Annotated in this window: 115 protein-coding genes and 1 riboswitch (1 of these 116 running past the window's edge); of the genes, 27 read left to right on the top strand and 88 right to left on the bottom strand. The window is 43.0% G+C overall.

Annotated features, from left to right (window positions below; translation table 11 throughout):
- The 3 genes from LUCIF_RS24120 to LUCIF_RS24110 all read left to right on the top strand — a co-directional run.
- Nucleotides 1–48: the 3' portion of a cysteine desulfurase gene (locus LUCIF_RS24120; RefSeq protein WP_122630360.1), read on the top strand. The gene continues 1,326 nt to the left of window position 1, outside the view; 48 of the gene's 1,374 nt are visible here — the last part of the coding sequence; the start codon falls outside the window, past its left edge; the stop codon is at nt 46–48.
- Entirely contained in the window at nt 41–1,465 is a 1,425-nt protein-coding gene (locus LUCIF_RS24115; protein WP_122630359.1) for a family 2B encapsulin nanocompartment shell protein, read from the top strand. Before LUCIF_RS24120 ends, LUCIF_RS24115 begins: the two co-directional genes overlap by 8 nt.
- A gap of 433 nt (nt 1,466–1,898) precedes the next feature.
- The gene (locus LUCIF_RS24110) at nt 1,899–3,416 is read left to right on the top strand and encodes an arylsulfotransferase family protein (protein ID WP_207858407.1); all 1,518 of its coding nucleotides are present in this window, start codon (nt 1,899–1,901) and stop codon (nt 3,414–3,416) included.
- A 212-nt stretch (nt 3,417–3,628) separates the two neighbouring features.
- On the opposite strand, the gene LUCIF_RS24105 is transcribed toward LUCIF_RS24110, so the two are convergent.
- Nucleotides 3,629–4,072, bottom strand: a complete 444-nt coding sequence (locus tag LUCIF_RS24105; RefSeq protein ID WP_122630358.1) for a hypothetical protein — start codon at nt 4,070–4,072, stop codon at nt 3,629–3,631.
- Between the two features lie 282 nt (nt 4,073–4,354).
- Nucleotides 4,355–5,452 (bottom strand): glycoside hydrolase family 16 protein, encoded by a 1,098-nt coding sequence (locus LUCIF_RS24100; RefSeq protein ID WP_122630357.1) that lies wholly within the window; start codon nt 5,450–5,452, stop codon nt 4,355–4,357.
- Nucleotides 5,453–5,696: 244 nt separating this feature from the next.
- Here LUCIF_RS24100 and LUCIF_RS24095 point away from each other — a divergent pair, with 244 nt between their 5' ends.
- The 5 genes from LUCIF_RS24095 to LUCIF_RS24075 all read left to right on the top strand — a co-directional run bounded on the left by LUCIF_RS24095 (nt 5,697) and on the right by LUCIF_RS24075 (nt 9,930).
- Nucleotides 5,697–6,122, top strand: coding sequence for a MarR family winged helix-turn-helix transcriptional regulator (locus LUCIF_RS24095; protein ID WP_122630356.1), 426 nt, complete (start codon nt 5,697–5,699; stop codon nt 6,120–6,122).
- Between the two features lie 89 nt (nt 6,123–6,211).
- Nucleotides 6,212–7,426: a multidrug effflux MFS transporter gene (locus LUCIF_RS24090; protein WP_122630355.1), complete on the top strand. Its 1,215-nt coding sequence runs from the start codon at nt 6,212–6,214 to the stop codon at nt 7,424–7,426.
- A 114-nt stretch (nt 7,427–7,540) separates the two neighbouring features.
- Nucleotides 7,541–8,023 (top strand): methyltransferase family protein, encoded by a 483-nt coding sequence (locus LUCIF_RS24085; protein WP_122630354.1) that lies wholly within the window; start codon nt 7,541–7,543, stop codon nt 8,021–8,023.
- Between the two features lie 183 nt (nt 8,024–8,206).
- A complete protein-coding gene (locus tag LUCIF_RS24080; RefSeq protein WP_207858405.1) occupies nt 8,207–9,262 on the top strand; it encodes an amidohydrolase family protein in 1,056 nt (351 codons plus the stop codon).
- A 65-nt stretch (nt 9,263–9,327) separates the two neighbouring features.
- On the top strand, nt 9,328–9,930 hold the full coding sequence (locus LUCIF_RS24075) for a TetR/AcrR family transcriptional regulator (protein WP_122630353.1): 603 nt from the start codon (nt 9,328–9,330) through the stop codon (nt 9,928–9,930).
- 71 nt (nt 9,931–10,001) lie between these two features.
- On the opposite strand, the gene LUCIF_RS24070 is transcribed toward LUCIF_RS24075, so the two are convergent.
- From LUCIF_RS24070 to LUCIF_RS24040, 7 genes are all read right to left on the bottom strand, one after another.
- On the bottom strand, nt 10,002–11,342 hold the full coding sequence (locus LUCIF_RS24070) for an aldehyde dehydrogenase (protein ID WP_122630352.1): 1,341 nt from the start codon (nt 11,340–11,342) through the stop codon (nt 10,002–10,004).
- 126 nt (nt 11,343–11,468) lie between these two features.
- Nucleotides 11,469–12,653, bottom strand: a complete 1,185-nt coding sequence (locus tag LUCIF_RS24065; protein ID WP_122630351.1) for an acetyl-CoA C-acetyltransferase — start codon at nt 12,651–12,653, stop codon at nt 11,469–11,471.
- Nucleotides 12,654–12,670: 17 nt separating this feature from the next.
- Entirely contained in the window at nt 12,671–13,324 is a 654-nt protein-coding gene (locus tag LUCIF_RS24060; protein WP_122630350.1) for a 3-oxoacid CoA-transferase subunit B, read from the bottom strand.
- A 3-nt stretch (nt 13,325–13,327) separates the two neighbouring features.
- On the bottom strand, nt 13,328–13,990 hold the full coding sequence (atoD, locus tag LUCIF_RS24055) for an acetate CoA-transferase subunit alpha (protein WP_122630349.1): 663 nt from the start codon (nt 13,988–13,990) through the stop codon (nt 13,328–13,330).
- Nucleotides 13,953–14,729 (bottom strand): acetoacetate decarboxylase, encoded by a 777-nt coding sequence (locus LUCIF_RS24050; RefSeq protein ID WP_207858404.1) that lies wholly within the window; start codon nt 14,727–14,729, stop codon nt 13,953–13,955. Before LUCIF_RS24050 ends, atoD begins: the two co-directional genes overlap by 38 nt.
- 158 nt (nt 14,730–14,887) lie before the next feature.
- Nucleotides 14,888–15,652: a helix-turn-helix transcriptional regulator gene (locus tag LUCIF_RS24045; RefSeq protein ID WP_165866149.1), complete on the bottom strand. Its 765-nt coding sequence runs from the start codon at nt 15,650–15,652 to the stop codon at nt 14,888–14,890.
- A gap of 362 nt (nt 15,653–16,014) precedes the next feature.
- Entirely contained in the window at nt 16,015–16,611 is a 597-nt protein-coding gene (locus tag LUCIF_RS24040; protein ID WP_207858403.1) for a gamma-glutamylcyclotransferase family protein, read from the bottom strand.
- A gap of 156 nt (nt 16,612–16,767) precedes the next feature.
- On the opposite strand from LUCIF_RS24040, the gene LUCIF_RS24035 reads away from it, so the two are divergent.
- Complete coding sequence (locus LUCIF_RS24035; RefSeq protein WP_122630345.1) at nt 16,768–17,697, top strand: substrate-binding domain-containing protein; 930 nt, start codon at nt 16,768–16,770, stop codon at nt 17,695–17,697.
- Between the two features lie 78 nt (nt 17,698–17,775).
- On the opposite strand, the gene LUCIF_RS24030 is transcribed toward LUCIF_RS24035, so the two are convergent.
- From LUCIF_RS24030 to nifH, 14 genes are all read right to left on the bottom strand, one after another.
- Nucleotides 17,776–18,849 carry a radical SAM protein gene (locus LUCIF_RS24030; protein WP_207858396.1) on the bottom strand — a complete coding sequence of 358 codons (1,074 nt, stop codon included), beginning with the start codon at nt 18,847–18,849 and terminating at the stop codon, nt 17,776–17,778.
- Nucleotides 18,825–19,247, bottom strand: a complete 423-nt coding sequence (locus LUCIF_RS24025; protein WP_122630343.1) for a hypothetical protein — start codon at nt 19,245–19,247, stop codon at nt 18,825–18,827. The genes LUCIF_RS24030 and LUCIF_RS24025 overlap by 25 nt, the downstream gene beginning before the upstream one ends.
- Before the next feature lie 19 nt (nt 19,248–19,266).
- Nucleotides 19,267–19,722, bottom strand: coding sequence for a GNAT family N-acetyltransferase (locus tag LUCIF_RS24020; RefSeq protein ID WP_207858394.1), 456 nt, complete (start codon nt 19,720–19,722; stop codon nt 19,267–19,269).
- A gap of 11 nt (nt 19,723–19,733) precedes the next feature.
- Nucleotides 19,734–20,582, bottom strand: coding sequence for a hydroxymethylglutaryl-CoA lyase-like TIM-barrel protein (locus tag LUCIF_RS24015; RefSeq protein ID WP_122630341.1), 849 nt, complete (start codon nt 20,580–20,582; stop codon nt 19,734–19,736).
- The gene (locus LUCIF_RS24010; RefSeq protein ID WP_122630340.1) at nt 20,579–21,679 is read right to left on the bottom strand and encodes a homocitrate synthase/isopropylmalate synthase family protein; all 1,101 of its coding nucleotides are present in this window, start codon (nt 21,677–21,679) and stop codon (nt 20,579–20,581) included. The genes LUCIF_RS24015 and LUCIF_RS24010 overlap by 4 nt, the downstream gene beginning before the upstream one ends.
- A gap of 35 nt (nt 21,680–21,714) precedes the next feature.
- Nucleotides 21,715–22,611, bottom strand: coding sequence for a nitrogenase cofactor biosynthesis protein NifB (nifB, locus tag LUCIF_RS24005; RefSeq protein WP_122630339.1), 897 nt, complete (start codon nt 22,609–22,611; stop codon nt 21,715–21,717).
- A 68-nt stretch (nt 22,612–22,679) separates the two neighbouring features.
- On the bottom strand, nt 22,680–24,020 hold the full coding sequence (locus LUCIF_RS24000) for a nitrogenase component 1 (protein WP_122630338.1): 1,341 nt from the start codon (nt 24,018–24,020) through the stop codon (nt 22,680–22,682).
- Complete coding sequence (locus LUCIF_RS23995) at nt 24,005–25,558, bottom strand: nitrogenase component 1 (RefSeq protein ID WP_207858392.1); 1,554 nt, start codon at nt 25,556–25,558, stop codon at nt 24,005–24,007. The genes LUCIF_RS24000 and LUCIF_RS23995 overlap by 16 nt, the downstream gene beginning before the upstream one ends.
- A complete protein-coding gene (locus LUCIF_RS23990) occupies nt 25,537–26,922 on the bottom strand; it encodes a nitrogenase component 1 (protein WP_122630336.1) in 1,386 nt (461 codons plus the stop codon). The genes LUCIF_RS23995 and LUCIF_RS23990 overlap by 22 nt, the downstream gene beginning before the upstream one ends.
- Nucleotides 26,923–26,985: 63 nt before the next feature.
- Entirely contained in the window at nt 26,986–27,324 is a 339-nt protein-coding gene (gene vnfG, locus LUCIF_RS23985; RefSeq protein ID WP_122630335.1) for a V-containing nitrogenase subunit delta, read from the bottom strand.
- A gap of 5 nt (nt 27,325–27,329) precedes the next feature.
- Nucleotides 27,330–28,718: a nitrogenase vanadium-iron protein, alpha chain gene (vnfD, locus tag LUCIF_RS23980; RefSeq protein ID WP_122630334.1), complete on the bottom strand. Its 1,389-nt coding sequence runs from the start codon at nt 28,716–28,718 to the stop codon at nt 27,330–27,332.
- A 21-nt stretch (nt 28,719–28,739) separates the two neighbouring features.
- Nucleotides 28,740–29,111 carry a P-II family nitrogen regulator gene (locus tag LUCIF_RS23975; RefSeq protein WP_122630333.1) on the bottom strand — a complete coding sequence of 124 codons (372 nt, stop codon included), beginning with the start codon at nt 29,109–29,111 and terminating at the stop codon, nt 28,740–28,742.
- A gap of 65 nt (nt 29,112–29,176) precedes the next feature.
- Nucleotides 29,177–29,494, bottom strand: coding sequence for a P-II family nitrogen regulator (locus LUCIF_RS23970; protein ID WP_122630332.1), 318 nt, complete (start codon nt 29,492–29,494; stop codon nt 29,177–29,179).
- Nucleotides 29,495–29,512: 18 nt separating this feature from the next.
- Nucleotides 29,513–30,340, bottom strand: coding sequence for a nitrogenase iron protein (gene nifH / locus LUCIF_RS23965; protein ID WP_122630331.1), 828 nt, complete (start codon nt 30,338–30,340; stop codon nt 29,513–29,515).
- 868 nt (nt 30,341–31,208) lie between these two features.
- On the opposite strand from nifH, the gene LUCIF_RS23955 reads away from it, so the two are divergent.
- The 3 genes from LUCIF_RS23955 (at nt 31,209) to LUCIF_RS23945 (ending at nt 33,171) form a co-directional block, all read left to right on the top strand.
- Nucleotides 31,209–31,856, top strand: coding sequence for a hypothetical protein (locus tag LUCIF_RS23955; RefSeq protein ID WP_122630329.1), 648 nt, complete (start codon nt 31,209–31,211; stop codon nt 31,854–31,856).
- A gap of 91 nt (nt 31,857–31,947) precedes the next feature.
- On the top strand, nt 31,948–32,193 hold the full coding sequence (locus LUCIF_RS23950; RefSeq protein ID WP_122630328.1) for a hypothetical protein: 246 nt from the start codon (nt 31,948–31,950) through the stop codon (nt 32,191–32,193).
- 324 nt (nt 32,194–32,517) lie between these two features.
- Complete coding sequence (locus LUCIF_RS23945; RefSeq protein ID WP_122630327.1) at nt 32,518–33,171, top strand: ZIP family metal transporter; 654 nt, start codon at nt 32,518–32,520, stop codon at nt 33,169–33,171.
- A gap of 175 nt (nt 33,172–33,346) precedes the next feature.
- Here the strand turns inward: LUCIF_RS23945 and LUCIF_RS23940 are convergent, their stop codons facing one another.
- The 5 genes from LUCIF_RS23940 to LUCIF_RS23920 all read right to left on the bottom strand — a co-directional run bounded on the left by LUCIF_RS23940 (nt 33,347) and on the right by LUCIF_RS23920 (nt 40,420).
- Complete coding sequence (locus tag LUCIF_RS23940) at nt 33,347–34,777, bottom strand: PTS transporter subunit EIIC (protein WP_122630326.1); 1,431 nt, start codon at nt 34,775–34,777, stop codon at nt 33,347–33,349.
- Nucleotides 34,778–34,837: 60 nt separating this feature from the next.
- A complete protein-coding gene (locus LUCIF_RS23935) occupies nt 34,838–36,079 on the bottom strand; it encodes a neutral/alkaline non-lysosomal ceramidase N-terminal domain-containing protein (protein ID WP_165866148.1) in 1,242 nt (413 codons plus the stop codon).
- 152 nt (nt 36,080–36,231) lie between these two features.
- Nucleotides 36,232–37,725 carry an S-layer homology domain-containing protein gene (locus LUCIF_RS23930; RefSeq protein ID WP_165866147.1) on the bottom strand — a complete coding sequence of 498 codons (1,494 nt, stop codon included), beginning with the start codon at nt 37,723–37,725 and terminating at the stop codon, nt 36,232–36,234.
- A 368-nt stretch (nt 37,726–38,093) separates the two neighbouring features.
- Complete coding sequence (locus LUCIF_RS23925) at nt 38,094–39,356, bottom strand: hypothetical protein (RefSeq protein ID WP_122630323.1); 1,263 nt, start codon at nt 39,354–39,356, stop codon at nt 38,094–38,096.
- Nucleotides 39,357–39,379: 23 nt separating this feature from the next.
- Nucleotides 39,380–40,420: an amidohydrolase family protein gene (locus LUCIF_RS23920; RefSeq protein ID WP_122630322.1), complete on the bottom strand. Its 1,041-nt coding sequence runs from the start codon at nt 40,418–40,420 to the stop codon at nt 39,380–39,382.
- A 132-nt stretch (nt 40,421–40,552) separates the two neighbouring features.
- Between LUCIF_RS23920 and LUCIF_RS23915 the strand changes: the two genes are divergently transcribed.
- A complete protein-coding gene (locus LUCIF_RS23915; RefSeq protein WP_207858390.1) occupies nt 40,553–41,428 on the top strand; it encodes a LysR family transcriptional regulator in 876 nt (291 codons plus the stop codon).
- Between the two features lie 282 nt (nt 41,429–41,710).
- Nucleotides 41,711–43,273 carry a subtype B tannase gene (locus LUCIF_RS23910; RefSeq protein ID WP_122630320.1) on the top strand — a complete coding sequence of 521 codons (1,563 nt, stop codon included), beginning with the start codon at nt 41,711–41,713 and terminating at the stop codon, nt 43,271–43,273.
- 109 nt (nt 43,274–43,382) lie between these two features.
- Here LUCIF_RS23910 and LUCIF_RS23905 read toward each other — a convergent pair whose 3' ends face one another.
- A complete protein-coding gene (locus LUCIF_RS23905) occupies nt 43,383–44,762 on the bottom strand; it encodes an MDR family MFS transporter (RefSeq protein ID WP_122630319.1) in 1,380 nt (459 codons plus the stop codon).
- Between the two features lie 60 nt (nt 44,763–44,822).
- A complete protein-coding gene (locus tag LUCIF_RS23900; RefSeq protein WP_122630318.1) occupies nt 44,823–45,407 on the bottom strand; it encodes a TetR/AcrR family transcriptional regulator in 585 nt (194 codons plus the stop codon).
- 168 nt (nt 45,408–45,575) lie between these two features.
- On the opposite strand from LUCIF_RS23900, the gene LUCIF_RS23895 reads away from it, so the two are divergent.
- On the top strand, nt 45,576–46,064 hold the full coding sequence (locus tag LUCIF_RS23895) for a hypothetical protein (RefSeq protein WP_122630317.1): 489 nt from the start codon (nt 45,576–45,578) through the stop codon (nt 46,062–46,064).
- A gap of 29 nt (nt 46,065–46,093) precedes the next feature.
- On the opposite strand, the gene LUCIF_RS23890 is transcribed toward LUCIF_RS23895, so the two are convergent.
- The gene (locus LUCIF_RS23890) at nt 46,094–46,399 is read right to left on the bottom strand and encodes an AMP-binding protein (protein WP_370745725.1); all 306 of its coding nucleotides are present in this window, start codon (nt 46,397–46,399) and stop codon (nt 46,094–46,096) included.
- Between the two features lie 118 nt (nt 46,400–46,517).
- Between LUCIF_RS23890 and LUCIF_RS23885 the strand changes: the two genes are divergently transcribed.
- On the top strand, nt 46,518–47,216 hold the full coding sequence (locus LUCIF_RS23885) for an expansin EXLX1 family cellulose-binding protein (protein ID WP_122630409.1): 699 nt from the start codon (nt 46,518–46,520) through the stop codon (nt 47,214–47,216).
- Between the two features lie 407 nt (nt 47,217–47,623).
- On the opposite strand, the gene LUCIF_RS23875 is transcribed toward LUCIF_RS23885, so the two are convergent.
- The 7 genes from LUCIF_RS23875 to LUCIF_RS23845 all read right to left on the bottom strand — a co-directional run bounded on the left by LUCIF_RS23875 (nt 47,624) and on the right by LUCIF_RS23845 (nt 56,014).
- Nucleotides 47,624–49,648 (bottom strand): methyl-accepting chemotaxis protein, encoded by a 2,025-nt coding sequence (locus LUCIF_RS23875; protein WP_207858389.1) that lies wholly within the window; start codon nt 49,646–49,648, stop codon nt 47,624–47,626.
- 67 nt (nt 49,649–49,715) lie between these two features.
- Nucleotides 49,716–51,194: an MFS transporter gene (locus LUCIF_RS23870; RefSeq protein ID WP_243638788.1), complete on the bottom strand. Its 1,479-nt coding sequence runs from the start codon at nt 51,192–51,194 to the stop codon at nt 49,716–49,718.
- Between the two features lie 159 nt (nt 51,195–51,353).
- Complete coding sequence (locus tag LUCIF_RS23865) at nt 51,354–52,721, bottom strand: S-layer homology domain-containing protein (RefSeq protein ID WP_122630313.1); 1,368 nt, start codon at nt 52,719–52,721, stop codon at nt 51,354–51,356.
- Nucleotides 52,722–52,836: 115 nt separating this feature from the next.
- Entirely contained in the window at nt 52,837–53,568 is a 732-nt protein-coding gene (locus LUCIF_RS23860; protein ID WP_207858388.1) for a PIG-L deacetylase family protein, read from the bottom strand.
- A 23-nt stretch (nt 53,569–53,591) separates the two neighbouring features.
- Nucleotides 53,592–54,485 (bottom strand): DUF6282 family protein, encoded by an 894-nt coding sequence (locus tag LUCIF_RS23855; RefSeq protein WP_122630312.1) that lies wholly within the window; start codon nt 54,483–54,485, stop codon nt 53,592–53,594.
- A 21-nt stretch (nt 54,486–54,506) separates the two neighbouring features.
- Nucleotides 54,507–55,184 (bottom strand): RraA family protein, encoded by a 678-nt coding sequence (locus tag LUCIF_RS23850; protein ID WP_122630311.1) that lies wholly within the window; start codon nt 55,182–55,184, stop codon nt 54,507–54,509.
- 188 nt (nt 55,185–55,372) lie between these two features.
- Nucleotides 55,373–56,014: a GntR family transcriptional regulator gene (locus LUCIF_RS23845; protein WP_122630310.1), complete on the bottom strand. Its 642-nt coding sequence runs from the start codon at nt 56,012–56,014 to the stop codon at nt 55,373–55,375.
- Between the two features lie 255 nt (nt 56,015–56,269).
- Between LUCIF_RS23845 and LUCIF_RS23840 the strand changes: the two genes are divergently transcribed.
- Entirely contained in the window at nt 56,270–56,728 is a 459-nt protein-coding gene (locus tag LUCIF_RS23840; RefSeq protein WP_122630309.1) for a VOC family protein, read from the top strand.
- A 51-nt stretch (nt 56,729–56,779) separates the two neighbouring features.
- Here LUCIF_RS23840 and LUCIF_RS26650 read toward each other — a convergent pair whose 3' ends face one another.
- From LUCIF_RS26650 to LUCIF_RS23815, 5 genes are all read right to left on the bottom strand, one after another.
- Entirely contained in the window at nt 56,780–57,748 is a 969-nt protein-coding gene (locus tag LUCIF_RS26650) for a peptidoglycan recognition protein family protein (RefSeq protein WP_207858387.1), read from the bottom strand.
- Nucleotides 57,749–58,007: 259 nt separating this feature from the next.
- Nucleotides 58,008–58,823: an alpha/beta fold hydrolase gene (locus LUCIF_RS23830; protein ID WP_122630308.1), complete on the bottom strand. Its 816-nt coding sequence runs from the start codon at nt 58,821–58,823 to the stop codon at nt 58,008–58,010.
- Nucleotides 58,824–59,051: 228 nt separating this feature from the next.
- The gene (gene ppnP / locus LUCIF_RS23825; RefSeq protein ID WP_122630307.1) at nt 59,052–59,369 is read right to left on the bottom strand and encodes a pyrimidine/purine nucleoside phosphorylase; all 318 of its coding nucleotides are present in this window, start codon (nt 59,367–59,369) and stop codon (nt 59,052–59,054) included.
- A gap of 25 nt (nt 59,370–59,394) precedes the next feature.
- The gene (locus tag LUCIF_RS23820; protein WP_122630306.1) at nt 59,395–60,213 is read right to left on the bottom strand and encodes a pyrroline-5-carboxylate reductase family protein; all 819 of its coding nucleotides are present in this window, start codon (nt 60,211–60,213) and stop codon (nt 59,395–59,397) included.
- A gap of 14 nt (nt 60,214–60,227) precedes the next feature.
- A complete protein-coding gene (locus LUCIF_RS23815) occupies nt 60,228–61,025 on the bottom strand; it encodes a TrmB family transcriptional regulator (RefSeq protein WP_122630305.1) in 798 nt (265 codons plus the stop codon).
- Between the two features lie 572 nt (nt 61,026–61,597).
- On the opposite strand from LUCIF_RS23815, the gene LUCIF_RS23805 reads away from it, so the two are divergent.
- Entirely contained in the window at nt 61,598–61,882 is a 285-nt protein-coding gene (locus tag LUCIF_RS23805) for a hypothetical protein (protein WP_122630303.1), read from the top strand.
- Between the two features lie 110 nt (nt 61,883–61,992).
- Here the strand turns inward: LUCIF_RS23805 and LUCIF_RS23800 are convergent, their stop codons facing one another.
- The 3 genes from LUCIF_RS23800 to LUCIF_RS23790 form a co-directional block, all read right to left on the bottom strand.
- Nucleotides 61,993–62,625 (bottom strand): flavodoxin family protein, encoded by a 633-nt coding sequence (locus LUCIF_RS23800; RefSeq protein WP_122630302.1) that lies wholly within the window; start codon nt 62,623–62,625, stop codon nt 61,993–61,995.
- Nucleotides 62,626–62,771: 146 nt separating this feature from the next.
- Nucleotides 62,772–63,134 carry a DsrE family protein gene (locus LUCIF_RS23795; protein WP_122630301.1) on the bottom strand — a complete coding sequence of 121 codons (363 nt, stop codon included), beginning with the start codon at nt 63,132–63,134 and terminating at the stop codon, nt 62,772–62,774.
- A 44-nt stretch (nt 63,135–63,178) separates the two neighbouring features.
- Nucleotides 63,179–63,772, bottom strand: coding sequence for a TetR/AcrR family transcriptional regulator (locus LUCIF_RS23790; RefSeq protein WP_122630300.1), 594 nt, complete (start codon nt 63,770–63,772; stop codon nt 63,179–63,181).
- 311 nt (nt 63,773–64,083) lie between these two features.
- Between LUCIF_RS23790 and LUCIF_RS23785 the strand changes: the two genes are divergently transcribed.
- On the top strand, nt 64,084–64,968 hold the full coding sequence (locus LUCIF_RS23785) for a LysR family transcriptional regulator (protein ID WP_122630299.1): 885 nt from the start codon (nt 64,084–64,086) through the stop codon (nt 64,966–64,968).
- Between the two features lie 18 nt (nt 64,969–64,986).
- Here LUCIF_RS23785 and LUCIF_RS23780 read toward each other — a convergent pair whose 3' ends face one another.
- The 4 genes from LUCIF_RS23780 to LUCIF_RS23765 form a co-directional block, all read right to left on the bottom strand.
- On the bottom strand, nt 64,987–65,565 hold the full coding sequence (locus tag LUCIF_RS23780; protein WP_503100511.1) for a UbiX family flavin prenyltransferase: 579 nt from the start codon (nt 65,563–65,565) through the stop codon (nt 64,987–64,989).
- A gap of 28 nt (nt 65,566–65,593) precedes the next feature.
- The gene (locus LUCIF_RS23775) at nt 65,594–66,325 is read right to left on the bottom strand and encodes a DUF554 domain-containing protein (protein WP_122630297.1); all 732 of its coding nucleotides are present in this window, start codon (nt 66,323–66,325) and stop codon (nt 65,594–65,596) included.
- Nucleotides 66,326–67,828, bottom strand: coding sequence for a UbiD family decarboxylase (locus LUCIF_RS23770; protein ID WP_122630296.1), 1,503 nt, complete (start codon nt 67,826–67,828; stop codon nt 66,326–66,328). It abuts the gene before it with no gap.
- A 245-nt stretch (nt 67,829–68,073) separates the two neighbouring features.
- The gene (locus tag LUCIF_RS23765; protein ID WP_122630295.1) at nt 68,074–68,421 is read right to left on the bottom strand and encodes a hypothetical protein; all 348 of its coding nucleotides are present in this window, start codon (nt 68,419–68,421) and stop codon (nt 68,074–68,076) included.
- A gap of 263 nt (nt 68,422–68,684) precedes the next feature.
- Here LUCIF_RS23765 and LUCIF_RS23760 point away from each other — a divergent pair, with 263 nt between their 5' ends.
- Nucleotides 68,685–69,137 (top strand): MarR family winged helix-turn-helix transcriptional regulator, encoded by a 453-nt coding sequence (locus LUCIF_RS23760; protein ID WP_165866146.1) that lies wholly within the window; start codon nt 68,685–68,687, stop codon nt 69,135–69,137.
- Nucleotides 69,138–69,193: 56 nt separating this feature from the next.
- Here LUCIF_RS23760 and LUCIF_RS23755 read toward each other — a convergent pair whose 3' ends face one another.
- Both LUCIF_RS23755 and LUCIF_RS23750 read right to left on the bottom strand, forming a co-directional pair.
- A complete protein-coding gene (locus LUCIF_RS23755; protein ID WP_122630293.1) occupies nt 69,194–69,484 on the bottom strand; it encodes a DUF4405 domain-containing protein in 291 nt (96 codons plus the stop codon).
- A 23-nt stretch (nt 69,485–69,507) separates the two neighbouring features.
- Nucleotides 69,508–70,314 carry a COG4705 family protein gene (locus tag LUCIF_RS23750; protein ID WP_122630292.1) on the bottom strand — a complete coding sequence of 269 codons (807 nt, stop codon included), beginning with the start codon at nt 70,312–70,314 and terminating at the stop codon, nt 69,508–69,510.
- Between the two features lie 150 nt (nt 70,315–70,464).
- Between LUCIF_RS23750 and LUCIF_RS23745 the strand changes: the two genes are divergently transcribed.
- Nucleotides 70,465–71,970 carry a carboxypeptidase M32 gene (locus LUCIF_RS23745; protein WP_122630291.1) on the top strand — a complete coding sequence of 502 codons (1,506 nt, stop codon included), beginning with the start codon at nt 70,465–70,467 and terminating at the stop codon, nt 71,968–71,970.
- 148 nt (nt 71,971–72,118) lie between these two features.
- Here the strand turns inward: LUCIF_RS23745 and LUCIF_RS23740 are convergent, their stop codons facing one another.
- Together LUCIF_RS23740 and LUCIF_RS23735 are read right to left on the bottom strand one after the other, a co-directional pair.
- On the bottom strand, nt 72,119–73,006 hold the full coding sequence (locus LUCIF_RS23740) for a lysophospholipid acyltransferase family protein (protein WP_122630290.1): 888 nt from the start codon (nt 73,004–73,006) through the stop codon (nt 72,119–72,121).
- Between the two features lie 710 nt (nt 73,007–73,716).
- On the bottom strand, nt 73,717–74,913 hold the full coding sequence (locus LUCIF_RS23735) for a pyridoxal phosphate-dependent aminotransferase (RefSeq protein ID WP_122630289.1): 1,197 nt from the start codon (nt 74,911–74,913) through the stop codon (nt 73,717–73,719).
- 244 nt (nt 74,914–75,157) lie between these two features.
- On the opposite strand from LUCIF_RS23735, the gene LUCIF_RS23730 reads away from it, so the two are divergent.
- Both LUCIF_RS23730 and LUCIF_RS23725 read left to right on the top strand, forming a co-directional pair.
- A complete protein-coding gene (locus tag LUCIF_RS23730) occupies nt 75,158–75,826 on the top strand; it encodes a response regulator transcription factor (protein WP_122630288.1) in 669 nt (222 codons plus the stop codon).
- Nucleotides 75,823–77,166, top strand: coding sequence for a sensor histidine kinase (locus tag LUCIF_RS23725; protein WP_122630287.1), 1,344 nt, complete (start codon nt 75,823–75,825; stop codon nt 77,164–77,166). The genes LUCIF_RS23730 and LUCIF_RS23725 overlap by 4 nt, the downstream gene beginning before the upstream one ends.
- Before the next feature lie 10 nt (nt 77,167–77,176).
- Here the strand turns inward: LUCIF_RS23725 and LUCIF_RS23720 are convergent, their stop codons facing one another.
- The 10 genes from LUCIF_RS23720 to LUCIF_RS23680 form a co-directional block, all read right to left on the bottom strand.
- The gene (locus tag LUCIF_RS23720) at nt 77,177–77,539 is read right to left on the bottom strand and encodes a PTS glucitol/sorbitol transporter subunit IIA (RefSeq protein ID WP_122630286.1); all 363 of its coding nucleotides are present in this window, start codon (nt 77,537–77,539) and stop codon (nt 77,177–77,179) included.
- Nucleotides 77,540–77,744: 205 nt separating this feature from the next.
- A complete protein-coding gene (gene srlE / locus LUCIF_RS23715; protein WP_122630285.1) occupies nt 77,745–78,740 on the bottom strand; it encodes a PTS glucitol/sorbitol transporter subunit IIB in 996 nt (331 codons plus the stop codon).
- Between the two features lie 11 nt (nt 78,741–78,751).
- The gene (gene srlA / locus LUCIF_RS23710; protein WP_122630284.1) at nt 78,752–79,318 is read right to left on the bottom strand and encodes a PTS glucitol/sorbitol transporter subunit IIC; all 567 of its coding nucleotides are present in this window, start codon (nt 79,316–79,318) and stop codon (nt 78,752–78,754) included.
- A gap of 40 nt (nt 79,319–79,358) precedes the next feature.
- Nucleotides 79,359–79,772, bottom strand: a complete 414-nt coding sequence (locus LUCIF_RS23705) for a transcriptional regulator GutM (RefSeq protein ID WP_207858386.1) — start codon at nt 79,770–79,772, stop codon at nt 79,359–79,361.
- A 36-nt stretch (nt 79,773–79,808) separates the two neighbouring features.
- Complete coding sequence (gene srlD, locus LUCIF_RS23700; RefSeq protein ID WP_122630282.1) at nt 79,809–80,582, bottom strand: sorbitol-6-phosphate dehydrogenase; 774 nt, start codon at nt 80,580–80,582, stop codon at nt 79,809–79,811.
- Between the two features lie 69 nt (nt 80,583–80,651).
- Nucleotides 80,652–80,828, bottom strand: a complete 177-nt coding sequence (locus tag LUCIF_RS26315; RefSeq protein WP_165866144.1) for a hypothetical protein — start codon at nt 80,826–80,828, stop codon at nt 80,652–80,654.
- A gap of 86 nt (nt 80,829–80,914) precedes the next feature.
- Nucleotides 80,915–81,865, bottom strand: a complete 951-nt coding sequence (locus tag LUCIF_RS23695; RefSeq protein WP_122630281.1) for a sugar-binding transcriptional regulator — start codon at nt 81,863–81,865, stop codon at nt 80,915–80,917.
- A 384-nt stretch (nt 81,866–82,249) separates the two neighbouring features.
- Nucleotides 82,250–82,762 carry a GNAT family N-acetyltransferase gene (locus LUCIF_RS23690; protein ID WP_122630280.1) on the bottom strand — a complete coding sequence of 171 codons (513 nt, stop codon included), beginning with the start codon at nt 82,760–82,762 and terminating at the stop codon, nt 82,250–82,252.
- Between the two features lie 154 nt (nt 82,763–82,916).
- Nucleotides 82,917–84,227: a prolyl oligopeptidase family serine peptidase gene (locus LUCIF_RS23685; protein WP_122630279.1), complete on the bottom strand. Its 1,311-nt coding sequence runs from the start codon at nt 84,225–84,227 to the stop codon at nt 82,917–82,919.
- Nucleotides 84,228–84,387: 160 nt separating this feature from the next.
- A complete protein-coding gene (locus tag LUCIF_RS23680; RefSeq protein ID WP_165866143.1) occupies nt 84,388–85,146 on the bottom strand; it encodes a tetratricopeptide repeat protein in 759 nt (252 codons plus the stop codon).
- A 372-nt stretch (nt 85,147–85,518) separates the two neighbouring features.
- Between LUCIF_RS23680 and LUCIF_RS23675 the strand changes: the two genes are divergently transcribed.
- The gene (locus LUCIF_RS23675; protein WP_122630277.1) at nt 85,519–86,340 is read left to right on the top strand and encodes a hypothetical protein; all 822 of its coding nucleotides are present in this window, start codon (nt 85,519–85,521) and stop codon (nt 86,338–86,340) included.
- A 153-nt stretch (nt 86,341–86,493) separates the two neighbouring features.
- On the opposite strand, the gene LUCIF_RS23670 is transcribed toward LUCIF_RS23675, so the two are convergent.
- Nucleotides 86,494–86,844 (bottom strand): winged helix-turn-helix transcriptional regulator, encoded by a 351-nt coding sequence (locus LUCIF_RS23670; RefSeq protein WP_122630276.1) that lies wholly within the window; start codon nt 86,842–86,844, stop codon nt 86,494–86,496.
- 45 nt (nt 86,845–86,889) lie between these two features.
- Nucleotides 86,890–87,390, bottom strand: coding sequence for a YbhB/YbcL family Raf kinase inhibitor-like protein (locus tag LUCIF_RS23665; RefSeq protein ID WP_122630275.1), 501 nt, complete (start codon nt 87,388–87,390; stop codon nt 86,890–86,892).
- A 272-nt stretch (nt 87,391–87,662) separates the two neighbouring features.
- Here LUCIF_RS23665 and LUCIF_RS23660 point away from each other — a divergent pair, with 272 nt between their 5' ends.
- Nucleotides 87,663–88,136 carry a pyridoxamine 5'-phosphate oxidase family protein gene (locus tag LUCIF_RS23660; RefSeq protein ID WP_122630274.1) on the top strand — a complete coding sequence of 158 codons (474 nt, stop codon included), beginning with the start codon at nt 87,663–87,665 and terminating at the stop codon, nt 88,134–88,136.
- Between the two features lie 500 nt (nt 88,137–88,636).
- Here LUCIF_RS23660 and LUCIF_RS23655 read toward each other — a convergent pair whose 3' ends face one another.
- The 14 genes from LUCIF_RS23655 to LUCIF_RS23590 form a co-directional block, all read right to left on the bottom strand.
- Entirely contained in the window at nt 88,637–89,686 is a 1,050-nt protein-coding gene (locus LUCIF_RS23655) for a DUF4434 domain-containing protein (protein ID WP_122630273.1), read from the bottom strand.
- A 189-nt stretch (nt 89,687–89,875) separates the two neighbouring features.
- Nucleotides 89,876–91,198 carry a GGDEF domain-containing protein gene (locus tag LUCIF_RS23650; protein ID WP_122630272.1) on the bottom strand — a complete coding sequence of 441 codons (1,323 nt, stop codon included), beginning with the start codon at nt 91,196–91,198 and terminating at the stop codon, nt 89,876–89,878.
- A 132-nt stretch (nt 91,199–91,330) separates the two neighbouring features.
- Nucleotides 91,331–92,362, bottom strand: a complete 1,032-nt coding sequence (locus tag LUCIF_RS23645; protein ID WP_122630405.1) for a glycosyl hydrolase family 18 protein — start codon at nt 92,360–92,362, stop codon at nt 91,331–91,333.
- Nucleotides 92,363–92,391: 29 nt separating this feature from the next.
- Nucleotides 92,392–94,260 (bottom strand): polysaccharide deacetylase family protein, encoded by a 1,869-nt coding sequence (locus tag LUCIF_RS23640; protein WP_122630271.1) that lies wholly within the window; start codon nt 94,258–94,260, stop codon nt 92,392–92,394.
- A 4-nt stretch (nt 94,261–94,264) separates the two neighbouring features.
- Nucleotides 94,265–96,103 (bottom strand): glycosyltransferase family 2 protein, encoded by a 1,839-nt coding sequence (locus LUCIF_RS23635; protein ID WP_207858385.1) that lies wholly within the window; start codon nt 96,101–96,103, stop codon nt 94,265–94,267.
- A gap of 80 nt (nt 96,104–96,183) precedes the next feature.
- Nucleotides 96,184–98,829: a polysaccharide deacetylase family protein gene (locus tag LUCIF_RS23630; RefSeq protein ID WP_122630270.1), complete on the bottom strand. Its 2,646-nt coding sequence runs from the start codon at nt 98,827–98,829 to the stop codon at nt 96,184–96,186.
- An 18-nt stretch (nt 98,830–98,847) separates the two neighbouring features.
- Entirely contained in the window at nt 98,848–100,170 is a 1,323-nt protein-coding gene (locus LUCIF_RS23625; protein WP_122630269.1) for a nucleotide sugar dehydrogenase, read from the bottom strand.
- Nucleotides 100,171–100,198: 28 nt separating this feature from the next.
- Nucleotides 100,199–101,731, bottom strand: coding sequence for a hypothetical protein (locus LUCIF_RS23620; RefSeq protein WP_122630268.1), 1,533 nt, complete (start codon nt 101,729–101,731; stop codon nt 100,199–100,201).
- Between the two features lie 72 nt (nt 101,732–101,803).
- Nucleotides 101,804–101,891: riboswitch (cyclic di-GMP riboswitch) on the bottom strand.
- 120 nt (nt 101,892–102,011) lie between these two features.
- Nucleotides 102,012–102,644, bottom strand: coding sequence for a response regulator transcription factor (locus tag LUCIF_RS23615; protein WP_122630267.1), 633 nt, complete (start codon nt 102,642–102,644; stop codon nt 102,012–102,014).
- A gap of 28 nt (nt 102,645–102,672) precedes the next feature.
- Nucleotides 102,673–104,334: a sensor histidine kinase gene (locus LUCIF_RS23610; RefSeq protein ID WP_122630266.1), complete on the bottom strand. Its 1,662-nt coding sequence runs from the start codon at nt 104,332–104,334 to the stop codon at nt 102,673–102,675.
- A 314-nt stretch (nt 104,335–104,648) separates the two neighbouring features.
- Nucleotides 104,649–106,691, bottom strand: a complete 2,043-nt coding sequence (locus tag LUCIF_RS23605) for an OPT family oligopeptide transporter (protein WP_122630265.1) — start codon at nt 106,689–106,691, stop codon at nt 104,649–104,651.
- Nucleotides 106,692–107,396: 705 nt separating this feature from the next.
- Complete coding sequence (locus LUCIF_RS23600) at nt 107,397–107,600, bottom strand: TOBE domain-containing protein (protein ID WP_122630264.1); 204 nt, start codon at nt 107,598–107,600, stop codon at nt 107,397–107,399.
- Nucleotides 107,601–107,691: 91 nt separating this feature from the next.
- Entirely contained in the window at nt 107,692–108,315 is a 624-nt protein-coding gene (locus LUCIF_RS23595; protein ID WP_122630263.1) for a DUF47 domain-containing protein, read from the bottom strand.
- A gap of 5 nt (nt 108,316–108,320) precedes the next feature.
- Nucleotides 108,321–109,364 (bottom strand): inorganic phosphate transporter, encoded by a 1,044-nt coding sequence (locus LUCIF_RS23590; protein WP_207858384.1) that lies wholly within the window; start codon nt 109,362–109,364, stop codon nt 108,321–108,323.
- A 290-nt stretch (nt 109,365–109,654) separates the two neighbouring features.
- Between LUCIF_RS23590 and LUCIF_RS23585 the strand changes: the two genes are divergently transcribed.
- Together LUCIF_RS23585 and LUCIF_RS23580 are read left to right on the top strand one after the other, a co-directional pair.
- Nucleotides 109,655–110,323: a response regulator transcription factor gene (locus tag LUCIF_RS23585; RefSeq protein ID WP_122630262.1), complete on the top strand. Its 669-nt coding sequence runs from the start codon at nt 109,655–109,657 to the stop codon at nt 110,321–110,323.
- A 66-nt stretch (nt 110,324–110,389) separates the two neighbouring features.
- Nucleotides 110,390–110,608: a small, acid-soluble spore protein, alpha/beta type gene (locus LUCIF_RS23580; protein ID WP_122630261.1), complete on the top strand. Its 219-nt coding sequence runs from the start codon at nt 110,390–110,392 to the stop codon at nt 110,606–110,608.
- A gap of 67 nt (nt 110,609–110,675) precedes the next feature.
- Here LUCIF_RS23580 and LUCIF_RS23575 read toward each other — a convergent pair whose 3' ends face one another.
- From LUCIF_RS23575 to LUCIF_RS26310, 8 genes are all read right to left on the bottom strand, one after another.
- Nucleotides 110,676–110,882, bottom strand: coding sequence for a DUF1657 domain-containing protein (locus LUCIF_RS23575; RefSeq protein ID WP_122630260.1), 207 nt, complete (start codon nt 110,880–110,882; stop codon nt 110,676–110,678).
- 30 nt (nt 110,883–110,912) lie between these two features.
- A complete protein-coding gene (spoVAE, locus tag LUCIF_RS23570) occupies nt 110,913–111,266 on the bottom strand; it encodes a stage V sporulation protein AE (protein ID WP_122630259.1) in 354 nt (117 codons plus the stop codon).
- A 15-nt stretch (nt 111,267–111,281) separates the two neighbouring features.
- Nucleotides 111,282–112,283 (bottom strand): stage V sporulation protein AD, encoded by a 1,002-nt coding sequence (gene spoVAD / locus LUCIF_RS23565; RefSeq protein WP_122630258.1) that lies wholly within the window; start codon nt 112,281–112,283, stop codon nt 111,282–111,284.
- Nucleotides 112,284–112,730: a stage V sporulation protein AC gene (gene spoVAC / locus LUCIF_RS23560; RefSeq protein WP_306438794.1), complete on the bottom strand. Its 447-nt coding sequence runs from the start codon at nt 112,728–112,730 to the stop codon at nt 112,284–112,286.
- 47 nt (nt 112,731–112,777) lie between these two features.
- On the bottom strand, nt 112,778–113,638 hold the full coding sequence (locus tag LUCIF_RS23555) for a DUF421 domain-containing protein (protein WP_122630256.1): 861 nt from the start codon (nt 113,636–113,638) through the stop codon (nt 112,778–112,780).
- A gap of 15 nt (nt 113,639–113,653) precedes the next feature.
- Nucleotides 113,654–113,860 carry a DUF1657 domain-containing protein gene (locus LUCIF_RS23550; protein WP_122630255.1) on the bottom strand — a complete coding sequence of 69 codons (207 nt, stop codon included), beginning with the start codon at nt 113,858–113,860 and terminating at the stop codon, nt 113,654–113,656.
- Nucleotides 113,861–113,922: 62 nt separating this feature from the next.
- Nucleotides 113,923–114,630: a YetF domain-containing protein gene (locus LUCIF_RS23545; RefSeq protein ID WP_122630254.1), complete on the bottom strand. Its 708-nt coding sequence runs from the start codon at nt 114,628–114,630 to the stop codon at nt 113,923–113,925.
- Nucleotides 114,631–115,108: 478 nt separating this feature from the next.
- Nucleotides 115,109–115,270 (bottom strand): hypothetical protein, encoded by a 162-nt coding sequence (locus LUCIF_RS26310; RefSeq protein WP_165866141.1) that lies wholly within the window; start codon nt 115,268–115,270, stop codon nt 115,109–115,111.
- Nucleotides 115,271–115,343: the final 73 nt, after the last annotated feature.

Genomic DNA, 115,343 nt, shown 5'->3' with positions numbered 1-115,343 from the left:
TTAGCGGTCGAAAAATTCTTGTATAACGGAGGTTTGAAGAATGGATAATGATTTTCTAGGAAGCCATAACAGCGTGACTACTCAGGCTGCAAGAAATCTGGCAACTACTACAAAATCCCTGCTTATGATGGAGGAAATTACTCCCCGTTGGCTTCTGCAGTTTCTCCCCTGGGTGAATGTCACTGCAGGAACCTATCGGGTCAATCGCATTAAGGTTCTGTTTAAGGAGACGGGAAAAGTCGGTATCAACGAGCAGGACGGCCAGTTCTTCGTCGAACCCGGTCAATTACGGCGGATTTCACTGTTTTACGCGGCGACCGATGAAGAACTATCCCTGCTCGCTGATAGTTTTATTATCGAACAATATCAAAAAGATCAAGTCATCGTCAACGAGGGGGATTCGGCAAACAAGCTACACATTATCGCCAAAGGTGTTGTAGAGGCAACTACTTTTGGCGAGCGTGGGCAGAAACTGCAGATAGGTATATTATCCAGCGGTGATTACTTTTCCGAATTTGCCTTGTTAGAGAACAAACCCTATAGCGCCACCATCACCGCTTTATCGGCCGGCAGCATGTTAACCCTGGACCGGGAAAGAATTGACACCCTGTTCAGTAACCGTCCGGAATTGAGAAAATGTCTGGAACAAAATCGCCAGGGTAGCAGCGAATGGAATAAAACGAACGAGCATGGCGAACACAAAATAAGCATCCAGGCGGGACACGAAGGCGAATGTGAGCTTCCGGAAACCTTTGTAGACTATGTAGAGCAGCCGCGGGAATACCCCCTAAGCCTCGTTCAGACTGTGATCAAAGTCCACACCCGCGTCACCGACCTGTTTAATGACCCGATCAACCAATTAGAAGAACAGGTACGGCTAACCATTGAAGCAATGAAAGAAAAGCAGGAATGGGAACTCCTTCATAATAAAGAATTCGGCCTGCTTCACTCAGTAGCCCCGTCAATGCGCTTACAGCCACGCTACGGTCCGCCGACACCGGACGATATGGATGAACTCCTGGCGCGGATTTGGAAAAAGCCCGCTATATTCCTGGCACACCCCAAAGCCATAGCTGCCTTCGGCCGCGAATGTACCAGACGGGGCGTTCCTCCCGTTACAGTGAATATACATGGATCGCCCTTTTTGACCTGGCGTGGCGTTCCTATTGTACCTTGCAATAAAATGCTGGTAAATGGAAAATCAAAGTGTCAATGCAATGCCGGAACGACCAATATATTGTTAATGAGGCTGGGAGAAAAGGAACAAGGGGTCATCGGCTTACACCAATTAGGTATACCCGATGAAATCATGCCCAGTTTATCAATGCGCTTGATGGGTATTGATAATAAAGCACTCGCTTCCTATCTATTTACCCTATACTTCTCTACTGCAGTTTTGACAGATGACGCACTTGCCTGCCTCGAAAATGTGGAAGTAGGATTTTACCACAACTACTCCATATAATCCTTGGCGCATAAGGCTATGTAACCCTTTTGCAGAATACCCTTTACTTCGGTAGAGGGCATTTTGCTTTTTATTCTACTCTCACTTCGGCGAGAGATATTTTTTGTGAGCTACCGCGTCCCCAAATCCTCATCACTTTTCCGTCCTCTTTCTGCATAAATTTAACAAATTACTTGATAACTACTCCATTTGTACTCTTCAGTCCTTGCTGTCAGGTTTGCTCGCTAGTAACATTTCCATCTCAGTTTACATAGGATACTATCAGATAACCAGGCTGAAATACGGTAGGGAGTCTATATATCCCCTATAAAATCATTTCTAGCAAACTAAAAAATGGTTAGAACTATGAGTATCATATACGGGGCATCTGCCAACCCTGTCGATACGATTCTCGTGAAGAACCTGCAGCCGCAATCCATAATAGGAGATGATAATGGGAATGGAAAAAGCGAGAATACCATCACACACATCCACAAAAAATTCAAGCTCACAAGTATGGAGCTTTGTTTCGGCCCCTAACTTACATCCCATGAAGGTTATTATTAATGTGAATAGACCAGGAACCGCTTCCGGCTTACTATTCGTTGCACCATATACTTCGTATGAGGCAACTATGATTGGGCAAACAGGCGCACTGATCATGGATCAGACTGGTAACCCAGTTTGGTTTAGACCGCTTGATAGTATATTTAAACAAAATATGGACTTTAGGCTGCAATCCTACAAAGGAAAACCCGTTCTTACCATGTGGCAAGGAACGATATCGGGAACTCAGTCTGCAAATCCTAATCTTCCAGCAGGAGACCCTGAACCAGGTGCTTATTACCTGATCCTGAATCAGAATTATAAACTTATAAAAAAGCTTACTGCCCAAAAAGGATTCACTGCTGATGTGCACGAGTTTACTATTACAAATCGGAATACTGCTTTGTTTACCGCTGTAAAACAAGTACCGGCAGACCTAACACCTTATGGAGGTCCTGCAGATGGGTATTTTGATAATTATTCCATTCAAGAAGTCGATCTCCAAACAGATCAGCTTCTTTTCTTCTGGAATGTGCTTACTCATGTTGACCCGGCCGGCTCAATGTTGCCTGCATCATCTGCAACAAGCTCTAATAATATTTGGGACTGCTTCCACGTAAATTCAGTTGAAGAGGGGCCAAATAATACTCTCCTAATCAGCATGCGTAACATGTGGGCCATTTATAACATTGATAAAGAAACGGGAAATATAATTTGGCAGCTTGGTGGCAAGCAAAGTGATTTTACTTTTGGTCCAAACGCAACATTTTCTTGGCAACATGATGCACGACATAGACCGGGAAATAAGATAAGTTTGTTCGATGATGCTTGTTGTGCTTCTTCAAGCTCCCCGCCTGAGGGTCCAGCGCATGGTTTAATTCTTCAGCTCGATTTTCGAAACATGACTGCCGATGTCGATCGAACATATTATCATAATCCAAATCTAATTGTTGAAAGTCAAGGAAATGTCCAAAAACTATCTAATGGAAATCAGTTTGTTGGCTGGGGACAGAACCCATATCTTTCTGAGTTTGGAAATGCCGGTAATACTAAGAAAAATCCATCATTAAATTTTCTATATGATATGCGATTTCCTAATCAAAACATGTCTTATAGAGCGTTTAAAAATAAATGGGTAGGTTTGCCGTGTTATCCACCCAGTATTGCTGTAAATCAAACATGTGAAGACGCGGCGATTGTTTATGCTTCATGGAATGGTTCCACTGAAACTGTCGCCTGGCAAGTGCTAGCGGGGCCATGGCCTAATAGGTTGTCAGTGGTTGTGAATAGCACCCCTCGTACCGGATTTGAGACAGATATTGATGTTAATTCAGCTGGTCCATATTTTCAGGTAAATGCATTGAATTCATCCGGCCAAATTATTGGTATATCCCGGATTGCTCATGCGGATGAGTGGCAGTATTAAAACAAGAGGTACATTTTTTTGTCCCGATACGGAATTATGTATTCCATTTGAAGGAATATGCAGTGAGAATAGTTCAAATTGAAATGAATGACTAGGTGACGGGGTGAGTGACAACTATCTAATAGTAAATTCCTTGTTGTCAACAACCCCGTCCCCTGTAAGACAATGCCCGTGACAATGCTCCCGTGACACCCGGTTAACAATGAAACAACCTAGACTATCGTAGTAGTGCTAGTAGTAGTAGCCATCGTTGAAGTAGTAGTCGCAGTAGTGGCTGTCGTCGTAGTAGTAGTTGTTGCGTTAGGACTGACAATAGGAGGAAGATAGGCAAAAAAGTTGGTTGCTATCTGTTGAATATCTCGCGGTAGTCCTAAATTTGCAAAATTATTTAATGCCGCAGACTGCAAAGCCTGTAAAAGACTCGGATCGATTACAACAGTAGGTGTCGCAGGGGTAGCAACAGTAACAGTGGGGCCCGGCGCAATAGATGTATTGGGAGTAAGTGGAGTGCTCGGTTGCAAAGGCGCAGTTGGGGTGATTGGTGTCGTCGTATTAGCAACAACGACATTTGAGGCATTAGTCGGGTTCATCAAAAAAGCTAAATTATTATAAACAAAAATCTCCAATTCATCATGAAAATCAGGAGTCACTGGCATTTAGACCACTTCCCGGAGTAAGAAATTCTACTTACAGGATATGCATCGATCTACCATTTTGGTTTTATATTTTGGAAATCTTCTATCTACTATTCAATGACAGAAGCCATAGAAAAGTACTGAATGCCGGATAATATGAACTATAACCTAAATATATCCGCCTGTCAGCGGGTATTTTTTACAAAAAGTAAGCCCTCACTAACGTGAGGACTATATAAATAATAACATTCAGGAAATGAGAACCTATTAACATATTAGGAAGCTGAAGGAAAACTCCCCTAATTATTGATAAACTCTGACATAATCTACGTACATACTACATGGAAAATCAGCTATATTGGGTGTTGCCGGACCGGTAAATGTTCCGCTTATCGCCAAATTTAATAGAATAAACCATTTCTGATTCCGGAATTCCTCCTGATTGGAAGCGGAAATATCCTGTGTTTTGATTAAATTACCGTCCAAATAATATTTAATCGTCGTCGAGTTCCATTCCATACCGTATACGTGATATCCAGATACATCGACGCCAGTCGTCCAAGTCGGATTGTCACTAACGTTGGAACTTGAATAAGGATAGGTTCCGGTCCGTGTATCCCAAAACAGATTGCTGCATATTTGGCTATCCGAGTTCTTATGTTCCATAATGTCAATCTCGCCGCAGCTGGGCCAGTTGGTTGGCAACGTATCGTAGCCTCCTGCTGCTCCGTTAACCGTGGTATCACAAGAATCTCCCATCAGCCAGAAAGCCGGCCAAGTTGCGTTGACAGTCGGTAATTTGATGCGTGCTTCGACTCTGGCATATTGCCAGGATTGCAATCCTTTCGTTGTGATTCTGCCGGAAAACTGATACCAGTCGCGTGAGGCAAATACATAGGGATCACTGAGATATTCTGCTGTAATCACTAAATTATCGTTGCTTACGGAAACGTTGGATTGGCGATACCACTCCCATTCGCCATTTCCCCATCCATCAAAGCCACCGGCGCCGTTATTATAGCCATTTCCCAGTTGATAGTTCCAGTTGCTGCGGTTTAACGAAGAGCCCTGGAATTCATCGGACCAGACTAATGTATTATACATATATCCGGAAGAGCCGCCGCCGAACGTAAATGTTACCGTATCGCTGTCATACTGTACACCGTTAGTATTATAAGTAAAACTATAGGTAATGTTTGTGCCGGCGACTAGGTTGGAAACATTATATTCCCATTGGGCAGTATTGGCATTATAGCTGGTATAGACATTTTGCTGCGCCTCACCAGTAATCGAATAATGTACAATTACGTAATCGGCGCTCCAGCCGCCGGGTTTGAACCAAAAGGTTATTGAAGAGGAACCTGTCACGATAACACCAGAGGTAAATACGGGATTAGACATTGATTTCACTACCTTTCAATTTTTCTATGTTTCAAGACCGAAAAAAACATTCACCATCAGCATTTTTATGCTTCACCAAAACAAAAAATGACCGCGAAAGTATTCACAATTTCAATTGCAAAGTGTGCCACCTGTATAAGTATTGGTGGACAGCTTTTAAACCTCGTGTTTCCGAAATGATGTCGCCCGATTGAACTTTTGTCATAAATAAAATATAATGAAAATCGATTGATGAGGTGATGCCATGAAGATCAATATTGAAAATCATGTAGGTTATTTAATCCAGCAGATTTCCCATTTATTAGAGCAGCTATATAATAAGAATTTATTAAACGAAGACTTATCCATCTCCCATGCGAGGGTAATTTATCTTCTATATCAAAATGATGGCATGACCCAGTCTGAACTTCAGCAAGATTTGCTAATCAAAGCTTCTTCTCTTACAAAATTAATTGACGTTTTAGTAGAAAAGGGCCTGGTAAAAAGGGAAACTTGTCAGGAAGACGCCCGCAGCAGGCGAATTTATTTAACTGATGCGGGAAGGAAAAAGGAAGAAAACTTACATGAAATCAGAGAAAAAACCGAGGCCTATTTACTAAGCACCCTATCTGATAATGAGCGTAAAGACCTTATCTGCATGTTAAAATTACTGAAAAACAAAATAGTCTAAAATTTTGCCTATTTATTTAGTTTCCAAACTAAATAAATTTCGTGTTATAATCATTTTGTACTATAGAAACCGTATCTGAGGTGAATTTTATGAATTCTATAAATCAAGGGGTTACAGCACCAGCCATTATGGCTCGCAACCGTTTATGGATAGCGGCCATTTTAGGCTGTCTGGCCGGGATGGGGCCACTATGCACGGATTTATATTTACCGGCATTGCCGCAAATTGCAATTAACTTGAATGCAAGTGCATCGTTAGTACAATTCAGTTTGACGGCAACACTTTTAGGTATCGCAATCGGGCAAATTTTTATTGGGCCGAATAGCGATATTAACGGTAGAAAGAGGCCATTGGTAATATCTTTACTCGTTTTTATTATTGTCTCTTTCCTGTGTTCCTTGGCCTCTTCCATTTGGGAACTTATTATTTTTCGCTTCGTCCAGGGACTTGCGGGTTCCGGCGGAATCGTATTATCCAGGGCGATCGCGTGTGACCTATATTCCGGGCCAGAATTAACAAAGTTTTTTTCATTATTAATGCTGATTAATGGAATTGCGCCTATTTTTTCACCGGTGATCGGCGGCCAAATTCTTGCGTTAAGCAACTGGCAGGGAATTTTCTCTTTGCTAGGTTTATTTAGTATAATATTAACTCTGGCAGTGATTTTGGGCATGAAAGAAAGTTTGCCCGAAGAACGCCGCACGGCGGGAAGTTTGAATGCAACCTTCACTATGTTTCACCAGCTCTTTGACGATAAGAGTTTTGTCGGGTACACGCTAGTACAGGGTTTTATTATCGCCGGCCTGTTTGCCTATATTGCCGGCTCCCCCTTTGTCCTGCAGACAATTTATGGCTTATCGGCGGCAACTTTTAGCTTTTGCTTTGCAGTTAATGGATTTGGAATTATGCTATTTGCCCAATTAACAGGATATTTTACAGGTAAGTTTACCGAAAAACAAATACTTGTTTTCGGACTCACCCTGGCATTCCTATGCAGTATGCTTTTACTGGCAATGAGCCTAATTAAGGCACCCATCTTTTTCATCTTGATACCGCTATTTATCATCGTATCGTGTATTGGAATCACTACAACAGCCAGCTTTTCGCTTGCTATTCGGCGCCAGCCGCACTTAGCCGGCAGCGCATCCGGCTTACTTGGTGTCGTATCCTTTATTTTCGGAGCCCTGGCGTCTCCTCTTGTGGGTTTGGGCAACGGAACAACAGCAATCCCCATGGCAATCGTAATAACCATTGCCAATTTATCAGCCCACATTAGTTATTTTAAATTAGCCAAAACAGAATAAGAACAAACATCAATAGCCTTTGCCAAATCATTGACAAAGGTTATTTTCATTACAGGAAAAAATTATTTTAGCGTAGTATACAGCTAATAATACTAAAATTCGGGGGTGAATCTCATGCCAAAAAAGGATTCTATCTGGGGAGTCGGTCCCCAAATTGCCATTAGCACTCTAATCTATCTTGTTCTCATGTTATATATAGATAAAATCATCCATAACCTTACTATTATCTCTGAAGAATTCTCCATACTCCATTTTCTAAGCGGAATATTAATTATCACCGGATTCGTGATTTGGTTCATAGCTGTTCGTACAATATTTACGATGTATAAGTTAGATTACCTCTATCGGGATGGATTCTACGCATTCTGCCGCCACCCGCTCTACGCAGACTTCATTGTTATTTTAGTTCCCGGCTTTTGCTTATTATCTAATTCCTGGCTTGTTCTTACAACCCCGTTTTTTATGTATCTTGCTTTTAGATACTTTATTAAGAAGGAAGAACAGCATCTCATTGAGCAATTTGGGGAAGCGTATATACAGTATAAGCAAGAAGTCAACGCGATCATTCCCAAAATTCATTTAAACATTCGAGGCTAATTAAAAAGGCAGGACAAAAATGCTTACATCGTATGAAATCTTCTAATTTCCAGGCAAAAACAAGCAGAATGTCTTTTAGCAGACAATATGTCTGTCATTGATGATTCACAAATATTGGAAACCCTCCTATACTTAAAAGAGTTACATTAACCATATCTTTTTTTAGCATAGGAGGGTAAATTTATGGATTTTAAATTTAGAAAAGACTATGTACAAGATTATGTCGCACCCTACGGCCAGGAAATTATGTATGGCAAAATTGCTTTGGAAGAGCATTATGAATCTCCTGACTGGGATGCCACCGGTGATCCGCAGAATGAAACAACCCGCGATAAAGAAGATTATTTTGAGGCAGTGAAAGCCCGCTTACATTCTGCTGAACGGCGTATTAGCGACATGGAAAGAAACGGCGTCGAAATGTTTATTATGTCTTTGACCCAACCAGGGGTGCAGGAAGTTCTTAATACCAAGGAAGCAGTCAAAATAGCTCACAACATGAACCTTTGGGTTTATGAAAACTATGTACAAAAATACCCCAAACGTTTTAATGCTTTTGCCGCTGTAGCCATGCAGGATCCTGCGTCAGCTTGCAAAGAACTTGAGTTCTGTGTAAAAGAACTAGGCTTTGTGGGAGCTCTTATCAATGGTTATACAATGAAAGACGACAAAAATAATGTCGAATACCTGGATGAACCGCAGAATTTTTGTTTTTGGAAAAAGATGGCCGAATTGAATGTTCCGTTATATCTGCATCCCCGTGACCCGGCTCCCAGCCAGCAGAGAGCTTACGAAGGCTATCCGGGCCTGCTGGGCTCAGCTTGGGGCTTTGGTGCCGAAACCTCGCTGCATGCCATACGCATCTTATGCAGCGGCATTTTTGATGAATTGCCTACGGCCAAGCTAATATTAGGACATTTGGGTGAGGGCCTTCCTTTTGGACTTTCCCGCCTTCAGCACCGTCTTAACAACCAAAAACCATGCGGTTCTCATAAGAAGCCGTTGACCGACTACTTTGAAAATAATGTTTGGATAACGACCAGCGGACACTTCCACACCCGCGCTTTTTTGAATACCCTTTTAGAATGTGACAATAATAAAGTAATGTTCTCCTCTGACACTCCCTACGAAAGTCTTGATGAAGCGGCTACTTGGTTTGACAATGTTCCGCTAAGTTACACAGAGCGGGTAAAAATTGGCCGGCAAAACGCTATTGATCTTCTAAATCTGAAAAATATTTAGATAGAAGCGCTCTATGTTATAATTAAGCTAAATCAATCGTTTTTCTGGCGGGGTGACTTGTAGCTATGGCCGACCGAAGAAAAGACAGAAGCAATACATATCTTGTCCAAGCGCTTGTCAGGCTGATGGAAAATCAAGATATCCAATCCATCACCATTCAGAACCTCGTTGATGAAGCGGAAATTGCCAGAAGTACTTTCTATTCTTTGTACGAGGATAAACAGCAATTTCTTGACAAAATTATAGAAGATATGTTTTCCCGTTTGCGGAGCGAAACCATGCCTGAAAAACCCTCAAAATCCGGTTTTCATGAAAAGGACAGATACAAATATTATGTCAAGCACTTTCTGTATATAGCTCAAAATGCAAATTTTTTCCGGGTTATGCTGAGCAACCATGGCTTGTCCTGTTTTCGTAAAAAAATGGAAGACAGTGCCAGGATAACGTATGCTGAAATTTTTAGTGACATTGATGAGACCAGACTGCCTATCCCCAAAGATTGCCTAATCCAATATCTTATTTCCGCTCATATGGGCATTACTTTTAAATGGCTGGAAGATAACATGAAATACAGTCCGTTTTATATGGCCGAAATGATAAGCCTTTTAACCTGCGAGGGAATTCTCCGTTCTTTATATCTTGACAATATGGTAAATTTGCCGAAATAGCTCCCACATTCCGCACCATTTTATGGCGACAATATTTCGAAGGCGTACACTCAAAATCATTATTTTTTCTGTTACAGAAGATAATTTCCACCACCTGCCATACAGAATCTTCTTCTTCTTACAAAGGACTGTGGTCCTGTTACCCCTTCTCCGGTGGGCGTCGCAATAGTAGGTGCATTTGTTCCAGTGCCGCCGATACCAAATGCTGACATTGTTCCACCATTTTGAACAAAAATAGTTGTATTTATAACTTTTCCAAAAGCAGTTACTCTGTTGATATCATTTGACCAAATCGAAGCGGAATGCTTACAATCATGCTCTGCAGCAACGGCTCTTTCCATTGCTGCCTGGAAGTCTTTGCAACGTACAATAGGGATAATAGGCATCAGCTGCTCTGTATGAACTAAAGGATCATCGTTCTGTGCTTCAAAAACAGCGATCCTAGGATCGCTATCAATCTTAATACCTGCTGCCTTTAAGATCACATTGGCGTGCTTACCAACATATTTTTTATTCGCAGTATAGTTACCATTTGCTGATTTTACAACACAAATACTCGTTAACTTTTTCCCTTCTTCTTCACTTGCGCGATAAGCACCTACCGCTTCTAACTCTTTCATAAAGTTATCAAATATATCATCTACTACAAATATTTCTTTTTCTGCTATGCAAAGCAGATTATTATCAAAAGAGGATGACCGGTAGATTCCCGCTGCCGCTTTTACTAAATCTACCGTTTCATCAACGATTGATGGCGGATTACCCGCACCGGCCGCAATAACCTTCTTACCTGATCTCATCAGCGTCTTAACCATTGCAGGTCCACCTGTTCCTACTAATAAGTTCACTGACGGATATGCCATGATTTCATCCAGTGAATCTAAACTGGGCTCAGCCAGCATAGTAAGCAAATTAACAGGTCCACCTGCTTCCGTAATGGCTTTGTTTACTAAATGTGCTGTCATGGCTGAAGTTTTCTTAGCCGCAGGATGAGCGTTAAAAACAACTGCATTTCCGGCTGCAACATTCGCAATACCATTTCCTGTAACTGTAGCGGCAGGATTTGTTACCGGTGTTACAGCACCTACAACGCCAAATGGCGCATAATATTCTACTGTAAGTCCCTTATCAGAAGCATACATGTTTTGTGGAATCGCCTCTGTACCTTGAGATAGCATAGCTACACCTGTATTTTTTGCTATTTTATCTTCAACTCGGCCATAACCTGTCTCATCAAGTTCCATCTGAGAAAGCATTTCTGTGTTCGCTATAATATTCTTACGGATACTGGCTATAAAACGATTTCTGTCTTCCAGTGTATATTTGAGCACTAGCTCCTTTTGGGCAGCCGTAGCTGCTGCGCACGCTTCTGTTGCTGTTTCAAATATTCCTAACGGTTCTAACTGTTTCATAAGTTTTCCCTCCTGTTTTTAACAGACAAGGACAAAGGGACGGTTATTTTGTCTCAACAAGAAAAATAGTGCGATTACTAACTAAATAGGATATTACAAGGTCAGACGACAGAACCGTCCCCCGGTCTATGTAAGTGATTCAACAATCGTTGCGACGCCTTGGCCGCCGCCGATACATAAAGTAGCCAAACCGAGCTGGGCTTTTCTTTGTTTCATGGTGTACAGCAGTGTTACCAGAATCCGCGCGCCGCTGGCGCCTACGGGATGACCCAGCGCAACAGCCCCGCCATGGATATTTACTTTTTCCTTGCTAAACCCGAGTTCCCTGCCTACTGCCAGAAATTGTGCCGCAAAGGCTTCATTTGCCTCAATCAGATCCATATCGTTTATAGAAAGCCCGGCTTTGACTAATGCCTCACGCGTGGCCGGCACCGGTCCCATCCCCATAATATTGGGGTCAACTCCCCCGGAGGCATAAGCACGAATGCGAGCCATTGGTTTAACGCCAAGTTCTTTCGCTTTTTCGGCCGACATTAAAATCAAAGCAGCGGCAGCGTCATTGATGCCGGAAGAGTTACCGGCAGTAACCGTTCCGCCTTGCTTGAAGGCAGGCTTCAGTTTGGCTAATTCCGTCAAGGTAGTATCGGCGCGGGGATGCTCGTCGGTATCAACAATTTTTTCGCCATTTTTAGTTTTTATGCTAAGCGGCAGAATTTCTTGCTTGAAAGCACCGGTTGCAATTGCTTTAACAGCTTTTGTCTGTGATTCAAAAGCCAGCTGATCCTGTTCTTCACGTGTTATTCCATATTTTGCCGCAATATTTTCGGCGGTCATACCCATGTGACAGTCGCCGAATGGGCACCATAATCCATCATGCAGCAATGTGTCAAGTACTTTACTATGCCCCATACGATAGCCCCACCGGGCTTTGCTTTCCAGAAGGTAGGGAGCATTGGTCATACTTTCCATACCACCGGCGACAATAATATCGGCATCTCCCGCTCTAATCGCCTGCGCTGCAAGGTTAACCGTCTTTAGTCCTGAACCGCACAATTTATTAACAGTAAATGACGGTACTTTGACAGGTACTCCTGCCTTAATTGCCGACTGCCGGGCCGGATTGGGTCCTTGTCCGGCTTGCAAAACCGTGCCGAAAATGACTTCGTTAACATTTTCCCCTTTAATCCCGGCTCGGGATATCGCTTCTTTGATTACCGCCGCCCCCAAATCAACTGCGGAAAAAGGCGCCAATGCACCGTTAAACCTACCGATTGCAGTACGTACTGCGCTTGCTATAACTACTTCTCTCATTTCGAACCTCCAATGATTTATAAAATATTTTGCATGGGTATTAAATTGTCGCTAATAATCAAATCAGGTTCTGTTTTGTCTAACACCGTTTTAATAGTAACCCCGGGAGCAATTTCTTCCAGAACAAGCCCCTCCCGGGTCACGCGAAAAACGCCGAGTTCGGTAACGATTAAATCAACAACCCCTTTACCGGTAAGCGGTAAATTGCATTTTTTTAAAATTTTAGGAGAGCCGTCTTTGGCACAATGTTCCATGGCAACAATAACTTTCTTTACACCTGCTACCAAATCCATAGCTCCCCCCATGCCAGGCACCATCTTCCCCGGAACCATCCAGTTGGCCAAATTACCCATCTGGTCTGTCTGCAGGGCACCCAGCACGGAGACATCCACATGTCCACCGCGAACAAGCGCAAAAGACATTGCACTGTCAAACATAACCCCGCCGGGAATAATACCGCAGGGTTGACCGCCGGCATCCACCAGATTGGAATCAATCCTTTTGCCAATAGCGCCTAACCCGATAAAACCATTTTCCGAGTGCAGCAAAATATCTATATTCTCAGGCAGATAATTTACCACCAGGGTCGGTAGACCGACTCCCAGGTTCACAACGTCACCGTCTTTTAGTTCCCAAGCGACCCGTTTGGCAATCCTTTCTTTGGCGTTCATAGATTAGTAGGCCTCCTTCTGCAACACAATCTTATCTACTAACACACCCGCCGTCATTACTTCGTCCGGGGCAATTTCGCCAACTTCAACCACTTCATCCACTTCAGCAATGACTGTATCTGCCGCCATTGCCATTAAAGGATTAAAGTTGCGCGCGGTTTTATCATAAATTAGATTTCCCGCCTTATCTGCCTTTTTGGCTCTGATCAAAGCTATATCCGCCTGCAATGGTTTTTCCAAAAGATATTCCTTACCATCAACACAAATTTTCTGTTTATTTTCTTCTACAACAGTCCCCACCCCGGTCGGAGTAAGCACACCGCCTAACCCGGCGCCGCCGCAGCGAATCCGTTCCGCCAGTGTTCCCTGTGGTACCAGTTCAACCTCTAATTCCTTAGCAAACATTTGCTTCCCTGTTTCCGGATTGGTGCCAATGTGGGAGGTAATGACCTTTTTTACCTGCTGGTTAACAATAAGCTGTCCCACCCCTCTGTCTGGGGCGGCGGTATCATTGGCAATTAAAGTAATATTCTTAATTTCTTTGTCTATAATGGCCCTAACTAGCCTTTCCGGTGTGCCTACCGCGGCAAAACCTCCCACCATTATTGTCATGCCGTCTTTAAAATACTCAGCTGCCTGCTGAATATTCGCTTGTTTCTTTATCATAGCTAACCTCCCGTATTTTTTCTTCCGCCAGGTAGTCATAAACCGGTTTCACCGGCGCCAATGTCAAGTCTGTCAGAATATGAGAGGCGGCAACGACTTCTAATACAGGCAAGTCCGCCAGCGGCGCAAGGGCATGAGCGAATAACTGCAGGCGCCCGGGACCATTCCAGGCTTCGTGGATAGTAATATCCGTAATCTGGGTGCGAACCAGTTCACAGATTCTAGGTTCACCATTGTACCCACTCATTATTTTTATCATAAAAATTGGCCGGCTAATTTCACCGAAAGCTTTTGTTTTGTCAATTGGAAAATACTTATAACCCATTGTTGCGGTAGCTACCCGCAGCGAACCATAATCAAGAGTGCCCACTAACGTATCATTATCCACATATAATCGGGGCGCTCCCAATAGCTTGGGATAAGCGCTAATTTCCCGCCCCACTGCGATGGCGGGATAGTTATCCAGATACATTACATGCAGATAGTCGCCTTCCTCTCCGTTAAACCGCACGGGTATAACCTGACCGCATTCGGTGTAACATCCCAAACCGGTCGCATCCGGCATACGCATCATCTCAAATCGCACCAATGGCTCCATGATTTCCAGCGGTTCCGGAGTCATCCGGCGCAAAGCCGACGGGTCCGTACGATAAAGGATATTTAGATATTCCCGGTTATGAAATCTATAGGTAGTGGTAGGAAAAGCGGGAACGGTAAGAGGGATTGTGTTATGCTTCAAAATCTCACTTTTCAACATATAAATCATCCTTTCGCTATAGAAATATTACATGTAATATTTTGATATTTATTTTACTGTAATCCGGTAAAGAAATAATCGCCTACATAAAAAGCACTCAGGGTGATTTTTTTAACCCTGAGTGCTTTTTATGCCCCCTTTTAGGTGTTTTCCAGAATTTTATCGGTGATCTGCAGGCATTCTTTTAAATTTTTTACGTCCATCTTGCTGTAAATATTTCTAATATGACTTTTTATAGTATTCGGAGACAGTGACATCTTCGCAGGAAGTTTAGATATTGGCTCTCCTAATTTCAACCTATATAACACTTCGATTTCCCTTGGGGTTAAGCTGAAACGGTTATTTAACGTCAATGCGCCAAAAAATATTAATTTATTCCTGGGTATTTTATAACCCTGTTTTAATAAAGTAGCAATAAAATCACTAATTAGTCCAATTATAATTTTACAGTAATTAATTCTTTCACTAATTTTTTCACTAAATTTCAAAGAAATAGCGGCAATTCCTGCTAATTCCTCTTCAATCTGTATTGGGGCGGCAAGACAAATCCATTCTTTCAATGCTTCGCAATGGTGCTGTTGTGTGTTAAAGACTGATATTTTTCTTGACTCTACTGCTGTTACTACCGCATTGAGTCCACAACTTTCATAACTCATGGAAGTTCCCAATTTAAATCCATTTTCGAAAAACCACTGAACAATGTCTATATCTCCGACTATGTTGATAATATACCCATCCCTGTCACATAAAAATAAAACTTTTTCATGGATGGTAAAACTTTCAAAGACTTTTTTAAAAATAGCTTGACTGCTATTTATAATCATCTCATTTTCCCGAAGCAAACGATCCAGTTTATCCTCTATCAGGCAAACCTTAGGATAACTATTTGAACTTGCTTTCGTCACTCCTGCTGTTTCCTTAACATACCCCAACGATGACGAATGAAATGATACCATCGGAAATCGACCCCTTTAATTTGACATCTATTATAAGTAAAATACCAGGATCTTTTTTAATCAAACAATCCCGGATATTGGATAATTCTAGAAAAACATGTAATTTCCTGCCAATAATGGAATTTATGTGGTCATTGCCTGTCGAAATAAGACAAAAAAGAGAAAATTCATAGCCAAAAAGCCGAAATTTCCCTTTTCCAGACAAGCAAAAATTGTGCGCGCAGATAAATTAAAGGCTCAACTTGCAGATTGCAACTGCTTGTTGAACCTTTTGCTTAGTCAACACAAAACACTAAAGCAAATTTCTTCCTTCAACATCTAAAATTATTTTTAATCCAGGCTTGCCGGTTTTTTTTGATCAATTCCTCGCATACCTTACATTCGTCACTTACTATCCGTTTCCAACCACGCTTTGGATACCTTGGCACAGCATAGGAAGCAGGTTTCATAGCAGTGTTTTCTAAAATCGCTAGGTATTCTTTCGGTACTCCCTGCTTCTTCGCCCCTTGAATAATAATATTCAAATACTCTTGACTTGGAAGCGCGGGTTCACCCAGAATTGATTTCTTATATATTATCGCGTCCTGAATTTTATTATCAATATCTATGACTTCAACCGGATAATGAAAATAATTGCCTGCCCCGTCTATTCTGGTATCCTCACACTCATCCAATTGCTCACATTCGGAAAATCTCAGTGCATACAACACCCCCCACACGTCCGCCCTCGCATCCTTAATTACAGTTTCCACCGCCCCGTCCCAAATCGCTGAATACCCATAAAATCCGACGCGATATCCCGCCAGGCGAACAACACCGATACATCTGGGATTAACCTCTTTCTGACGTAATACCTCAATATTCATATTTACTCCGTAAGCAAAATAATGCCGGAAATCCCTTTTCACAAAAAACACCTCCATTCACAATCTGTAGTCCAGCCATTGTGAAATATATGAAAATGAGATATGATTAGTAGATAAGATATGATTTTAAAAAGAAGGACTATTATATAAATATTACATAAATCTATTTGCAATGGTTGGAAGAAATAGGGAGGCATCATGGCCGATACTACTCTGCGTACACCTGAAGAAGTCGCAAAAATATTGAAAATTTCGCGTTTTACTGTTTATGAATTAATTAAACGCGGCGAATTGCCTGCATACCGGATCGGTCGCAGCATGCGAATCGAAGCAGCGGATCTTGAGAAATACAAGCAGCAATCCAAGCAGGGTGTTGCTTCCGCGACGGTAATACCAGCCCCTGAAAAAAACACCTTGCCATTAACAGGACTTATACTGTGCGGCCAAGATACTATTCTCGATGTTCTGGCCAGTCATTTGGAAGCCCGTTTAAATAGCAACCGGGTTCTGCGACGTTATATTGGCAGTATCGGTGGTCTAATCGCCTTATATAATGAATCGGTAAATGTTGCTACCGCCCATTTGTGGGACGGTGACAGCGGTGAATACAACATTCCCTATGTACGAAGATATCTGCCTGGCAGAAAAGCGTTGGTTGTAAATCTTGTATACCGAATCGAAGGTTTTTATGTAGCCCCCGGTAATCCTAAAGGTATTGCCGACTGGCCTGACCTGACCCGCCCGGATATCTCCTTTGTCAACCGGGAACCCGGCGCCGGAGCCAGAGTTCTGTTAGATGAAAAGCTTCGCCAGCTCGACATTGATTCCAGCCTAATTTCCGGCTATGACCGGAAAGAAATGAGCCATTTAGCTGTAGCCAGTTGTGTAGCGCGCGGAGACGCCGACGTAGGTATCGGTACTGAGAAGGCTGCCATGCAGGTCGAAAATGTTGAGTTCATACCTTTGCAAAAAGAACGCTATGACCTTGTTATGCTGCGTCAAAATTTTATTAAACCTGAATTTGAGGTACTTATGTCTATTCTGCGTTCAGCTGAATTTCGGCGGGAAGTCGACGGCATGGGCGGTTACGATACCTCCCGCATGGGCGAAATAATAGCCGAAGTTTAATCTCAAAGATATTCCCCGCTCTTGTGCTTTTTCGCGAAAGCCAGGCAGCGGGGCTTTTTCTGTCCGTCTTCCCGGTCTCTATATCACCGGACAAATAAACAGTTCCTCAAAGAACTCGCATTTACCCCGGCAAATATCCGACACAGCGCAATTGTCCGGACAATTTTTTAAAACCTTTTGCCGGTATTTTTGAAATTCATTCTCCCATATATCTGCGAAATTATATTGCCGCAAGCTAAATTTGTAGGACCGTTCATTGCAAAAGGAGCATGGCGACACATCTAGCCGTTCGTCAATATATACCGAAAAAAAACCGCATTCACAGCTATCTAAAAGCTCAAAATTTACTTTTGTTTTTCGAAATAACAGCGGTACAAAGCATGCATCAAAACCAAATTGCAGCTTCGTCCCAGGATTCTCGACTAACGCGAGAAAACGCCGCAGTCGATCGTCCGGCTTCAAGCAATCAGCAACGTTCGCCTTTCCAAACGGCTTATAAGTAAGAAAAATAATGGAATTAAACCGGTTCAAAGGGTTATCCTGATACCCTTCCAGCAGGTTGGCCGCGGCATCAACGGTTGAATCCGAAACTACAAAATGAATATTAACCTTTATCCCTTCATCTGCCAGTTCAGTTCCTATTTCGTTTAACCGCTCCCACGTCATATCCCGGCGGTAAGGATCATAGGATACCGCCACTGCTCCACAATATCTGCCGGTAGCCTGAATAATTTCCGGCGTGAAGAAAAAGCCGCTGGTAGTGTAATTGGGAATAATATTATACTCTTTTCGGGTAAGCCGTAAGATCTCCGTAATTTGTGGATGCAAAAGCGGTTCTCCGCCGCCAAGGGCCACTTGAAACACCGGTCCGTACCGTTTACTGGTAAGCTGTTCAAGGATAAAGGAATAATCCTCCAATGAAATAAAAGTTCCGTCAGGACTGCTCGCGCGATAGCAATATTTACACTGTTTCGTACAATAATTTGAAATAGAAATATCAGCTAATTCCGGCCAGGGAGCGCATACTGGGTTTTTATGCAAGGACTCCCCCCACCGGAAAGTGATTCCCGTATTTGGGTCGCCAACAAAATTATAATCTTCCGTATGTCTTCTAAAATCCCCCATGATTATTCCGCTCTCAACTTCCCGCAAAGCGGTGTTCCACCGATAACCTTTAGTTCGCTAATTTTTCCCCGGTGCAATAAAGAATAAATCATCGCCCACAGTTCCTCCTCGCTAAAACCGCTAAAATCCTCCTGATTTAGATCAGGAATCTTCCATTCGTAAAATAAACCTCCGTCTTTAAAATATCTTCCTAATATCTCCTTAATTTGTTTGGGGCGGGAAGTCACCAGCATACTGTAAATGTTTTCCCCATTGGCGCTAAATTCTGTACCGTTTTCTTCCATCTGTTCCCGAATAAAATTGATTAACCGGGCCTTGCCGGTGTTCACGGACAACTCGGCCATCCTCTCAGCCATATCCTTTTTCATCGTTAATAAAAAGCTTACACTGCTGCTATTGCTGACAAAATCAGCTCTAATCTTCATTATTTTGTCGCCTCCCGCACTATATTGGGGTTTTGATAATCTTTCTCTGCAAACAGATTAACTCCGTAGTCTGCCAACCAACTTGCCGGTAAAATTCCAGTGCCGGTGTATTACTGCGGTCGGCTAATAAGTCCAGGCGTTTCGCTCCTTTGCTAACAGCCCACATTTCAATAGCCTGCAGAAGTTGCTTTCCTACGCCTTTAGAACGGTATCTTTCGGCCACCACCAAATCTTCAACCAGCGCCTTCATTCCCCCGGCCGCGGTAGAAACAAGCAATTGGGCCGTACACATCCCGATAATTTCCTGTTCCACTTCCGCAACCAAAAGACATCCTCGCGTATTATCCTTCAATATCAGTTCTAACCCGCGGCGTTGTTGTTCCGCATCAAAGACAAAATCAGTTTCAATCGTAAATAATACTCTTAGTAAATCCGTCAACTTATCAATATCAGGCAAGGCTCCTGTTCTAATCACAAAATTCTTATTCATGCTAATCGCGCCTTCATTCCATCATCCCAACGGACTGTCCGGCCGGCCGAAAAACAGGCTTCGGCCACAGCATTGGTTAAAACCGGCAACCATTCCATCCGAATGTCTGTATCGTAGCCATACAAGCCCTCCACTGACCGGACAACTTGTTCCAGGGCCGCATTTCCCGCCCGCTCCCCGATACCGCCTACAGTTACACTGACCAGCGGCACACCGGCCTGCACAGCCGCCACCGTATTGGCGACAGCCAGGCCAAAATCATTGTGCAAGTGAATTTCAATCGGCAATGAACACTTTTTTACCAGATGCCGCATGCGGTTGTAGGTTGCCACCGGGTCCAGACAGCCAACCGTGTCGGCATAACGAATCCGTTCCACCCCCAGCCTGGCCGCAGTATCAGTCACTCGTAAAAAAAAATCTTCATCGGCCCGGGAAGCATCTTCAGCCCCGACTGACACTCTGCAGCCAAAACTGCGGGCGTACTCTACCGAATCGGCAAGCTGCTTTAACACCCATTCTCTCGATTTTCGCAGCTTATCATTAATGTGCAAATCCGATACCGGCACCGAAATATGAATAAATGAAAATCCGCATTGCACCGAGGTTAAGACATCTTGCTTAACTGCCCGGTTCCAGGCAATCACCTGCGCTTTTAAACCTAAATCAAGTATCGCCTTCAATGCCTCCTGTTCTTCCGGCCCATTCGCCGGTATTCCAGATTCAATCGCAAAGACACCTGCCGCATCCAGGGCTTGCGCAATCGCAACCTTTTCCGCCGGCCAAAACACCAACCCGGCTTGCTGTTCCCCATCCCGCAAAGTAGTATCAACGATATCGACTCTCATAGCGCTACCTCCCGTATTACTGCCCGTAGCTGGGCGTCGGAAACCGGCGCCTTTTGATTAAGCGCCAGCCTGCGGACCTTTGCTAAAATCTCTGGCACATCGGCTTGATTCGCATCAATATTCAATTGTTTCAGTTTAAGATTTATCGAAGCCCGTCCCGAATGCCGGCCAATAACAATCTTCCGCGCTAACCCAACCGACTCCGGGCTGAAAGGTTCGTAAAGCTTACTATTCTTTACTATACCGTCAACATGAATACCGGATTCATGCGCAAAAATATGATCACCGATAACCGCTTTTGTCAGCGAGCAGGTATATCCGGCATAATCCATCACGTCCCTGCACCAGGAAGCCAAGTTATCCGGCACTTTCACCGGCATTGCCAGCAAGTGCTTCATAGCCATAAGAACTTCTTCAAAGGCCGGGTAGCCGCCAACACTGCCGATCGACACGCCAACACTCTGCACACCGGCCATAATCGCGCTTAAAACATTCCCGGTCGCCATACCTTTGGTATTATGGCCATTGTATTCGAGCATACAGGAGCTATTTTCCCGCCAAAACACCAGCCATTGATAAGTGTTCAGCGAATCCAGCCGGCTTTCTGCATCATCAACAATATAACTGCGTAAATTATATTCTTCGGCCAGCTTCCGAAAAATTGCCATGTCTCCCCCATAACAATCCAATCCGTTTATGATACAAACACTCGTTTCCATACCATGTTTAAGCGCGGTTTCCACAGCCGCCGCTAAAGACGGTATTTCCCGCAAGCCGGTAAAATCAAGACAGATCTTGATCCTGCCGCAGCCAAGAGCCTTTGCGGCCTTAATCTTATCAAGATCGGGCTTAACACCAATCCGGACATCACTCAAATTAATGTCCGTGTACTCTGGACTACTCAGTAAAGCATCAAGGGGAATATCAAAAATGACCTGCGCCATATGGGCTATTTTTTGTTTAATATCGTTTAATTCCGTTACGCTTAAACAACGCCTGCCTAATACATGACCCAGCGTTTGATCAATAAACATAACATTGGAAGCCTTCATTGCGTCCCCCTTCTTCCATTCACTCAATTCGCAACCCCGCTTCATACAACTACCCCCTTGGAAAATCCAAACCGTTCAGACTAAATTGCTTTTTCCCCGTCTAAATATTTACAGACTTTTCCATTTCTAAACCGGTAGGATTGATCATCCGCTAAAAGTCCAATCGCGTCGGCCCGGCACTGCTGGCAGTGGCGCATCTGCTTAATATCAACTTGGCAGATGTCACGCAGGGTATTAAGTTCCTTCATACTGGTTTGCGGTAAATGCTGGAACGCGCTGCCCGGCGCCGGTATCAGCGGCATAATGTTAGTCATAACCGCCCCCAGTCTTTTAACCTTCTTTACGACTTCCATAATATGACTGCCATTTAAATTTTTGATCATTACAATATTGACCTTAACCAAAACGCCCTTACCGGCTAAATATTTAATTCCTTCCAATTGGTTCTTGATCAATTGTTCCGCCGCTTGTTCCCTATAGTAAACCTTTCCCTGATAGCTTATATGATGATAAATATTAGCCCCGATGGCTGGATTGAGGCAATTTACCGTTACCGTGACATGCTTAAAGCCCAAATCAATTATTTCCGGCGCGTAGTGTGGCAGCAGCAAACCATTCGTAGATAAACAAAAAATAATATCCGGCGACTTTTTCTTTATAGCCGTTACACTTTCTTTTACCGCTTTCCAATTTGCTAACGCATCCCCGGGCCCGGCAATACCGACAACACTCAAATTAGGTATTGCCTTTTTTACTTGCAAAAATTTGTCGCAAGCCATCCCTGGAGTCAGCACTTCACTGGTTACCCCTGGCCGGCTCTCATTCACGCAATCAAATTTACGGTTACAATAATTGCAGCTGATATTACAATCCGGGGCCACCGGAATATGCATCCTGGCAAAGCTATGCTGTGCCGTACAAGAATAACATGGATGCTTTGCCGTCATATCGGCCAGCGCTGTTGATACATTTTGCATAAATCCTCCCCCTTTCTCCAAAACTTTCTGAAGCCGCCGGCTATTGTCTGCAAATTAAACTTTATCCTTTAAATACACTGCTCCCAATTAATCATCCTGGAGCGAAGACCCATCTCCCAGTCGTTCCCTATTTTCTCCATAATATTAAGCATTCCCTCGTAGCCAAAATAAGCTCTATCAAGATATACATCTCTATTGGTGGGATTGATTACATCAAACGCCAGCTTAATGCCTAATTCCTCAGCCATATACTTTTCCCAAGCCGACCCGACAACCGCGTCAACCTCAATCCCGCTTAACGCCTGTTTGATTTGATACCCATCCGCAGCAAAAACTACCCGTGGTGAAATTCCCATAGCATTCAATTCCTGCGCTAATAGCTTTCTGGCTTTCTCCGCCCCCGACCGGATCAGTAATAACTCTGGAATCATTTCCAGTTCTTCATAAAGCATTCGGATGAGACCGATTCCAAGAGTAGCGTCCGCCGATACGGCAACCTTGCAGTTTCGATAACGCGGGATAATCATCAATGCCCGCCGCCGGAGAACATCAATTACCATCTCTTCGCCCTGTTTTATCATCTGCTCCGCTTTATCTTCCGCGTCAAAATAGGTACCCAATGCCCTCAACCACCGGGCAGTATTTTTTAGACCTATCGGCAAAGGAATATTGTCAAGAATCAACGGTATGCCATGAATTTCCTGCATTTTTTTTGCAAACTCCGTTCCCACATCATGGCTTAAAAGAATATTGGCCGAAGCCATACCGGCCTTTTCCAATTCCTCAAACGAGGTGTTATGCGGAATTACGGCTTGTACAGCAATCCCAAAAACCCGTAAAACATCAGTCACCCAATTTAAATCGGCCCGCCAGCTGGGATTTAAATTGGCTTGCGGGGCAATAAGATTAACACGGTCCGAGGCTTTGAGCGGCGTTTTATGGATGAACGGCAGTAAGGCCGCCAGCCCCAAAGCCGCCCCGTCGTAACTTGTACCATGAAAGCCTCCCGCCATAACCGGTATAAGTTTAATCTTTATTTCCGGCTGCAATGCTTGACAAATCCCTTCTATGTCTTCGCCAATAATATCTGCAGCGCACGTTCCGACAACAAACATTACTTTACTTTGAAAAGTTTGATCTGCTTCTTTTATTAGCGATTTTAATTTTTCCGATGCCCCCATAACAATATCCGACTCAAACAGACGGGTACAACCTATTTTTCGCCGGGTAAAATCCACTTCGTGAATATCATATGCATTGGCCACCGTAGCCGCGCATCCTTGGGGAGAATGAATGATAATACTCGCTTCATTGATTCCGGCTATGATGCTGGCCACCCCTTCCAGCGCGCACCCTAAAACCGGATCTTTGCTATGGTTGCAATCTTCAAAGGTTAGCTCATCGAACATCTGCCTTTCCCCCTTTGGGCATAAACTGTGCAGTCCGGTAAGTCCTGCGCCAACTTATTCGTTAACGACTGAGCCGATGCCAATCCACCGGCGTTCTCCGGAAAAACCATCCGTTTTGTCATCCAGCTACGTGGCCTTGATGCATAATCAAGGGCCGTCTTAATACATTTAGCAACCTTTAATGCGCCGCGATAGCCAAACCGCGGACGATTTAGTATAGCGTTTAAATCTACCAGAGGAATCTGGGGAAAACTGAGTGAAGACCCAAAATACACAGTTGCCTGCGGATCAAAACCGCCTAAATAATTCAGCAATTCCTCCTCGGTTTGGCGCATAGACTCATACTTGCCAAAAGCCAACGTCCCCTTGGTAATTAAGATCTTCGGATCCAGTCCCGTTTCCAGCAGATAATCGATACTGGTTTTTCTGGCTTCCGTACTCCAGGGATGGAAGTTAAAAATTACCGGCCGCATTGCAAAATCCCGTTCCAGCATATGGACAATGGCCAACGCCTTAACTGCATCATGCCCTTCAACAATTGCCAGCTTGCCTGCCAAATGTTTTTTCGTTTCTTCCAATTCAGCCTTAATCGAATTGTATTCCTCTTGAATAAGAGCCTCCGCTTCTTTCTCCCGCTTCAGATGAATCGCCGCTCCCCTAAGCCAATTTTCTGTGGCGCTGATTCCATAGGGAAGAATTGTAGAATTTAAAGGCGTCCCGAAGGTTTGAAGCATTTCTGTGCCAATGGCATAACCGATATCAAGACATAGCGCGCAATTAACCGCTGCGCTGGGAGCCCGCTTAAGCTCGGCAAGTGAGCAATTACCGGCAATTACACTGTTAATTCTTGCTCCCATTCCTTCGATCAGTCTTATAAGTTCCTTGACATCGGTATCTACTTCTGTCCTTTCCGGTCCCATTTTGCCGCCTACAATATTGACAGTGTCTGCCAGTTCCGCCCTGCTCTCAGGCGTAGGCGGGTCCATTAAATCAGCGATCTGCCGAAAAACCAGGTCAAAGCCGCTGCGGTATTCTCCGGCAAACCCCTCGCAATGAATCGGCATTATTTCTGCGGAAATTTCATTCCGTACCTTCTCTACGACTGCATCGACATTATCGCCGATGATTCCGGTAGCACAACTCGTAGCCACGAAAATGACATCGGGACAATATTTTTTATCCACTTCCAGAATAGCGCCTTTCAATTCATTTTCTCCGCCATAGATGACATTTTTTTCTGTCATGTTGGTAGTGATAACCGGTTCATACATTGAACCACTATTCCGGCAATTAGTCAGTTTATAGGCCTGCTTGACGCCATAGGCGCAACCGCTTGGTCCATGAGTAATCACAATAGCATTTTTGATACCACTTACTATTTTCATTGCCGTCCAAAATTTACAGGGACGGGTGTGACTTCCCTGTAAGGCAGTTTTAATTTTCCCTTCTTTGGCTAAACGGTAAAGTTCACTCAAATGCCCGTAAAATTCAACGTAATCGCCCATTTTTTCCAATCCTACCATACGTTTAATACCCAATCCCGCTCATGTTTGTGCTCCATATCGGTGAAAAAAGTATTCGCCACCGTTTCCGCCAGCCAAAGCGCGCCACTATAGCCAATTACCGGATGGCGGTACATTCCCGCCCGGTCAAAAGTGGGAAAACCAACTCGAACCATAGGAATATTATTATCGATAGCGACGTATCTCCCTTTGGAGTGCCCCATAATCAAGTCCAATTCAATTGTTTTGTCCTTGATCCGGCGCTCAAGCTCCCATAAATCGGCATTCCAAATCACTTCTATATCGAAATCGACTTGTTGTTCCAAAAGAGTAATGCGCGGATCCTTCCCGTATGCCGGATTATCATCCCCTAACAACAGAAGAACAGGCTTCAACTCAACTTCTAAGCAAAATTGCGCCAGCCCCAGCACCAAATCAGGGTTACCGTAAATTGCCACCTTTTTGTCCGCAAAGAACATGTGCGCCAAGTCGGCCATAGCGTCAATGGCTTTGCCGCGCTCCCTGACAAGCGACTCCGGAATCGGTTTGCCCGTAAGTTTGCTAATATTTTTCAAGAGAATATCCGTATTTTTAATGCCAATCGGCGTTGCATCGACAACAGCCGGAACGCCGTATTTATTTTGCAGCCACTCCGCGGTGCTTCCCCCTTCATATCGACATAAAGCAATCGTGCCAAGTCCGTTAGCGGTATCAATAATATCTTCAATTGTTGTATTGCCAAAGGTGGCTATCGACTTGTCCGGCATTGTGGGAGAATCGAAATTTTCCGTATCCATCAGGATATTGCCAGAAACCTGCATTTCATCCAGAATGTGCTTAATTTCCGCTATATCACCGGGATTTACCCACCCGGTCAAAATATTTAACTTGCCGTTTGGTTCACCTTTTTTTGCCAAGTTTGAAACGAATGCTTGTATCGCAGTATTGTAACCGCTGACGTGGCTGCCGTTATAACTTGGCGTATGAACCGGAACCAAAATAAACTCACGGCCGGGAAACTCTTTCTGCAAGTGCTTTTTTATTTTTCTAATCACGCCTTCAATATCGTCACCGATTGTTTCGGTTGAACAAGTGGTAATAACCGGTATAATTCTCAGGTGGGGATAACGCTGCATCAGTGTATCAACCGCTTCTTCAACTCGTTTTACGGCCCCAAATACCGCAGCGTCTTCATGCACCGAGGAGGAAGCAATATCAAAGTTCTCTTTGAAATGTTGGGCAAACAGCAACCGTACAAACATGCTGCAACCTTGCCCGCCATGCACTAAGGGAATACAATCTTTAATGCCAATGCCGGCGAATTGCGCACCGCACGGCTGACAATTATAGATCGGATTAATGATGCCGGTACGTTCTTTTTGTGTAACTACCACAGGCATATTGTCACCTCTTCCAACTATTTTGATAGTAATATTTTTTCACCGGTTTAAAGCGGTAAGGATTCAATAATTAGATACATTTAATTCCGCATTCATCGACTTAGTTACCGCAATTTCAGTAATTCTCGCTTTAACCCCTTCGATCAGCTCATTTACTTGTGTTTTGTTCAGTTCTTGCAGCCAGGGGAATTTATCTTTAATTTCAGCCACAAGAATCCTGGCATCGGCATAAAAACATTTTTCCTGCGCACTCTCCATCACTGGCTTTTCTTCATTTAGCAATGCCTCGACCTTGCCAAAGACGCCATTAATATTTTCCATCCTGTCCCAGGTCCGGGAAAAAAATTGCCATAAACACCGTTCCTGAATAAATGTAACCAGCGCCTCCACCTTTTCTTTCACTTTCCTCAAGCCTCCCTTATATCTTCCTTCGCCAACTGCATCAGAGGCGAATAAATGGCGTTATACATATCCCTTGCCATATTCACAAAACCCTCAAAACCCATATAGGGACCATTATGATACGCATGCCCGTTAATATAAGGAATGTGCAATTTTTTCACTAAATCACCAACCCGCGGCCCCGTAAAAATGATATCCGGCTGCATCATCTCAATTACTTCGAAAAACTCCAGTTCATTGCCGTCATCAATATAAACCGTACCGACTTGCCCTCTGGCAATTACTTTCTCAAAGTCTTCCTGATGGCCAAATTTGGACGACATGGCTACCACCTGTACGCCTAAGTCGTCTTCTACCGCCTTTGTCCAGTGCCACAAACGCGGTCCACCGGTCCAAATACACATTTTCTTGCCCTGGAGACGTTCCTTGTACCAATCTAATTTTGGCTTCCAGCGGCTGGTTTCTTCGGCAATAATTGCTTCCGCCTTATCCTCCAGCCCGAAGAATGCCCCAATCTTCCGAAGGCCCTCAGCCATATAATCAAAACCCCAGGAGTCAATATCCAGCCGGGGAATACCATATCTTTTCTTCAACTCATTAGCGATATACCCAGCCGATCTGGCGCAATTTACAACATTCAGCTGCGCTCTATGCATACCCCTCAGTTCGTCATACGTTGCGTTTCCGGTAAAGTGGGCGATAATCTGAATACCCATTTTATGCAGATATTTTTCCAGAACGTAGGTATCACCCTGGATGTTATAATCGCCAATGAAGTTTATGGTATAGGGGTTGTTGATCTCAGGCTCAAACGTTCCCACCTTCTCATTGACCCAGCCAATGTTTAACACATGATGCCCCTTCGATTGGCTGACTCCGGCAAAACCGGGACATTCTACCACAAAAATGTCAACATCCCCCAGTTCCTTTTCAACCTCTTTGGCCACCGCCTTCGGATCGTCCCCAATCAGAGCCGTAGCGCAAGTAGTATAGATAAACATTCTCTTGATATGCGGCATTTCGGCAAACGCTTCTTTGATACTCTTCTTTAACTGTTTTTCGCCGCCAAAAACAATGTGCTTTTCTTTTAAATTGGTTGACCACACATATTTTAGCTGGAAATTGTCGTTATCACTGGGATATCTTTTGGTATGCCAGGTGTCATACGCGCATCCTACCGGGCCATGAATCATTTGAATACAGTCTTTGATCACACCGCCGATCACCAATTTGGCGCCGCAATAACTACAACCTCTTTCCGACAACGACCCCGGTATTGTCGGCACATTAGAACTGGGCAGATACTGCGTTGTATCTTCACCCGGGGCTTTTATGTAACAGTGTTTTTCCCGTTCCGGAATCGTCTTATCGCATTCGAACAACTTTAATGGCATATTTATAACCTCCTATCTCCTTCACAATATAGCTTGTTCTCCTTCTTCCCCAGTTCGAACCCGCACAGCATTTTCAACAGGGCATATGAAGATTCTGCCATCCCCGATTTGGTTTGTCCGGTTCACTCCTACAAGGGTTTTTACGACTGCATCCACATCCTTGCTTTGTACCACTACTATAATTAAACGCTTCGGAATATATTTCATTCCGCTGGTCTTTCCCTGAGCAATCAACTCTGGAGCAACGCAAAATCCGCATTCTCCCGCAATTCCCCGCTGTTTCCCCCGTCCCAGTACGGCAGCCGCCGTCATCCCCGGATAACCGATACGCTCCAGCGCAACCTTTGTCGCATTTATCTTATTAGGCCTAATAATCGCAACTACTTCTTTCACTTTGTTACCTCCCGCCTATAACCACAATAAACTCATAGATTCTATTCACCAGCAAGTATTTTAAATCATAAGCCCACCTGATTCGTTCTGATTGTCACAGCTTTTTCCACCGGGCTGATAAATATCTTGCCATCGCCGAAGTTGCCGGTAAATGCCTTTTCATTTACAATTTTTATGACCTCATCCACAGTTTCATCTTCGACAACCATCATAAACATGACCTTAGGAATTTCATCATAATGAAGGTTGCCTACGATAATGCCTTTTTGCTTGCCCCGCCCAACAACATTCATCTTGGTCAAAGCATAATAACCGGCAACTTCCAATCCATCTGCGACATCTTCCGCCTTTTCCGGCCTGACCATAGCACGAATCATTTTCATAACTTCTCCCCCTTTATGTTAGTCCATAAGGCCATACTTAACGACCATTGTTTCTAACTCATCCATACTCATCGGTTTAGGAATGACAAACATATCATTTTCAATAATCTTCCGGGCTAATTCTGAATACTCTTTGGCTTGATTACACTCAGAATCATATTCAATGACTGATTTTTTATTAAACTCCGCTTTTTGAACAATGTTGTCCCTTGGTACAAAGTGAATCATTTGTGTTCCTAATGCGGTGCAAAATTCTTCCATAAGTTCCATTTCATTATCTACCTTGCGGCTGTTGCAAATAATCCCGCCCAGCCTGACTCCACTCTGGTCGGCATATTTGAGCATGCCGCGTGAAATATTATTGGCTGCATAGATAGCCATCATTTCCCCCGATGCCACAATATATACCTCCTGTGCTTTTCCTTCCCGGATTGGCATCGCAAAACCGCCACAAACCACATCACCTAAAACATCGTAATAAACGAAATCAAGATCGTCTGTATACGCACCCATTTCTTCCATCAAATTAATGGCAGTAATTACTCCCCGGCCGGCACAGCCGACACCCGGCTCAGGACCACCGGATTCAACGCAGCGAATTCCTCCGAAACCGGTTTTTACCACCTTATCAATAGAAATTGCTTCCTCGCCCTCTTCCCGCAGCGTATCCATCAATGTTTCTTGCGGCTTGCCGCCTAAAACCAAGCGAGTCGAGTCCGCTTTTGGGTCACACCCATGAATAAAAACTTTCTTATCATAAAAATGAGCCATTGCCGACGCTGTGTTCTGCTGGGTAGTCGATTTTCCGATACCGCCTTTTCCATAAAACGCAATTTTTCTTGTCATCTGTAAAACCCCTTTCATAATTTAGTAAGCATTATCTATCAAACACTTCATAAACCTGGGAAGAATCACCCCCTAAAAAAAATAAGACGCCATCCCCCAGGGACAGGCGTCTTTGCCATGTATTCATTTTCAACAGCCTTTTCATGCAACAACATCAAACTAAAACTCTCCGTCAGTGTATTTCATTTTAAATCAAATTAAAATCAACAAATTAATTAGTTTTAGTTGTTCTAGTTGTTTTAGTTGGATTGATTATATCATGACACAAAAGACCACGCAATAGCCCGAAAAATAATCACAAAATTAAAATTATTTCCCTTTAACCCTTATAATTACTATACTTTTAAATTCTTTTCAAAAAGTTTTTCATCTGTATGCAAATCTAACCGTCCATTGTTTACCTATTAAAATTCTTATCTTCGCATAACTCATTATTAAAACGCACAAATATAATACTATAGATCTCAAAAAGATAAGATAGATTTGTTTGTTTTAATCAGTTTAAGTTTGAAAATACCTTGTCTCAAATCAAAATAGGATATATAATAAAAACAATCTAAGCGGATTACACAATGAAGTGCCGGCGGAATATTCCGACCGGCTCTTTTTTTCAGGAGGCGATTCCGTGGTAACTCTAAATACTTTTCCATCCGAAAATCCATTGCATCCCTGCAGCGGGTTACGTTTTCTCCTGCTGAAAGATGCGCCTTCAATGCTTCAAAATAATTACAAAACCTCACCTGAAACATCCCCTTTCCCGCCAGCAAGGGTATCATCAATTCACCGGCAACTAACCGCCCTTTGTCTTCACAATCCGTATTGGAATGATTTTCGCATCGTAAACCATTTCCAAAAACGCGGTATAAAAATGACTTTGAACGATTTGGAACAATTAAAAAAAGAATGCAATCTGGATAATCCGGACACGATCTGCAACACTCTTGTACGTTTGTCTACCCATGGCGGTTTGAAGTTAAACTCACGCCAAGTCAGCTATATAGAACGAGTCAATCCGGAATTTCGCGACCAGGATTTAGCCCCTGCCCGACTGGGGGAATTGTTAGTATACGGCAGATTATTCGGGCGCGGTCTTGGTGTCTTCGGGCGGGTATATCTCCATGTATTTGCCGACATGTACACCGGCCATATATTTGGTAGATTGAGTCAAGACAAACGGGTTTCTGCCGGTTTGTCCCTCTTGACTTCAACTGTGATTCCCAGCTATCAATCACGAAATTACGCAATAGATACAATTTTACATTCAACTCAGAATGACAATGATATCGATGAAATCAACAGTCTAAAAAGCTCTTTCGCCTTTTCCGCTCAAAGTCTCCAATGGCTCTCAACCCGCCGGAATTTCGGCGTTTTGGAGAAACTCGAACGCTATCTGGTACAAAACAGCTTCTTCGAAAACCCGCCGGCGCTTTTTAAAAATTTACAGTCCCGCCTTGAACGGCGGATTGCAAAATACAACGCTTCTAACCGCTGGTTTGCCAGACGGATTATTTATTAATTGGCAAGACCCAAAGGGTCTTTAACGTGGAAGGAAAGTATTTTTCTTTTCGGTTTTGCATAAATCCAAATTTAAAACGGGGGACGATAAAATGGAATCTTTTAATGAATTCAATGAATTCGACGAGGTAGAAACCGCTGCTCGAATCTTGACAGAGCTATATAAAATCAAGCTCGACCAACTTCGCAACAACCGCACCGATCCTGGAAAAGTTACTTTACTTAAAAGCGAGATGGCCACTATGCGCCACGAACACAAAATGATCAACCGGCCTGAAGTATTAACCAAAATAAATACCATTTACGCATCAGAAGTAAAAAAGTACTTAAGAAAATAGTACTCTCCAGTCAATTTATATCTCAAAAAACTTCTCTCCGCTCAATGCAGCTATGCAATGAGCGTTTTATTTTTTGAATTATTTCTGCGCAAATAAATTCAGCTTATTTAATATAAAAATGGGAAAGTGTGCAATTCTCAAACGCAACGATCAACAATAACTAATTTACTCAACTAAAATTAACAATTTTTATATTTATAATTAGTTTTAGTTGATTCAGTTTAAGGGTTGTGCTATTATTATATCAATAAGGCAAAGGTGCTTATTTATAGACACCTTTGCCTTATTGATTCTAAATAATAAAAAATGGGAGGTTAAAAGACTATGAGCGCAGTAATGGCAACAATAATGGTGCTTGCAGAACTGGGAGGTGCATTAATTTTTCTCAAAACAAAGGATACTTTCAGAAGAATATTTTTATCATGTTTAGGACTTGGTTTCGCCTATGCAATTGTATTTTCAGATATTATTCCTGATGCAACAGAACATTACTCAGAAATTTCGCCTGTATTTTGGGTTTGCATATTAAGTGGTATGTTCTGTGCATACGGAATAGAAAAGTATGGAAAATATGCAGGTAAGTATACGGCATTTTTAGGCTTTAGCTTTCATAATTTTTGTGAAGGTGTAGTTTTAACAACGGCAACCTTGCTTTCACCTATTTTAATGTTAGGATTGATTCTACATAAATTACCTGAAGGTATGGTTTCAGTTTCTTTCCTGGAAGGGATGAAAGATAAAACGAAAGTTTTGGCAGTATTTCTTAGCGCCTTATTAATACCAATTGGCGCACTTCTTCCTATACCGGAGAACGTTGCCCAGCCTATTACAGCTTTTGCCGCAGGAGTAATCCTTTCTATTGTGTCTATTTCAATGAAAATAATCATTTCAGAAAGTGTTGAATTCTCCAGGATTAAGATTAGTACGGCAATGGTTATTGGGGCAATTATCGGCGGAGCATCTTGTCTAATTGTTTAGTTTTTATTATCAATCTCACTTTTGGCAGTTCTCTGTCGCGAGATAGCCTTTATAGGGCCATCTCGCTTTTTTATTTCATAATGTGATAAATCATACCAAATCACAAATTGAAGACTCCTGCCAATTTGCAGGAGTCTTAATGATTGGATAAAAAACGATACCGTCTAACCGAAGATTACACACTATAATTTCTTTTACCCGTCTCATCGGTTTCTTTTGCGTCAAGTCCTATAACAAATACTGCAACAAAGGCAATCACCATGCTTATAGCAGTTCCAATCATGAGTCCAATAAATCCGGAATCTATTCCGTTTGGACTAATGAAACCGGGTGTTCCCTGAATACCTGAACCAGCAAAATTATATAGTTTGGATCCTGAAAATCCGGCAACTGCAGCGCCTATTCCCGATGCTACCATAGTTGATATAAATAGTTTCTTTCTAGGTATTAGGACACCGTACAGAGACGGTTCGTTTATTCCGAGAAAACTGGATAACAGTGCAGGTATAGCTATATTTCTCAATTGGACGTTATTTGTCTTTATTATAACCGCCAAAACTGTAGCACAGGTTGCAAACCCGCCTGAATATATTAGAGGGTTAATCACATCATAATGAAGTGTTGATAAGTTGTTAATAATCAAAGGAATAATGCCCCAATGTAAACCGCACATAACAATGAGACTCCAAAACGTGCCGATGAAAAGACCTGCTATACCGGGATTTAATGATATCAAGCCATTGGCAATCACGCCAAGAATATCCCCTATAAAATAAGATACCGGAGCAATAATAAGTAATGCTAAAGGAGCGGAAATAATAAGAGTTAAAAACGGAACTGCAAATGTTTTAACGACATCAGGTAGTATTTTAGTCAGAACCTTTTCTATTTTTGAGGCTACATAAACTGTTAAAATAATAGGAATAAGGGTTGATGCGTAATTCATCATCATAACGGGTATTTTTAGAAAAGTTGTATTAACCGATGATTGAAAAAAGGTTCCATTAAAGACGGTAAATAATGGTTTTCCGGATGACAAAGCCGTCAAGGACGGATAAACTAATATTCCGCCCAATGTCATACCCATTACTTCTTTTAACTTAAACTTTTTGGCAGCCGTGTATCCTAAAATTATAGGCAAAAAATAGAATAAACTATCACCAATTGCGTTTAAAATTACATATGTCCCATCCTTATCTGTAAGAACTTTTGTCAATAAAAGAATTGTATTAAGACCTTTTATAATACCGCTGGCGGCTAAAAGTCCTAAGATAGGAGACATTACACCCATAATAACATCCAAAAATGCTGCAAATAATCCCCTTTTTTCTTCATTAACCTGTACAGGAACTTCCTTGGCAAATCCCCCCACCGCTACAACATCCTTATAAACCGCTTCAACATGAGTGCCGATCACAACCTGATATTGCCCGCCGCTTTGAATAACTTCCACAACTCCATCCAGCTTATTTAAGGCTTCTTTGTTTGCCTTACTTTCATTCTTCAACTTAAAACGCAAGCGGGTAATACAATGAATCAAACTAATAACATTTTCTTTGCCGCCAACATTTTTCAAAATGTCATCTGCCAATTTTTCATACTTCATAGATATTCCTCCCCTAAACTCAGATAAAAATAAATTTTAAAAATATTTTTGCGTTCATATTCATTCATAAGTATTTAGATAATAAGACGCTTGAATCAATTTACTAATTATTTTTTCCGGTTCTCCTTTTGGGATTCGGCTGTTAATCGTCTCAAATGATAGTCCATACTCCTCTTCCGGCATAAAATACTGATAATATCCATTTGTATACCCAAGAACTAATCCGAGAGTTGAACATGCCTTCTTTAGTTCCATTCCAAATTTTGAGCCAAGTTCTCCGGGAAATACAAATAACTGCAGTTTACCGATATTAATTACTTGAAATTTTACATCCAGATGAAACCTGTTACTATTTAAATTCTTTAAGCAATCATCAATTACCAAACCTAACATTCTTTTCTTTTCACAATTTGTCTCAATTTCATATTTAACTTTTGCCTCTTGCAAAGAGACTTTTGCCGCTTCATGAACCTTTTCCATATTGTGGTGTATCGTATGATAGATAGATTGATATTTAATATTTCCTAACTCAATATTGAAATTAGTTTCAATATTGCCAATTCTTTCCGCCAAAGCTGTTGATACCCGTTCTAACTCTTTAAAATCGTTTCCTTGCCGTTCATTACGGTTGCTACAGTCACCGGCTGCTCCGACAATCATTGCTGGATAAAATCCAAACTCAGTAAATAACTTTTTGCTAACTTCCCCCGCGAGTTCACTTGTCAATAAATCGTTGTCCGGACTGATTACGGTTGAATGAACCGCCCAATTTACAATACCAGCGAAAGATTTGTTATTCTCATCATAAAATTTAACTACAATGACTTCATTATCGGCGGGTTGTCCTGGATGATTTCGATTTCCATAATATCCCAAGATAGTTTCTTTACCATATTTAACGGTTGCTTCCACCATGTTTTCTTGACAAACTTTATAACTATCTATAATTGTTTTAATCAAAAAATCATAGTATTCTTGGTCAAATTTCCCAGTATACCAACTACGGTGATACGACACAACCGACGAATGATTATGTGTTGCACTAAGTAAAACAAGATCTCTTTCAATTCCATACTTATTTTGTAATAATGTTTTTACATCTTCAGCCATTTCTGCTTCAAATTCTATAAAATCAGCTGAAAATAAAAAGACATTTTTTCCATTCCATTCAAATAACAATGAATTGCAATAAATATCATCATGAATTCCTTTGGCTGGATATTCACGATTTTTGCTACGATATCCAATCAGATAGAATTCTTTTTTAGGTGAGAGACAAAATCTCGCCTTTCCTACTTTCATATAAATACCTCCTCTGAATTTACAGGTTAAAGCATCCTCACTCATATCTCCCGGCCCGCCGAAGAAGGAAGGCATCCGCTTCTTTCGGCGGACCGGAAGCTTGTCCTTTTGTATTCCAATTCCGTTCTATGGCACCAATTCCACCTATTGCATTAGGAAAAAAATGCAGTTAGCTCTAATACCACAGAGGTATCCCCGTTTAATTGCGATGAGGATAAATCAGAGCGCAAACTTTTATCCTTAACCCACGCTCTGGCCAAAGTCACATCCGTTGAAAGGCCCTCACGAATTACATATTCATAACGCGCGCTTAATACATTCACATTATCCCCCACTCTGTATGGATTCGGCATTGTTCCTCCCAAATACCCCACGGGATTTTCCAATCCGTAGGGTGCACATCCTGCATCATTTGAACCGTATACTATGCTCCAGCCTGACGCTCCTGCTTTATGGAAATCACACAAGCCCATAACTTTAGGAAATACCGCCGGACGATGAGAATCGTTCCAATGTATAAGCCCTATTGCATAACCGACAGGATGCGTCTTTAAGCCACCAGTTGGATTGGTAAGCGTGTCATAGGTGCCTTCCGCCAACAGATGCACACCGTCTCCCAGGTTCCAGTCCCAGGAGGAATCAATCCCTCTTTGCCTTTCAAATCCGGCGCCGGCTAAGGCATTAAACATGCTCCCGTCCGAAGAATTATATTGCGACGCGCTATTCCACCACGCCCCCAATTTCGTATTCAGATTTGAAGATAAAGCGTAGGCGGCTTCCAGTGTTGTCATTTGATTGGGATGGTTTTCATCATTAGCAGGAGCAACCACTCCCGTCCATAACTTCCAGCCTGTTTGCCCTATTTTTTTATTAAACTCAATCCCGTCACAACTGCCATCTGAATACATGGGGCCGCCTATCCCAATCACTTGTCCGCTCATGCGTCCGAAGCGGACGCTGTCCATGCCCCAAAGATCTTTAGCGCTAAACCATCCCTGACTAAGGGTAAAATTAGTCCCCTGCGGAAAACCTAGGCTATAATTCGTTTCTCCTGCTGTAATAAATGATTCTACTTCTGAGTACATAAAAAGTTTATCATCAGGGGTTCCACCGATAAAGCGAACACGAAATACTTGGCCGTATTTTTCACTTCCCCCCAATTTATACTCCGAATTTGTATTAGAAATCGCACTCTCGATAATCTGTCCTTCCACATGGGTTTTCAGCTTATCCTCAATTTTATCCATACGCTTGTCCATATGAATTTTTAAATTATCAATTTCGGTACTAAATTCTTGCGATAATTTTAAAATAAGCTGCTGGTTAACCGCATCCGCCTTATCCAGTTTGTCAATGGCCCTTGACACCAATACTGCCATCTCATACCGGGTCATTGGCTTATCACCAATAAATTGTGAATTATACCCTTCAATTAATCCTGCATCGGCAAGTTTTTTTAACGCAGAATAAGCCCAGTGAGATATTGGCACATCGTTAAAAGTTATCTTTTTCTCAATTTCCTGCTGAACCGGCTGCTGGCTGGCGGCAAACACAGGTGAACTCCATACAGAAACACTGTAGATGGTTATTGTTGATAGTATTACCGCGGACATGTGGCTAACAACCTTTTTGTTTATCCGTCTCATATAGCAAACATCTCTCCTTACCGCAATTTGTATTAAACCCAGGTGTGCTCTGCAGAGGCTATTATGAGCTACTATTACTTGCGCAGGCTTATATTGCACAAAGTAACTGGTACCAGTAGCTATCAACAATAAGACATAAATAAAGGGAGAATCCATTTATTAATAATAGTAATATTCAGTCATTTATTTTTAAAAAATATATATTAAAAAGGCCAGTTACGTAATCAAGCCTTTTCAGCATATTGTTACAGCGTTGGCCAATGCAATACGAAAAAGGGTTTAACTTTAAATTTCGGCAATTCGTGTTGATAGAAATAGGGTAGATAAACTTCAAACATAACCATTCCGGAGTAAAATGTATAAAAATACTACAATTTCTGAAAAAGCTCCAGCGCCTTATCACGTAATAATTCCGCAGCGCCGGCGGCAAACGGAGAATTCATGGCCTCATAGGTGACGCGGCGATAAGCAGCTTCATCGGCCATATATTTTACCGAACCGTTAACTAATGTGAAAACAATTGTGTAAGGAAACAACGAGCGTTCTTTGATCTCTAGGAAAGTACGGCAGCAAAGCTCAGGCTGCACTCCCAGCAATACGACATTTCCAAGCTTCATTACCTCCAGGAAAATCTCGCATTCACCGGCCGGAATGTATTCATACTGCGTTGCCGGGCGGATATCACGGATACTTTGCGGCATTTTCTGTCCCGGGCATTTAAACACCCACTTTTGCAAGCGCAATACATCCTCAGGAATTGAACACTCTATTTTTTGAGCGGTTAGCACAACCGCAGCGCCAAGGCGCTTCCCTTGTAAAACTGCGAGTAAAAATCCCTGCTCATGAATATCCTGCTCACGAAGACAGCCCGTTTTATCGGGTTCCATATATCTCGCCTTATAAGCGGGAGCCTGATCTCCAGCGGCACCCACACAAAAAAGCGCTGTAACACTGCTGTCATATTCCTGCTCTACATAGCGGCAGGCTACACCTGCCAGATCCGCGGAAACCAAGCGGCCTCCATCGGCCATGATTGACCCATCCATAACCGAAGACTGTACGCCATAACTGAAAAGAAAAGCAATCGGCCTGCCATCCGCTTTTTCGAAACGAAGAACAGTTACGGATTTATCCGAAAGACCGCTCTCATTGTTCCCCAACCACCAGCCTTGAGCAGTGGGAATATCCCGGTTAACATTGACCGAGCAATGGCCGGTGCCAATACCAAAGCGAGCGTCGGTTAAGCCAGAAGCCGCCTGAAAGGCCGCTTCACGCAACGCTTCCCTGATTGCCTGCCGCAGCAGAACATTCTTACGGCGGTCGGTTTCCGTCTTAAGCGAATGCTCATGACGAATATGAGGCGCTGAAAAAGTATGGGTAGCACAAATCCAAACATTTTCCGGCGGTAAGCCCGCCTCAACACCTACCAGTTTTTGCAGAAAACCGATTTCTTCTGTCGGCAACGAGGTCAGTTCCAGCGACACAATGGCTGCTTTAGCTTCCTTATGCAGCAGCAATACCCGGGTACAAAGCTCGTCGTGTATACCATTGAATCCCTCTACGGGAAAAAGCTCCGCGGGCAGCCTGATAACGGCCCGTCCTGCGCCGGCACGAAAGGTATGCATTCCCATATTAAGTGTTCTCCTTCCCGGTGTTACTTGTCTAATTTATAAATATCCTTGGCATTTTCACCAAGTATGAGATCCTTTTCCTTCTCACTAATAGCTAAATTTTTTATAAAATCCGGGCCGGTTAACATCCATTGCCGTCTTACAGGGTAGGATGTACCAAATATAACATGATCTGCCCCCAGTATTTTTATCGCGCATTCCAGTTGCAAATCACCCCATGGTTCTGCATGAGACATTTCAAAAAAAATATTGTTCTTTAAATATCCCCTCATCTTTTCTGTATCAACCTTAAATCTGTCAACTTCTTCGTTTTTCTTTGCCTTTTGGGGAAACATAAGATTCATAAATGAAAAAAAGGCTCCCCCAAGCATAGAATGTATAAATTTAATATGGGGAAATTCCTCAAACATCCCGCTGAAAATTTCGCGCCCCACAGCAATAGCCTGGTCTGCACACCGACCATAGGACCGGCGTAAATTGTTGTAATCATATACAAAATTATGCTGCACGGGTACAGGTGTATGATGTATATAAGCTGGTAATTCTAATTCGTTCAATTTCTTAAAAAAAGGTTTAAATGCCTCATTGTCAAGATATTGGTCACCGTAATGAGCAGAAAGCTGCACCCCAGTCATTCCAAGTTCATATACGCATCTTTCCAGTTCGTAAATGCATTCTTGCGTGCCCCATGGAGGCACAACCGCAAGAGCGTTAAATCTACCCTTGCCCAGCCTCACGTGCTCAGCCATGCCGTCATTAAATTTCTTACACAGTTCCAAACTCATCCATTCCTGACAGCCAGGGATTTTTAAAACAGCCTTATCTATCCCAGCTTCATCCATATCCTGCAGTTGTGTTTCCATTTCATACTGATTTTCAACATAATTCAGATTCTGATAGCCTTTTGGTTTTTCAATAACAATTTGTCTCTTGCCTGTTTCCGATATGTTCTGTTCGTATGCATAAACTCCATACTCACAAGAAGTACGAATGAATTTTTCTAGCAAAGAACGGTCAGTAAACAAATTCTTAGGCATCCAATACATATTTGCATCAATAATCATTTCAATCCTCCAAAAGTAAATTCTTAACATTTCTTTTAATACAAATTGTATTTTATTAATGATTGACAATCAATTCCAATTCCAATATAATTTATTCCGTATCGGAATAAATTATATTGAATGGAGGCTTTTATGGAGATTGACTATATTAAAGAATTTGTTGTCCTTGCAGAAAAAGGTAATTTTTTGGAAGCTGCCGACTGTCTTTTTATATCTCAATCCTCACTTTCCAAACATATTAAGGCTATTGAAAAAGAACTTGCCGCTCCTTTATTTAACCGTACCACAAGAAAGGTAGCCCTTAGTGAATTCGGACAACTGTTTCTACCCTACGCTAAACAAATTGTTTCTATTCAAAACGAATATGCAGCCGCTTTTTTCAACAAACTTGAAAATACCAGGAAAACGCTTACCATAGGATCCATACCCTCCATGGCACAATATAATATCACCGATGTGCTGGCAAGATTTAAGAAAAGCTATCCCACCTGCACGCTAAATGTAATTCAAAGCGGATCAACTAAATTAGAAAATATGCTTCGCCAAAGTAAATATGAACTTGCATTTGTTCGCCAAGTGAACGATATTGCTGATGAATTTGTTAAAATTCCTTATACGGTTGATATACTCGCCGCAATTTTTCCTGCCAAGCATCCTTTGGCAAAATGTAAAACAGTATCACTGGAGCAATTAAAAGAGGAAGATTTTCTGCTATTGCCCGAACGGACAAGGCCGTATAATCTTTGCCATAATGCCTGCGAACAGCATGGCTTCCAACCCAGGGTAGCTTTCACTGATCACAATTTAGGAAATCTAATTGATCTGGTTGTCAGAGAAATGGGAGTGGCTTTACTTATGAAAAAGCTGGCCATTTATTTCTCCAATCCTAATATTGCAATTGTAGACATCGCGCCAAATATTTCTACGCAAATAAGTCTTTGCTACAAGAAAAATGCAGAATTGTCGGATGCGGCAAAGCATTTTTTAACTTGTGTCAGACCAGTATAACCATTTATCTATTTTTCTTCCGGTAACAAAAGGGGTTGCCTCAAAATAGGTTTTTCAACCTGTTTGAGACAACCCTTTTTCTATTTGCTAATCAAAAAGTTTGCCTTCCGCATCGCCATTCCTGAATTGCCCAGCCTTAAATAATAATTGCCACATCAAACTGTTATTGGAAATTTTGTAACAAAATTGTAACATCATTATTTTATAATTAGTAATTGGAAAAATAAGGGTAAAATCAAGTATGGATTCTTGCCTAAAAACTTATTATAGGGAGGCTAAAAAATGAAAATTCAAAAATGGTTTACCTCTATTCTGGTATTAACTTTCCTCACCATGCCGTTGGCTAGCGTATCCGCAAGCTCCGGTACAACCGATGAATACAGCCTGGTGTTCGATACCGCTAAATACACTATGAAAACTTTAACATTAAACGGCAAAAGCATTACCTACCGTGCCTATGAAAATATCGTCTATGTGAAGTATCCTGTAGACACCAATTATGAGATCATGAACATCTATGTCCCTGAGGAATATTATGAAGACAAGTCCATCGGCAATTACAACGCGAAAACGGCTCCCATCTTTTTGCCGAACACAGTCGGTGGTTATATGCCCGGAGCCCCCGGGAGCCCTGGACAAGACCAGAATGGCAGTCCAAATGCCGCGTTGGTTGCCTTGTCAAAAGGTTATGTAGTGGCAGAACCCGGCGCGCGCGGCCGTACTACCCAGGATAAAAATAGCCTGTACACCGGCAAGGCGCCTGCCTGCATCGTGGACCTGAAGGCCGCCGTCCGCTACCTGCGCTATAACCAAAAACGCATACCCGGCGACACCGAAAAAATCATCTCCAACGGCACCAGCGCCGGCGGCGCGCTTTCCGCGCTGCTCGGCGCCAGCGGCAACAATAAGGATTATGAGCCTTATCTAAAAGCAATCGGCGCGGCCGATGCGCGTGACGACATCTTTGCCGTCTCCAGCTACTGCCCCATCACTAATCTGGATAATGCGGACATGGCCTATGAGTGGCTGTTCAACGGTATAAATGGTTACAGTAGAATGATGGCTCCGGGCCCACTGCCGCCGGACCGGCTTAGTCCTCCTGTGAACCAAGGCATGCCGGCGGCTCCGCCTAAATTGCCGGAAGTCAAAGGTACAATGACAGCGGACCAGATTAAGGTCTCTGACGAATTAAAAGCCTTGTTCCCCGCCTACCTGAATGATCTGGGGCTTAAGAAGAGCGACGGAACGGCGTTAACATTAGACGCAAACGGCGACGGCCCCTTTAAAGACTACGTCAAATCCTTCGTGGTCGCATCCGCGCAAAAAGCTCTGGATCACGGTACGGATCTGTCGGGACTGACTTGGATTACGATAAAAGACAGAATCGTAACCGACATTGACTTCGACAAATACCTCAACTACGCCACCAGAATGAAATCCGCTCCCGCCTTTGATGCTTTAGACTTAAGCAACCCCGAGAACAGTCTGTTCGGTACTGCGACCGTCAACGCCCAGCATTTTACCCAATTTAGCAAGGACCATAGCACGGTGGGCGGCTCCCTTGCCGCCGCATCCATCGTGAAGCTACTGAATCCTATGAATTACATCGGCACAAAAGGAACCACCACCGCTCAGCACTGGCGAATCCGCCACGGCGCTGTTGACAAAGACACCGCTCTCGCCATTCCCGTCATCCTGGCTACTAAGCTGGAAAACAAGGGCTTCGATGTTGACTTTGCGGTGCCCTGGGGACAAGGACACGGTGGAGATTATGACCTGAATGAACTTTTTGTCTGGATTGACAAGGTCTGCGCTCCTCACCAAGAGACCAAACCCGTTCAGTGAACTAGCCGCCAAAGTCAGTCCTCACGAAACGGAATGGAATGGATAAAAGACCGCAGGGGTCAAATTTGACTCTTGCGGCCTTTTTTAGGAGGGTACAAAACGACTTAAATCAACTCTCTGCTTTTCTACGGAAAAACAGGGACAAAGCGAGACCAATCAGTGCTAAAACAGCAACCAATGTATATGAAAAATTTATTCCGCTGTTTAGTGATTCCATTGCCGTGGCATTGTTTACCAGACATAGTTTCTGCTTGTATTCCATAATACCCACAAATATTGATGAACCCATCGCCGAACCAATCAACATCATCGTGTTCATAATTGCCGTACCATGTGAATAATATTCTTGCGGCAGTTGATTTAAAGTGTTCGTTTGGCTGGGAGTGAGTAAAGACGCTAACCCAATAATTACACAGCAATAAAAAACAATCGGTAAAATAATATTTGTTGAAGTTGTCATGCAGGAAATGGAGAAATTGGCAACCGCCATAATGCCAAAGCCTGCCGGAACAATTACTCTTGGTCCAAAGCGGTCATATAATTTGCCAAATACCGGTGGCAATAACGCGCCAATAATTCCTCCCGGCAGTACCGCCAGCCCTGCTTCAAAGGTGGTAAGCCCTAAAATATTTTCGGTAAACATAGGCATTAAAACAAAATTAGCAAACAGAACCATGTAAGTTATGGTAATTAGAGCAATTCCTAACGAAAACATAGGGTAAGAAAACGCACGTACATTTAGCAACGGATTTGATATTTTTAATTGGCGCAGCGTAAATGCAATAATGGAAGCAATTCCAATCAGTAAAAAAACAACTCCCCCGGCTGTATCGGTAGAAAACACATTATTTAATCCATAGATAGCACCGCCAAACCCGATTGTAGACAAAATAAGCGATGTTATATCCAATTTGATTTTAACCGTTTCCGTTATATTCTTTAAATAAAACCAGCCAATCATTATTGAAATAATCGTTAGGGGAATTAACAGAATAAATATCCATCGCCAGTTAAGTGCTTGAATTACCAATCCCCCGTAAGTTGGTCCAATAGCAGGGGCAAATAAAACGATTAATAATGCTGCTCCCATGGCGGACCCGCGTTTTTCCGGAGGATTCAGCACCATAATAGTATTCATCATAAGAGGAAGCAAGACACCGGTACCTACCGCTTGAATCAGCCTGCCGGTAAGCAATAGCCAAAAGTTGGAGGCTGAAGCAGCAAAAATAGTGCCAATTAGAAACACGGTCATAGCAGAGAGAAAGAGTTGCCGGGTAGTAATTCGCTGAATCAAAAATGCTGTAACGGGAACAAAGGTCCCCATGATAAGCATAAAGCCGGCTGTAAGCCATTGAATTGTGTTGGCTGAGACAGAAAAAACAGTCATCAAATCGGATAGGGCTACATTGATTATGGTCTCGTTGAGCAAGCCAAGAAATGTGCCTATTTTTAACGTGGTCATTATCATAGAAACATTTGTATTTTCCATAAAAACTATTCCTCCTTATTTTATGTTAGTTATTATAACTAACATAATGCTGAAAAAATTTTAAGTTTTTATCCCCTTGGCAAATAATTCAATTGCTGTTTTGAGATATTGCTCATCGGAAATACCAACCATTTCGTGTCCACATATTTTAAAAAAGAAATAGCCAAAATTAATCGCCATAAACGCCAAAGCTAACGACTCCGTATCACCTTCCCCGATTTGCTTTTTATCCTGCATCGCACCAAAATAAGTTTTCAAAAAAGACTTAAATTGTGGCGGTCCTTGACGGATAAATTGACTAACTTCCGGAATCGTTTTTTCTTCCCGTAAAGTAATTAAGAAAGCTAACTGATTGTCGGCCATAATTTTTTGGTAAGTTTCGCTAATTAATAACAAGTCCGTTTCTAAATCCCAGCAAATTTTATCTTCAAATACTTCTTTTAAAGGAGGTATGTAGGATATTTTTTTTATAACCGCTTCTAAAACTTGCTTTTTGGAAGAAAAGTGGCGAAATACTGTCATTTCACTGACATTAGCCCGACAGGCGATATTCTTCATGGTCACCGGATGAAACCCTTTTTCCTGAAATAATTCACTGGCTGCTAATATAATTCTGTCGGCAGTAACCAATGCGTCATCCGTCATGGTATCCCCCTTTTGTTAGTTATTATAACTAACAGTGTAGCATCTGCCAATCTACTAGTCAAGAAATGAATATTTGATAGCAGGAGTATATATTGGGCTATAGAAACTTAGTTACTAAATCTAATTAATAAGTATTCGTCCCGTCTTATCTTATAAGGAGGAGTAATTATGGATTCTCTACTGAATATAGCATTAGAAATGTTCAAGGTCCTTTTAGGGATACTGGCATTCATTATTTTCTCCCTGATTTCCTTGTATATCTGGGATACGGGAAATAGCGGCAAGAAGGAAAAATTAATACGGACCGGTGTAGTAGCTCTCGCAAAGGTTGATAATCTGGAACCAATGGGAGGAAATGACAGTCCCTTTTTTTATAAAGTTTGGGTCACCGCTTACCCGGAAAATTTACCCCCTGTTCAGCTTGCAATCATCCAAAACTTTTCCGCTATTTCACTTCCGCAGGAAGGTACGCAGGCAATTGTTGCCTATCATCCGGATAAAACAGGAAAACTGGATAAAAACCGTAAATTATCACATTCATCCCAGGCGATTATTTTAACTAAAGATGATACAGATATGTTAAAAGTTATTGCGGATAGCAATACACCGCAAGGCAATGAATTGAAACGGCTGCTTGCCTACTATTGGGAACATTAGCTCAAATACGCGGTGACAGTTTTCTTGTCTTACAAGGTCAGTTGCCATTCAATTCCGGGCAGGAACCGGCCGACAGTGCCGGCCTTGTTGAACAGTGGCGTATTAAGACTAAGCACTGGGGCCGTCTCCGTTGTGCCATATCCTTCAAAAATGCGAATGCCAAACTTCTCCTGCCAGATCTGCCTTACCTCTTCCTTTAGCTTTTCACCGCCGGCCAGCACAAACCGCAAACTGTAAAAATCATAATAGTTGGCGACTTTGGCGTAGCCGTGAAGAAAAGTGGGGGGCCCCAGCAGCAAGGTTATATTCCGGTCGCAAATAATTTCCGGAATGATTTTGTAGTGCAGCGGCGTCGGATAGCTGTCATAGATTTGTTATATATCTCCTGTATAATTTAGGAATATGAGGAAAATATTTCATTCAAATAGAGAGGTATTTATGAACAAAAACCATATGAAAAGAAAAATTAGTATAGTCATTACAGTGCTGCTTTGGGTTCAAATGTTTTTTTCCATGCAGGCCTTTGCTGCTTGGAACGATTGGCATTCCGGTTATGCAACCTATACCAGCTCCGGCTATTCCGGCGGGGCAGCTCTTTTGGACCCCATTGCCTCTACCATGCAAATTACCGCTTTAAATCCCACGGATTATAACAGTTTGGGCGTAAACGCAGCCTTAGCCGGCGCATACCTGGAAGTTAAAAGTCCGAAAGGAAGCACCCTTGTTTACGTGACCGATTTGTACCCCGAAGGTGCCGCCGGAGCGTTGGACCTCTGTCCTACATCCTTTGCCAAAATTGGCGACATGTCCGCAGGAAAAATCAATGTTCAGTGGCATGTGGTAAAAGCACCGGTCAAGGGAAATTTCTCCTACCGCATCAAGGAAGGCAGCAGTCAGTGGTGGGCCGCCATCCAGGTTCGAAATCACAAATATCCGGTGCTAAAAATGGAATACTACAGCAATGGAAAATGGATCAATATGGAGAAAATGCAATGGAACCATTTTGTCGGCACCAATATGGGGACAAGTCCCCTTAAAGTAAGAATCACCGATATTCGCGGCAAGGTTGTCACGGATACACTGCCGGCACTTCCGGCCAATGGCGTTTCGTCAGCCTATATTATTCCAGGCAATATACAACTGCCCGACTGAATTTTAGTCAAGTGGAGCTGTATAAAATAAAACCTATTACCCGCCCTCGGCGGGTATTTCTTTCAAAAAAACAGGTTTCTCCCAGTGGATGCAGTAACATATCTGCTTCTTTATTGTTACAGAATTGTAATAACCGGAATAATAAGGGCAACATCCAAGGCTCATCTGCCTTTGTAATTCAGACTCGGGCTGTTCCAATGTCACATAAAATCCGACTTCGGCTATTCTCTCACTACTGCAAATCAGGGCAAGGGAATTTCCCAGGCCGAACATAACATAACACCTAAAAAAACAACAGCCATAACCTTTAAACAGGTTCTAGGCTGTTGACGGTTATTTGAATTTTTTGGACGATATCCATTAGTGCGGCTGCTGCATTGAGAACGTGTAAGGTCAAACGGAAAAAGCTATATTTTAAAAATTGCCACGGCTGACTGAAGATCGGCTGCTGTATGCGCCAAGGATTGGCTTGATGAGGCAATTTCCTGCATAGAAGCGGACTGTTCTTCCATCGCCGCTGAAACGCTTTGCGCCTCGGCATCATTTTCTTTGGCAGCTTTGTCGACATTTTGTACGGAAAATACAAGCTTCTCGCTTCCTGCCACAATTTGATCAATCGATTCGATTATGCCTTGAATCTGTACGGATAGGTTTTCCACAGTATCCGCTATGGCTTTAAATGTATCACCCGCCGATTCAACAACTCCAATACCAGTCTTAACACCATTGGTACTATTACGGGTAACGACAATAGCCTGATTCATATCAGACTCATTTTTTTGAATCAAACCGGCAATTTTCTGAGTGGCCTGGTTAGACTCTTCCGCCAGCTTTCGTACTTCCTCGGCAACGACCGCAAAGCCCCGGCCCGCTTCTCCAGCCCTGGCAGCTTCGATAGCGGCATTAAGAGCTAAAAGGTTTGTCTGCCCGGCTATGGCAGAAATCAGTGTAACAATTTCTCCAATCTCGCGGGATCCCTGAGCTAAATTGCCAATCGCCTTTTGAACCGTTTCGGACCCTTCGCCAATATTTCTCATATGTTCTCTGGCCTTGTCAATAGCCTTTTGCCCCTGAAAGGTTGACTCCGATGTATCCGCAGCAATATCCGTTATCTGCTTTCCTATCGCTGCGATTTGCTCAATGTTAGCCGACATTTGCTCCACAATAGCCGCCATACTATCTATGGCATTTGTCTGCAGATCCGACCCCTCAGCGATATGAGTAATGGACCCTGCGACTTGATTCGTGACGTCAGCAGACTGTTGCGCGCTCGCAGTCAATTCTTCGCTTGAGGCTGCAACGGTTTCCGCTTTCAATTGTACTTTAGCAACCAGATGGCGCAATTTATCGGCCATTTGCGTAAAAGCTCCTGCCAATTGTCCGATTTCATCCTTTGAATTAATGTCCAATTCCCGCCGTTGCAGATCGCCATTGGCCAATATTAAGACTTCATCACGAAGTTTTATTATCGGCTGCGCAAATTTTTTACTGATGTATACCACAAATAGCCCGGCTAAGAATATGCCGGCCAAGGCCACTGTGAATAAAAATTTCGTCATTGTTCCTACTTCACGGAAAACCTCTGTTTCCGGAGCTGAAACCATTAATACCCATTGTTGGCCGCCAGGCAGTTTAATTGGCGTCAATACACTTAATGTGGATATGTTGTCGATAGAGGTATGAACGCCATGAACCTGCTTCTTGGTATCGTTTACAGATTTGAACAGTGCGATCAGACGGTCGTCCAGTTCAGCAGCTCCCAGCTTCAGGCCGGAATCGATTTTCTTTTCCCGTAAATTTAATTTTCCTACAACCTCGGGCCGGGGATAGGCCAGGACGACACCGGAAGCATCGACGATAGCGCCATATCCATCCTCTTTAAATTTGATCTGTTTGACAAGACCGTTGAGGCTTGCCAGAGAGGCAGTACCATTAAGAACGCCAATAAGTTTACCGTTCTCTACGATCGGTACCGCAATAACTATGCTTGCCTTACCGGTTCCCTTCGCAATGATGGGCTCAGAAATCACTGGCTGTTTGTCCTTAATTACCTTCTGGAAATAATCGCGGTCGGCCAGATTAATAACCGTGCCGTCATAACGGATGGTAGTTCCGTCCGGATAAACGAAGTTGACCGCGTCAAATTTTTTACCGCGGACGCGAGCTTCAGCCAGGGCCGAAATTAGCAACTGGCGTTCACTGTTTGGGCGGATAGCCTGGTTGTTGATTACGCCCTGCAAATATGTGACCATCTCATAAACGGATGCTTGCACTCGATTTGCATAATCAGTACCGATCGCCGCGGAAGTTTCATCAACACTGGCCGTAAGTGCCTGCCTGGCAAAGTAGTAGCTAAACCCGGCCAAACATCCAAGTGAAATCACCATAAGCGTCAGGACAATGGCCAAAAGACGTGTACGAATACTTTTCAAGTAGATTCCCCCAGTATCTTGTGCTCCAAAAATACCAGCAATAAAAGTAGTTCAAATTTGTAAGAACCTAATTTGAATCGGGTTGCATGGAAATCTCCAGTTTGTTTGATTCGGAACATTTAGTTTTTGGTCCGAAGAAGCCGACAGTCAATGCCCCGATAAACCAGGTAGCAGCGATAAAATAAAATACACTTCTGTAGCCATGCGTACTATAAAGATAAGCTATAATTATTGGGCCTAAAGCGTTTGACAAACGCCCCGCACCGTATGATAAACCAGTTCCAATTGACCGCACCTTTGTATCGTACAACTCGGGGGAATAGGCGTACCCTAAAGCGGTATAGCCCCGTTCAAACAAATTCACAATAAATCCAAACAGAACAATCATTATAGGATTAAATGTTAAACCATACAGCAGTCCACTTGCTCCGATTATTGCACCAAAAATAGCCAGGCACCATTTACGTTCAAACCTGTCGGTAACCATTGACGCAATATATGGACCGAGAGGAGCTCCAACCGTAGTTAAAGCAATATAGAAAATTGATTTTCCTGCACTAAATCCTTCTTTTGCCAAAAGCGCCGGAGCCCAGCTTGAATATCCAAAAAAACCTATCGTTTCTGTAACCCAAACGACAGTAAGCAAAAGAGTGGTACCTAAATATTTTCGTTGAAATAAAACTGCAATTGGTGTCTTATCTATCTTAACTTCAGGTACTGCTAAAGGAGGGACCGGAAGAGCGCCCTTTTCGCGGCGAACCTCATTCTCAATTCTACATAAAATATCATCCGCCTTATCATACTGCTCCCGACTCTCATACCAGCGAGGAGATTCAAATATGCGCCTGCTAAATAATAAATATAAAAAACCCAACAAACCCCAGATGAACACCAATCTCCATGCCCAGGGAGCTAAAGGAACTACCGCGCTTGCAATCAAATTAGTGACCGGTGTGCCACAGATGCCTATAACCATAGCATATGCCTGATACTTGCCGCGAAGTTTCGCAGGAAACATTTCGTTAACATATATTACGGCAATGACCGTCATCGCGGCCAATCCCGCCGACCCCACTATACGACAAAGTCCCAAAGTCCAAATATCCCAGGCAAAACCACTCAAAACTGAAATTATTGTAAACATCATAACCGTTATTGTTAAGGCTTTCTTGCGTCCATAAAAGTCTGCAAGCCAGCCGCCAATTGCCGAACCTACAGCCATGGCCAAAAAAGAGAAAGACGTTACATATGCTACCGTGTTTACTGAAACACCCCAAATATTCATTAATTTTGGTACTATGATGGCAAATCGATTGAGATCAGCAAATTCAAAAAAGTAAGCTATTGCTACAGCAAATAATATATTTTTATGTAAGGAAGCAATCGGTAATCGGTCCAATCGGTTAGCCGCATTAGAATGTTGCATACGAGTAATCACCCTTTCAATTATCTGCCAGAATTTTGCACAAAAATTACCATTTTTAAAATTATTCGCACATCGGCTGGCATAGGTAGACTGAATATAAACATTTCCAGCAAAAGTCATTCATGGATAAGTCGCTTATAATCGCAGTAAAAATAACCTAGGAACTATAAGTTTAGAGACCTCCTTTTATTGGGATATTGTTCTTTTGTCCATTTGCTCAGGAGGTCTCTTTTGAGTTTGACTACTATGCGCGGCTTTTAACCCAGACTATTTTTCATTCTAAAATTTCACGTCTAATTCTGCTTTCCAAATCACATTGTCGTTAGCATTATTAGACGCTATTGTATCATCAACAGTCATCCTTTGTATGAAAAACGTTGTTGTTGGTGAAAAGGCATACGTTATTTGGGCGTCAGTCACATTTTCCGGATCATTGGTATTGGAGCCTGCTGCTCCTTCCAGCATAGCGTACCGGTTAAATATAGCATTTTTTTGAGCGGATATATATCGGTATGACACATTCCACTGCCCTTTTTTCTTTAATACTTGATCTCCATATACAATCTTTGCAGCATTAAAACGTCCCTGGCTATCTGCACTATTGTTGGCATATTCATAGGATAGCCCTACCTTAGGAGCTACAAGAAAACCAACATTGGCAAACGTATAGTTTAGTAAATCAACACCAGCCGTATTATTTCTAAAATCAGCATGCCCTACTGTATAATTAATATCGTTAATCTTACCATTTAAAATTTCCGAAGCTATGTCAACATTATTAAAAGCGGTAGCCGATTTGTTGCCCCAGCCAGTAAATCCGGTAAGTGTTGCTCCCTTGTAGAAACTACCATACTGCACTGTAAGTGCTGCATCCTTTCCTAAATGATCCAGATTAAATTTTGCTTTACCGCCGCCATAACTGAAGAAAGTGCTATCTACAATAATGTTCATTGGATCAATTATTAATGCCTGTTCACCTAAGGACAATGCCATATTACTTCCTGCTTTGGCAGTGTAATAATATCTGTCAATTTGATTGTCGTAAGTATTATTGGTACCATTGGCAGTCATATGGTTATCACCGCCAACATTAGTCCACGAGTCATTAAAAAGGTTATTTTTATTAGGAGCTTTGGTAACAAAACGAAAGCCAATATAAGAATCTGCATCAACGTTGATTTTACCATTCAACCTTAATCGTATTTGGTTGGTAACTGAGCTGGACGTACCAGATTTAAGATAATCCACATCCCTATATCTCGCACTGAACACGCCGGAAAATGATACTTTGTCTTGCGTTTTCTCAAGTTTACTTATACGTTTATCATGCTCCAGCAATTTACTATAAATATCATTGTACTCTGCTTTCAACGCATTAATAAGCAGCTTTTGGTCAGCATTCGCTTTATCATACCTTGTCATCGCGTTAAAGACCATCTGCGCCATTTCATATCGGCTAACCGGCTTGTCCCCCGCAAAAGTATCCTTACTAACTCCTGTAATGATACCAGCTTCGGTTAATTGCTTTACTGCTTGATAGGCCCAATGGGATGGTGGAACATCAGCATATATACCTGCAGCATAAACATTAACGGTAAAACAGAACAACAACAACAAGCTCAAAAATACAAGCGTCACTCTTTTCATACCGAATTCCCCCACTCAGAATATATAGATTACCATAACAATCCTGTGATTAGGAATTACCTTTTTACAATCAGAACCTGAAAGTTCTCTGATAATGCTTCACAGTTGGAAGCAGTTACACCAGTTCCCCACCAACATAAGGATAAAACCGGCTAAAGGACTCCGCATATTTGTATTCACTATTTCCAGAGCATCTGCGGGCATGATTGCCTCTCATTTTGGCTCTGTCTGCATAATAAGCAATCAAGTGTTTCTGCGCCTTAAAACACTGCATCGCTGCCTCTTTTTGCTGATAGGTCTCGGTAATGTCAATAATTACATCCGGCTTAAAATCGCAAATCTCGGTCTGATGCGGTTCAAATCCGAAAATACGGGCTTGCTTAGCCGTAGGATATCCCTCTATTTTTACTCCATTTGATATAGATAAGACACTAGCTTCCCATACGAATTTAGATACATTTTCGTGGTCAGGATTAAATGCGTCTTTCGGACCATGGGTAATAATGTAATGCGGCCTTACTTCTCTGATTTTCTTCACCATGCGTTCCATATGTTCTCGAGTGAATTCCAACTTATAGTCTTCAAGATCCCAAAACTCTACGTTTTTGATATTAAGCTGCATTAAGGCTTGCTCAACTTCGGCGTGCCTTGCTTTTTTGACACTTTCCATAGTCTGGCCTTCCTGCTTCCACAAATCATTTGATTCACCCCGGACACCATAACTAAGAATCACCAGAGAAACGTTAGCCCCATTTTTTATATATTTAGCCATTGTTCCTCCCGACCGCCAAACAAAATCAGCCGCATGAGCACTAACAACAAGCAAGTTTACATTTGTATCAATCATATTGATTCCCCCGTTATTGTTTACTAATCTTCAATCAATTGAGCAGGATTTTCGACAAACATCTTTTTTACGTCTTTATCGGTAAAACCATTGGCCAATAAATTGGCGGCGAACAGTTCCAGCCCCTCATCAGGATACAGTCCGTGGGGCTGTCCCAAGTCTGTAGAAATCACACAGTTTTCAACCCCCACATACCTGATTTCGGCATATACCTCTTCCCAAGAAGTCTTGCCTGTCTGCGGTGTAGTAAAACAGTGCTCCATGTAAGCTCCCCATTCAGCTAATTCCTTTTGTTCCCCTTTAGATAATCTAGTCGAAGGAAAGTCAGGATGAGTAACAATTATTTTTTGCACCTTATGCTCCTTAGCTGCTTTTACGAGAGCAAAAACCTCCTGCTTGCCGAGATGTCCTGTAGCCAAAATAAGGTTGTAATGAGCTATGACATCCAAAATAGCCAAAACACTGGACTTCAATTGCCCATTGTCTAAAATGCCGATGCTTGGCTGAGTCCGTCCTTGTGCTATCATTTCCATCTGCAAAGCGGCCCAATAAGGCATTTTTTCCGGTTTATGAATTTTAAAATGCTCCTGCTCATTAGCGGCATCTACTGTGGGCATCCATACTAACTTAGCTCCATCTCTGGCTGCCATTTCTACGGCTGCCCAATTCAATCCGCCTACAGCATTGTTTAGACTAATCGTGCCGACTGCACTTACATCAGGATATAGTTTGTTGATCAGCTTGGCCCTGGCAGCAGTACTATTATAATGAGATTTAATAGCATACCCTTTCATCCCGAACTTTTTCACTCTCTCAGCTAAATCAAGATCATCCAGCTTACGCGGCATAACATCAGGACCTGAGTGAACATGTAAATCATACGCACCTTGCAACAAATTTCTTATATCGACTTTCATCGTTCTTCCCCCGCTTTATCATTAATTGATGAACTCGCAGCCTTTTTCTTTAAGAGCCTTGTCAACCCAAGAACGATTCCAGGTACCATTCTTAATAGCTTCTTTCGTAACTGTCTCCTGCGCCGCTTTTTCTTCCGCTCTTTTTAGGATAGCCGGAGCATCATTGGGATCGATAACGATAACACTGTCGGCATCCCCTACCAGAATATCACCGGGTTTTACAACAACTCCGCCGCATGTGATCGTAACGTTAATTTCACCGGGTCCATCCTTGTATGGTCCCTTTGGCGTTATCCCAGCCGTATACACTGGTATACTCATTGACCTGAGGGCTGTTACATCGCGAATAGCGCCATCAATAATGAATCCGCTGACCCCGCGTTGCTGCGCCCAGCTTATCATTAATTCTCCGATCAGCGAGTTAGTTAAATCACCTTGACCATCAACTACGATAATATCGCCAGGAGCAGCCATATCAATAGCCTTATGCAAAAGCAAATTATCCCCAGGCCGTGTTTTTACTGTAAAGGCTGTACCAAGCAAAAGAATGCTGTTGATTGGTCTAATTCTTGCATCCAAACAATAATTCCGGTTCATCACATCCCCGATATTTGCAACTGGTATACCGCGAAACTTTTCGATTAATTCCTTTTTTGGCCGTTTAATGGCTGTAACAATTCGAAACCCAACATTGGACATTATTATAACCCCTTCCTGCTCCCGATTATTATCATACAATATTGTTGAACAATATTGTATGATAATAATGTACTCCTTTTTACAATTTGAGTCAATAAGATTTTTCAGAATAGCATAAAAAATACTTCCGAGTTTTCTCAGAAGTATTTTTTATCCATTCACAACTTAAAATCTAATATTTTTTCCGGTCAAGAAAGATAGTAATAATTACGCTCTATTACTTCTCTTACAGAGGAAATATGGATTTTCACAACTTCCTCTGCTTTTTTTTCGTCATGCTGGCGCAAAGCTTCATAAATGTCGAAATGCTCTTTAAGAGACATTTCGATTCTGCCCGGAAGCAGTATCGTACGGAACTGATAACGAATAAGCTGCGTGCGAATCATATTAATGATTTCTACTGCTTGCTTATTGGGAGCTGAGTTATACATGATACCGTGAAATTCTTTATTTTTTGCGGAGTATTTATCAAATTCGTTGTTAATGAGGAACCCCTTCATTTGCTCCAGCACATCTTTCATTTTATCCAAATCATTATTGCTAATATTGCAAGCCGCACTCCTGGCAATCAATCCTTCTAAAACTTCCCGGATTTCCAAATAATTAACAATCTCCTCCAGTGTAAATGCCTTAATTGTTGCTCCTTTGTTATCTTCTACAACGATAAGATTCTCCTGCTCCAATTTTAGCAGCGCTTTTTTAATTGTATTGCGACTAACTCCAATCATTTCAGTAAGTTGAACTTCCGTCAACTTCTGAGAAGGTTTGAATATACCTGACAATATTTTTTCTTTGATATATTGGTATGCCATATCGGTTTGTCTGCTCATAAATGATACTCCTATCAACGTATTAGCAGGCGACAATTGTTGAACAATATTGCCACCTGCTAAAAATATACACTGATAGAAGTTGCATGTCAATGCGATTTATCAAGCCGGTGATCCGCCCCCATGAGCGAATTGTTTGCTAAAAGCTGGTTGATTTTGCAAAATAATCTTGACGGGTTCCACTCAGGCAAAAAGGAAAAGTCACGGCATTAACTAATATTCAAAAGGAAATGACTTACAAGGAGATGTATGATTATGGAAAACAGCATAAAATATGTTCATACCAATATCATCGCGAAAGACTGGAAGAGGTTAGCCAATTTTTATATCGATGTTTTTCAATGCACGCCGGTTTATCCTGAAAGGAATCTTAAGGGAGAGTGGCTTGATAAACTAACTAAGATAAATAATGTTAACATTAAAGGAATTCATCTTAGTTTACCAGGATATGAAAATGGGCCTACGTTGGAAATCTTTGGGTATGAACCAAATAATCTGACTGGCAACAAACCAATAATCAACCGTCAAGGTCTGGGACATTTAGCTTTCCACGTTGATTCTGTCAAAGATGTATTAGAAAAATTAGTCACTAATGGTGGAGAGCAACTGGGAGAATTAGTAATTCAGGATTACGGAACGCTGGGAATACTGACGGTGGTTTACACCCGTGATCCGGAAGGGAACATTATCGAACTACAGAATTGGGCAAAATAACAAAACTCCTGCCAAACTGTTATTTTGAGGCAGAAGCTTGTTAGGAAAAACTTATTGTTGCAAATAAGCGCGTGCTTTTTCCCGCAACTGGGGTAATTGTACATATAGGTTTATGCCCGGGCAAAGCGTTGCGTTTAAATCACGATGTCCAAGCAGGCTGGTATTATCCGGGCGGATATTATAAATATGGCTTAAAGCTGCCACCAGCATAGCTGCTCTTTCAACCTGCACCGCCGTAGGCATGGAGTCTTCAAAATTACCATCCAGCACAATGCCAATAGAAGATTCATTATATTTGTAAGTATGGGCGCCTACCGTATCTCTCGGCCGTCCCCGCTCAATCATACCATTTTTATGAATTACATAATGATAGCCAATACCTGACCACCCATTCGCCAGGTGCATGCGATGAATTTCCGCCGCCGATATATCGACATCGCCCATTCCAACATGATGAATCACAATTAAACTAGTTGAAGCCCGGGTTTCAAGAGGGCCAAACGCCAAGTTGGTCTCCTGAATTCCCAAATTTTTTTCTTTCATTGCGGTAGGCCCGCTAAAACTTCCCACATCAATCCGCAGCCAGTACCTTCCCGGATGAAGCAGAGACGGAATCAGCGCGTACCTCATTTCCGGCACTGCGTTTGGGTTCTTAAAAACAAGCCGTATAGAAGAATCTTGTTGATTGGCAGCTTTCACTTCAACCCGTTTAATATAAGGATTGGTATAGTTTATTTGTCCGGTTAAATCAACAGGACGGCAGTTCTTTAGCAAAAACACAAATTCGCAGGATGTTTGGCTTTGAACAATCTCACAATCACTAGAAATCATCAATTCTAACCAGAAATAGTTTTGACTAGAACCGGCCGGATTTTTAAAACCGCTGTAGATTTTGAGCAGCTTAGTCAATTCTTCGCCGGCCGCAGCACTATATGCACTCAGTAAATTTTGTCCAAGCCAAATTGCCGAACAAGCTCCTAGGGTGCTTTGTAAAAATTCTCTCCTGTTCATACTATCCATTGCCACCGACTTTTTATTTTATTTCATTTTGTAAGTTCGATACTGGCTATCAATCTCCTTTCTTGTCCAATTGGCAAATCATGGCAATCGGAATAAAGAACGCAGTGACGGTTCTCCCGTCTCGCAGGTTGTACCAAAAACAAAAACAGCCTATCCTTCTGAAGTGCCTTCGCAAAACCATTTACCTGGCAACACTTGCTGCCGCCAAGAAATGGTTTAGGCCGCTCAGAAACGGGACAGACTGTACACTCACTTACACTTATTCCTCAATAAAGTCCACCAATTCTTTGTTGAACTTTTCCCGTTCGTCATAGAATAATCCATGACCACTATACTTGAATGGAACAAGCCGGGAATTGCAAATTCCCTCATGTTGCGCTTCGGCCAATGGAAACAAACATACTTTGTCGTGGATGCCATGAAGAATTAATGTGGGAACGCCGATTTCGCCAAGATCGGAAAATAGGCGTTCTTCATCTAACCAGGTAACTGCAACTGCCGCAGTGGACCACCCCGCAGCTTGCAGCCCCATTTGAAAAAACCAGTCTGATAAAGGTTCGGTTACGTGCTGAAAAAAGAACATGTCGCCAAATCCCTTTAACATCTTAGGTCTGTCTGTTTCGGTGTCTTGTATAATTTTTACTACGTCTTCTCTCTTTAATCCATATGGGAAACAGGGACGTTGTATAAGACTTGGAGCCGCAGCGGCAAACAGTGCAAGCTTGGATACTCCATAACCGTTATGGCGGGCCATGTACCGGACTGCGATGGCTCCCCCTGTTGAATGACCGCCAAGAGTAATATCGTCTAAATTAAGCGACTCGATTACACAGCGAATGTCGTCTGACATTGTATCGTAGTCGTATCCATTCCAAGGCTTATCTGAATTACCAAACCCTCTGCAGTCAATTCCAATACACCGATATCCCATCTTAGGAAGCTTATTAAACTGATATTCAAACATCTTATGGTTTGCGGGCCAGCCATGGATGAACAAGATTGTCTTACAGCCGTCCGGGTTAAGGTCCTCAACGTAAATTTTTACGTCCGGCTCAACTTTGATATAAAATCCCACCCGGAATTCTCCCCCCTTCATTACATTCTACATAATATATTATGCTTTGGGTCGATAATGGTGCCCAACTAAGAACAAGCTAGAACAGGAAAGAACCAGCCGGTTCGCCAATCTCAGTATGGTCGTACTTTTAATGGGGCTATTATGAATTGGAGGCACCTAGTCCCCAACACAACAAAGCTCTTCAGGCAACCCTGAAGAACTTTGTTGTGTTGTTATGCATAAATCTTACTCTTTTAAATAAGAACAACAATAATCCGATACTTCTTTGGCAACAATTTTAAAATTGGAGTGTGCTGGAATCTCAAAAGTTTGCCCCGTCTCAACGGTAAGCCATTCTTCACTATCAGGCAGCAAAACTTCCAATTTACCAGCCAAAAGTTCCATATGTTCCTTATCCGATGTTGCAAATTCATATTGCCCCGGCAAAATGATTCCCAGCGTCTTTTTTTCTCCGCCGGCAAATAAAATAGTACGGCTTGTCACTTTACCATTAAAATAAACGTTCGCTTTTTTTAATACGGAAACATTTGCAAACTTATCCATTTTAAACCTTCTTTCCGAACTTCAATTATCGGAATGTTTTTACGTTAGATTCAAGTATTGGGTTAATTTTCTGCGAGATATCCCGGCTTCGGCCGATTCCGTTCCTTAAAGCGGTTAAGAATGATTCGCCTGATTTTAAACTATTTATTATTGCTTCCGTAACTCCTCCTTTTGTTATCATTTTTGAAATATATTCTGTTTTTTCACTTTCTGCATTAAAAAGTGGTAAAACTCCTTTTGCCCATTCGTAAATATCTAAAAACGCAGGGTAGTCTTTTCCTATTTCATTGATTGCCTCTTTAATTGCAAATTCATTATCTTCCAGCAACAATGCCGCAGGTAAACATACGCCAGCCGTAAAAATATCTATCTCACTTTCATTTGAGATTTCAAAAAATTGAAGCTTTATTTTTTGAAAAATATAACTTACTAATTCATTATAAGGATATACGGTTGCAATTCCTTTTTCGGCAACGATCGTATCCGGCCCGCTTACCATCATTCGAAAAATTTGGGTATTAAATATTTTTTTTAATATTTCAGTAGACAATCCGGCTAAACAGGAAACAACAAGCGTATTCTTCATCAATTCCATTGCTTGAAAACTTTCAACATCCTGAGGTTTTACCGCCAGAAAAACAATATCCGTTTCACTAAAGATTTTTTCATTTTCTGAAAGGCATACAGTAAGTCCCAATTTTTCTATTTTCTCAAAGGTGGCTGGGTTGCCTTTATACGAAATATAAATATCTTCTTTAACGAATCCGTGGTTAATCAAAGACCTCGAAATAGCTTGTCCCAGATGTCCAAATCCGGCTATTCCTATTTTAACGTTCCTTTTCATGCCTTCACGGCCTCCTAACGGGTCCGAATAAGATAGGACAGCATTTCATTGTTCTCACACAAACTGTTGAATCTTTCTTTACCGATAATATCAATTAAAACATTTCCCCATATATCATGTTTTATATATTCCTTAGCAACAAGAATAATACTGGGGGTTGTTGTCCAGACGCCTTCCGCTTTCCCGTTTTCCCCCATCTCACAAATCACTACTTCTTTGGAGTCTCCAATTATTATATTTAGCCGGTTTCCCAGTCTCGCCTGTGACGATACTCCACAGCTATCCAGATTAATATAGTAATTACTTTCTATTGATGAATTTCCAAATATCCCCGCAACAACTGTAACCCCACGCTTTTTCGCCTGTGCTATCGCATCACTTACCAGAATTTCCTCTTCCGGCCAAACGGATAGTAAAAGAGATACGCTTGCATTCTGAATAAGACCGATTGTTTTTTCGGCAAATGTTTCATATCCCGAGAAATTATGTGTTACATCAATATCTGGTAATGGTTCTGTTTTTTTCAATTGTCCTTCTAAATCTTGTATCATTAAGGTAAATTCCTGCTTCAATTTGGCTAAAAGGGTATCCGCCGGAACTGGATAATACTTACCACTTTCCGTCGTACTCTCCACGATAGCGCCCTTGATCCTAAGCCGGTTTATCGTATCATAAATTTTCGCAGATGGAATTTTGCCTATTTTACTAATTTCATAGCCATTAATAGGATATTTTCGGATTAAGGCATAATATGCTTTTGCTTCATAAGAAGAAAAGCCCAGTTGTTCTAACTTCAAAATAATATCATTCACTTCGTCACCTCCTTGTTATCCTATCTTAATTCTAAAATTACACTATGGCAATAACTACCAGGGTATGGTATATAAATTTATTTTTTGCTCCAAAAAAAAGCCGCGGTAACGGGGTTCACTTACCTAATAGCCCATTTGAGGAACTCTAGGAACAATCATCGTCGTCGAAGAACAGCAATAAAATGATTATCATAATAACCCACCAGTCCCCGCTGTTATCGCGGCCAGAGTCAGAGTCCATAGGAATTCCTCCTTCGAAAATAATAACCCTATATATCTTATGTTAAATAGCAAATGCCGGTTACTATTACATACCCCCCCAAAAATTGCGGTACATGGAAGGATTATGTTTGAATAGTAACCGGTAGCTGGAACCCGGCAATAACAATGCCCATAACCTACTAAGATGTAAGTTATGGGCGTTTTCGCCATAAATTTTTTCTTTAATTACTATAGGAGCTTGGGCAAAGCAGTGGTGAACAGTCACCACATCCTTATAGATTACATAAAATGTAACAAATAAATATTCAAAAGGAGGGCTTTTTACGAATTCCAATAATCATAGGCAACCTGTGTCTAGCAGCGATGTAAGCGCCAGTTCAGACGAGTTTAACGAAGCTTTAAATGGAGTAATTGCTGCAATTGCTATATTAGTCTGCGCTATCATACTGCTTTTAAATGGTTTATTTAGATTAAGACAGCAAAATGAGCGTAGAATGTTCAGGCTTTTTCTAGGCTGCTTATCGGAAATGCCTGAAATGGAGACTGTTCAGGAGCTAGAGACGGTAGAAGAACAGGAATTAGAAACTGCAGAGGAATTAGAAGTTGAGCAGATACCTATTATTAAGCTCTTATAAACAATTCTATTGCCAGAGTACTTCATAGCATTATTATTCTCGGGGGTGTCTCAAAAGAGGCACCCCTCACATTTTCCAAGATTTGCTTTATAACATACAACAAATACTGCTCAACTACGGTTTCGCAACATAGATCCCAGAATTTTCCCTGCCCTGTAAGCTTGCTGTTGCGCTTGTTCTTGAGCCATAAAGTGTGGCGGGAAATCCTTATCTTCGATGTTGTCGAGAAAACCATGGACTCTGACGACGCGGCCAACACCACAATCATGACCATAGCCACAAGTATAGCACTGACTATATCCTTCGACCCGTACCGATTCAACAACAGCCATTTTGTTTCGCAGCATGAAATCTTCGATTTGCGGTTTTACAAAATCTTCCCCTTCATACCCGGCACTTACGATCAGTCCCAGTTTGCCGGCCAGACTAAAGACTTCCTTGTGACGAAAAGAAAAGGTTCTTTCCCAACAGACATGCCCCATGGCATTCATTTTGTTAAAATAGTTTGGCGCCCCAAAAACAATCGCATCGGCATTGAGCATTTTCTCCCCTATTTCGTTCCAGTCGTCTTGCAGTTTGCACCGATTATCCGACGCGCAAAGTGTACAGCCAATACATCCGTTGATTCGTTTTCCAGCAAGAGAAACATAGTCGTATTCCAATCCGGTAGCCATTAAAACCGCTTTCACTGCTTCACTCGTTACTCCATTAGCCCTACCGCTCGCGCTAATACCTAAAATCATATTTTCCAGCTCCCTTTTGCGTACTTTCTTCTTGTACCTACCAGTCGGTACAATGACTTAATAAAAAGATTTTTCTGGAAAAAGCTATAATTGATAGGAAACTATGCTTCACAAAGTCCGATAAAATTCGGCCGCCACTAGGTATACTAGACAGAAAGAACGGTCTTTCCTGCTTTCAACAACTGTGTCAACGGATGTCCCATCCCCTTTACTTCGATACCAAGGTCCTCCAGAATCTTCGTTGCCCCAAACATATTGGCACATGCCACGCAGGCTACCACATCAACTCCTGCGTCTATCATTTGCCGGATACGCCCCTGCAGTTCCTCATCCCGTGCCAAAAGTTTCGTAGAGGCCCCCCAGATAATCAGGGTGACGTCCTCCCACCAACCTTTTAGTTTGGCGTTAAGTGTGTACATAAAGACCATGCTTAAGGCAGTCTCGCGGTCCCCGGTGGTCCAAAGTACATACAGCTCGTTAGAATCCCCCGGTTGAACTTCTTGATTCATGATTACTCCTCCTTGTTATACCGAAATATAAACCGCCAACCCATTCAATGCCGCTGATTTTGTACAAAACTCCTGATCAAAAACTTTATCTGAGCGGTAATATTGACCAGAACATTTAAATCCTGCTTGCTTTTCATCAATAAAATGCCGCCTTCGATCATTGCTACAATGCCTTGAGCCATTTTGTTTATCTCTTCCGGGTCTGCCTGAACCGGCAATATCATCTCGCTGAGCACCGGCTTAAGTTTGCTCACCCAAATTTCAAAGACTGTCTCCAACTTCCGGCGAAAAGCTTCGTCATGCTCACTCATTTCAACCGCAAGATTACCAAATACGCAGCCACATTTGGCCTGGTTGAGCCGCTGTTGTTCAATTACCCAGTCAAGCATCTCATTAATCTTGGTTTCGGGGTCTTTCCCTGAACTCAGGATGTTTTCCATGAGCCGCTGATTCCAGCTCTCGAAACGATAATTAAGAACAGCCAATCCGAGTTCATGTTTGGAGCTAAAATAGTGGTAAAATTGGCCCTTGCCAATCTGAGCAGCCTCTAATATATCGGCCAGTTTAGTATTTTCATAACCCTTCGAATGCATTAAGGCTGCCGCTGCTGCTACGATCTCCCGACGTTTATCTGTCAATTGAATCCCCTCTCTGTACCTACCGGTTGGTACAAAATTATTGTATTGCATTATTCCTTTACTGTCAAGTGCTGCCTGGGTTCCCCTAACGTTTATTTGCACATCTTATTTCAAATATCGGATTAACTAAATCTAGAAATAAGGCAGCAAGAAGCAATTCAAAATTGGCAAGGAAGTATTCCAAACTGGAATACTTCCTTGCCGGTACTAACTACAGGAATACTGCCTAACATAACGAACCTTTAGTTAAATGCTCATCCAAAACGGCTTGCCGATTTTTTTCGAAATACTGGAAAGGAGCTCATTATTGCATGGACATCGAACAATTAAGGTATTTTTTGGCAGTCTCCCGCTACCGCAATATGACACTGGCAGCAGAGCATCTTTATATTTCGCAATCCTCCTTATCGAAACATATTGTCCAATTAGAAGAAGAAGTTGGTTTGAAACTTTTTGACAGAAACGAGCGCACATTGCGCCTGAATTCTGCAGGCCACGAGTTTTTCAGCTTTGCCGAAGAGCTCGTCGCCAAGCACGGCGTGATGATGCGTAAAATGCAGCAATACCGGCAGCCCGACGAAGGACATCTGACCCTGGGTTCGATCCCGATTATGAGTCAGTATGATATTCATCGTGCCATTGCCGCTTTCGCCAAACAATACCCGGACATCACGATTCAGACTTTCGAAGAAAAAGGCGACCATATCGTAAAAATGCTTGACGAAGAACTGCTTGACCTGGCTGTTGTGCGGACAGTAACCTTACCCAGCAACGCGTATAAAGTAATACCCCTTGCCGATGACGAATTGGTATTCGTCACAAATACCAATCATCCCTTAGCCCACAAAAAGCCGCTTCCTCTCAGGGAAGCGGCAGAAGAATCCTTTATCCTGCTGGATTCAGGGCCGGGGCTATACGACCTATGTTTATCCGCTTGCGCCAAAGCAGGATTTTCGCCTACAATCCGGTATCAGCACACGCGCATCGAATCTATCATCGGCTTTGTCGCGGAAAACATCGGTGTATCCCTGCTAATGAAAAAGGTAATCAGTTTTTTCCAGCATCCCGACATCGTCTGGCTGGAATTGGAGGAGCCTGCAACCAGCACGCTTGCGCTCGTCTTCCCGCATGGGAAAAAACTTTCACCCAGCGCGAATTTGTTCCGCAATTTTCTTATAAAGTGGTTTAAGAAGTAATCTGAAATACGCGCTGTGTTAGGTCCATCGCTGAAACCCCGCCGTTTCAATTTGAAATACATCGGTAATTTTCCCCACAACGTGCCGGGTCATGTCGTCAATGCTGGCCGGCTTGTTGTAATAAGTCAGCATGGGCGGCAAGATCCTGACCCCCAGCCGCGCCAAAGTGAGCAGATTGGCAAGATGGATCGGGCTGAGTGGCGATTCCCGCGCCACCAGAACTAGGTTGCGTCCCTCCTTGAGGGTAACATCGGCGGCCCGCAACAGCAGGTTCTGCGAAAAACCGTTCGCGATGCCGGAGACCGTTTTCATGCTGCAGGGTACGACGACCATTCCCTCTGTCCAGAACGTTCCGCTGGCTATGCCGGCACCTATGTCATCCAGCGCATAGCACTTCGTAGCCAGCGCCTCTATTTCCGTTACAGAAAGCGGTGTTTCCTGCTCAATCGTTTGTTGCGCGCCCTTTGTGATGACCAGATGAGTTTCCCAATCCGGTCTTTTTTGCATTTCCTGCAGCAAGGCAACCGCTATGGGAATCCCGCTCGCCCCGCTCATGCCAATGACCAGCCGTTTAACAGAGTTCTTTTCTCCGTGCAGGTAGACCCCCTCCTTCCTCTACTTTGTTTTACCGGGCAATGAAAGTGGCCCACAGATACGAAATCGGCATCGCCACAAACAAAGCCGGGATCATGTTGGCGATCGGGAAGGATTTTACCCCGCTGATGCGAAAGCCCGTTGCCAGCATCAAAATTCCGCCAACCGCCGTAAAATCGGCGATCATTTTTGCATCCGTCATCGGTAAAATCAGGGATGCGCTAAAATACAGGGCAAGCAGCACGATAAATTGCGGCACACAGATTGTCATGACCATATAGCCAAGTGCCGTAGCAAAAATCCCCCCGGTAAAAAAGTCAAGAAAGGACTTGGTCAGCAAGATTGAAGAATTACCGGTCATACCTTCGTTTAAAGCTCCGAAAATACCGGTTCCGCTAGCGCAAAACAAAACCAAAATGCCGACAAACTTCTCCATGAATTCCTGTTGGTTTTGAATATTGCCGCCACTTTTAAAAATCCTTTTCAGCGGCTTTTGCACGGCATGAGCACAAATTTCGATTCCCTTTTCCAGCCGAATCAGTTCTCCGATGGCACTGCCGACAATCAAGGCCAAAATCACAGGCGGCAGCATATGCATTTTCACAATCATCGCGACGCCCATTGCCATTGATGCTATGCCGAAAGTCAACGGCAGTGCCGTCCGCAATCTTTCCGGAACTGAGTCGCCCAGAAAGGCGCCCAGAAAACCGCCAAGTAAGACAGATGTACTATTAACAATAACACCGACCGGTAATTTTACCATTTATTCAACCACCTTTGGAAACAATGTTGGAGCAAACCGGGCAGGATCAACCTCCATAAACTTTGCCCGCTGGAATTTTTCTTTTAGATGATACGGAACCGTGCAGTCAAAGATTACTTTGCACGACAAACCCCGGTCACGCAGCGCCGGGTTGTATTCCGGTGTTTGCGACGGATCCAGGGGATGACAACGGATCCCCGGAATGAAAACCGTGTCAATGTCGCCTTGATAACGTGTGTTAAGCGCCCATAATACGTCATTGCTATCAAATGGATCGACATCTTCATCAACCAAAATTACGTGTTTCAACTCGGAAAAAGCCGAGAATGCCAGCAATGCCGCTTGCCGTTGCCGTCCTTCATCACTGGGTACGCTTTTTTTAAACTGCAGCACCGCCATGTATTTGCCGCCACCGGCAGCATGAGCGTAGACATTCAGTAACCGCCCGGGCATTGCTCGTTCCACCATGCCGAGAATGCTGGCCTCCGTCGGAATTCCCGCCATACTGACATGCTCTTCACTGGGGCCGATACAGGTCTGCAGGATTGGATTCCGGCGATGCGTCACCGCCTTTACCTTTATTACATGAATTGCCGGTGCGGCCGGTCCTGTGTACCCTGGAAATTCGGGCATAGCCTTGCCGCTATTTGTGTTTTCATCTTCACGCATTCTCGTGTTGGGCAATAACTCGCCTTCGATGATATATTCCGCATTAGCAATTGCTTTTTCGTCGATCGTCAGACAAGAAACAAGCTCAACCGGTTTACTGCGAATCGCGCCTGCAATGCTCAGTTCATTAAATCCCTGCGGTGTTGTCGGCGCCTCAAAACCAGCACCGACTGCAATAGCAGGATCTACACCAATACTGATGGAAATGGGCAGCGGCTGCCCTTTCTTTTCCGCCTTATCAAAGAAGGCGCCAATATGGCGTGCGCCTGGCGTAATCCACATCGACAACGTATCTTTGCCTTGCACACACAAACGATGAATCGTTACATCCGATTCGTGCGTTTCCGGATCCGAAGCGTAACACAGGCCGAATGTGATGTATGGGCCGGCGTCTTCCGGCGTATTGGTCGGCGCCGGGACCAGCTTGCGAAGATCAAAATCCGCATCGGTGGCAAAACGCTTAATCTCTTGGCAGACCGCCTCCTGCTGCGGAATGACGACCGGCGGGATTGCTTTCGCCACCGCTTCCTGCAGCAAAAAGCCAAGCCGTTTTGGCTGCGTGCCCAACATAAGGGCAACCCGCTCCCGACTGGCCAGAACGCCGATTACCACTTTGGCGTCAGGATGACCTTTTACCCGGTTAAACATCATTGCCGGTCCAATCTGAGTCGGCCGTTGTACGGTTCCGCCGGCACCGACGTAACGGTAGACTCCTGACAGTTCAGCCTGGGGGTCCACTAATTCATTGGTTTCAATGTACTGTCCGGGATTATTTCTCAACAATTCAAGCGCAGAACGTAAATCGGCCACTTGCACATCTTTTGGGGATTGCATACTATACCTCCTTTTCATTACGGTCCCATTATAACAATTGGATAATTGTCAGAACAATTCAGAATCAGAATCATTCGATTCCTAATAAGAATACGTATCTACCTGGTCCTGATAGGAGCGGAACCGTTTCATGGAGGCAACAAGCCTCTGACCTGATAAAAATAAAATGCAGCCAGACCCGAGATGGGCGGCTGCATTTTATTTTTTGGTTCATTCAAGGCTGCGTTAAATTTTTGTGCAGTAAGTTAATTGTTGGCAACAAACTTAGCATAATCACCATTTCTTTCAGCCGCTGTTATAGACCAAAAGTCATTGGCAATCTTGGTTTCTTGAACGTTACCATTATCGAAAGCTGCTTCAAATTTGAAATAGTCACCGTTTTTTTCTGCTGCAGTCACATCGGAACAGCCAGTGTCTTGTCTGAAGCTTGGGACCGGCGCCTCAAATTTATAGTAATCGCCAGCTCTTTGAGCCGCTGTCACATTCCAAGAATAATTTGAAGTAGTTTCCACATTGGGACTGTCGGCAAAAACCTCTCCCATCAAAGTGATGAGAGCAAGACATACCAACAAAGAGATTACCGTTTTTTTCATTTTACATCCTCCTTTCCAACAGAATTGATAATGACCATGATCATTTAAGTGCGCGCACACCTATATCATATTGCATGTTAGTTGCAAATACAACCATTTTAAAAATGATTTTTTCTTTACTATATTGAGAATTTTCTATATAATTTCCAATATAGTTTCAAATGAAACTTCTTGGATAACCTATGATAGTCTTAGAATTTTAAGCCACAAAGAATCATTTAGACTGTTTTCAAAGTTAACAAATTAGTATGGAGGTAGTTATTTTGCCAAAAGAAAGATTAGGAAAGCATATTTCTTTGATTTATAGATATAGTCAAATATTTTTTAATTCAGAATTAAAAAAATACAATTTAGGTAGCGGTCAATATATTTTTCTGGTTACTTTATTTGAAAATAACGGCATCAGTCAGGAGCAACTGGCAAATATCGTAAAAATCGATAAGACTACAACGGCTAGAGCTGTTGCAAAGCTAGTAAACGAAGATTATGTTATTAGAAAGATAAGTGAAGACGATAAACGGGCTTATAATTTATATACTACCGGTAAGGCGGAATCTATTAAAAATATTTTGTTTGAGGTTTTAGATTCATGGAATAAAATAATGTTAGATAATCTTGACCGCGAAGAAAGGGAAATCCTTTTAAATTTGATTGAAAGAATTGGAGCCAGCATTCTTAGACAGACAAATCAAATTGAACCAAATAATACTAAATAGATTTCTCTTATGCCAGCTATAAACAGCAGACTGCGAAAAGTGATTCTAAATAGAATTTAGCCATTCGTCCTATTTCGCCGAAACTTGAAATAGGATAGCATTAGTTTTCTATTGATGCCCAGATGCACCAATCCGGCTCCAATAAAGAGAAATCCAGCCCATCCATGCGCTTTTTCCGGATAAAACGGCTTTTCTTTCCTGGCCATTGTATATTTATCACCATTGTTATCTATCATTTGCTGCTGAACTATTTGCGGTTTGGCCTTGTGGGCAACAACCATCTGTACACCTGATACAGATACAATAATGAATGCGATTGCCAATATAATCGATGTAATTTTTCTCATAATAATCACCCTGTTTTAAACCTCTATTTATTTGCCTGCAATACTCCATCATATGATTCCTGTTTATTATGATTAGCATTTTTTTCTTTGACTGTCAGATAGGCAACAAAAGCAAAGATAATAACTATTAATATAAAACTTACAAGGCCGCGGTCTATAGCAAGGCCTCCAATTTTAGCAGGCATTGAAAGCCAGTCGGTAAAGGAAGCACCTAGCGGGCGCGTTATTATATAGGCGAACCAGAAGGAAAAAATCGCGTTCATTTTAAACCATCGATATCCTATAGCCGGAATAGCAATTAAGATAGCAAATATGATTCCGGATAAAAGGAATCCCCAATGCAGTACAAATGCAGTAAAATCCCCCAATGCCGTACCAAGTGCAAATGTATCTATTACAGTTAACCAATAAAAAAATTCACGCCGAGGAGTGCGGATGTTGTGAAAAGATAGCGTTTTCTCCACCCCATACCATACAATAAAAATAATAACTTGTGCTATTATAAAACCTGACGATGAAACAATGAGGGGAATTCCTAATCTCCTAGATAAAATGTCTGCAAACATTGTACCAAATATGCTAACCATGACAACAGCCAACCAGTAAATCCATGGTACATAGCGGCGTACTTTAAACTGCAATCCTAATGCAACTGCAAGACCAAAACCCGCAATCGTTGTTGCAAGTGGAAGTGTTAGCATATCCGCTGAAAAATCAGCGAATACCTCTCCCATACCAGTGGTTAACACTTTGATAATCCAAAATATTAGTGTAACTTCCGGCACCTTGATTAAGGTCTGTTTTACTGTAGCTGATAGATTTTTATTCATGCTGTTTCCTCCAAAATTATTTATCATTTTCTTTTCACAGCATAGACCCTAAAGATTAATTCCTGGTTAGACTAAAATTAGAATTTGGTTAAAAATTACAAGTAGTGGTAAGCTAATTATAGGACTTAATTGGATAAAGGAGGAATTACGATGAATAACCCTTTGGACGAATTAAAGAAACGGCTGGCGGAGATTAGTGACTTAACGGCGGCAAGTGCCGTCTTATCCTGGGATCAGATGACGCTGATGCCGTCAGGGGGCGCAGCGGCGCGGGCCAGGCAATTGGCGACGATGCAAAGGCTGGCCCATGAGAAGGCGATTGATCCGGAAATCGGCAGGCTGTTGGAAGCGCTTCAGCCATTGGCTGATACATTGCCGCAAGACTCTGACGACGCCAGTTTAATCCGGGTTGCCACCCGGGATTATGAGCGGGAAAGTAAGATTCCGCCAAGCTTTACGGCCGAGTTTTCAGAACATGCGTCCCATACCTATGAGAAATGGGCCCAGGCACGGAGCGAGCATAATTTTAAAATCGTGGAGCCGTTTCTTGCTAAAACACTGGATTATAGTCGGCAACGGGCTAACTTTTATCCCGGGTACGAGCACATCGCCGATCCATTAATCGACGCGATGGATGAAGGACTAAAAGTCTCGGTCATCCGTCCCTTGTTTGACGAACTCCGGCAAGAGTTGATCCCACTCGTGCAACGTATTACCAGTCTTCCTCCCGCCGACGACTCCTGCTTGAAGCAACAATTTTCAGAGGCGGAGCAACTACAGTTCGGACTCGGAGTAGCAAAGGCTTTAGGATACGATTTTGAAAGAGGCCGCGAGGATAAAAGTCCGCATCCTTTTACAACCTCTTTTTCCATCCAGGATGTCCGCATAACAACCCGGGTTAAGGAAAACGAACTGAATGAAGCACTCTTCAGTACAATTCATGAAACCGGGCATGCCTTATATGAACAGGGCATCAACCCGGAGTTGGAGGCGACTCCCCTGGCGGCAGGAACGGCAATGGGCATCCATGAAAGCCAATCCAGACTGTGGGAGAACCTGGTAGGCAGAAGCCGCCAATTCTGGGAACATTTCTTTCCGGAATTGCAGAAGGTTTTTCCGGAACAATTGGGCAAGGTTTCCTTGGACACATTTTACCGGGCCATCAATAAGGTACAACGTTCTCTCATTCGGACCGATGCTGATGAAGTGACTTATAATCTGCATGTGATGATCCGTTTTGACCTGGAACTTAGTATGCTGGAAGGAAAACTGGCTGTTGCCGATCTTCCCGAAGCCTGGAATGAAAGATACCGGCAGGATTTAGGCATAACGCCTCCGGACGATTCCAGGGGCGTTCTCCAGGATATGCACTGGTATAGCGGAACAATCGGCGGATATTTTCAGAGTTATACGATTGGCAACGTATTAAGCGCCCAATTTTTCGAAGCGGCCCTGGCGGCCCATCCGGAAATTCCCGGGGAAATTGCGGCAGGCCGCTTTGAAACGCTGCATCAGTGGCTAACGAAAAATATCTACCAATATGGCCGGGAGTTGCAGGGGATGGAGATTGTCAGGCGGGTTACCGGCAAACCGATGACTATCGTACCGTATATCCGGTACTTAAAGAAAAAATACGGTGAGTTATATCGGCTTTAATTTATGCGTCTATTTCCGGCCTAAATCAGGCCTTCCCGGCAATAGGACTGTGACAAAAGGGGAGTCGAGAAAATTTCTCGACTCCCCTTTTGAATTTAGTTCTAAAAATACGCGATTAAAATTCAGATTATGTAATATCTACCTGTTTTTAGGAATTACAATTTGTATATGGTGTATTCCACCTTTTTTGAAACCATAGCCATTCTTCAGGATGTTGCCGAATTACATCTTCGATGACCTTAGTCATCTGTAAGGTGCTTTCGCTAAGATCCTGATCCGGATTATCGCACTGTCCATAAACAAGCGGCGGTTGAATCACTATGTGATGTTTTCCCCTGGAAGAATGAAAAATAAAACCGGGCACAACTACAGCTTCAAATTTTTCAGCAAAAAAAGCCGGCCCAATGGGTGTTGAAGCTTCTTTTCCTAAAAAATTTACAAATAAGCCATTGGGGCCACCGTCTTGATCAGCCAGAAAACCCAAAACCTTTCCCTTTTTTAACGCTCTGGCCGCTTTAATTATTTCATTGGTACCACGATAAAAAATTGTATTTCCCTTCATTTCCCGGTACTCTTTCAAAAAACGGTTATATTGGTCATTCGGCTGAGGCTGGGCAATCGCAGTTACAGGAAACCCAGCTAATGATAAGGCAACGGCTAACCATTCCCAGTTACCAATATGGGCTGTAAGAAAAACGACCCCCCGGCCTGACTCTATAGCTTGTTGCAGATTTTCCAATCCCTCAATTGAAATATACCGGCTAAAATTTTCTCGCGTTAGTTTTGGTATATACAATATTTCTATGAACGTTTGTCCTAAATTATAACATACCCGTTTAACAACCTCTTTTGCTTCTTCATAAGATATTTCCAAGCCATTCATAGCTTGATTAATGCCACGATTCCGCTGGCGTACAGCCACCAAATAAAACAGATAGCCTAAACTCCGGCCAATACGAAAAACCAAAGAATGCGGCAGCAAACATATACCGGCACTCAGAATCTTTAATAAATAATACCTGAAATTAGTAAGCATCCATGCCTCCTCTTATGTATTGCAACATCTTGTATTTTAAATTCCCTGTAACATAAAGGCTCTTATTTCCTTATACTTCATAATATCCCATATTCCTCCTCTACTCTAAATATAAATATGTAGGATAACAGTCCCTTAAGCATTCAAAAAAAACCGGCAGCCGAAGGTACAGCGACGGTTTTCTCGTCTTAACATTGTTTTTGTTTTATTTTAGTGGTTCCATTTCACCACCATCAGCAAAATGATGCGTTTCTCCCTTCAGCCAACGATTCTCAATCAGTTTGTTGCAAAGCTATATCTGACTGTGCATTACAGATGGAGAATCCAGCAGTCAACAAAATAATTAACCCCATAACTCCTATCCGGTATAACTTTTGATTCATAAGTCAATGCCCTCCTTAAAAACTCGTCTTTTATTAGTTGTTTATATTATATTCTTTAAATTTTTCGGTTCTGTTACAACTTCCTAACATAATTAACACAGTCGCCTCGCCTTGGCTTCATTGCTTACCACAGCCCTCTGCCGCCCCTTCCCTCGCCAGTTTAAAGCCTCCTCCCCGTAAGTATATAGGTCACAATACCTCCCCTTAAAATTCAAAGCCTCAACCCTGCATTCTACAAGGATTGAGGCTTTGTGATAGTTCTATAAAGAAAAGATTGTTAGCGTTGTATTAGACTACAATTTTAATATCCCCTTAGTTCCCAATTTTTTATTTCATTTTCAGATACTCATTCCATAGTTTCTGAAAAGCAGTGAGAGACCTTCTGATCATTTCCCCATCGACACAATAGGATAACCGGACATATCCGGGACAGCCAAAGCTATCTCCGGGAACCATAAGCAAATCATATTTTTTCCCCATTTCACAAAAAGCAGCGGCATCCGGTTCCAATGCCTTTAAAAACAGGTAGAATGCTCCTTGCGGCTTTACACACCGATAACCAATTGTCCGTAATCCATCATACAAAAGGTCCCTGTTTCTCTTATACGTTTCAATATCCGAAGTCTGTCCGATACAGCGGCCAACCACCTTCTGGAACAGACTGGGAGCGCAAACATATCCCATTACCCGCCCGGCTCCACAGACTGCAGCGTAGACTTTACCGCTTTCTTCCATTTCATCCGGTACCAGAATATACCCAATCCGTTCTCCCGGCAGTGACAACGACTTACTAAAGGAATAACAAACAACCGTATTCGCATAATACTTTGTTAAATACGGCACATCGAGTCCGTCATAGACAATTTCCCGATAGGGTTCATCCGAAATTAAAACAATCGGACGGCCATTTTCTTTTGATTTTTTATTAAGCAGCTTACATAATGCCGTGATTGTTTCCACCGAATAGACCGCTCCGGATGGATTATTTGGAGAATTAATAATTACTGCCTTGGTACGGGCTGTAATCATTTCTGCCAATTTTTCCATATGAATCTGAAAATGCTGCATATCTGGCGGAACAATTATCACTTTTCCGCCTGCCGCTTCCGCAAATAGACGATATTCAGGGAAAAAAGGCGCAATAACGATGACTTCATCATCTTCTTTTTCGATAATTGCTCTTAAACATATGGTCAATGATGCAGCCGCGCCACAGGTCATATAGAAATTATCTTTATGAAAATTTGTCTGATAGGTTTGGTTTAAATAATTGGCAATGGCCGCTCTGACTCCGGCATCCCCCTGGGCGGACGTATACCCATGAACGGCAATAGCAGGCTCATTTTTTAACAGGTCAATCAAAGCATCTTCCACAGCCTGCGGTGGTGGAAGGGCCGGATTGCCAAGACTAAAGTCATATACATTTTCCTTACCGACAATTTCTGCCCGCATCTTTCCGTACTCAAACAATTCACGGATAGCTGAACGGTTACTGCCTAATTGATACATTTTTTCTGAAACCATTTTCACTTCCTCTTTCTGCTGTCCTAAGCGTTTACTGGCCGGTTTCGTCTTTATAACAAACTTTATTTCCCATAAAAAACAAAACTCCTGCCAATTTGGGGCAGAAATTTCTTGGCATCTGCTTGCCACAACTGCCAATTATAATATATAGCAATTTACTGTGAATTATTTTAAACTAATTATATGAATAAAAAAGAAACGTCAATGGTTTCGATGCAAATTAATGGAATGGAGTGATTGTCTCTTGGCAAAAATTTTACTAGCCGATGACGAAGAAGAGATTCAAAGGATTGTAAGCTGGTATTTAGAATCGGAAGGATTTCAGGTTCTCGTGGCCCAAGATGGCCATAGCGCCCTGGAGTTAGAAGAGATGCATCAGCCTGACCTTTTAATTCTTGACATTATGATGCCCGGTATGTCGGGCTGGGAAGTTGCCCGGGCTATTACCCGCACTGTGCCAATCATTTTTCTTACTGCCCTTGATCACGAAAATGATAAGATTACCGGTTTTAACTTAGGTGCGGATGACTATATTACCAAACCCTTCAGTCCGCGAGAATTGCTGGCGCGAGTAAAGGTGGTTCTGCGTCGGAATGGCAAACTGCCGCTTAAGAGTGACATACTGCATTTCCCTGCTTTGTCCATCGATCCCGGAACACAAAGCATCCGGGTAAATGAAGAACGGGTCGATTTATCGGCAAAAGAATTTGCCTTGCTGCTTTTTTTAGCCCGTCATCCCCAGGATATTTTCACCCGGGAGCAGCTTTTGGTCAATATATGGGGCTATGATTTTGACGGGGATGAGCGCACTGTCGACACCACCGTGAAAAGAATCCGCCAGAAGATGGGCAGCACCAGAAATTATCTGCGCACGATTCGCGACTCCGGCTACAAATTCGAGGTGAATTCATGATAATCCGGCGCCGCTCCATCTTTTTCCGACTTCTGGTCAGCCATCTTTTGGTGATCCTGCTGTTAGCGCTGGCATTTAGTGTGTTACAAATTTACGTAATATATAACGGGAATGGCCCCCTTGTCCTTCGCAAACGGGTAACGGAGATCGCAGATTATTTGGCATCGCGGGCAGATACGAAACCAATTTTAGATTTGCAAACCTGGCAGTTGTTAGGTAAGGAAACCAATGCAACATTATGGATGACGGACACAGAGGGCAGTGTGATTGGCGGCACTCCCCCGGAAGGCTGGTCTGCCAATCATTCTCTTGCACCGCCAACAACGGACAGTACATTTACCCGTTCATTTATTATGGCGGTGCCTACTAAAGTCTCAGGCAAGCCTGCCGTCTTGTATGCTTATCAAGATAGCCATTTTAGAATCCTTTTCGGCAGAACGTTTTTTTTGATTCCCTTCCTGATCGGTGTCCTTATAGCCATACTATTAGGATTTCTCTCATCGAGTAATCTGACAAAATCGATAACGAATATCGCTACGGCTGCTTCCCGTTTTTCCTCCGGTAACCGTGACAGCCGGACAACAACTACAGGGGATGATGAGCTGGGCGATCTGGGGCGAAATTTCAATGCCATGGCGGACTCCATAACCCGCACCGAAAAAACGCGGCGGGAATTTTACGCCAATGCTTCCCATGAGCTCAAAACGCCATTAAGTTGTATGCAAGCAACAACGGAAGCCTTAATCGACGGAATCGCCAAAACTCCGGAAGATTACCGGAAGCACCTCCGGAATATACATTCAGAAATACTGCGCATGACACGGATGATTCGAGATTTATTAGATTTGGAGCAGCTTGAGGCCGGCAGTATGAATATACGCCGGGACCGTGTGGATATTCGCGCTCTGCTTTCTCAACAGGCCGATAAAATTCACGATTTACTGAAAACCAAAAACCTATCCCTTGTATTAAGTCTAAAAGCCGATCATTGTTTTATATGGGGCGACCCGGACCGGCTGACTCAAGTTTTTGACAATCTTTTAAGTAATGCCATTCGCCATTCGCCGCAAGGTTCCCGTATTAGCATCGTCCTGGCTAACGATAATACTAAATTAAAAATCTCCGTATCTGATCAGGGTGAAGGAGTGTCCGAGAGTGAATTGCCCCTTATCTGGGAACGCTTCTATCGCACAGATAAATCACGTACCAGGGCATCCGGCGGCAGCGGTTTGGGTTTATCAATAACCCGCAGCCTGGTAGAAGCAATGGGTGGCGCTATTTCCGTCAGCAGCACCAAAAAACAGGGCACAACCTTTACAATCGAATTTCCTATCGCCTAACGGCAAAAGTCTACTTTCTGTGTATCGTGATTACATCACCAATTTTAATGGCCGGAACGTCCTTGTTTTCGACATATAAACTGCCGCCCAACCCTTCCTTTTCACCGGTAAATCGCAAGGTTATATGCCCTAGTTGCTGCAAATTCGTTTGTACTTCATCACCGACATAAGAAATGGTATATTCCCGACCGGCAATAACCAGTATGTCATTTTCTCTGATGATACCGGCAACCTTATTTTCACCATGCAAAATGCAATAGTCAGCCAATTCTTCCGGGGCATTTTCTTTAAAAAGGATGATCATTTTATCCGCTATAAAGGCTGCGGCCGATTCACCGATGCTGGTCACGGTAGTATTATAAATCACCTGCATCTAAACTGCCTCCCCGATTACCCTTTAATTTTAAAAGCAATGAAAGTATAGATTTATACCTTTCATTGCTTTTTTACGTTGAGGCTGCTTAAAAAGCGCGTCTACGTTGTTGCGGCTGCGCGTTCTCACTCAACGTACGCCTGAGTACGCCTTCGTTCGAATGCTCGCCGCGCCTAGTATCCGCATCTTTTCAAGCAGCCTCACGTTATTTAGAATAGAGGCCAAAGCTTGCTAACCAGGCAATGGCTACTGTTGTCGGACCGGTTATAAATCTTGAATACAGTACTGAAGGAACTCCGACTTCTACTGTCTCAGCTTCCGCTTCCGCCAATCCCAAACCAACCGGAATGAAGTCACAGGCGGCCTGAGAGTTAATGGCAAAAAGCGCCGGCAGGGCTAGTTGCGGTGGAATGCTGCCCTTGCCGATTTCCACACCGACCAGTACCCCGATTACTTGAGCAATCACGGCGCCTGGTCCTAAAAAAGGTGACAGAAAGGGAAATGAACAAATTGCTGATAAGAGCAACAAGCCTTGAATCGAGCCTGCCAAAGGAGTTAATAATTTGGCAAAGGCGTCGCCGATGCCGGAGCCTAAAACAACGCCGATGAGCATGCATACAAAGGCCATGAAAGGCAATATCGTTTTTATAATGGTATTAATCGTGTCGCGGCCGGCTTGATAAAAGGTCCCGGTGATTGAACCCATTGCTTTGCCGACTGCAGCCATGAACCCCGCGGTCGTCTGTTCACTGATTTTTTTGCCCGTATCATAAGTGCGCGGTTTCACCCTTGTTTCTTCTTGCCCTTTCGCAGTAGATTCCATTTGCCCTTCATACAACTGTACATTAGCTTCTTTTACATCGGATACGTAAATATCAGCTTTGATATGTTCGGCTAAAGGACCGCTAGGACCTGCGGGCGTTAAATTAACAGTGGGGATTCTCTTTTGCGGATATATGCCGCAGCGCAAGGTTCCGCCGCAATCAATGACAACACAAGCAATTTCAGGATCCGGCACCTTGGTTTTAAAGCCGTCGACCAAAGTACAGCCGCTCAATTCGGCAATTCTGACCGCAATCGGGGAAATCACACCGCCGGTTATATTTACGACCTTGTTTTTAACATCATCGGGAATAATTACTAAGGGTCCGCCAAATCCGCCTTTGCCTGCATGGATAATAACTGATTGGTAATTAGCCATTTTTTCTCCTCCTATGCACTAATGTTCGATTGAACGGCAATAATCTTGGCCTTTAATTTAATACCCTGCTGTCTTTCCACATAGGCGGTGGTATAGTCCGTTACCCAGCCTCTAATAAAGTTGGTAACAACACCCACCAGAAAATACCGGACCGCCAAATCCACGGTCGACAAGCCTAACTTAGTTATGCCGGCGGCGATACCAAGGAATACAAACAATTCGCCAGGATTTACGTGGGGAAATAAACCGTTTAGGGTATGGCAGGAAAACGATCCGGCAGCATAATAACTGGGCTTGTATTTTTCCGGCATAAATTTACCTAAAGACAAGGTCATGGGATTACAGAAAAAGAAAGTTCCAACAACAGGCAAAATGAGATATCTGGAAATCGGGTTGCCTGCACACAGATGGGCCAGCTTTTCAATCCTCTCCTGACCGACAAACCGGATTAATGCATTCATCGCTACCAGCAAGGTGATTAACGTTGGCACGATCCCCGTCAGCATACCGACAAAAACTTTGCCGCCTTCATTAAACATTCCTATAAAGCCTTTTGCCAATAAAATTAAAGAATCCATACAACTACCCTCTTTCTAAAAATTTTGTAATAATCCCCCGTCACACCGGTGCATTTTCTGTCTTTAAGATCTCTACCTCCATTTCCCCGGTAGTTTGAATAAATGCTTTATAGTTTTCTACAGCATTTATTACTGCTTTAGCCGTTTGCTTATCCATTTCCGCCCAATCACCACCAGTTATTTCCATTAAATTTAGATTATTGAAAATAGTAAAGGGCTTAAGACGGGCGAAAATTGAAATCCCTGCCATCTTTTCGCCCTTGATAATATTGCAATTTGGGTCGATGCAAAATAATACCACTACCCCGGCCATGAACCGCCCTTTTGACTTTCCGGCTACCACCCTGCCGTCCTGCCTTAACAGGCGAAAACGCTGATTAAAGTGCTTTACTTGCCACAATCCTAGTAACGTTTGTAATATCCAGACCCCTGCCGCCACGAAAACAAACCACATTATGCCGGCCCTCCCGTTCTATAGTATACTTACCCTTTAGTGCATGACCTGTCCGCCGGTGATATTTACCGATTGGCCTGTCAAGTAAGAGGCTTTCTCGGAAGCATAAAAAGTGACTACGTTAGCCACATCCTCAAAGGTACAGCCCCGCTTCAACGGCACTTTATCAATATAATGCTGTTTTACCGCAGCTTCCGGTATTCCCAGTTTCACTGCATATTGAGGCACTAAGCTTTCAAACATGTCCGAATCTAAGAGATTCCCTAACATCATGGAATTGACCCTGATGTTGTGTTCCGCCAGATCCAAGGCCAGACTTTGCGTCAGCCCCACAGCCCCAAACTTGGACGCTGAGTAGCCGCTGTTATGTTTACTGCCAACCTTACCGGATTTGGAATTTATGACGATGATGGAACCTTTAATATTTTTTTCAATCATTACCCTGGCTGCCTCACGGGCACATAAGAAATAACCGTTCAGGTTGACATCCACCATCCAATTAAAGCTCTTCAGTTCAAATTCGGTAATCTTATTGCTTTTAGCCACGCCGGCATTATAGATTAATACATCGATCCGGCTGAATTGCTCTACTACAGCTTGGACCATGGCTTTTACTTCATCTTCCGAACATGCATTTACTTTTACGGCAAAACCTTTGCCGCCGTTCGCGTTAATTTCGTTGGCAACCTTTTGGGCATTTTCATATATCAGATCCGTAACAGCTACTATATATCCTTCCTTAGCCATATGCTTACTTAGAAATTTTCCCAAGCTTCTACCCCCGCCAACGACTAATGCAACTTTAGACATAACGATTCCCTCCGTAATTTAATATTCTTGTATAATTGTAAAGAGCCATGTGGCAAGCGCAATCCGTGCTTAGCCCATGGCTCTTACATAATGACAATGTAATTTCTCTTCACATTTCTCTTCAGCAACTTTTTCTATTTTAATAAGGAAGCTTTCCTTACTTCCCTTAATCAGTACTTCTTGATACGTAAAAAGGTTATAAATTTTATCCCCCGGCTGCAAAGTTTTCTTTACATTTTTACTCATTGCATACCTCTCCTCTTAAACCATGGCAATTTTGAGTATAAATCAGGTGCTTAGCCCATGGCCCTTACACGAAAAGGCAACCCATCCTAACCTTTGCTATCAAAGTCAAGCAATCGTTTAGCCGTTTGTTCATCAGATATTAGTACATTAATAAATTTACCCTTTAATGCTCCGTAGATGGCCGGCACCTTCTCGGGCGAAGCTGCAATGCCAACGGAATATTTGACTTTTTTTAATTTTTCCAGGTCAATGGCGATAGTCCGGTCTTTTAATTCTGTATCGACAACGTTGCCATGAATATCGTAGAATCGGGAACAAATATCGCCTACTACTCCGGCATCATTAAGCTGCTCAATATATTCCCTGCCGACACTCCCTGTCCAAACCAGGTTTGAGGACTGTACGGGCACGCCGATTCCTACTACGGCAATACTAATTTCATCCCACATTTTGACAATTTTGCGGCAATTCATATCCTGCATAATGGCCGCTCTTATTACCGCAGAACCGGTAATAGCCGGCGCATACAAATAGTGGCTTTGCGCTTTAAAGGCCTGCCCAATCTTATATATAATCGTGTTAACATGAAACTCACTGTCTAAATTCTCCGGGCCGCCTACCAGGGGAATCATCTCGGCCTTTACCTCATTCCATTTTTCCAGGGAAGCAAACCTTGCTAATGCCCCGATTGTCGACCCCCAGGCAAAACCAACAATATCCCCGTCGCTAATAATCCGGTTTAAAAGCTTAATTCCGGCCTTCCCCAGGTTATTTTTTACTTCGTCTAACTTTGAAGCTGACGGCACGATATATACTTCTTTAAGGCCAAACTTCTTTTCCAGGGCTGTTTCCAGGCTGCTGCCCAGGTCATCCACAACGGTAAATTGCACTACCCCGGATAATACAGCTTTTTTTAGGTATTTGCTGACAGTAGTCCGATTAATGCCAAGCCGATTCCCAATTTCATTTTGATTCATATTTTCTATGTAATACATATGCGCAACTTTTATCAGCATCCGTCTATCCGTAGTTATCATCTTTGACCTTCCGTCATTAAATTTTAACCCTTAGTTATCTCACTGTCACATTTGTGACTACTAGTAACTTTTGTTATCTTGTATTTATGATAATATACTTTTTCAATAAATGCAATAACAAATTTCTAAATAGTATAAACATTTTATATCCACTTTTGGCACCCCCAACTTATGAGACAATATTTCTCCCAAATTACAGCCAAAGTATTTCGTAATTCACTAAGTTTATCTTTGCCGGGAGAATTATTGTTGAATGACAAAGGACTGCGAAAAGATGCTTATAACTACTGTGTTCTCCAAAAATTCAAAACCTCAACCCTGCAGTTCGGGGGTTGAGGCCTTGTCATACGGTGAAAAAGTTTTGTTAGAGCCTTTCTATATGGACTACCATTTAATGATCCCCTTAGTCTCCAATAGGGCATTGGCAACTAATTCACACGCCATTACGTATTCGTCCGGAATAGCCGCTGAATTTGTGATACCAAAATTTACAGAAGCTTTAAACCCAAACCGGTGGTAATAACCGGGATCACCGACAAGGAACACCGAGTTATAACCCAGTTCTCTGGCCAAGCGAAACCCTTCATTAATTAATCGAGAGCCGATCCCCTTATTCCGGTATGCTAAAGCAACTGAAAGAGGTGCCAATAAAAGTGTTGCAGCTCTTGCATCCCCGTTAACGATATAAGTAGTAGTGAACATAATATGACCGATTAAATTCTCATGTTCCTCGGCTACTAAAGCGAGCTGCGAAATATAACCACTCCCGTTGCGTAATTCATTGACAAAATCTTGTTCCTTGCCGTTCGTAACTTTAGCCGTTTCAAAAGCGGTTTTAACCAGGTCATATATTGCTGTAAAATCCTTGGCGTTTTCCTGCCTGATAATTATATTCATCCTATACCTCCTGCATTAGTTAACGTAACTAACATCCGGGAGGCTATACCTTTATTAGATTGTATATACCTCCCGGTTTGATACCGACTCTAATGCGCCAGATATAAACATACGAACATCTCCTTTCGTTATCCAATGGCTTTATGCCAAATGCTTACTTTCGTTTCTGGGCAGCAAGCCAATCCATTAATTTAACCTGCTGTCCGTTGATTTCTTCGGCGCATTGATCGTTGTAAACATAAATCCAGGACCAGTGTCCATTATATTCATACGGCGAGCCGTCTGCATTTTTATAAAGTCCTGTCATGTCATGAACATTATCAAAGAAGCTGAAATGAACGTCCTTGGCACCGGCGTCCTGAAGACGTTTAAAAGTTGGTACTACATAATCAGCCGGGGGTAATATCGTATCCGTTTTGGCGGCAATAAACCAGATCGGGCTATTTTTTAAGGCTTCAATATCAGCATCGCTGATCAAGGAGTCACGAAGACCTTCACAGGTTGGAAAGGCTGCCGCAAAATAATTCGGATAATCCCGGATCATGACCATCGTCATATAACCGCCATTGGAGTCACCGCCAATATAAATACGGCTTGCATCAATGTTTTTATGACTTGCTACATAGTTTTCAATCAAACCCATGAGCGATTTTTCATAAATAGAGGTACCATCCGCCATACCGGTGAAGCCATGCATCCAGTAAGTCGGCGCCTGCGGTACAAGCACATAGGCCCCGCCGAAATGAGATTGTAAGCCCGGGGCACTAAACATATCCGCTTTATTGGCTGAAATGGGAATCGACGGATTGTCACTGCCGCCTTCCCCCATGCCATGCAGCCAAATAATCAGCGGATGTCTTTTATTATCCTTCGGGGCAAAACTTGCATAAGGAAGGGAAACACCTGCATAACTCCCATGACTAAACGTAAAATTATCTACGATTGGACGAATATTACCGGCAGATTTATCAATGACAAGATCTTCAATATTTCCGTTAATCGTTTTAATCGGTTTTACCTGCGTAATTGTATAATCGGAGCGAACCCAATTATTAAAATAAGTGTTCATATCGAAATTAAGCGCCGCTCCCAGTGTAACGGTAGGACCAACCTTCATTTCAATAACAGCATAGTGTCCTGCTTTTGCTGCATTACCATCCTTATCCGCAACATAAACATCTGTAATCTCACGGTACCCTTCCAGTTCAGTCTGTGCCAGAGGCGTCGAACCCTCCGCAAGCTTGCGTTTCACATATACCCTGAAAGTATCCTTAGTTATCGCTCCGGCCTTAAGGTCCCGGCCGAGGTCTACGATAACTCTTGGAATTGCCGCCCCCCAGTCATATACTTCCGTGACTGTGCGGTAAGACGGCTCCGCAGCTTGTGCAAGGACCATGCCTGTCAGGAAAAACATCATAATTACCACCATACTAAAAATTTTTATAAGCTTTCTCCGTATGTCCATTTTGTCCCTCCTCAGATTCCCGTGATGTTAACCTATTGAAATAGTATGAAGTTTCGTTACAATTTAAACATACTAAATTTCCAGTTAACTGCAAGAAATTGAGGTTTTACAATTTAAAGCCGCGGCGGCAGGGCCGTTGAAAGACCGGACTTGTTTCTCATTATCTGACCGGCTTAGCTTGCAGCTCTTCTATGTGAGCACGGGTCTTCCTGGCTAAAGTCTGGTCATCCATGAACGGTAATGCTTTTTGATAAAATTGAACTGCTTTTTCCGTTTGATGTAACCGTTCGTAAATGATAGCGGCATTAAAGTATGCATTGACCGCCTTAGGATTCAATTCAGCCGCTTTCCTGTAGTCGGCCAGGGCCCTGTCCGTCTGTTCCAGCGCATCGAAATTATTTCCCCGATTGATATAGGCATCCCATGCCTTGGGACTCATTGCAATGATTTTGTTATAATCAGCAATCGCCTGCTCATATTCCGCCTGGCTTTGTTCCACTAAAGCCCGGTTAAAATACATTGTAATGGTCTTTTCCTTTTCATCCCTGGCATGAAGATAATCGCGAATGGCATTCTCCGCCTCAAATTGCCCATCCTGGTCCGAAAAGCCGGTAAAACCAACATGTTGCCCATTCTGTAATACAAGAACAATCCGGTGCGTGCCTCGGCTGTACTCGATGGTCGAATCCTTTACCTGATCCAGCGGCAGATTGATCGAGGTACGGCCGCTCCAAAAATTTCGTTCATTAATGGTAACCGTATTCGCAGATTGGTTAAAGAGCAAATAAGAATCGCTCAAAAGAAACCAGGCAATTATAATCCAAATTCCACTCCCAAGAAGCCCGCCGATCGAGAACTTAGGCGAGCGAGATTTTATGGTCATCCATAATAAAGGCAAGAAAGACAAAATACCGATCAATGCAAAAAATCCTCCCAACCAATAGTAAGGCGGAGAAATTACTTTTAGGCAGCCATCCCCTAACTTGATTACCTGGAATGCCGAATTAAAATCGAACATAAAAACGTAGCGCCAAAACCCATTCGATGGCGCGGCCTCCTTTTATTAGCTTCACGAACAAACGAGGTTATCGTTCCGTTTGTTAAAGAAAAGACACATATATTTTTCGTTTTGCAAGAGTATTCTCCTTTAAATCCCGGTCCACAGTAGACAATTATCTACACTCAACATAATATATATTAAAGACTCCTATTTCCTTGTACGATGCCGGACGGCATGTTGCCGGCAAATCAGTTTCCGTTTGTTGAATCTATTATAGTGGAGAGATTTTTTATGCCAACTACCGCCGAAATTAATCAAAAATACTTTCGGCCTTCTTGTCTGCCTGCTATAAACAGTAGAGGCTTTCCAGTAAATTTCTTTGAACCATATACTGGCAAAAAATACAATGAAATTGTTGTTCCCGGTTCGCTTCTGTCAAATCCGACAGATATGATCATCAACTTTTTCAGCCTTTTAAGAGAAGCAAACAATTTTCCCGGATTACCGCCTGTTGGCTGTGGTTCTATTGGGCTGGGAGCAACCCCTTTACCGGTCGCTTACCATTTTTTCTCCTCATTCTATCAAGCTAAGCATTCCTACAATGACTTTAGCAATTTATTTAAGAATGTTGCGCATATAAATTTAATTAAATTGTTACAGTTAGTTCACCATAATAATTACTACCGCTATTTTATTGAAATCGAAACGATCCAGAGTATTAAAAAAGGTGTCACCTGCTTTGTTTATTATTATGGTTTTGTTACAGTCGAAGGAGAAAATGGGGTATTCAAAATTTCAGACATGACCCTTACCGGAGAAGACTTTCTATGTGCTGCCTATCACGGTTGGAGTCACAACGCGGAAGAATCGGTCGCAATCCGATATGCCTGGTGCAATTTGATCAAAAAACAGTCCCCTGCGGAACAAACCGGTTTTATAAAAAACATTTACTTTCTAGGCACGGATGGCGCTGATTACCTTATACAATTTATAACACTAACCAATGGAACCGATATTGAAATTGCCCAATTTAGAAGAGAGCCAAACCAAGTTTGGACGCCGATTCATATCGATCCAACCAAGTGCCTCCCAAGCAATCAAAAAAATACTTAAGGGCTTATTAATTATTATTTTGAGCCAAAAATCAATTTATGGCCTAATAAATTTCTATTTACCATAAAAAATAAAACTCCTGCCAAATAATACAAGATTTGGCAGGAGCCCCTACTGTTGGTTCGCTTTTTCCGAGCTGCGTCATATAGCTCTTCATCTAGCATTAGACAAAAAACTCTTATTATCATATTGGCCGAGATATTCCTGGCCTATTTTTTGAAAGACTTCTAACCCTCTCAGAAACTTCCAGCCCAGTTCGGTAAGAAAGTACTCAACTTTTAAAGGATATCCTCCGTAAGTTATTTTCTCAACAATTCCACACTCAATTAATTCACTCAGATGCTGTATAAGCATCTTCTGATTTATACCTTGAATATCTTTATTCAGGGTAGAAAGTTGCTGCTTTCCTAAGCGAAGTCTCCAGATTATAATTGGCTTCCATTTCCCGGAAATCATGTCAAGTGTTACTTCTAATGGACAAGTAAATTCACTTCGTATTTTCACTATTGTCCTCCTAATTGATTTCTATCCTGCAATGAAGGCAATAATTCATTTATTATAAACCGCTTTTAAAGTATATTGAGCTATGACATGTCCATCCATCGCTTTATAAAGCTCATTTACGTAAAACCCATTATCTAAATCCAGTGAGATATCTAACGCGAATACATGTATTTCATAGCTGTGCGATTTATCGGGAGGAGTCGGACCGCCATATCTTGCGGCTTCGTACCTATCTAATGGTTGCGGCAGTAAGCTGCTGGACCAGCTATTTGTACCTTGAATAAAATCTTTTCTGCTTATGCTGGCATTTTCCGCTACTGAATCTTTAGTTAAGTTGGCGACAGACCAATGCAGCCAGGAACATCCTACTACCGGAATTGCATCCTTATCTTCCATAATTACAGCAAATGTTTTAGTTTCTCGCGGATATTCCTTAATGGTTAAGGGCAATGAATAGGTTGGCATGTCTTTTAAAAATTGCGTCCCATACGTTCCATATTTTTTATCAATGATCCCATCAACAATACCACTACTAATAACAATCATATTTTCCCGACTCCTTCTTCTGTTTTAATCTGGTTTCCTGATGTGATTAACCAAGTTATAAATAGTGAAAATAAAGCAATCACGTGCTTCTTTATGCATTTAGTATAAAACAGATCAAAAATAGAGACAATTACTTACTTTTCTGTGGGTATACAGGATTGTCATTATTTGTTGTAGAATATAATTACAATAAAATAAGTCTAATTATCACCATAAATTTGACAGTAACGGAGTAATCATTGTGTTTTTATAAATAAATTAGGAGGGAAAATATGTTTAAAGAAATGAGACGGCAAGATAGAGAGCTTGCCCCGGAAGAAACGGCAGAAATCTTGACCAACGGAGTCTATGGCGTTTTGTCCCTGAATGGCCAAAACAGTGGAAACCATGCCTATGGCGTGCCTGTAAATTATGTATATAACGGCAATTGCCTTTATATCCACTGTGCTATGGAAGGGGAAAAGTTAGCCCGTATACATAACAATAACAAGGTTTCCTTTTGCGTTGTAGGAAAAGCCAATATACTGCCGGAAAAGTTCAGCACCCAATATTCAAGCGTCATTGCTTATGGCCAAGCCCATGCAGCCGGTGAAGAGGAAAGGGTTAACGCCTTGTTGGCCTTCATTGATAAATATTCCGCCGACTTTAAGGAAAAGGGTATAGAATATGTTGCTAAAGCCCAGCAAAAAACCCAAGTGGTGAGAATAGACATCGAGCACGTCACCGGAAAATCCAGAAAAGCATAACTTGCGTTATAAAAGGCTTCCAGTTGGAAGCCTTTTAACATCTTAGCGTATGGCATGAATATGAAAAATAGCTAAATGCAAAAACTATTGCTGTCGAAGAAAGGGTAGAATAGCACCAAAATAGCTATAATAATTAGAATCCATCGGACCCCGTTACAACCGGGACCATAACCACAAGCAGCAAAACTCATGAGAATTCCTCCTCAGAAAATAATACCCTTTATATCTTATGTTAAATAAAGAATGACGGTTCCATTGCGTAAGAAAAACCGCTGCCGCAATTTTTCGGCTCGTGGCGCAGGGCTCAGGGCGCGAAGAAAGCCCGTCTAAAGATTTTGGCGGTAACCAGGCAGAAACATCGTCTTGTCATAAGCGGAGGTTAAGTGGTAACGGCGAAGCGTTGATAAGGCGATGCTTCTGCCGTTAAGGCTATAAACTTATACTTTACAATAGAAATAAGAAAAACCGCTGACGCGGTCTTTCAGTAATTGGGTTTCTTTTCAGTAACTGGCACGCAGCGAATCGACATACTTCCTATATTGGCGAAACTGCTCGGCTTGTCCGTTATTGGGAGAATCATAATGGTTAAAGCTAAAGCTTGTAAACTTAGTAACATATTTACTTTCGGCATGGATTTGACGAATAATCCGGCCAATGGGCGCCGGCGCAAAGCCTGGCGTAAATGTTTCCAGGTCCGACCATAGCTGTGTCTCCGGTCGAACTTCCCTAATTTTCGCCCTCAAAACAGCCAGCCATTTTCCGATTGTGGACACCGAAGCATGGCCGGAACCAATTCCATCCTGAAGAGCAATCACATCAATGGGAGCCACTTTCAAGATATTGCCCCACATATCGGCATATTTAAGTACATTCTGCCCTTCGTTCTGATTAAAATAAGGGGCAATCATCACCGGCTTGGCTGTGGTGGTATGGACCGTTTCGGTAATTTCCTTATAGGCCTTGGCCATTCTTTTTTGTTTTTCTCTATTCTGGAAATGTATGTTGTCAACCTCCATAGGCAGATAAAAACCGGCAATTGTGTTGGCATAGGTCTTACCATATCGCTGCCATAATTCTTGAACAACCTTTTTATTCAGGCTGACTTCATTGGTCAGCCATTTTTCATCATTTGCATAATGCTTATCCCAATCCTCATTCCAATTCAGTCCAAGCCAGACTTTCAGGCCCTTTTTTTTCGCTTCTTTTAAAGAAATTCCCACCAGATCGCGGGAAGAAACCCGGGAAAATCCGGAAAGGGAAGTTGGATAGTATGCTTGTTTCTTCTTGCTGTCTACTGTCCATTGCCATATGACATGATTCATTCTAACTTCTTTCATCGCATCATACTCGGCCGAAAAGTCGGTATCCGTCCAGTTAATTACAAGGTCGGGCTGAAAAAAGCTTCCGTTTAATAACTGAGTCCCGGCAGTGTTGCTTTTTATGAGCTCTTGCGCCGGATCGATTGCCAAAACGGCTCTATTTGATAAGATAAAGATTATTATGGCGCTGGCTAAAAATCTACATAGGAACTTATCAGGCCGGATTTTCATGGTCTGTAGTTCTCCCTCTAAGGTCTTGAACCATATATTGACAAAATTAAATCTGCTGTTGATTATCAAACTTTCACAACATATATTCTGTACATACCCCCAAAATGCCTGCCAAACATCCCGTTCCAATATCCGCCACTGCCAAACAGTCAGGACGCAAAGGAACGGCTGCCACCGTTCTGCCTGCCGTCATTTAATACATTCATTCAAGTAGCAAATACGGTTGCGCCCTTGCTTTTTACCCAAATACATCGCTGCGTCAGAGTTTCGCATTAAGCTGGTGATGTCGTCTCCATCTTCCGGGAACAGGCTGATCCCTATACTCGCAGAAATTTTTACAGTATGGGAATTGATACAAAACGGCCTCCGGCTTTCTTCTAAAATACGGGAAGCTACCTTAATGGCATCATCATTGGTCTTAAGGTTGGGTAAAATCAAGACAAATTCATCTCCACCCAGCCGGGAGACGGTATCACCCTCTCTAACGCATGACAGTAGGCGGTCGGCAACTTCTTTCAGCAAAATATCGCCGCCTTCATGGCCAAATGTATCATTTACATTTTTGAAATTATCCAGATCTAAATATATAACGGCAATTTTTTCCCTGTTATGTTTGGCTTGGTCAATAGCTAATGATAAACGGTCTTCAAACAGGCGGCGATTAGGAAGACTTGTTAGGGAATCGTGGTATGCGTAATATCGGGCTTTCTCGATATTGGACTTTTGCTCCGTGATATCCGCAAACACCAGGGCGCAACAATTTGTCTGCGGGCTGTAGGCTGATATTTCAAACCATTTGTGGAAAAGGGCTGAATAATATTCAAATGTTTCGCGCGTTCTGCTGCTGCAAATGCGGTTCATGAACTGAATCCAATTCAGTTCCGTGTTTTCCGGCTTAAAAATTGACTCGCTGATTTTTACGCCGACAAGTTCATCATGGTTCAGACCGGTGAGTTTTTCTAAGCTGCTGTTTACGTCCATTACCTGGTAATCGATGATGGCGCCGGCTTCATCTTCCAATCCCCGGAAGTAAATAAATCCGTTATTTAAATGATTGAAGAGGGCTCGATACTTTGCCTCGCTTGCCTGCCGGGCGCTTTCCAGTTTTTTACGGTCCGTAATATCAACGATAACCCCGACTAATCCCGCTACTTGGCCATTCAGGTCGAAATAAGGCGCTTTATTGAATATAACATCCCGTATTTCACCGGATTTATTTTTCACCTGATATTCATACACCTGGACTTTGGGGTCGGTAAATAACGCAGTATCCATCTCATGATACTTCTCGGCAAATTTTTGCGGCGAAATATTATATACCGTTTTACCAATGATTTCCTTTTTATCTATGCCGAGAAATTCAGCAAATGCTTTGTTGCAAAACTGGTAACTACCGCTGCTATCCTTATAAAATATTGGATTAGGCATGGTATCAAGCATACTCTGTACTATTTTCAATATTTCCAAATTCTGGGGTTTGCGTGTCTCAAAACCGGCAAAAAGCTTCTTCATGCCTTCAGATCCTTTCCGGAAGTTTGTGCAGTTGCAGGAAGCGATTAGCCGAAGCCGCGGAAAACCAAATCAAAGCAAAGACACAGCGCGAGACACGGTAGCGATTCCCTCATTCATAGTTGTCGGTATAGCTTATTTTACTTTATTGATATCCACATTTCCACCAAGACACCACAGGCTGATGTTATTTACTCCCCGCCCGGCAGCGATGGACATCCAAAACTTCAATGTTTTCGCATCAGCATACCATACTTGGTGGGAAATACCTAAAGCATCTTTATAATGAAAGACCAGGCATTGACTGGCTTCATCCCTGCTGGCTTTGGCGCCATAGGTCGTTGCCAGTTTTTTGGCCTCCACCTCCGTCAACAACCTTTTTTCCCCATTGCTGCTCCACTCGCAACCGCCGGTGGCAAAGGCCGCTGATTTTTCACCCGGTAAAGCTTCCATTTGAGTTAATGTTTTTAAGATAAATTCTTTATTGGCCTTGGGGCCGGGACCACTATGCAATCCATAAAGGTTATAGAACATAACCACATACTCCGGTCCCCGGGGAAGCCCGGCAGCGGAAAATGGCGTACTTGGTTCCAATACAACTCGTAATTTTAAATGATGTTGCAACGCTTTTCCATAAAGTTTTTCAATAAATCGCACGAAGGACTGGCCAATTTTTTTATTTTGCCATATTCTTTCATAATCAATTTCTATGCCATCATAGCCACCCTGCAAAGTCAGTTTTAGGATTTCATCAATATGTTTCTCCATCGATGCATCATTGGAAAACAACCGGCGAAGAACATCGGTATCTTTCAGTACAGACGTTCCGTCAGGATTCTCTTTATCATTGACGAAAGTAAGGTAGGTTTCATATCTTTCCTTTTTCCTTCTCAGTTCTTCTCTTTTGTCGCCAAGCTCTTTCGGTATAAAAACATGGTCATTTTTATCAAAATAAGCGCCGAAATAGGAAAGTTTATCTAATTCATTTCCTATTTTCCGCAAATCGTTTTCGCCTGCCTCCAAATCCCAATAAACCAGCCAGGTCGATACTTTGGCTGGTTCTTTGGCAACTGCGTGGCCAGCAAATTCATTATTATAATTACAACCCGTAAGGATCACCAAAAGAGACGTAATGACTATTGCCGCTTGAGAAAATTTACAGAACATGCTGCGCACACACCTGACTCCTTTACTGATTATAAATTTGCAACAGACCAGTTTATTAAGGCATCCCATAGTTGCTTCATTTTAAACTTGACGGCATCCAAACCTTGCAGCCGGCTGTCAAATAATATCTTTTCCTGTTCGGCCCCTGTATTTTCAGTGATAATAAGCTTTTGAAACACACCGTCATATACGTCGTCCGCCAAATTTCTTTGACTCCAGCCATAACCGCCCCAAGCCGATTCCAGATAAACAGAACCCGGCTGCCCATTTGCGACCTGCAAATCTTTTACGGCATCTTTTCCGTCTATCCGAATGCTGATCCTATCTCCCTTAAGAGACAATGACAACATGCGGTCGCCTTTCGCGTGAACACTAAGGTCAGGTACATATTCCTTCGCACCTCCCACCACGGATGAAACCGGTTCCATTTTTTTCGCTTCCAGCCGTTTGGCATAAATCTTTGCTTTTTCCGCCGAATTGGCATATCTGGCGAAAGTCTCCAATTCCCGGGCCTCTGCCGCTTTTTTATCTTCGGGAACAGATACCGGTTCCTTGCCGTCAAGTCGGTCCAAGTTTAATTTAAATAATTCTTTTTCGACGCCGCCCGCTTTTTCGGCAACATATAGAATATTGTTAAAAATAGCTACGGACAAAAACCGGTTCAAGGTTTCATCTGCTCGCAGATATATTTTCTGCAGCCCAAGCTTATTTCCTCTTAGTCTTACAGAAAGTTTCAGGTCTTTAAAATCATTGCTGTTCTTTAGACGCACTAACCCCCGGTCTTTGGGCAAAGAAGTCAAAATCATCGTATCATCCTGAATTTCTAATGCTCCTTTACGCGTTTCCCAGTCTCTTTGTCTGTTTAAATCCCCTTTTACAAAATCCAGATTTTGATTAATATCGTATTTTATGCGCATTAACAAGTGATTCGTAGACCAATAAGCCTGCGGCTGCATCCTTGTTAAATCATAAATACTGCTGTTTCGCCGGTTGAAACAAAAGCCTTCCCGGTTGAAATTCATTTTAAACAAGGTTTTAATCCAGTATTCATTTACGGCGCTTACCTTGTCATTATTGCCAAAGCTTCCGGTATTGGAGTGCATTAAAATATACATTTGAGGAACGTACCCAATCGACTTGGTATAAATATCCCGCATAGCTTCATAATCATAACTGATCCGTTTCTTCATCTGGTCGGTGCTTTCTTTGGGAATCCCGTACTTGTCCCGGATATAATCCATCAAATAGTGGTTGTACTTACGTCCCAGATACGGGGCGACACTGGAGAATTCCAGTGGGCTTAATTCTCCCAGGTAATTGTCATAACGGTCAAATACATTAATAAACGCCAGCCGGTAACCGTTGGTGCCCATTTCCCAAAAAGTCGTTTTTTGCAATTCTTTTAGCTCATCCGGCTTTAAAAATTTCATATCTTTTTCCGCAAACTTTTCCGGATAAGTCAGCATTGTCGCTTTATAATTCAAGTCCTCCAAAATCTTTTGGGCAAAAATAGCAGAATCCCTTCTGCCGTCTTCAAAAATTAAAAACAATGATTTTTCCGGCAGTTCTTTGCCTGACTGATAGTAATTTAAAATATCTTGCTGGGTAATGGTTACATACCCCAAATTTTTTAGCGCCTGCAATTGTTCCCGCAACCGGGCCTCACCAATTAAAGTTTGATTTCCGGTTCTGTCTACCCCGAAATAAGCCAGGGCGATGAATCCTTTATCCCCCGAGAATCGTGTATTCTGCGGCGTATAAGGTGTATACCTCTTTAAGGTAAAAAGCGCGGTAATACAAATCGCAGCGATCGCCAGCAGAATAACAATTTGTATCACTACCCGGATCCACTTTTTTCTGTCTTTGCGGGCCGTAAATTTTTCATTTCCTATCGTCATCGTCTTATGCCCTCTCGCTCTTTCCGCGGTTCTTTTTTAACCGCTCCGCAATATCCGCCGGCGTCATGCGGGTTCCCCAGGTCGATTTCCAGAAGGTGAACCAGGCAATCGGCATTTGCCATAAAAGCACGGCTTCATAGTATAAACAGAACCATAAGCCGAAAACCCAGGTTGAGCTTTTTCTCAGCAGCAATTGGGCCATACTCATGAGTAATGCCATTAAAAAAAGACCCAGGAGAAAGGTAAGCGGAAACACCCTGTGCGCAAGGGGAATATAAATCATATTATAAATAACGATGACCGGCGCTAAAAGCGGGACAAGCACCCCCATATAAAAAGATAATGCCATAAACGGTTCTTTCCGCCACATAAATCCGGCCGCAGCCAGAGACTCCCTGAGCCATGAGCGTTTCCAGCGCATCTGTTGTTTTAAAAATACACTATATTTGTTTGGCACAATGGTATTGCAGATTGCAGTATCCTGATACCCGGTGCGATTTTCCTTTAATATTAAATTCGTCATGCTCCGGTCATCGCCAAACGTGGCTTTTTCTCCCAAAAACGTTTGGTTTAGCCATGCATCCATATGTTGAATAACCAGATCTTTCCGGTAGCAAGAAAGCGGGCCGGACAAACAGGTGACTGCATCAAAATAGCTTTCCGCCGCTTTCATAATACGAAAGGCAATATAATACCTTACCGCCTGCATTTTCGTAAGCGAATTGGTGTAGGTGTTGGCAACGTCGGTTCTGCCGGAAACCCCCCCCATTTTTGTATCTCTAAACGGTTGAACAACGTTACGGATAGCGAATGGGTCTAAAAAACTGTCCGAGTCAACAAACACAATTAATTCATGCCGGGCCATTAAAGCGCCTTTCGCCAAAGCTTCCCGCTTGCCGGCGTTTTTTTCCTGTTGAATATAATGAAGCCTGGTTGCGAGATCATAGCGGGTTTCTTTGCTTTTCAGCTCTTCTATAATTTCTTTTATTTTTTCCAGCGACCGGTCGTTAGAATAATCGTCAACGACAACTACCTCCAGTTTATCCATTGGGTAGTCTTGATTAATACAGCCTAAAATCGTTCTTTGGATCCATTGTTCCTCATTGAAACAGGGAATAACAATCGTAACCCCCGGTGTAAAGTCTTTATCAATAGGAACGGGGCGATAAAAAGAGGCAAACAGATATCTGGAAAGTAAAAAGGTAGCCGCAATAATACTGTACATATACAAAATTTTATTAAATTTGAAATAGAGCACACTTTCCGCCCGCATTAAAATGATACCGGCAGTAATAAAGAATAAGAACACCGCGGCGGCCGACAACATATACCCATTCTTCTTTTTGGTTGCATACTGCGCCAGGGTTTCGGCAAATTCTACCCCGCAAAAGGTTTTCCCCTCTTCGTTTTGAGCAAAGCGGACATATTTCGCGGCAATATCAACTTTCATCTCATATCCTTCCGGCATCGTGCCGGGTATTATGGTAAATTTCAACCGGATTTTCGAGGCTTGACCTAAATCCTGAGCAATTTCCGGAGAAACTTGCAGCAGCATACCCGTAGATGATATATCAACCCCTTTAGCGAGACACTTTACTTTTTTGTCGGCAGTAGTATATTGGATGGAAACAGCATAATCAACCACATACCGTCGGCCCATTGCTTCCGTTTCTATAAGATTGGCGATATTGTCAGGCGCCCCATTTCCCGTTACGCGGCGCCGGTCTATATTGGTACGCGTTCCTTCGTTGTCGGGCGCTTTGGACAACAACCTGCGGTCAGGTTTAGAAACAAGTAAAATATCCTCTTTTTCTTTTATTTCTTGCTGCAATAACTTTTTCACCGGTACCTCCCCGCCATTTTACACTGAACAAAACCACGTTCATGACATTATTGCCACTTTATTGCCTGGTACAGCTATTACTATTCAGTGCTTTTATTTATTTGCCAGTAATCATTTATTTGCGCATAGCCATCCGTTAAGTAATCCGACAATCTGCCGACTTTAAACTTGGAAGGATCCGAATCCGCCTTGGCTTCATTGGCCGTCAGCAATATATCCAAAGCGGTTGCCGTGTATACTTCCGGATCCCCCATATGCATAACCAGAATCGCGCCTTTTCTTAATTCGCCGCTTGGAGTATATAATATGTCTCCCATTCTTTTTACAATTTGCGAGACGCTTTTGGCTTTATAATCATACGTTTCACTGCCGCCGACAATATATTGATAACCCGTTGTAAGCAGCGCCTCCAACCCCATCTTACTGATTGCCATCTGGGGCGGACGGAAAAATCTGGTCAACGCGGGTTTTCCGCCGATAGTTACATCGCCTGTAACATCCAGCAATTTTTGATAGGCTGCAGCAAGCTCTCTTACATATTCTTTCTTATCTTGCGTACCGGCTTGCTTGCCTGTGTTCGGGTCCCGAACTACCATTGGCTTATGTAAATCAGAATGACAGCCAATGTTATTCCCCTCAACTGCAATTGTTCGCAACAGATTTGGGTTATTCAACACATTGTGCGTGAGAATAAAGAAAGTTGCCGGTACATTATGCTTGCGCAATACATATAATATTTTATTGATTGCCGCATCCGAACCCCAGTCGTCAAAGGTTAGGAAAATAACCTTGTCTTTGGTGTGTACGAATCCGGTATGGTCGAGGCGGCGGACTTCCCGTTTCGAGAATCCAAGCATACGGTCATCGTAACTAACATCCTCGTTCCCGATATAGCGTTTTGAAGCTTCAGACAAAAAATGGTGTTCATCAATCTGCAGCTCACTTTCCTCAATTCGTAAAGGGGCCGGGATATTTACCGGGTCTACCGGATATTGATAAACAAATTCCGGATTATTAAGAATTGCCCCCACCGGTTTAATCACATACTGTGAATCATTGGCCGGATTGTTCGCAGGATTATCAAAGGAGGTTGCATACGCAATGTTATCTATCTTCCGCTGTTTGATTGCTTCGATTAAATTGCCAACCAGTTGGTCGTTCGTATAAAAATCCATTCTAAAGTATAAAATATCTCCGCGGGCTAAGGAAATTATCGAATTGCGGAAAATTTCCGTTATGACCTGATCTGCGGAAGTGTAATCTTTATCTTTGCTTTGAACAATATTGATGGATTGGCCAATCAAATTGCACCCGGCAGCAAAAACGGCCTCCTTGGTAGCATCCGATATGGCCCCCCAGGGTTGTTTTACCAGGTCGGCAGTTACGCCAAACTGCTCTTGCAACCCCTTGCGGCAACGCAATATCGCCTTGAAAGTCTCATCAAAGTTTGCCCTTCCTTTTGGTGTTATGGTAATACCGATTTCATGCCCGTTCTCAATAATTTCCCTTATTGTTTCGGGTTCCTTTTTCATTTCTGTTTCCGTCACAAAAAATGTTGCCTTAATACCAAGGTCGTTCAATTTACCCAATACATCGTTTACTACCGTTTTATTGGATAATCCGCCAAAAGTATAGGCAAGCGCCGGCTCCGTGGTTGGAATGAACCTGATTTCATTGGCCTTAGCCATAAGCTCCGCCGCATACGCCGTCCGGCAACTAAATAACGCTCTGACTTGCTGTTGGATAAAAAGCGCCGTTTTTGCCAGCAGTGAAAAATTCGCTTTTACCTTCTCTGTCCGGCTTTGCAGGAAGTTGATTTTATCCTGGCTAAAAGTTGCAAAATCTTCTACATAGTCCGTGGTATAATTCGCCTTTTGCAGCGCAATACAAACTCTTTCTATCGCGTCGGCAATCTCTTTGTTTCCCAATTCTGTCGCTTTTGGCAGTTCCTTTAAACCCGGCTGTTTGTCTACGGCCGGTCTTAAATCGGTTTTTCCCGATTCATTGGGAATCGGCTCCGGACCGGTTTCCAGCTTTATGGAAACAATACTTCCCGGTCTGATTTTGCTGACAAAATCATCGGCTGCTTGCAAAGAATTTATTTTTTTCCCGTCAAAAAAAACATCGGTTTTTACAACACTGTTAAAACCGCAGGCTTTAGCCACTCGCAGCAACGAATCCGTATATTTTGTATTATTGCATTTTAACAAATTCGGGCCTTGGTCGGTAAGAACTTTGATGATTTTTTGTGAATAACAAAAATCCTTAATTAATCTTTCCACCGGCAAATTTTCCATCTTCGCCCTGCCGGAGAGCGTATAGTTTTCTATATTCTGTCCTGCGCTCCGGATATTGGCAACGGTTTGCGGGTCTTCGGCGGCTTGCATACCGTCAACAAAAAATGTTGCCTTAACATTATATTTTTTTAATAAGTCCAAAATCTGCTGCATAGTAGTCCGGTCCGTTAATCCGTCAAAAGTTAGGGCAATCTGGCGCCGGCTGCGGTCACCATGTAAAATGACGATTGCTTTTGCTTGATTCTCTTTCATCCGCTCCTGCGCTTGCATTATGTCCGCATCAGCATTATATGCATCCTGCAAGCCGGTAATATTGCTGTGATAATCGCCGTTTGTCCGCGTCGTAAAAAAGGGTTTGAAGAGAAACACTCCCGCTAGGCCAATAGCTATAAATATGAAAAGTACTATTACGATTACTCTTTTTTTCACCTATGTCACCTCTTATCGTTAAAGACTCCAGTAGGAATATCCTTTTGCTTCAAGCTCTTTGCGTAAAAATAGATTCCGTATGTCAATTATGATCTGTTGGGTTTGATGGCTGCGCCGTTTGAACATACGCTCTAAATCGGCGGAACCTAAATTTTCAAATTGCCGGTGTGCTACTAAGAACGCCAGGCAATCCGCATTGCTGATATCTTTTATGTCGACCAGATCCATAGCGAAATTCTTTTTGAATTCTGCTTTATCAGCGACAGGATCTACCACTTTCACTTGAATTCCATAGGAGATAAGGTGTTTACAAACATCCATGGCCTTTGAATTACGCATATCCGGACAATTCTCTTTAAAGGTTATTCCCATGATAAAAATATTGGCTTTCTTTACGTTTATATCCGATTGAATCATCCTTTTTATCATAGTTTCAGCAACAAAAATCCCCATATTGTCATTGATTTTTCTGCCGGCGGCAATAATCTGCGAATGATACCCCAGCAGTTCCGCCTGATAAATAAAGTAATACGGGTCGACACCAATACAATGCCCCCCTACCAATCCCGGGTAAAATCCCAAGGCATTCCATTTGGTGTTCATGGCGTCGATTACATCTTTGGTATTAATTTCCATGCGGTCATAAACCATGGCCAATTCGTTCATAAAGGCAATGTTAATATCTCTTTGAGCATTTTCCGCTAACTTAGCCGCTTCGGCCACTTTAATACTGGGTGCTTTATAAACACCCGCCTCAATAATTAGCTCGTAAACAGCCGCAACGGTGTCCAGGGTCTCTTCATCCATACCCGAAACGATTTTCCGGATATTTTCCAGTTTATGCACCCGGTCCCCCGGATTCACCCGTTCCGGCGAATAACCGATTTTGAAATCTTTACCGCATACCAGGCCTGATTCTTTTTCTAAAATGGGTACGCAAATATCTTCGGTTACACCGGGATACACCGTCGATTCGAAAACAACAATACTGTCTCTCGCTAAATTTCTTCCTATTATTTGACTGGCATTGACAACAGGCGTCAAATTCGGTGTTTTATCTCCATTGACCGGCGTTGGAACAGCGACAATGATAAATTTAGCTTCTTTTAACCGTGTCGGGTCCGTGGTAAATTCCAATGCCGTACTCTGTATTTTTTCATTACCGATTTCATGGGTTGGATCCATTCCCCTTTTGTAAGTGTTGATTTTTTCTTCATTAATATCAAAACCCAATGTCTTAACTTTCTTAGCAAAAGCAACAGCAACCGGCAAGCCTACATATCCCAGGCCCACAACTGCTAAAAAATCTATTTTCTCCCGTATCCGCTCGAAAACTTCCATCTGCTTTCCACTCCGCTTGCTTCATATTTTAAAAATAATAAGTTAAATCGCTCCACCAAGTTTTGCCGATATCTCCTGAAATCTTATCTTTTAAATTATAATATGCCAGGCCGCCTACCAAATTTTCTTTAAATGTGTAGTGCGTTCCGACTCCATAGCCTTTAAAACCTTGCATTAAACTGCCGAGACCATTCATGTCAGGGTCAATATATGTCCCCAGGGGTTGATTGTAATATTTGGCAAATAAATCATATGTACCCGGGCGCCAGGTTTTTAAATCACCATAGTTAAAACTAAAGACGGAACCTCTATTGTTTCCTTGGCTGTCCTTCAGGGTGGAACCCAAAACCATTGCCCCAATACTAAAATTGCTGAAATTGTAGTTCCCGCCAAGAGTCCAGATTGTATTGTTCACACCGCTCTCTTGCCGGTAATGATAAATGCCGCCTTCCAAATTGTAGTCAAAATCGTCATACCGCGCCGTCGCTATCGACATTCTTTTCGTATCGGCGTCTCCTCCGTCGTCGGTGTTTCCATAACTTAATGTGTATTTTACCGGGCCTCCCCAATCAGTTCTAATGCCCCGGAACCCGCTGTTATATATATTTCCTTCGGCCATCAGATAACCAAAAGAACCTACCGTGACCTTTGCCTCGCCTACTTTTCCCGTTACATTTAAGCGCGCCCCGTAATTATCCTCGTCGCGTACTAAATTCTTTTCCCGTTCCAACTCGCCGTTGACCTGCCAATTCTTGCCAAGGGCAGTATCAAAACCAAGACGGATACTAACTCCGGATGAATTCCGGTTCCATTGCCCGGAACCGCTATGCGACGCAAAACCATAATCAACTTCCCCGTTTATATTGACCTTATGATCCAAATGCTTGCTTCGATCACCCACTTGCATTAAATCACCGACAAGGTTCTGATAAGTTTCCGGGGTAACATCACTGCGATTTGCGTTTGCTTTTTCAACAGTTCCAGTGTTGTTCGCCCTGGCCGTTGCTTTGCGTTCAATAGCGGCATTATTCTGCAGAAGCGTTCCACTATATCCATTCCCTGTTGTTTCCGGTGCCGGGAACATGGTACCGGTGCCGCTCGCCGTAATACTGGTTTGGTTGGCGCCGGTGCTTGCCTCGGTATTGGTTATAATTTTTGTGGTCAGTTGCGCAGCTTCATAGGCAAATTCTCTTTTTGCTTTATCAATAGTCAAGTTTTGGTCATTAAGTATTGGCGCTGTCAGCCTTGCCATCTCGTAAGCAAATTCCGCTCTTTGACTGCTGGGGACAAGCGGCATAATCCTTGCTGTGCCTTGGGCAATGGCATAAGAAAACTCAACTTTAAAACTCTTACTGTCTGTTGTTGAAGAGGATACGATTTGGCTGGTAAGCCGGGCCATTTCATAAGCGAATTCAGCTTTAAATTTTTTGCTTCCGGACACAACGGCCTGTTCATTCGAAGCATATGCCACATTTCCCAGCACATTGCCGCAAACCGGGTTCCCTGCCGATATCCCGAGGACCGCTGCCATGGCAAAAAGCAATATTGAGGATTTTTTCAATGAATAAGTCACCTCGCTAGTGGAATAATGCATTGGGGCTTATTTATAAAAAAACAAAAACCGCCAGGTTGCTTTTGCAACCTGGCGGTCATATACCTAATACGTACTTAGACCCATAGTTTTGCGTCCTTATCTTTCAATAAGTTTGCCCTTTTATTACCTATTTGATTTTCAAGTTGTGCTAACTTCTACATGGACTTGCGTTTCTACTTTTAATAGTTTAACAAAATATATCATAGTATGGTACTCTCCAAAAGTATAGGGAACAAATGTTTTTTATTTATTCATCCGGGTTGGTTAAGCCGGACTGGACCGCGTAAGCGATGGCCTGGGCACGATTCTGCAAATGCAACCGTACTAAGATTTCGTTCATATGATATTTAATGGTTGTCTCGCTGATATAGAGCAATTCAGCTACTTGTCTATATGTCATGCCGCGGGCGATATAGGTCAGAACCTCCTTTTGCCGTGCCGTCAGTGATTCTTTTGCGCTTTCCCCTTTGGTAAGGACACAATTCGGCATCCGCCTTTCGTTTAATTCCGGCAAAATAACTTCTCCTGTTGCCACTCGTGACAGCAAGGCCAAGAATTCCTCCGCTTCCAGGTTCTTAAGCAAAAAACCGGCGGCTCCATTCTTCTTCGCTTCCAGCAACAGTTGGTCGTCGGCGTTCATTGTCAGAATAACAACCTTAACTGAGGGAAATTCCGTCTTAATAAGACGGGTAGCTTGCAGGCCGTCACAGCCAGGCAGTTGAATATCCATCAGAACCATATCGGGCCGGTGTTCTCTCACCGCCGCAACCGCCGCCGTTCCGTCACAGACTGTACCTACCACCGTAATTCCGCCGGCTTCCATCAGATTCTTCAAACCGCTTGCAAATAGACGATGATCATCGACAATTAAAACTTTCATATTGCCACCCTCCTTGCTGAATTTCGACCTACGGAAGAAGAATCTCGACCGTTATCACCGTTCCCTGTCCTGGCCCCGACCGTATCCTGCAAATGCCGCCAATTTCAGCCGTCCGTTCTCTGAGAATTTCAAGACCAAATTTAGCCGGTTTTCTATAGCTGCTTGTATTGAATCCCCGGCCGTTATCCTGAATCGTAACAGTCAGACAGGACCCGGCAAAAGAAAAGGCTACTTCGGCCCGACTGGCACCGGAATGTTTTCTGGTGTTAGACAACGCTTCCTGGATAATCCGCAGCAATTGCACTTCGTCCTCCGGTGAAACCCATTGGGAAGGCAAAGACTTCGGTCCTCTGTAGACTACGGCAATCCCGGACATATTCTGGAACTGATTCAACCAATACTGCAAGGTTTCAAAAAAATCCCGCCCCGCTTTAGCAGTCTTAAGGCCGGCGATGGATTCCCTCACGTCCGTAAAAGCGGCATCGGCGGCATTCTTCAATTGCTCCAGCTTTTCCAACGCTTCTGTCAATCGATTTCTTGCCAACAGCAATTCAATGGCTTGCGTTTGTGTTTTAACATAGCAGGGAAATTGTCCCTGAACATCATGCAACTCCCTTCCCAGACGTTCCCGTTCAGCTAAAATGGACAATGTCTTTTCGGTTTTTAACAATTTTGCCTGGTCCTGTTTTTGCCGGGTAATAGTCTTAAGAATAATTACTTTTCCCAACAACTGCCCCCCTGTTTGTAAAGAAGTCGTACTCAGTTGATAATAACGGATTCCCCCGGGAAGCTCCCGGACTATTTCCGCCGTCCCCAGGCTGTGATCACCGCAAACTTCATTCAGTGCCGGCCAGGCGGCGGCCAGTTCTGAGAATCTGCCGCCGACCGAAACCGGCAGCCCGGTTAACTCTGTCTTAGCGGCCGGATTTATATCCGCAATATAGCCATATTCATCTACGACCAGCAACCCGTCAATCATGTTCCGCACGGCAGTTTCCTGGGCCAGAGGCAAAACACTGTAAACATGCCACCGGTAAAAACCCCAGGTTACAAGTAATCCTGACACTAAAAAACCCAGCGGCAGCGGTGCGAATGCTTGGCTCCCCGGGATGTGAGTCCAAAAAGTACCAACCAGCGAAAATAGGCCGGATATGGTAAACCATAAAGCCTGCTTCCGGCGCAAGCCGGCGGTTACAAGCACCCAGCGAACACTAAAGGCCATGGTGATAGCACATAATAAATAACTGCTGATCCACATTGCCCAGGCAGCGGTTCCTGCAACCACCTTTAACGTCCTATCCTCCAGCCAGGCATCCCGCAAAAAAAAGTTTGACATAATGCCTACCCATAGACCGCCAATCATTGCCAGAAAGCCATATTTCACTATGGGAGAAATTTTTCTTTGCTGGTTGCTGATATTCAAAACAAATACCAGCCAAAAATAAGGGGTAAGAACCGCTGCCATTTGATTCAATTTAAACCAAAACAATTTATCCGCCAAGGTGATGCTGACGCTGGTAAGAACCTGAAACAACAGCCAGAAGAACTTGCAGGCATGGATATACACTTGCTGTTTCGCGCCCGGAATTTTCCGGAATTGCCAGGTATATGTCGCAAGAGATATCAGAACGCCGATAACAAATAAGTAAAACCATATACTTTGGATTGGCTGATAAAACTTAATTGGCATGGTCAGTTCATTCCCTTAGTTTGATTACCGCAAAGATATTGTTTTTTTGATAACCCTGCTGCAACTTGTCCTTCTAACAGCTATTAACCGGTTCCTATTGTTCTGAAGATCGTTACATCCTCTTAATTTCTAATTTATTTATAATAATTCTTATTTCCCAAAAAATACAAAATTCCTGCCGATTCAAATACAATTTGACATAAGTCTGTTTAAAAGGAAAAAGGAAGCCTAATAGCTTCCTTTTTCTTATCGTACTTTATTTTTGTATGCCTCTTTAGCTGCTAACGGGAGTTGGGGAAATGTCCCTAACTTTGTTAATTCGTTTGCGATTTTACACTAACAACGCGATACACAAATGCGGCAATCAAGGCAATAAATACGCCCAGGCCGAGCCAGTCCGCCGTGGGGGCGAAGTCCTTGCCTACGAGTATCAGCGGTGAATCACTGCCACCGCTGGTGACTGAAAATACGATGATAATGGCAATGATAACCCCCATTAAACTTTCACCAACAATCAGTCCGGACGCAAACAGTACTCCATGGCGGTTGCAATTTTCCACATCTTGTTCAACGTTTTTCGGGTCCCGCTCGATTGCCCGGTTACGCAGATACCGGTATACAAAATAACTCATGACAGCCCCTATGACCAGCGGCATTTCCAAAGTAGGCGGCAAGTAAATTCCCATGCCGACAGCTAACGGCGGCAGGCAGTATTTGGCCGAGTTCTTTTTTAACAGTAAATCAATAACAATGATCACGATTCCGACTCCCACGCCGAAGAGAATATAATTCCAGTCCAAGTTATGACTAAAAATTCCCTGGGCGATCGTAGTCATCAATGTTGCCTGCGGTGCCGACAAAGCCTGACTTGCGTCCATTCCGGCGCGTGGCATAGCTCCGATAAAACCATAGGCTTCATATAATAAATTCAATACCGGTGCAATCGCAAAAGCGCCAACAATGCAGCCCAGCAATAAGGCCACCTGCTGCTTCCACGGGGTTGCACCAACGAGATAGCCGGTTTTTAAATCTTGCAGATTATCGTTCGAAATAGCGGCAATGCTGACGATAACACTCGTCATAAAAATAGCTAACGCAATGGCAAATTTAACTCCTATTGCCGTGTTAAAAAGACTGACCGCAGTACCGATTCCCAATACGACAAGGGAGGATATAATAATTCCCAGAATGCCGATCCCTGAAATCGGGCTGGCCGATGTACCGATTAATCCGGCCATATAGCCACACGCAGCCGCTACAAAGAATCCCATGCAAACAGCAATGATAACACCGACAATGACAAAAATCCAGGTGGTACCAGCCGACAGATTAGCATTGGCAACAAAGGAATAAAAGGTTCCCAATAAACCGATAACAATTACACTGAAAACAGTGGCCGTGGTTTTAGGCGACAAATCGGTATCCATCCGGTGCAAATTTTTTCCCGTTTCCGAACGCCGCATGGCTTGTACCGAAATGCGCATACCATCGATGATCGGTTTTACTAACATGATCAGCGTCCAAATGGCAGCAATGCCAATCGTTCCTGCGCCGATAAGCCGCACCTTTTGCGCCCACATGGCGGATGCAAACGCACTGGCACTCTGTCCGGCTGCCGGCGACGACAAGGAAGTAAGATATGGCACAAATACGCCCCATGATAAAATAGTACCCACTAACATTGCTATACCACTGGCAATCCCAATCAAATAGCCGGCTCCCAATAAAGCGGAAGAAAAGCCGAGAGGCAGCTGGGAAGTAATACTGCCGAAGGTGAACCAATAGTGTACTTCCGATGAGATAACTTGAAAACCATTCGCAAACAAACTGATAATAGCCGAAACAATACCGCCGGCCATAATATCTTTTACGCCATTCTCTTTGGCTCCCTCCGTGCTACCGCTGCCAACTTTCAAAATTTCCGCGGCTGCCAGTCCCTCAGGATAAGGCAGATCACTATTGACAATCATCGCACGGCGCAAGGGGATCGTGAACAGCACGCCGAGGCTGCCGCCCAAAGCGCAAATCAGCAAAGTCTGCCAGAAGGCAAATCCCTGCCAATACCCCATCATCAGTAGGCCGGGAATAATAAAGATAACTGCCGAAAGAGTTCCTGCCGCCGATGCCTGGGTTTGAACCATATTATTTTCCAAAACATTGGAGTCTTTAAACATCTTTAAAATTGCCATAGAAATAACTGCTGCAGGAATGGATGATGAAAACGTGAGCCCTACTTTTAAACCCAAATAAACATTGGACGCCGTAAAAATGATCGTAATTAACATTCCCAGCAGCATTCCCCGAAGCGTAAGTTCGGGCACATGCAGTTCATTACTCATAAAATCCACTTGTTTCATATGCATACTCCTCATCTCACTAAGTTTTTGCCAATCCGGATTTTGGCCTCACTTTGCTGTCTTCAAACCTAAGTCTGAGGAAACCTTAACCGATTCATCATTCCCCCCTTTTTCTATAATCGGATAAAAAAACACGCTCCGCCACTTCACCAGAGCACTCCCGCTAAGTAACTACTATATTTTTATAAGCACAATTAAAATTCCTTTTTCTCTGATTGAAATAAAAACTCTTCCAATTTTACACTTTTTTTAAGTTTTTAAAATCATCGTGCAAATTTTCCAACCATCGTCTTTTAAGAGAAGACATCTTTTTGAATATAATTTTCAACTCTAACTAGACTGTTTCATTCACTCTTCAAAAAAGCCTTTTATTATAAGGTTATTTGAAAGTCATGAAAACATAAAACAATCGCAGCCGATTCTTAATGTTTTCCCGGAAAGCACATTTGTATTTAATAAATTTTCTAAAAAAACACCCTATATATTACTCGCCATCAACTTTAGATTTTCATCATTATAGCCGTGACACATTTTCCCTTATAATCAACTAGCTTTAACTTAATTAAGCCAGTCCACCAGCCTCAATTATCCTTTCCAAAATAATGGCAGCTATTGTTGGATCTGCTAACAAAGCGTATCTGCAAAAAAAAGGCTATTTCAACTAGTTGCAGTTGAAATAGCCTTTCTTTTTATCCAATCCGGTTTTTATTTTATAACCATCATTTCAGTCGCTTTTACGAGGGCAGTAACCTTATCCCCGGGTTTCAAATCCAAGTCTTCTACAGAATCCGTCGTGATAGCCGCTACAAGCTCGGTACCTTTATAGTCCATAACAATCTTAGCCATAACTGTACCTTTAACAACTTCTTTCACAGTAGCCTCCAGCTTATTTCTGCCGCTAATTTTCAATCGAATCACTCCTTATTAAGATTATGTAGTTACTAATAAAGTATCACGAATCTTACCAAATAACAACAAATTTGTTGTCAGTTTTCATCAATCAAACCATGCGCACCACGATTTTGTGAAGAATATCCACCGTAGTCCCCATATAACCGGCGGCTTCCTGTATCTTATTGTAAACTTCGCGAAATTTCATAACCCGGACCATGTCGGTATTTTCGAAAATAACTGTCGAACCGTGGCGGTAGCTATTCTCCACATCAGTTTGACAGCGGCGTATATCCCCGATCATCTTCCCGGCTTCTAAAGGATCCGACTTCAGTAACCCCACCGCAATATGAAACTTTTGCGTTCCTTCCTCCAGATTGAGAACCATATCGCAGATGGCATCATCCGTATTGATTTCATAGACAATCATAAGTTCCATAATCGCCTTGGCGCTTTCGATGATCCGGTCCATCGACACCGACAAAGAATAAATATCCTGCCGGTCAAAAGGCGTAACGAACGCATCGATCAAACGGGCTTCCATTTCCAGACGGACATCATCCGCTTCGCGGGTTAACGACCGGAGCGCATAGGCGTTTTCCGGCCCTGGATTTTGCAGCCAGCTCCGAAAGGTGCTAATTCCCGCCGCGGTCTTTTTGGCTTGTTCAGTAATCATATCATAAAAATTGTATTTAGGTGGAAATAGATGATCCCAAAAGTTTAACTGGGGCATAACCTTTAACCTCCCAATATAGGATGCAGGAATAAATACGATATTGACGCCATGAGCGCCGCTGCCGGAATCGTAACAACCCAGGCGATCAGGATATCTTGTCCCATACGCCAGTTGACCATCCGGTATTCTTCAGCCCCACCCACTCCGGTAACGCTTCCCACCACCACATGGGTAGTGGATACGGGAGCCCCCAGCATGGTAGCAATCACAACGGAACCACCGGCGGCGACCTGCGATACCAGGCTGTGCAACGGACGAACATCGTATATTCCCCGCCCGACGGTCCGCATGATTCTCCAACCCCCGGATAGCATACCGGCAGACATCAACAATCCGACGCTGATGCGTACCCACAGGGGCAGTCCGGCGGGGGACATCTGGGCAGCAACCAGGACGGCACCGATCAATCCAATCGTTTTCTGGCTATCGTTGCCGCCATGCCCAAAAGCCAGCAAAGCCGCCATCAGCCATTGGAATCTTTTTAGTTTCCGGTTCATAGTGGAAAACCGGGCCCTGCGCAGCAAGACCAGGCTTATTTTTTGCAGTCCATACCCCGCAATAAATCCGGCCAAAGGCGAAACTAAAAGAGAAACAACCACTTTCAAAAAGCCGGACAATTGATGAGGCGGCGCCAGTAATTCATTCCACCCCCAAACAATATGCCCGGCACCATATGCGGCCCAGATAGCGCCGACCAGTCCGCCCACTAAAGCGTGGGTCGAACTGGAAGGAAGACCGAAATTCCAGGTAACAACATTCCAAATCACGGCCCCCAGAAGAGCAGCCAGAATGACTGGTAAAACATGCAGGTCCGTCGGCAGTTTGCCAATGCTGGTTATGGTATTGGCTACAGCATGTCCGCTAAATAAGGCTCCCAGCAGCTCAAAGACTGCAGCCAATGATACTGCCTGAACCGGTGTCGCCGCCCCGCAGGAAATGAAGGTTGCAACGACTGAGCTGGCGTCGTGAAGGCCATTGGTCAGAGTAAAGCCGAAAGCCAGCAGCAAGACCGCCAGAAACAAGATGGTGAGGATATCAATTGCCAAGAATCATCAGCCTTTCCGGATGAAAGTTGCATTACTCCTACCCTAGTATCGTACGAAACATTATAAATATTCTTCCTGATACGAGATATAAAATCCTTCACAAAACGCCGGTTTGTTTTGAATTCTGTAAAAATCCTGTAACAATTTTGTAACAATCGGCCCCTATAATTCAAATAATTAGGAAATTAATAAAAGGAGGCTAAACACAAAACTTTATTTTGCTACTAAGAAGTAAATTAATCCAGGGACGGATAAAATTTACAGGGACGTGTATAAAAAGGATGTTTTACTTGAAAGTACTATTAGTAGAAGACGAACGTAAATTGACTGAAGCGTTGTCCCATTTATTGAAAAAAAGCGGTTACGTTGTGGATACCGCCAGTGACGGTGAAACCGGGACCGAAATGGCAGCCGCCGGAATTTATGATGTCATTGTTCTTGATCGTATGCTGCCCCGGCGGGATGGTCTTTCCCTGCTGCAAGAAATTCGCAGTATGGGAATTGATACCCCGGTTTTGATGCTAACGGCAAGAGATACCCCCAAAGACCGGGTAGACGGACTGAATGCCGGTGCCGATGATTATCTGGTCAAACCTTTTTTCATTGATGAATTATTGGCAAGAATACGGGTTCTTACAAGGCGAAAAACGAAAGAGCTGATTGGCGATCATCTTAAAGCTGCCGGGCTCAGTCTCGACCCATTACGCTGCCAGGTAAAAAAAGGCACGGAAACGTTTCAGCTCACAACAACGGAATCATCACTTTTAGAAATGTTAATGCGTAATTCCGGTAAGGTTGTTACTAAAGAGCGTATTCTGGAAAAAATTTGGGGCTATAATGCAGAGCTTGACAACGTTAATTTATATATTTATTATTTGCGTAAAAAATTACAAATCTCTAATATTAAAACGGTGCGCGGAATCGGTTATTATCTGGAGAAGGATACTAATGTTTCATAGAACCGTCTCATTATATCTGCATTAAATAGCTGGCCGGCGGTAATCATAAATCCGGGAGGGATCACTATGACAAAACAGTACCGGTCAATGCAGGAATTGGACGCATCGCTTCCCGATAAACATGAGGTTGCCGAAGAGCTCGGCATCCCATTGGACAAAGGGCATAACGAAGACCTGACGACCAGCGAAGTGGGAAAAATCGGCGGTAAAATTGGCGGGCAAAAAGTCAAGAAGCTGATTGAAATGGCGGAAGCCCAGATGTCGGGTAGCAACGATACGGAATAAATGCAGGTCTGCAATCACTGCAAAAACCGCTTTCGAGCCACAAAGGCAGGAAAGCGGTTTTACCATTTTACTGCTGTTTATACTGTGGTTCCTGCTGTTCAAGGTATGTTTGCCTTCCCTTTAAGGTTGTAACTGCGTTATCCAGCGTCTTGGCCAATTGCTCAAAGGTTTGTTTTGCTTGCGGATCCTGGGTTTCTAAGGAAAATGTCTTCATAGTGGCTGCAGCATTTTGAACGGTCGCAATGGCCTGCGTCATCTGGGTCCCTACGGTCATTTTTTTCACCTCCTTTAAGATCCCATTTGCTCATCCTCTAGGCTTAAATAACAACGCGGATAAAAAGCCAAATATGACTGCTGCCGTAATACCGGCGCTGGTAATTTTAAAAATGCCTGTCAAAACTCCGACAAGGCCGTCTTTTTGCGCCTCCTGGAGAGCGCCCTTTACTAATTGATTACCGAAGCTGCTTATCGGCACGGAAGCTCCCGCCCCGGCAAACTTTACTAAATTGTCATACAGGCCGAACCCCCCTAAGACAGCTCCGGTTACTACCAGTATCACCATCGTATGGGCCGGGGTTAATTTCAGACCGTCCATAAGAAGCTGCCCAATCACACAGATCGTTCCCCCGACAATAAACGCCAAAATAAACTTTTCCAAACCAAAGCCTCCCTTTCACATTTCTAATGCAACAGCATGCGCTATGCACGGTATACTTTCTTTTTGCTGATAGGACATCGGGGAAAGCAGCGCGCCCGTTCCGATAACCAATATACGGTTCAATTCGCCTTTTCGCATGCGGTTTAAGAGATGTCCAAAGGTAGCTGTGGCAACGCAAGCGCACCCGCTGCCGCCGGCAAAAGCAGGCTGATTTTCCTTATACATTAGAATACCGCAGTCGGTCAATTTTTCCGTCGGGATGGTAACACCATGTTTAGTAAGCAAATCTCCGGCGATACGGTGACCTACCCTGCTTAAATCGCCTGTCGCAATAAGGTCGTAATGGGAGGCGGGCAGGCCTAAATCCCGGAAGTGAGCTTCCATCGTATCGACTGCCGCCGGCGCCATTGCCGCCCCGAGGTTAAATGGGTCGGAAAGCCCCATATCGATTACCCGGCCAATGGTAGACGCCACAACCCGGGGCCCTTCCCCCTGCCGGGCAACCACTGCCGCGCCCGCTCCCGTAACAGTCCATTGCGCCGTCGGCGGTTTCTGCGCGCCATATTCCGTAGGATACCTATATTGTTTTTCCGCCGCGGCATTGTGGCTGGATGTACCGACAAGCGCATTTTGGGCAAACTGGCTGTCCACAAGTAGCGCGGCTAAAGAAAGGCCCTCTATGGCGCTGGAACAGGCTCCATAGATTCCTAAAAAAGGGACGGCCAGTGTACGGGCTGAAAAGCTGCTGGGTATAATCTGGTTAATTAAATCACCGCTGAAGTAAAACTGAATATCCTCTTTTTTCATGCCGGCCTTTTTAATCGCGGTCTCGCAAGCTTGTTCCAAAAACTTTTTTTCCGCTTGTTCATAACTGTCCTGTCCCAGCCATAGATCATCGTGTAACAGGTCAAAATCCTTTGCTAAATTTCCCTGAGCCTCGAAAGGCCCCCCGATCGCTGCCGAACTAATGATTACAGGTTTTGATGCAAAAACCCATGTCTGATGACCTTGTAGCATTTACATTCCACCTAACGACTTAATGATTACGCTGATCAATGCAATAATAAATGCGGCAAAAACGCCAAATACAATAACCGGTCCGGCGATCTTAAACATATTGCCGCCGACGCCCAGAACCAATCCCTCACTTTTATGCTCCAGGGAAGCGGATGTGATCGTATTGGCGAACCCTGTCACCGGAACGGCGGTCCCGGCCCCGCCCCATTGCGCAATATGATCATATATTCCCAGGCTGGTAAGCAGCGAGGAAAGCAAGATCAGTACTGCAACCGTAGGGTCTCCTGCTGTTTTTTCAGTAAAGTGGAAGTAAGTTATAAAAAACCACTGGATTCCCTGACCGATGGTGCAGATTACACCACCCGCAAGAAAAGCCCGGATACAGTTAAGTGCGATGGGGCGTTTCGGTTCCCGGGCATGGGCAAAATCCTGGTACTGTTGCTGCACGGGAGTAAGCCTCTTTCTTTTTGTGCTCGACACGTATCGTCACCTTTCTATCGTAATAAATATGGTTCAAGCTTTTGAAGCAGCTGTTTTACTGTTTCTGCATGCTGAAAATACATTTTCCCGGCTGTTTCATTCTGGGTCTCCAGTGCAAAAGTTTGAAGGTCGGCCTGAATTTTTTCGAAGTTGGCATACAGCATTTCCTTTACCTTAGGCTGTGGTACCGCGACCGAATCATCAAAAAGGTCCAGATATAAATCACCCGACGAATTAACCTGGCCAATAAAAACATTATCCAGCGACACTCCCGTATTTTCCAGTTGGATACCCAGCCACTCTTTGTTAAGTCCTAAGGAGGACAGGGATTCATTTAAAATATTGCCGTCCAGAATCACGGTCTGGGGCTCGGCCTGCGGCTCCACCTTAATTCCCAAATCCGAAGCCGATACAGGCATTTTGCCGGATTTGGCCAGTACACTAATGTCACCGGTATGTTCCATGACCGCAAATTCCACATCAGCCAAATTAAACGCATTGTGGGACCGCAGTGTGCTCAGAAGTTCTTCACCCGTTGTCCCTGTCTGGAGAAGATTCTCCTCCATAATTTTGCCATGCTTAATTAACACCGTTTCTTTCCCCAAAACAAGGTCATGAACCCATTTACTTTTAACCGATAAATAATCCAGGGCGATTGGCAGCAACACCCAAATGCCAAGCGCAAGCATTCCCAGGACTAAATTAGGGATTAATTTTAGCGACATCAGCGCCGCAATTACGGCAATTACCAAGTAATTTACAAGCCGGAAAGGCGTCATCCGGGCAATATTTCTTTTTCCCATTAACCGGATTACAATGAACGACACTAGGAATAAAGAAACTGAACTAAGTAATACTTGTATCCATGCCTGCATCTTTCCGTCTCCTAACTAATTTCCTTTGTATTGAGGTTCCTGATATTCCAATTCCTGTGCTCTTCGCTCAAGATCGTCTATAATTGTGCCGGTAACCGCTAATGCCTCCTTATAAATTCCCCTGGTTTCCTCATCTCTCGTCTGAAGCGCATATAATCGCAGTGTGCCCTGATTTCCTTTCAAGGTGGCCAAGGTTTGTTTCACCTGAGACGCAACAGTCATGTGCATTACCTCCGTTTATACAAACTCTTACCGGTCTGTCTTTTTACAATGACCAGGCATAATTAGGTATTATCCTGATTATCATTGGTAGTTTTACTAACGGTTAATTGCCCCTTTGAATCAATGCCTGCATAAGTCACTTGTGACACATCGTTTATGTCTTGGGCGGCAAGCTGTTTTTCCAGCCAGTCCCAGGAAAGACTATGTTTTCGTAAGTTATCCTCAATGACTTCTCCGTCCATGATCAACTCAACCGGAAAAGCCGGATCAGACAAATGAATATTAAAATCGGACTTAGTTAACGGCTGATAGTCCGATTTTTTAATAACGCTTAGCTCACCGGAGGTCTCGACAATAGCAAACTGTACCTCCGCAAGATCAAGAACGTCCTTCTCCCGTAACTTCCCATACAGTTCGTCTACATCGAGACGCATTCCCCGCATGTTTTCCGTTAAAATATGGCCGTCTTTAACCACAATGGTTGGTGAGCCTTCAATCACTTTTCTTAATGGACGGCTTTTTATGGTAAGGTAAGAAACGAAATAGGTAAGAAGTACAAATAGAATTAGATCGTAGAAATGGCTCCAGACTTTGTCCGGTTCCGATGAGGCTACCGTTCCGGCGATTGAACCAATCGTAATGCCGCCAATATATTCATAAACCGTCAGTTGCCCGACCTGAGTTTTGCCCAAAATCCGGGTAAAAATGAGCAAACTTAAAAAGACCAAACCGGTCTGCCAGGTATCTCTTACAATTTCCTGCCACTCCATTAGGATTCATCGCCTCCCAATTTTTCACAAATGAAGATTTTTATACAAAGCCAAAACGTCAACGACTTTATTAGTGTTGTTGATTTTAAAAAAAGATATACTCATAATATAAAAGTATCTTTGCTTTACCATAATTTTTCTTGGAACGACAATCGCTTTCGCGGCTCCCGGGCCCAACCTTTTCGGCCCCGGAATGCAAAAATAAAAAGCCGGGATATGAATCCCGACTCTAAAAATGGGTCTCGTTGCTCGATGCCTCTCGCCTTGCAAACACAAAAAATATATTAAACACCCGCAAAGTTAAAACCAGATACACTATTTCCCGGAAATATTGTCACCATAAATTCAGGGGTGCGGAATGTGAGATTTATACGAAACAGTTTCTAAAATAAAAAAGCCCGCCGCCAAAAGGCAGCCGACCGATCCTGTCATCTTTCATAGAAAGATATGGCACAATCATTTTCTTAGAGGTCATTCTTTAGTGCGGTAAAACAGGATAACTTACAATTCCATGGAAATTGGCAAACCATACAAAAGCCGAAACGGCCAGCATAACTAAAGTATAGCCACCAAACGCTAAAAGTTTTTCACCAAATGTCATTTCTCCCTTGCTCCTTTCTGCACTAAACGCTTTTTTCACCCTAAATATATTCCTATTGATAATCATTGTCAATTTAAAAGAGTATTCTAGTAAAATATACAATTAGTTAAAT

Source organism: Allolucifera butyrica (assembly GCF_900476375.1).
GTDB classification, from domain to species: Bacteria; Bacillota; Negativicutes; order Sporomusales; family UPPP01; genus Lucifera; species Lucifera butyrica.
The sequence above is the reverse complement of the archived record's forward strand: the minus strand, read 5'-3'. Positions and strand labels throughout refer to the sequence as shown.

Coding starts and splice junctions, on each gene's coding strand:
- LUCIF_RS24115 (WP_122630359.1), top strand. CDS start 41: ATGGATAATGATTTTCTAGGAAGCCATAACAGCGTGACTACTCAGGCT.
- LUCIF_RS24110 (WP_207858407.1), top strand. CDS start 1,899: ATGGGAATGGAAAAAGCGAGAATACCATCACACACATCCACAAAAAAT.
- LUCIF_RS24105 (WP_122630358.1), bottom strand. CDS start 4,072: ATGCCAGTGACTCCTGATTTTCATGATGAATTGGAGATTTTTGTTTAT.
- LUCIF_RS24100 (WP_122630357.1), bottom strand. CDS start 5,452: ATGTCTAATCCCGTATTTACCTCTGGTGTTATCGTGACAGGTTCCTCT.
- LUCIF_RS24095 (WP_122630356.1), top strand. CDS start 5,697: ATGAAGATCAATATTGAAAATCATGTAGGTTATTTAATCCAGCAGATT.
- LUCIF_RS24090 (WP_122630355.1), top strand. CDS start 6,212: ATGAATTCTATAAATCAAGGGGTTACAGCACCAGCCATTATGGCTCGC.
- LUCIF_RS24085 (WP_122630354.1), top strand. CDS start 7,541: ATGCCAAAAAAGGATTCTATCTGGGGAGTCGGTCCCCAAATTGCCATT.
- LUCIF_RS24080 (WP_207858405.1), top strand. CDS start 8,207: ATGGATTTTAAATTTAGAAAAGACTATGTACAAGATTATGTCGCACCC.
- LUCIF_RS24075 (WP_122630353.1), top strand. CDS start 9,328: ATGGCCGACCGAAGAAAAGACAGAAGCAATACATATCTTGTCCAAGCG.
- LUCIF_RS24070 (WP_122630352.1), bottom strand. CDS start 11,342: ATGAAACAGTTAGAACCGTTAGGAATATTTGAAACAGCAACAGAAGCG.
- LUCIF_RS24065 (WP_122630351.1), bottom strand. CDS start 12,653: ATGAGAGAAGTAGTTATAGCAAGCGCAGTACGTACTGCAATCGGTAGG.
- LUCIF_RS24060 (WP_122630350.1), bottom strand. CDS start 13,324: ATGAACGCCAAAGAAAGGATTGCCAAACGGGTCGCTTGGGAACTAAAA.
- atoD (WP_122630349.1), bottom strand. CDS start 13,990: ATGATAAAGAAACAAGCGAATATTCAGCAGGCAGCTGAGTATTTTAAA.
- LUCIF_RS24035 (WP_122630345.1), top strand. CDS start 16,768: ATGGCCGATACTACTCTGCGTACACCTGAAGAAGTCGCAAAAATATTG.
- LUCIF_RS24025 (WP_122630343.1), bottom strand. CDS start 19,247: ATGAAGATTAGAGCTGATTTTGTCAGCAATAGCAGCAGTGTAAGCTTT.
- LUCIF_RS24015 (WP_122630341.1), bottom strand. CDS start 20,582: ATGAGAGTCGATATCGTTGATACTACTTTGCGGGATGGGGAACAGCAA.
- LUCIF_RS24010 (WP_122630340.1), bottom strand. CDS start 21,679: ATGAAGCGGGGTTGCGAATTGAGTGAATGGAAGAAGGGGGACGCAATG.
- nifB (WP_122630339.1), bottom strand. CDS start 22,611: ATGCAAAATGTATCAACAGCGCTGGCCGATATGACGGCAAAGCATCCA.
- LUCIF_RS24000 (WP_122630338.1), bottom strand. CDS start 24,020: ATGTTCGATGAGCTAACCTTTGAAGATTGCAACCATAGCAAAGATCCG.
- LUCIF_RS23990 (WP_122630336.1), bottom strand. CDS start 26,922: ATGCCTGTGGTAGTTACACAAAAAGAACGTACCGGCATCATTAATCCG.
- vnfD (WP_122630334.1), bottom strand. CDS start 28,718: ATGCCATTAAAGTTGTTCGAATGCGATAAGACGATTCCGGAACGGGAA.
- LUCIF_RS23970 (WP_122630332.1), bottom strand. CDS start 29,494: ATGAAAATGATTCGTGCTATGGTCAGGCCGGAAAAGGCGGAAGATGTC.
- nifH (WP_122630331.1), bottom strand. CDS start 30,340: ATGACAAGAAAAATTGCGTTTTATGGAAAAGGCGGTATCGGAAAATCG.
- LUCIF_RS23955 (WP_122630329.1), top strand. CDS start 31,209: ATGACTTTGAACGATTTGGAACAATTAAAAAAAGAATGCAATCTGGAT.
- LUCIF_RS23950 (WP_122630328.1), top strand. CDS start 31,948: ATGGAATCTTTTAATGAATTCAATGAATTCGACGAGGTAGAAACCGCT.
- LUCIF_RS23945 (WP_122630327.1), top strand. CDS start 32,518: ATGAGCGCAGTAATGGCAACAATAATGGTGCTTGCAGAACTGGGAGGT.
- LUCIF_RS23940 (WP_122630326.1), bottom strand. CDS start 34,777: ATGAAGTATGAAAAATTGGCAGATGACATTTTGAAAAATGTTGGCGGC.
- LUCIF_RS23935 (WP_165866148.1), bottom strand. CDS start 36,079: ATGAAAGTAGGAAAGGCGAGATTTTGTCTCTCACCTAAAAAAGAATTC.
- LUCIF_RS23930 (WP_165866147.1), bottom strand. CDS start 37,725: ATGAGACGGATAAACAAAAAGGTTGTTAGCCACATGTCCGCGGTAATA.
- LUCIF_RS23925 (WP_122630323.1), bottom strand. CDS start 39,356: ATGGGAATGCATACCTTTCGTGCCGGCGCAGGACGGGCCGTTATCAGG.
- LUCIF_RS23920 (WP_122630322.1), bottom strand. CDS start 40,420: ATGATTATTGATGCAAATATGTATTGGATGCCTAAGAATTTGTTTACT.
- LUCIF_RS23915 (WP_207858390.1), top strand. CDS start 40,553: ATGGAGATTGACTATATTAAAGAATTTGTTGTCCTTGCAGAAAAAGGT.
- LUCIF_RS23910 (WP_122630320.1), top strand. CDS start 41,711: ATGAAAATTCAAAAATGGTTTACCTCTATTCTGGTATTAACTTTCCTC.
- LUCIF_RS23905 (WP_122630319.1), bottom strand. CDS start 44,762: ATGGAAAATACAAATGTTTCTATGATAATGACCACGTTAAAAATAGGC.
- LUCIF_RS23900 (WP_122630318.1), bottom strand. CDS start 45,407: ATGACGGATGACGCATTGGTTACTGCCGACAGAATTATATTAGCAGCC.
- LUCIF_RS23895 (WP_122630317.1), top strand. CDS start 45,576: ATGGATTCTCTACTGAATATAGCATTAGAAATGTTCAAGGTCCTTTTA.
- LUCIF_RS23885 (WP_122630409.1), top strand. CDS start 46,518: ATGAAAAGAAAAATTAGTATAGTCATTACAGTGCTGCTTTGGGTTCAA.
- LUCIF_RS23870 (WP_243638788.1), bottom strand. CDS start 51,194: ATGACTTTTGCTGGAAATGTTTATATTCAGTCTACCTATGCCAGCCGA.
- LUCIF_RS23865 (WP_122630313.1), bottom strand. CDS start 52,721: ATGAAAAGAGTGACGCTTGTATTTTTGAGCTTGTTGTTGTTGTTCTGT.
- LUCIF_RS23860 (WP_207858388.1), bottom strand. CDS start 53,568: ATGATTGATACAAATGTAAACTTGCTTGTTGTTAGTGCTCATGCGGCT.
- LUCIF_RS23855 (WP_122630312.1), bottom strand. CDS start 54,485: ATGAAAGTCGATATAAGAAATTTGTTGCAAGGTGCGTATGATTTACAT.
- LUCIF_RS23850 (WP_122630311.1), bottom strand. CDS start 55,184: ATGTCCAATGTTGGGTTTCGAATTGTTACAGCCATTAAACGGCCAAAA.
- LUCIF_RS23845 (WP_122630310.1), bottom strand. CDS start 56,014: ATGAGCAGACAAACCGATATGGCATACCAATATATCAAAGAAAAAATA.
- LUCIF_RS23840 (WP_122630309.1), top strand. CDS start 56,270: ATGGAAAACAGCATAAAATATGTTCATACCAATATCATCGCGAAAGAC.
- LUCIF_RS26650 (WP_207858387.1), bottom strand. CDS start 57,748: ATGGATAGTATGAACAGGAGAGAATTTTTACAAAGCACCCTAGGAGCT.
- ppnP (WP_122630307.1), bottom strand. CDS start 59,369: ATGGATAAGTTTGCAAATGTTTCCGTATTAAAAAAAGCGAACGTTTAT.
- LUCIF_RS23820 (WP_122630306.1), bottom strand. CDS start 60,213: ATGAAAAGGAACGTTAAAATAGGAATAGCCGGATTTGGACATCTGGGA.
- LUCIF_RS23800 (WP_122630302.1), bottom strand. CDS start 62,625: ATGATTTTAGGTATTAGCGCGAGCGGTAGGGCTAATGGAGTAACGAGT.
- LUCIF_RS23795 (WP_122630301.1), bottom strand. CDS start 63,134: ATGAATCAAGAAGTTCAACCGGGGGATTCTAACGAGCTGTATGTACTT.
- LUCIF_RS23785 (WP_122630299.1), top strand. CDS start 64,084: ATGGACATCGAACAATTAAGGTATTTTTTGGCAGTCTCCCGCTACCGC.
- LUCIF_RS23775 (WP_122630297.1), bottom strand. CDS start 66,325: ATGGTAAAATTACCGGTCGGTGTTATTGTTAATAGTACATCTGTCTTA.
- LUCIF_RS23770 (WP_122630296.1), bottom strand. CDS start 67,828: ATGCAATCCCCAAAAGATGTGCAAGTGGCCGATTTACGTTCTGCGCTT.
- LUCIF_RS23765 (WP_122630295.1), bottom strand. CDS start 68,421: ATGAAAAAAACGGTAATCTCTTTGTTGGTATGTCTTGCTCTCATCACT.
- LUCIF_RS23755 (WP_122630293.1), bottom strand. CDS start 69,484: ATGAGAAAAATTACATCGATTATATTGGCAATCGCATTCATTATTGTA.
- LUCIF_RS23750 (WP_122630292.1), bottom strand. CDS start 70,314: ATGAATAAAAATCTATCAGCTACAGTAAAACAGACCTTAATCAAGGTG.
- LUCIF_RS23745 (WP_122630291.1), top strand. CDS start 70,465: ATGAATAACCCTTTGGACGAATTAAAGAAACGGCTGGCGGAGATTAGT.
- LUCIF_RS23740 (WP_122630290.1), bottom strand. CDS start 73,006: ATGCTTACTAATTTCAGGTATTATTTATTAAAGATTCTGAGTGCCGGT.
- LUCIF_RS23735 (WP_122630289.1), bottom strand. CDS start 74,913: ATGGTTTCAGAAAAAATGTATCAATTAGGCAGTAACCGTTCAGCTATC.
- LUCIF_RS23725 (WP_122630287.1), top strand. CDS start 75,823: ATGATAATCCGGCGCCGCTCCATCTTTTTCCGACTTCTGGTCAGCCAT.
- LUCIF_RS23720 (WP_122630286.1), bottom strand. CDS start 77,539: ATGCAGGTGATTTATAATACTACCGTGACCAGCATCGGTGAATCGGCC.
- srlE (WP_122630285.1), bottom strand. CDS start 78,740: ATGGCTAATTACCAATCAGTTATTATCCATGCAGGCAAAGGCGGATTT.
- srlA (WP_122630284.1), bottom strand. CDS start 79,318: ATGGATTCTTTAATTTTATTGGCAAAAGGCTTTATAGGAATGTTTAAT.
- LUCIF_RS23705 (WP_207858386.1), bottom strand. CDS start 79,772: ATGTGGTTTGTTTTCGTGGCGGCAGGGGTCTGGATATTACAAACGTTA.
- srlD (WP_122630282.1), bottom strand. CDS start 80,582: ATGTCTAAAGTTGCATTAGTCGTTGGCGGGGGTAGAAGCTTGGGAAAA.
- LUCIF_RS26315 (WP_165866144.1), bottom strand. CDS start 80,828: ATGAGTAAAAATGTAAAGAAAACTTTGCAGCCGGGGGATAAAATTTAT.
- LUCIF_RS23695 (WP_122630281.1), bottom strand. CDS start 81,865: ATGATAACTACGGATAGACGGATGCTGATAAAAGTTGCGCATATGTAT.
- LUCIF_RS23690 (WP_122630280.1), bottom strand. CDS start 82,762: ATGAATATAATTATCAGGCAGGAAAACGCCAAGGATTTTACAGCAATA.
- LUCIF_RS23685 (WP_122630279.1), bottom strand. CDS start 84,227: ATGGACATACGGAGAAAGCTTATAAAAATTTTTAGTATGGTGGTAATT.
- LUCIF_RS23675 (WP_122630277.1), top strand. CDS start 85,519: ATGCCAACTACCGCCGAAATTAATCAAAAATACTTTCGGCCTTCTTGT.
- LUCIF_RS23665 (WP_122630275.1), bottom strand. CDS start 87,390: ATGATTGTTATTAGTAGTGGTATTGTTGATGGGATCATTGATAAAAAA.
- LUCIF_RS23660 (WP_122630274.1), top strand. CDS start 87,663: ATGTTTAAAGAAATGAGACGGCAAGATAGAGAGCTTGCCCCGGAAGAA.
- LUCIF_RS23655 (WP_122630273.1), bottom strand. CDS start 89,686: ATGAAAATCCGGCCTGATAAGTTCCTATGTAGATTTTTAGCCAGCGCC.
- LUCIF_RS23650 (WP_122630272.1), bottom strand. CDS start 91,198: ATGAAGAAGCTTTTTGCCGGTTTTGAGACACGCAAACCCCAGAATTTG.
- LUCIF_RS23645 (WP_122630405.1), bottom strand. CDS start 92,362: ATGTTCTGTAAATTTTCTCAAGCGGCAATAGTCATTACGTCTCTTTTG.
- LUCIF_RS23640 (WP_122630271.1), bottom strand. CDS start 94,260: ATGACGATAGGAAATGAAAAATTTACGGCCCGCAAAGACAGAAAAAAG.
- LUCIF_RS23625 (WP_122630269.1), bottom strand. CDS start 100,170: ATGGAAGTTTTCGAGCGGATACGGGAGAAAATAGATTTTTTAGCAGTT.
- LUCIF_RS23615 (WP_122630267.1), bottom strand. CDS start 102,644: ATGAAAGTTTTAATTGTCGATGATCATCGTCTATTTGCAAGCGGTTTG.
- LUCIF_RS23610 (WP_122630266.1), bottom strand. CDS start 104,334: ATGCCAATTAAGTTTTATCAGCCAATCCAAAGTATATGGTTTTACTTA.
- LUCIF_RS23605 (WP_122630265.1), bottom strand. CDS start 106,691: ATGAAACAAGTGGATTTTATGAGTAATGAACTGCATGTGCCCGAACTT.
- LUCIF_RS23595 (WP_122630263.1), bottom strand. CDS start 108,315: ATGCCCCAGTTAAACTTTTGGGATCATCTATTTCCACCTAAATACAAT.
- LUCIF_RS23580 (WP_122630261.1), top strand. CDS start 110,390: ATGACAAAACAGTACCGGTCAATGCAGGAATTGGACGCATCGCTTCCC.
- LUCIF_RS23575 (WP_122630260.1), bottom strand. CDS start 110,882: ATGACCGTAGGGACCCAGATGACGCAGGCCATTGCGACCGTTCAAAAT.
- spoVAD (WP_122630258.1), bottom strand. CDS start 112,283: ATGCTACAAGGTCATCAGACATGGGTTTTTGCATCAAAACCTGTAATC.
- LUCIF_RS23555 (WP_122630256.1), bottom strand. CDS start 113,638: ATGCAGGCATGGATACAAGTATTACTTAGTTCAGTTTCTTTATTCCTA.
- LUCIF_RS23550 (WP_122630255.1), bottom strand. CDS start 113,860: ATGACTGTTGCGTCTCAGGTGAAACAAACCTTGGCCACCTTGAAAGGA.
- LUCIF_RS23545 (WP_122630254.1), bottom strand. CDS start 114,630: ATGGAGTGGCAGGAAATTGTAAGAGATACCTGGCAGACCGGTTTGGTC.